Raw genomic sequence first — 115,343 nt, forward strand, 5'->3', positions numbered from 1 at the left:
CGCGCCTTCCGTGCTGAAGCCGGGATTGTTATCTCCGCTTCGCACAACCCGTACTATGACAACGGGATTAAATTCTTCTCCATCGATGGGACCAAACTGCCGGATGCGGTTGAAGAAGCTATCGAAGCCGAAATGGAAAAAGCGATCACCTGCGTGGACTCGGCTGAACTGGGTAAAGCTACCCGCATCGTTGATGCTGCCGGTCGTTATATCGAGTTTTGCAAAGGCACCTTCCCGAATGAATTGAGTCTGAGTGAGCTTAAAATTGTGGTGGATTGCGCTAATGGTGCGACGTACCACATTGCGCCAAATGTACTGCGTGAGCTGGGCGCAAACGTGATTGCTATTGGCTGTGAGCCAAACGGTGTGAATATCAATGAAGAAGTCGGCGCTACCGACGTCCGTGCCCTGCAGGCGCGCGTGATGGCGGAAAAAGCTGATCTGGGTATTGCGCTGGATGGTGACGGTGACCGCGTCATTATGGTTGACCACGAAGGCAATAAGGTCGATGGCGATCAGATCATGTACATCATTGCCCGTGAAGCCCTGCGTCAGGGGCAACTGCGCGGTGGCGCGGTAGGCACGCTGATGAGCAATATGGGCCTCGAGCTGGCGCTGAAACAGTTGGGTATTCCGTTTGCCCGTGCGAAAGTCGGCGACCGCTACGTACTGGAAAAAATGCAGGAAAAAGGCTGGCGTATCGGTGCTGAAAACTCAGGCCATGTGATCCTGCTGGACAAAACCACCACCGGTGACGGTATCGTTGCAGGTCTGCAGGTACTGGCGGCGATGGTGCGTAACCATATGAGTTTGCACGACCTGTGCAGCGGCATGAAAATGTTCCCGCAACTGCTGGTTAACGTACGTTACACCGCAGGTAGCGGCGATCCGCTGGAACATGAAAACGTGAAAGCGGTGATGGCTGAAGTTGAAGCTGCACTGGGCAATCGCGGACGTGTTCTGCTGCGTAAGTCAGGTACTGAACCGTTAATTCGCGTGATGGTTGAAGGTGAAGATGAAGCGCAGGTGACTGAATTCGCTCACCGTATTGCCGATGCCGTCAAAGCGGTGTAATCACTAAAGACAGTGAAAACCGGAGTCTGGGACTCCGGTTTTTTTTACTGTACGGGAAGCGATTGTTTATGTCGGCGCTGCCAGAAGTAACCACCGATCATTAATATTACAAGGACTGCCAGCCACGGCAGAACCGCCAGCAAATGCCCTGACCGGGCAAAGGTCAGCGCAATCATCAGTAACCAACCGCCCAGCATCGGAATCGCGGTGCGCTTAACAATATCCACAGGTGAGACGCCTGCAATTCCCGCGATAGCAATGATGACGCCGGCAATGGGGGATAACGTACGACCAATACCCGCCGATATCTGGATAGGCAACATCATGACTGCGATGTCGCTACCGATATGACGGCTGATGTCCGGTACCATTGGGGCGAAGGAGAAAAACGCCGCATTTCCGGAGCCCATTAGCGCTGAAATTGCAAAGGTGATAAGGGTCATCAGCAGGATAATAGAGGCGGCGCTGAGGCCAAATTCACCGGAAAGCGACAGCAGCGCATCGACGGCGCCAATAGCTTTCAGTCCGGCTGAAAAGACTTCACCGGCGATAATCAGCGTGACGACGGTGGCAAAAACGCTGCCCATGCTGTCAAAGACTTTTTGTACGCCTGCCATCACCTCGCGCGCCTTACGATGACGGCAATACTCACAAACCAGGGTAATGGCGAGGCTTATCAGTACGGCGGTATCCAGCGTAATTTTGAGCGAACTGAATACTAAATCACTGCACACCAGCATCAACACCAGAGGTAGCATGGGCAGAAAAAGCCAAGCGATCGGTGCTTCAGTTTCATCGGTCGACGTTAATGTCTGCATCTGCTGAGCCACACCGTCACTGCTTTCCCGATGGTCGAAAAAGCGTTGCACAACAATATGTAATAGGGCGATGAACAGAATAACGGGGACGACGATCGGCAACTGATCCTGCACGAAATAGTTCACCACCTCGATGCCTGCGGTTTTGGCGGCGAGAACCGAGTTGCCGGAACCTGGACCAAATTCAACCGCACAGGTACTGGCGATAACGGCGGCAACGGCAGCGCGGCTACAGCCAAGACGGGTCAGCAGCGGGTAGAGCGTCGCCATCAACAGCAGACCCAGCCCGGTGGCGCTGCTGATAAACAGCGACAGGAATTGACCCAGCAACAGCGCCAGCCCCAACAGCAGGTACGGTGAGTTCAGGCGTTGCAAAGGGCGAGATGTCACCCGAACCAGCACCTGGCTTGCGCCAATGGCCGACATATATGTAGCGAAACCACCAATCAGCATAATTTGCAGCCCAAGGCCGCCGAGGCGCACGCTCAGGGTATCGCGAATAAACTCGAAGGCATCAAAGGGGCCGAATCCGGTGCTTTTTTTCACCAGGCTACTGAGCGTGGTCATCCCGCTAAAATGCGCGATAAGCAGCAGCACAATCCCGGTCAACAGCAACACTGACTGGGGGTGATATTTTTTGAGGATCAGACGTCCGGCAAAAATGATGGCAATTAGCGCCAGTAATAATGACATTCTTGCCCCCTTACTCGAAGTTGCCAGTAACCAGGCACTCGCCATCCCGCAGCAACGGCTTACCCGCAGCGAACAGATGGGCCAGCGAGAGGTCATCATTGAGTACACAGATATCGGCACGTTCCCCGGCGCAGAGCACGCCGCCGGAAATACCCAGCGAGCGCGCAACGTTTGCCGTCAACATCGCGATCGCTTGTGGCACCGGGATCCCCACATCAATCAAGCGAGGAAGAAGATTAAGGTTACCTGCGACCGGTGCCGCGCTTAAGCCTTCCACAATACCCTGGGCGTTAAAGCGCGGAACGCTGCCATTACCATCAGAGCTGATCGTGATGCGATCGGCTGGAACCTGGGCTTCCAGAGCGTGGAGGATTGCCTGTTCCTGAGGCATAAAGCGACTACCGCCAGACGTAACGTCGATATGGCCGCCACGATGAGCGAACGCAATCGCCTGTTCGAACAAGGGCGCTGTTCTCGCAACATGGGTCGGTGAAATGTGGTGAATCGGAATGCCTGCATCACACAGCTCAATAAGCTGTGACATCCCTTCCGGCAGATTCCCAAGATGTACATGCAGTAACCCTTTTTTGCCTGCCAGCAGGGAAGCCACGCGGATATCGCTTACTATTCTCAGCAATTCCTGGAAAGAGGGGTAAGAACCACGGTGATCGGCGAGGGCGATTTTGACGCCAAGTATCGCTGGAATAAAGGTCATGTCATCGCGGATGGATCGCGTAATGGTTGGGCTGGGTACCGCGTAGGCTCCCGTATGCATAAATGCGCGTAATCCCTCAAGGTTGAGAGACTGCATTTTGGCGTAGAGGTCTTTGGGCGAACGAGAAATGGCATCGGTACCTAACACGCCGACAACCGTGGTAATACCTGCCTGAATCAGATCGCGTAGCTTGACGGCTGGCGTTCGGCTGGCAAATCCAGCCTCGCCACCGCCACCGGTAAGATGGACATGTTGATCGATTATGCCTGGGATAACCCATTTGCCATGACAATCGATGACCTCGTCGACGCCATCAAACAGGGAAATATCTTTTTCTACCGCCACAATTCGGTCGGCATGAATGAGCAGGGAGCAGAGGCCTAAATCCTCGGGAGAAAAAACACGGGCATTGGTCAATAAAGTAAACATATCGGTCCTGTCAAACGTCGTGGGTGAGAGTCGGCAGGTGAAAAGGAATATTGTTGTTATGATGCCCACCATAAAGCCATTACTATAACTATGACTATTACCGATTTGGTATTGGAGGATGCGGTTATGGCATGGTGGAGAGTTCAACGTGGATTGTAAGTGGCTGGAAGATTTTCTGGCATTGAGTCAGCATGGAAACTACTCTCAGGCCGCGGCGCAGCGGCATATTACTCAACCCGCACTCAGTCGGCGTATAAAGGCGCTGGAAGAGGTGTTAGGGGTGCCGTTGTTTGACCGGACCACGACCCCCGTTACGCTGACACGCTATGGTGAACGCTTTGAACCCTATGCCCGGCACGTCCTCAGTACACTAACAGAGGCGCGCCACGAGCTATCGGCGATGACGCCAGCAACGGACAATACGCTGGTGATGGTTAGCTTGCATACGCTGTCGGTGAATATCCTGCCGGATATGATCAACTATCTGCGACAGAGCGAACCGCAGTTAAATTTTACGGTTAATGCCAGTATTCAGGGGATAGACAACCATTTTAACGCCTTGATAGATCGGCAAATCGATCTGCTGGTGACCTACGATTTACCATCTTCGCAGCCGGGGCTGGAGATTGCCGGAGGGTTAAAACGTTCACTATGGCGGTATGAGCGATTTATACCGGTTATTTCTGCGCAGTTGGCTAATGCGCTTAACGATCCGCATGCGCCGATCCCATGGCTATGCTATAGCGACTACACCTTTGTCAGACGCATTATTGAGCCAGCTGAACAACGCGTCCGCCCACGTCTGAAAAAAGTGTTTGAGAGTGGTTTAAGCGAAACGATACGAGAAATGGTGCTGCGGCATATGGGGATGGCATGGTTACCCGAATCGATGGTGGCGGAAGAGTTGGTGAACCAGCAAATTATTCACTGCTGGCCAGAAAACGCTGACCTGATTTGTGAAATCCCCGTTGTGGTATGGGCGAATCTTGACGATCAACGCGCCGTCATGCAGAGATGCTGGGAGAAATTGCTGCGTTTTTGATTGATATGGCGATTTTTTCCGCAGTTGATACAATGCCAACAAATTGCCCTTGCGAAGGTTATTCGCTTTGGTTAGTATTCACACCCGCTTCAGTGGGAAACAGTAAACATTCCCGCTTTAATGGTCGAAGCATTGTACGCGGCAACTCCGCAAGGAACAGGTTGATTATGCACGAAGCTCTTTTAGTAGTTTTCCTTATTGTGGCAATTGGCCTGGTAGGCTTGATCATGCTGCAGCAAGGCAAAGGCGCTGATATGGGAGCCTCTTTTGGCGCAGGCGCTTCTGGTACTCTGTTTGGTTCAAGTGGTTCTGGTAACTTCATGACCCGCATGACAGCTGTATTGGGAACCTTGTTCTTCATCATCAGTCTGGTGCTGGGTAACATGAACAGCAATAAGACCAATAAAGGAAGTGAGTGGGAAAATCTGAGTGCACCGGCGAAAACCGAGCAAACTCAGCCAGCTGCTCCGGCTCAGCCGACCAGCGATATCCCGCGCTAAGTATTCTGTACCGAGGTGGTGGAATTGGTAGACACGCTACCTTGAGGTGGTAGTGCCCTAACGGGCTTGTGGGTTCGAGTCCCATCCTCGGTACCAAATTCCAAAAAAAAGACGCTGCAAAGCGTCTTTTTTTTCGTCTGTCATTTGTGGTAGTTCTGTAGGTCGGATAAGACATTTAGGACTCCATCCGACTATTAAAATACCTGATGATGCCAAGCTTATCAGGCCTCAGGGTAACAGAACATCCCTATTTTTGCGCATAAAAAAGGCCGCTTTCGCGGCCTGAAGATGATGAATATTTACTTCGCCTTGTTTTCCAGATTCTCAACCTGCGGCAGGCCGGTTGTGGAAGAGGCGGTCAGCAGGCCAGACTGCGCATAACCGAACAGCTTCTCGCGGGTATCAGTGATATCCAGATTACGCATGGTCAACTGACCGATACGATCATCCGGAGAGAATACTGAGTCGCCTTTTTCCATCGTCAGACGTTCTGGTTTGTAAGTCAGATTGTCAGACACGGTGTTGAGGATTGAGTAATCATTACCGCGACGCAGTTCCAGCGTCACTTCACCCGTAATCTGGCTGGCAACCCAACGCTGCAGACCGTCACGCAGCATCAGCGCCTGAGAGTCAAACCAGCGGCCCTGATACAACAGACGACCAAGCTGGCGACCGTGCGCGTGATACTGCTCGATGGTGTCTTCGTTGTGAATCCCGGTCAGCAGACGCTCATAGGCGATGTGCAGCAATGCCATCCCCGGAGCTTCGTAGATGCCCCGGCTTTTCGCTTCAATGATACGGTTTTCAATCTGATCGCTCATACCCAGACCGTGACGACCGCCGATACGGTTGGCTTCCAGCATCATCTCAACGTCGTCGCTAAAGGTTTTACCGTTCAGCGCAACCGGATGACCCTGCTCGAAACGCACGGTGACTTCTTCTGCCGGGATCTTCACGCTCTCATCCCAGAATTTCACGCCCATAATCGGGTTGACGATTTTGACGCTGGAGTTCAGAAACTCGAGGTCTTTTGCTTCGTGGGTCGCCCCGAGCATATTGGAGTCCGTGGAGTACGCTTTCTCAACGGACATCTTGTAGTCGAAACCACAGGCAATCATAAATTCGGACATCTCATGACGACCGCCGAGTTCATCGATAAAATCGGTATCCAGCCATGGTTTGTAAATCTGCAGTTCGGCGTTGGTCAGCAGACCGTAACGATAGAAACGTTCAATATCGTTACCTTTATAGGTGCTACCGTCACCCCAGATATTTACGCCATCTTCTTTCATGGCCGCAACCAGCATGGTGCCGGTGACAGCACGGCCCAGCGGAGTGGTATTGAAATAGGTCAGTCCGCCGGTGGTGTTGTGGAATGCACCGCACTGAATCGCTGCGATCCCTTCGGCAACCAGCTGCTTACGGCAATCTACCAGGCGAGCATTCTCAGCACCATATTCCATTGCACGGCGAGGAATGGCGTCATAGTCATCCTCATCCGGCTGGCCCAAATTCGCAGTATATGCATATGGGACAGCCCCTTTTTGTCGCATCCACAGCAGTGCTGCACTGGTGTCCAGGCCGCCGGAAAAAGCGATACCAATACGTTGACCTACCGGGAGATGCTTGAGAATCGTCGTCATAAAATAAAACCCTGCTTGATAGACTGGTGAAGAGGTCGGCTTATTATACTAATTGCATTTTTATGCAAAATAAGTGAGTTTTCATTTAATCATCTTTTCTGGATGACAGGAAGAGTTTAGTGATAATTTCGTTAAATAACGGCGCGGGTGACACATTTATCTGGTCGAATATTCGCTGGGCAGCATTCATTGATTTGCATAGTCGTAACAAGGTTGACATACCGCATAGTGAATCAATATACTGTGCGCAGATTTTACGTCCCGTCCTCGGTACCAAATCCCAGCAGTATTTGCATTTTTTACCCAAAACGAGTAAAATTTGCCACGTTTCAGGCGCGGGGTGGAGCAGCCTGGTAGCTCGTCGGGCTCATAACCCGAAGGTCGTCGGTTCAAATCCGGCCCCCGCAACCACTTTCCCTTAGAGTTCTTTTTCAAATATACTGTGAAGACTTAGGCCTTCGTAGCTGGATTTGAAAAAAATTCTTTCGGAAGGTTTTCCGAACCGCAGGTGCGGTTATAGGGTTCAGTTATATAAAGCCCCGATTTATCGGGGTTTTTTGTTATCTGACTACAGAATAACTGGGCTTTAGGCCCTTTTTTTATGTCTTGGGGGTGGGCTTGTCCACATTAGAGCAAAAATTAACAGAGATGATTACAGCGCCAGTTGAAGCCCTGGGCTACGAGTTGGTCGGCATCGAATTTATTCGTGGTCGCACATCCACACTGCGCATCTATATTGATAGTGAAGATGGCATCAATGTTGATGATTGTGCTGATGTGAGCCATCAGGTAAGCGCCGTGATGGATGTCGAAGACCCAATCACCGTTGCCTACAACCTGGAAGTCTCCTCTCCGGGTCTCGACCGTCCTCTGTTCACAGCTGAACACTACGTGCGTTTCCTGGGTGAAGAAGTGACGCTGGTTCTTCGTATGGCGGTACAAAACCGTCGTAAATGGCAGGGCGTTATCAAAGCGGTGGATGGTGAGATGATCACGGTCACAGTCGAAGGTAAAGATGAAGTGTTCGCGCTGAGTAATATCCAGAAGGCGAACCTGGTTCCCCACTTTTAACAGTCTGGATTGAGGTGAAAAGCCCGCGATGAACAAAGAAATTTTGGCTGTTGTTGAAGCCGTATCCAACGAAAAAGCGCTGCCACGCGAGAAAATTTTTGAAGCGCTGGAAAGTGCGCTGGCTACAGCAACAAAGAAAAAATATGAGCAAGAGATCGACGTTCGCGTAGAAATCGATCGTAAAAGCGGTGATTTCGATACCTTCCGTCGTTGGGTAATCGTAGAAGAAGTTACTCAGCCGACCAAAGAAATTACGCTGGAAGCGGCACGCTTCGAAGACGAAAGCCTGAACGTGGGCGAATATGTTGAAGATCAGATTGAGTCTGTCACCTTTGACCGTATCACCACCCAGACCGCGAAACAGGTTATCGTACAGAAAGTACGTGAAGCCGAACGCGCAATGGTTGTCGATCAGTTCCGCGAACACGAAGGCGAAATCGTCACCGGTGTGGTGAAGAAAGTTAACCGCGACAACATTTCTCTGGATCTGGGCAGCAATGCTGAAGCCGTGATCCTGCGTGAAGACATGCTGCCGCGTGAAAACTTCCGCCCAGGCGACCGTATCCGTGGCGTTCTTTACTCTGTACGCCCGGAAGCGCGCGGTGCCCAGCTGTTCGTAACCCGTTCCAAACCGGAAATGCTGATAGAGCTGTTCCGCATTGAAGTGCCGGAAATTGGCGAAGAAGTGATCGAAATTAAAGCGGCTGCTCGCGATCCGGGTTCACGTGCGAAAATCGCCGTTAAGACCAACGACAAGCGTATTGATCCGGTCGGCGCCTGTGTGGGTATGCGCGGTGCGCGCGTTCAGGCGGTTTCTACCGAACTGGGCGGCGAGCGTATCGATATCGTCCTGTGGGATGATAATCCGGCGCAGTTCGTGATTAACGCAATGGCGCCAGCAGACGTCGCTTCTATCGTGGTGGATGAAGACAAACACACCATGGATATCGCGGTTGAAGCCGGTAACCTGGCTCAGGCGATTGGACGTAATGGTCAGAACGTCCGCCTGGCTTCACAACTGAGCGGTTGGGAACTCAACGTGATGACCGTTGATGACCTGCAGGCGAAGCATCAGGCTGAAGCACATGCAGCCATTGATACCTTCACCAAATATCTCGATATCGATGAAGATTTCGCGACGGTTCTGGTAGAAGAAGGTTTTGCGACGCTGGAAGAACTGGCCTACGTGCCAATGAAAGAGCTGCTGGAAATTGACGGCCTGGATGAACAGACCGTTGAAGCGCTGCGCGAGCGTGCTAAAAACGCACTGACCACTCTGGCACTGGCCCAGGAAGAAAGTCTCGGTGATAACAAACCGGCTGACGATCTGCTGAATCTGGAAGGATTGGATCGTGAGATGGCCTTCAAACTGGCTGCCCGTGGTGTTTGTACGCTGGAAGATCTCGCTGAACAGGGCATTGATGATCTGGCTGATATCGAAGGGTTGACCGACGAAAAAGCCGGTGAGCTGATTATGGCTGCCCGTAATATTTGCTGGTTCGGCGACGAAGCGTAATAAACTGTAGCAGGAAGGAACAGTATGACAGATGTAACCGTAAAAACGCTGGCTGCAGAGATACAGACCTCCGTGGATCGCCTGGTACAGCAATTTGCTGATGCAGGTATCCCGAAGTCTGCTGACGACTCTGTGTCCGCACAAGAGAAACAAACCTTACTGGCGCATTTGAACCGTGAAAACGGCTCAGCGCCCGATAAGTTGACATTGCAGCGTAAAACGCGCAGTACTCTCAATATTCCAGGTACCGGTGGAAAAAGCAAATCGGTACAAATCGAAGTCCGCAAGACACGCACCTTTGTGAAACGCGATCCGCAAGAGGCTGAACGCCTTGCCGCGGAAGAGCAGGCGCAGCGTGAAGCGGAAGAGCAAGCCCGTCGTGAGGCAGAAGAAGCTGCCAAACGCGAGGCGCAACAAAAAGCCGAACGTGAGGCCGCAGAACAAGCTAAGCGTGAAGCCGCTGATAAAGCGAAACGTGAAGCTGCGGAAAAAGACAAAGTGAGCAATCAACAGACCGACGATATGACTAAAACCGCCCAGGCCGAAAAAGCCCGCCGTGAAAATGAAGCCGCAGAACTGAAGCGTAAAGCGGAAGAAGAAGCACGTCGCAAGCTTGAAGAAGAAGCGCGCCGCGTAGCGGAAGAAGCTCGCCGTATGGCGGAAGAAAACGAGAAGAATGGTGTGAATAACGCTGAACCTGTTGAAGATACCAGCGATTATCACGTCACCACCTCTCAGCATGCTCGCCAGGCAGAAGACGAGAACGATCGCGAAGTAGAAGGCGGTCGTGGTCGTACTCGCAGCACGAAAGCAGCGCGTCCGGCGAAGAAAGGTAACAAACACGCTGAATCTAAAGCTGACCGTGAAGAAGCGCGTGCAGCGGTTCGCGGCGGTAAAGGCGGTAAGCAGCGTAAAGGTTCCGCTCTGCAGCAGGGCTTCCAGAAGCCGGCTCAGGCCGTTAACCGTGACGTTGTGATCGGCGAAACCATCACCGTTGGCGATCTGGCGAACAAGATGGCAGTCAAAGGTTCTCAGGTCATCAAAGCGATGATGAAGCTGGGCGCAATGGCGACCATTAACCAGGTCATCGACCAGGAAACCGCACAGCTGGTTGCCGAAGAGATGGGCCACAAAGTTATCCTGCGTCGTGAAAACGAGCTGGAAGAAGCAGTAATGAGCGACCGTGACACCGGCGCTGCGGCAGAACCGCGCGCACCGGTAGTGACCATCATGGGTCACGTTGACCACGGTAAAACGTCTCTGCTGGACTACATTCGCTCCACGAAAGTTGCCTCTGGCGAAGCGGGCGGCATTACTCAGCACATCGGTGCGTACCATGTTGAAACTGACAACGGTATGATCACCTTCCTGGATACCCCGGGTCACGCCGCGTTTACCTCCATGCGTGCTCGCGGTGCTCAGGCAACGGATATCGTTGTTCTGGTTGTTGCAGCAGATGACGGCGTGATGCCGCAGACTATCGAAGCTATCCAGCACGCGAAAGCGGCAGGTGTGCCGGTAGTGGTTGCAGTCAACAAAATCGATAAACCAGAAGCGGATCCAGATCGCGTTAAAAACGAACTGTCCCAGTACGGCATCATGCCGGAAGATTGGGGCGGCGAGAGCCAGTTCGTCCACGTTTCTGCGAAAGCGGGTACCGGTATTGACGAACTGCTGGATGCTATCCTGCTGCAGGCCGAAGTACTGGAACTGAAAGCTGTGCGTAAAGGTATGGCGAGCGGTGCGGTTATCGAATCCTTCCTGGATAAAGGTCGTGGTCCGGTTGCTACCGTGCTGGTACGTGAAGGTACGCTGAACAAAGGCGACATCGTACTGTGTGGTTTCGAATACGGCCGCGTTCGTGCGATGCGTAACGAACTGGGTCAGGAAGTACTGGAAGCGGGTCCGTCTATTCCGGTGGAAATCCTGGGTCTGTCCGGTGTTCCGGCTGCGGGTGACGAAGTTACCGTTGTTCGTGACGAGAAGAAAGCCCGTGAAGTTGCACTGTACCGTCAGGGCAAATTCCGTGAAGTTAAACTGGCTCGTCAGCAGAAATCTAAACTGGAGAACATGTTCGCCAACATGACCGAAGGCGAAGTTCACGAAGTGAACATCGTTCTGAAGGCCGATGTTCAGGGTTCTGTAGAAGCGATTTCCGACTCTTTACTGAAACTGTCTACCGACGAAGTAAAAGTGAAGATTATCGGTTCTGGCGTAGGTGGTATCACCGAAACCGACGCGACCCTGGCTGCGGCATCCAACGCGATTCTGGTTGGCTTCAACGTCCGTGCTGATGCCTCTGCACGTAAAGTTATCGAATCAGAAAGCCTGGATCTGCGTTACTACTCCGTCATCTATCATCTGATCGACGAAGTGAAAGCAGCGATGAGCGGCATGCTGTCTCCGGAACTGAAACAGCAGATCATTGGTCTGGCTGAAGTTCGTGATGTGTTCAAATCACCGAAATTCGGCGCTATCGCAGGCTGTATGGTTACCGAAGGCACGATTAAACGTCACAACCCAATCCGCGTACTGCGCGACAACGTGGTTATCTATGAAGGCGAGCTGGAATCCCTGCGCCGCTTCAAGGATGACGTCAACGAAGTCCGTAATGGCATGGAATGTGGTATCGGCGTTAAGAACTACAACGACGTTCGCGTTGGCGATATGATCGAAGTGTTCGAGATTATCGAGATCAAACGTACCATCGCATAATCTTCGTCGTCTTTTGGGCCGCAACTGCGTTGGCTGCGCTCGCTCACCCCGGTCACATAGTTATCTATGCTCCCGGGGATTTACGAGTTTGCCGCCTTGCTGCAACCCAAAATCCTTAGAAGATGATTAAGTGTAGGCTGGGGAAGCGAAGCGCCACCCGGCAAGAAATTTAAAAAGGGGCTTATGGCCCCTTTTTTGTCTTTATTCTGGAGAATTTATTATGGCGAAAGAATTTGGTCGCCCACAGCGTGTCGCGCAGGAGATGCAGAAAGAAATCGCACTCATCCTGCAACGCGAAATCAAAGACCCGCGTGTTGGTATGATGACCACCGTATCGGGTGTTGAGATGTCCCGAGACCTGGCATACGCTAAAGTGTTCGTGACTTTCCTCAACGATCAGGACGAAGCTGCCGTGAAAAACGGCATTAAGGCACTGCAGGAAGCCTCTGGTTTTATCCGCTCTTTGCTGGGTAAAGCAATGCGTCTGCGTATCGTGCCTGAGCTGACCTTCTTCTACGACAATTCGTTAGTTGAAGGGATGCGCATGTCCAACCTGGTGACCAGCGTGGTGAAACATGACGATGAGCGTCGTGTGAACCCAGCGGACGACAGCAAGGAGGACTGATGAGTCGTCCTCGTCGTCGTGGTCGCGACATTCACGGTGTTCTGCTGCTGGATAAGCCGCAGGGCATGTCCAGCAATGACGTACTGCAAAAAGTAAAGCGCATCTACAATGCCAACCGCGCGGGACATACCGGCGCGCTGGATCCGCTGGCGACAGGCATGCTGCCTATCTGCCTCGGTGAAGCGACTAAGTTTTCCCAGTATTTGCTGGATTCTGACAAACGCTATCGTGTGGTTGCCCGTCTGGGCCAACGTACCGACACCTCCGATGCCGATGGGCAAATCGTGCAGGAGCGTCCGGTAACCTTCAGCGCAGAGCAGCTTGCCAGCGCGCTGGAGACTTTCCGTGGCGATATCGAGCAGATTCCGTCAATGTATTCGGCGCTGAAGTACCAGGGTAAAAAGCTGTACGAATATGCGCGTCAGGGCATTGAAGTGCCGCGTGAAGCGCGCCCGATTACCGTCTATGAGCTGCTGTTTATTCGCCACGAAGGTAACGAGCTGGAGCTGGAAGTTCACTGCTCCAAAGGCACTTATATTCGCACCATCGTTGACGATCTCGGTGAGAAGCTGGGCTGCGGCGCGCACGTAACGTATCTGCGTCGTCTGACGGTCAGCAAGTATCCGGTGGATCGTATGGTTACGCTGGAACACCTGCATGAGCTGGTTGAACAGGCCGAACAGCAGAACATTCCGGCGGCGCAGCTGCTTGATCCTTTGCTGATGCCAATGGACAGTCCTGCATCGGACTACCCTGTTGTTAATTTGCCTTTAACATCGTCGGTTTACTTTAAAAATGGTAACCCGGTACGGACGTCAGGTGCGCCGCTTGAAGGGCTGGTGCGCGTGACGGAAGGCGATGACGGCAAGTTTATCGGCATGGGGGAGATGGACGATGAAGGTCGTGTCGCCCCTCGTCGCCTGGTGGTTGAGTATCCTGCATAGCGCTCTCTGTCTTGCGATAAAAGGGCGCTGCGAGTAGAATACTGCCGCTTAACGTCGCGTAAATTGTTTAACAATCTGCGTGACGTGTACACAAAATCATTCGAGCTGCATCAAGGCGGCAGGTCTGAGGATCCTCAGGAGCTTACTCAGGTAAGTGACCGAGGTGAGCGGACACAGCCAGCGCAGGGTCAGTTTGAAGAAGGCGTGTATACACTGGGATAGCTGAATTAGAGATCGGCATCCTTTCATTCTTAACACTTTGGAGTTTTAAAATGTCTCTAAGTACTGAAGCTACCGCTAAAATCGTTTCTGAGTTTGGTCGTGATGCAAACGACACCGGTTCTACCGATGTTCAGGTTGCTCTGTTGACTGCACAGATTAACCACCTGCAGGGCCACTTTGCAGAGCACAAAAAAGATCACCACAGCCGTCGTGGTCTGCTGCGCATGGTTTCTCAGCGTCGTAAACTGCTCGACTACCTGAAACGTAAAGATGTTGCACGTTACACCGCGCTGATCGAGCGTCTGGGTCTGCGTCGCTAATTCTTTCGAGTTTCAGAAAGAGGGGGCCTTCATGGCCCCTTTTTTCCAGCAGATGGCAGCAATTCGCTGGAAACTAATGTATTGTTGCTATGAATGATCTTCCGTTGCAGAGGTTCGCGCGGCTAATGAGAGGCTTTACTCATGCTTATGGGTTAGGGTTGTCATTAGTCGCGAGGATGCGCAGAAGATCGGGTATTAACGATGGCGCAAAAATGTGTCGTCAAAAAATAGAGAAAGGATATTAATTTGCTTAATCCGATCGTTCGTAAATTCCAGTACGGTCAGCATACCGTTACGCTGGAAACCGGCATGATGGCGCGTCAGGCGACTGCCGCTGTTATGGTTAGCATGGATGACACTGCGGTATTCGTTACCGTTGTTGGCCAGAAAAAAGCGAAACCAGGCCAGGACTTTTTCCCACTGACCGTTAACTATCAGGAGCGTACCTACGCTGCTGGCCGTATCCCGGGTAGCTTCTTCCGTCGTGAAGGCCGCCCAAGCGAAGGCGAAACCCTGATCGCGCGTCTGATTGACCGCCCGGTTCGCCCGCTGTTCCCGGAAGGCTTCGTTAACGAAGTTCAGGTTATCGCGACCGTTGTTTCCGTTAACCCGCAGGTTAACCCGGATATCGTGGCAATGATTGGTGCATCTGCTGCGCTGACTCTGTCTGGCATCCCATTCAACGGCCCGATCGGTGCTGCACGTGTTGGTTACATCAATGACCAGTACGTACTGAACCCGACTCAGGACGAACTGAAAGAAAGCAAGCTGGACCTGGTTGTTGCTGGTACTGAAGCTGCCGTACTGATGGTTGAATCCGAAGCTGAACTGCTGAGCGAAGACCAGATGCTGGGCGCTGTAGTATTCGGCCACGAACAGCAGCAGGTTGTTATTCAGGCTATCAACGAGCTGGCGAAAGAAGCTGGCAAACCGCGTTGGGACTGGCAGCCAGAAGCCGTCAACGAAGCGCTGAACGCACGCGTTGCCGCACTGGCAGAAGCTCGTCTGAGCGATGCTTACCGTATCACCGACAAACAAGAGCGTTACGCTCAGGTTGACGTGATCAAATCTGAAACCATCGCAACTCTGGTGGCTGAAGACGAAACCCTGGACGCTAACGAACTGGGTGAAATCCTGCACGCTATCGAGAAAAATGTTGTTCGCAGCCGCGTATTGGCAGGCGAGCCGCGCATCGATGGCCGTGAAAAAGATATGATCCGTGGTCTGGACGTGCGTACTGGCGTGCTGCCGCGTACCCACGGTTCCGCACTGTTCACCCGTGGTGAAACTCAGGCGCTGGTTACTGCGACCCTAGGCACCACTCGTGATGCGCAGAACCTTGACGAGCTGATGGGCGAGCGTACTGACAACTTCCTGTTCCACTACAACTTCCCTCCGTACTGCGTAGGTGAAACCGGTATGGTCGGTTCTCCGAAGCGTCGTGAGATTGGTCACGGTCGTCTGGCGAAGCGTGGCGTACTGGCAGTGATGCCGGAACTGGATAAATTCCCGTACACCGTACGTGTGGTTTCTGAAATCACCGAATCTAACGGTTCTTCTTCCATGGCTTCCGTATGTGGTGCTTCTCTGGCGCTGATGGACGCAGGCGTGCCGATCAAAGCTGCCGTTGCGGGTATCGCGATGGGTCTGGTGAAAGAAGGCGACAACTTTGTTGTTCTGTCTGACATCCTGGGCGACGAAGACCACCTGGGCGATATGGACTTCAAAGTGGCGGGTTCCCGCGACGGTATCTCTGCACTGCAGATGGATATCAAAATTGAAGGTATCACCAAAGAGATCATGCAGGTTGCTCTGAACCAGGCTAAAGGTGCGCGTCTGCACATCCTGGGTGTGATGGAACAAGCGATCAACGCACCGCGTGGTGACATTTCTCAGTTCGCTCCGCGTATCCACACCATCAAGATCAGCCCGGACAAGATCAAAGACGTTATCGGTAAAGGCGGTTCTGTTATCCGTGCTCTGACCGAAGAAACCGGCACCACCATTGAAATTGAAGATGATGGTACTGTGAAGATTGCTGCGACCGACGGCGAGAAAGCGAAATATGCTATCCGTCGTATCGAAGAGATCACCGCAGAGATCGAAGTAGGCCGTATCTACAATGGTAAAGTGACCCGTATCGTTGACTTTGGCGCATTCGTTGCCATTGGTGGCGGTAAAGAAGGTCTGGTACACATCTCTCAGATCGCTGACAAACGCGTTGAGAAAGTGACCGATTACCTGCAGATGGGCCAGGAAGTACCGGTCAAAGTTCTGGAAGTTGATCGCCAGGGCCGTGTACGTCTGAGCATTAAAGAAGCAACTGAGCAGTCTCAGCCTGCAGGCGAACCGGAAGCTCCGGCAAGCCAGGGCGAGTAAGGTTGCCATTGCCCTCCGTGAAAGTGGAGGGCTTTTAACCCGGCAGGACGCCTTGTTAGCAACCGGGGAACCTGGACGTTCATTCAATCGTTGTCTTCGGGAGTGGGAAATGAAGCCTTTTTTGCGCTGGTGTTTCGTTGCGACAGCACTCACGCTGGCTGGATGCAGTAATTCCGCCTGGCGTAAGAGTGAAGTCCTCGCAGTACCATTGCAACCGACTTTGCAGCAGGAAGTGATTCTGGCACGTATGGAACAAATTCTTGCCAGTCGGGCTTTAACCGATGACGAACGCGCACAGCTTTTATATGAGCGCGGAGTGTTGTATGATAGTCTCGGTCTGAGGGCACTGGCGCGAAATGATTTTTCACAAGCGCTGGCAATCCGACCAGATATGCCTGAAGTATTCAATTACTTAGGTATATATTTAACGCAGGCAGGCAATTTTGATGCTGCCTATGAAGCGTTTGATTCTGTACTTGAGCTTGATCCAACTTACAACTACGCGCACTTAAATCGCGGTATCGCATTGTATTACGGCGGTCGCGACAAGTTAGCGCAAGATGATCTGCTAGCGTTTTATCAAGACGATCCCAATGATCCTTTCCGTAGTCTGTGGCTTTATCTCGCCGAGCAGAAGCTCGATGAGAAGCAGGCTAAAGAAGCGTTAAAGCAACGCTTTGAGAAATCGGATAAAGAGCAATGGGGATGGAACATTGTCGAGTTCTACCTGGGCAACATTAGCGAAGCAACGCTGATGGAACGCCTAAAGGCGGACGCAACGGATAACACCTCGCTCGCTGAGCATCTCAGTGAAACCAACTTCTATTTAGGTAAGTACTACCTAAGTCTGGGGGATTTGGACAACGCTACGGCATTGTTCAAACTGGCGGTGGCTAACAACGTTCATAACTTTGTTGAGCACCGATACGCATTGTTGGAATTATCGCTCCTGGGCCAGGACCAAGATGACCTGGCAGAATCGGACCAGCAATAGCTGACGTACACATCAGCCCGTAATCTTTTTTGATTGCCATCACCTTCACGGGTGAGGGCGTTGTTGTTCGTTAATACACCTACTTTGAGCCGGTTCACACTTTTCAATGAAAATTGCAGATCAATTTCATGATGAGTTATGTAGACTGGCCGCCATTAATTTTGAGGCACACGTACTACATGGCTGAATTCGAAACCACTTTTGCAGATCTGGGCCTGAAGGCTCCTATCCTTGAAGCCCTTACCGATCTGGGTTACGAAAAACCATCTCCAATCCAGGCAGAGTGCATTCCGCATCTGCTGGGCGGCCGCGATGTTCTGGGTATGGCCCAGACGGGTAGCGGCAAAACTGCAGCGTTCTCTTTACCGCTGCTCAACAATCTTGATCCTGAGCTGAAGGCACCTCAGATTCTGGTGCTGGCACCGACCCGCGAACTGGCGGTTCAGGTTGCAGAAGCCATGACGGATTTCTCTAAACACATGCGCGGCGTGAACGTGGTTGCCCTGTACGGCGGCCAACGTTATGACGTGCAATTACGTGCCCTGCGTCAGGGACCACAGATCGTTGTCGGTACGCCGGGCCGTCTGCTGGACCACCTGAAGCGCGGTACTCTGGACCTCTCCAAACTGAGCGGTCTGGTACTGGACGAAGCTGATGAAATGCTGCGTATGGGCTTCATCGAAGACGTTGAAACCATCATGGCGCAGATCCCGGAAGGTCATCAGACCGCTCTGTTCTCCGCGACTATGCCGGAAGCGATTCGTCGTATTACCCGCCGCTTTATGAAAGAGCCGCAGGAAGTACGCATTCAGTCCAGCGTAACTACCCGTCCTGACATCAGCCAGAGCTACTGGACCGTCTGGGGCATGCGTAAAAATGAAGCGCTGGTGCGTTTCCTGGAAGCAGAAGACTTTGATGCGGCGATTATCTTCGTTCGTACCAAAAATGCGACCCTGGAAGTGGCAGAAGCGCTGGAGCGTAGCGGTTATAGCAGCGCTGCACTGAACGGCGACATGAACCAGTCCCTGCGTGAGCAGACTCTGGAGCGTCTGAAAGATGGCCGTCTGGATATTCTGATTGCTACCGACGTTGCGGCCCGTGGCCTGGACGTTGAGCGTATCAGCCTGGTTGTTAACTACGACATCCCGATGGATTCCGAATCTTACGTTCACCGTATCGGCCGTACCGGTCGTGCGGGCCGTGCGGGTCGTGCGCTGCTGTTCGTTGAGAACCGTGAGCGTCGTCTGCTGCGTAACATCGAACGCACCATGAAGCTGACTATTCCGGAAGTAGAACTGCCGAACGCAGACCTGCTGGGCAAACGCCGTCTGGAAAAATTCGCCGCTAAAGTACAGCAGCAGCTGGAAAGCAGCGATCTGGATCAGTACCGTGCTCTGCTGGCGAAAATGCAGCCGGAAGAAGAACTGGATATCGAAACGCTGGCAGCCGCACTGCTGAAAATGGCTCAGGGCGAACGCCCGCTGATCCTGCCGCCAGATGCGCCGATGCGTCCGAAACGCGAATTCCGCGACCGTGACGATCGTGGTCCGCGTGACCGCAACGATCGTGGCCCGCGTGGTGACCGTAATGAGCGTGGTGGTGAAGACCGTCCGCGTCGTGAACGTCGTGACGTTGGCGATATGCAGCTGTACCGCATTGAAGTGGGCCGTGATGACGGTGTTGAAGTCCGTCATATCGTTGGTGCGATTGCTAACGAAGGCGATATCAGCAGCCGTTACATCGGTAACATCAAGCTGTTTGCTTTCCACTCTACCATCGAGCTGCCGAAAGGTATGCCGGGCGACGTGCTGCAGCACTTTACCCGTACTCGCATCCTGAACAAGCCGATGAACATGCAGCTGGTTGGCGATGCAGTTCCGCACACCGGTGGTGAGCGTCGTGGCGGTGGCCGTTTCAGCGGTGAGCGTCGTGAAGGCGGTCGTGGAGAAGGTCGTGGTTTCAGCGGCGAGCGTCGTGAAGGCGGTCGTAGCGAAGGTCGTCGTTTCAGCGGCGAACGTCGTGAAGGCAACCGCGGTCCGCGTCGTGACGATTCTTCTGCTCCGCGTCGTGATGATTCCGCTGGTCGTCGTCGTTTCGGTGGTGATGCGTAATCCATGCGAAATTACGGTTTAATACCGTAAAGTAAAATATACAGCCCCGATCTCAACAATCGGGGCTTTTTTTATTTCATTTGTACTCGTGTACTGGTACAGTGCAGCACATTGAAATGTAGTCACAATATAAATGACTGGAGAGATGGCTAAATGGCAACACTAACCACCACCCAAACGTCACCTTCGCTGCTTGGCGGCGTGGTGATCATCGGCGGCACCATTATTGGCGCAGGGATGTTTTCTCTGCCAGTGGTCATGTCCGGGGCGTGGTTCTTCTGGTCAATGGCGGCGCTGATCTTCACCTGGTTTTGTATGCTGCACTCCGGGCTGATGATCCTTGAAGCTAACCTCAATTACCGCATTGGTTCCAGCTTTGACACCATCACGAAAGATCTGCTGGGCAAAGGCTGGAACGTTGTGAACGGCATCTCGATTGCTTTCGTTCTCTATATCCTTACCTATGCGTATATCTCGGCGAGCGGTTCGATCCTGCATCACACCTTCTCGGAGATGTCGCTGAACGTTCCGGCACGTGCGGCAGGTCTTGGTTTTGCGCTGCTGGTGGCGTTCGTGGTGTGGTTAAGCACCAAAGCGGTTAGCCGCATGACGGCGATTGTGCTGGGCGCGAAGGTGATTACTTTTTTCCTGACCTTCGGCAGTCTGCTGGGGCATGTTACGCCTACTACGCTGTTTAACGTGGCGCAGAGCAACGCTTCGTATACGCCGTACCTGCTGATGACGTTACCGTTCTGCCTGGCCTCATTCGGCTATCACGGCAACGTCCCGAGCCTGATGAAGTATTACGGCAAAGATCCGAAGACCATCGTTAAGTGCCTGGTGTACGGCACGCTGCTGGCGCTGGTGCTGTATACCGTATGGTTGCTGGGGACGATGGGTAACATCCCGCGTCCGGAATTTATCGGTATTGCGCAGCAGGGCGGTAACATTGATGTGCTGGTACAGGCGCTGAGCGGAGTGCTGAACAGCCGCAGTCTGGATCTGCTGCTGGTGGTGTTCTCCAACTTTGCGGTGGCGAGTTCATTCCTCGGGGTCACGCTCGGTCTGTTTGACTATTTGGCGGATCTGTTTGGCTTTGATGACTCGGCAATGGGACGTTTTAAAACGGCATTGCTAACGTTTGTCCCGCCGATTGTCGGTGGCCTGCTGTGGCCGAACGGTTTCCTGTACGCCATTGGCTATGCAGGGCTTGCCGCGACCATCTGGGCCGCCATTGTTCCGGCGCTGCTGGCCCGTAAATCCCGTGAGCGTTTCGGCAGCCCGAAATTCCGTGTCTGGGGCGGCAAGCCGATGATTGCGCTGATCCTGGTATTCGGTATCGGCAACGCGGTTATCCATATTCTGTCGAGCGTGAATTTGTTGCCTGTGTACCAGTAACCTTTTAGTGCCGGATGGCGGTTGCGCCTTATCCGGCCTATACGGTCTCGTAAGCCCGGTAAGCGAAGCGCCACCGGGCAAAACAACGATTACCCCACCAACTCTTCTTTCACCTGCATCGCCAGGTCAAACGAATGTAGCCGTGCCTGATGATCAAAAATCTGGCCGTTAACCATAATTTCATCGGCCTGGGTTTCACGCAAAATGGCGTCGAGACCGTGTCGCACTTTCGCCTTATCACCAACCAGCGACATGCTCAGAGCCTGTTGTACGCCGTACTGCTCGGAAGCGGACCACAGCTGATGCATATTCTCTACCGGTGGCGGTAGCTGGCCGGTTTCGCCACGACGCAGTTTCACAAACGCCTGCTGCATTGAGGTGAAAAGAAATTCGGCATCGCGGTTGCTGTCGGCGGCAATGATGTTGATGCACACCATCGCATACGGTTTTGCCAGCCGCTCAGAGGCCTTGAACTGGGTGCGATACAGATGCAGCGCCTGATGCAACATATCCGGAGCAAAGTGCGAGGCGAAGGCAAATGGCAGGCCTAGCTGGGCTGCCAGCTGTGCGCTGTACAGGCTGGAGCCTAATAACCAGACCGGGATCTGCTCGCCGTAGCCGGGAACCGGGCGTACATGAGGATTTGGATCGCGGGCGTCGAACCAGTCCACCAGTTCAGCTACGTCGCGCGGGAAGTTATCGATATCACCACTCATATGGCGGCGCAACGCGCGCATGGTCGGTTGGTCGCTACCCGGCGCGCGGCCAAGCCCGAGATCGATTCGTCCCGGATACAGCGTATTCAGGGTACCGAACTGCTCGGCGATCACCAGCGGCGAATGGTTGGGCAGCATAACGCCGCCAGAACCAAGATGCAGCGTGGTGGTATTGGCCGCCAGATAGCCAATCAGCACAGAGGTCGCCGCGCTGGCGATGCCGGTCATGTTGTGATGTTCTGCCAGCCAGTAACGGTGGTAGCCGCGCTTTTCGGCCAGTCGAGCGAGATCAAGCGAGTGTGTGAAGGCCTCTTTTGCCGAAGATCCTTCAGGGATCGGCGCCAGATCCAGCACCGAGAACGGAATAGTTTTGTCAGTCATAACGGCTCACTTTGTTACCGGTTAATCTTTTAATACTGCATTAAAGATTAGCGAATGTTGTTAACAAAGTGAGCTATTAATCACGGCTGTAGTTCAAGACCTGCCAGCCGTTTCCAGTAGCCGTTGCAGTCGCTGTGGGCAGCAAGCGGTAATGGGGCAGTGCCATTTTCATTGGCGCGGAAGGCATCGAGCATGGCGAACGTGTCGCTGCCTGAAGGGGACAGACGCACAATATCAACCAGACCCTGCATCGATGTCAGCTCGTTGCCGAGGTTGTAAACATAGCCGCTCATAGTCTGGATGCCGTTGAGGACAAAGACCTGCTGATTCTCCTGCGACAGCACATCGCGCCCATTCGGGTATTTGATGCAGCAGGTTTCACACTCGTCTTTTGGACGGTCTTCAGAGCGTGCGGTAAAGCATCGGGCAGAGTACGCCAGCGGCAGATGCCCGTAGCTCAGTACCTCTACTTCAAACTGATTGCGAATACCCAGCTCTTCACACTGGTTGAGCAGATTGACCAGCCAGTCACGGGACAGTTCTACCGGCATACACCAGCGCACCATGCCCTGCCTGAGCAGCAAACGCAGGGTTACCGCGTTGTAGCAGTTGAGCGCATGCCCGGCGACAAACGGCAGCTTACGCTCGGCGCACATGTTTACCACGCCGAGATCGCTGGCTTCCAGCAGGAAGTCGCCGTTTTCGACATAGCGCTTCAGCTCTCCCAGTTCAGAGGAGGCCTGCACCAGCGCCAGCGTTGACAGCACCACCTGTTTACCGCTGCCAGCGAGCGATTTCGCCATATCGATCCAGTCGCCTACTTTGGTGGCGCGGCGTTTACTGCACACCGCTTCGCCAAGATAGATAACGTCGGCCTGGCTGGTGGCGGCCTGCTGATAAAAATCTTCCAGCGTTTCTTTCGGCCAGTACCACAGCACCGGCCCTAAGGAATATTTCATTGCTTCTCTCACTGCCATTTACGGTGATACGCGCCAAGCGTGGTCTGCGTGCCTTCGGACATTGAACCGAGCGTTTCCATCCACGCGGCCTGTGGGGCGTAGTTTTGCGGGTCGGCCATACAGCGGTCGATCGCCTGGCGCCACACTTTCGCCACCTGGCTGACGTAGGCCGGGCTACGCTGACGCCCTTCGATTTTCACCGAGGCAATATTGGCCGCCAGCAGTTCTGGCAGCAGCTCCAGCGTATTCAGGCTGGTGGGTTCTTCCAGCGCATGATAGCGCTCGCCATCAACCAGATAGCGGCCTTTACACAGCGTCGGATAACCGGCGTTTTCTCCGTCCTGATAACGGTCGATCAGCACTTCATTAAGACGGGATTCCAGCCCTTGTTGGGTCTGCTGCCAGCGAACAAAACGGGCAGGGGAGCAAGCGCCAACCGTATTAGGAGACTCGCCCGTCAGATAGGATGAAAGATAGCAGCGGCCTTCCGCCATAATGCACAGACTGCCAAAGGCGAACACTTCCAGGGGAACTGGCGTGACGCGAGCGAGCTGCTTCACCTGGTGAATAGACAGTACGCGCGGCAGCACCACGCGGGCGACATCAAAGTTGCGATGATAGAAATTAATCGCCTCTTCATTGGTTGCGGATGCCTGAACAGAGACATGACGCTCAATATGCGGGTAGCGCTCTGCGGCATACTCAAGCATGGCGAGGTCGGCGAGGATCAGCGCATCCGCACCCAGTTGCGCCGCCATATCTACGGCACGTTGCCAGCGCGCGTAACCATCCGGATGCGCAAAGGTGTTAATCGCGATGTGCAGCTTACGGCGGTGCTGATGGACAAAACTCACCGCTTCCTGCAATTTTTTCTCGGTAAAATTAAGGCCGGCGAAATGACGGGCGTTGGTATCATCTTTCAGCCCGATGTAGACCGCATCAGCGCCGTTCTCGATGGCCGCCTTAAGCGCCGGGAGGTTTCCGGCAGGGCAGAGCAGCTCCATAATTTATCCTGAACGTTGCGCCGTAAAGGGCGCAGAAATGTTAACGAAGAGGGATTTTAGTTAACCTTGCTGAGACAATTTTTGATTTGAGGCAGTTAAAGTCGTATTGGTGATACCAATAAGAGGTAACAATTTCGTAGCGAATTGTTGATTTATGCCGCTATGTCGTTTATTTGATATGGCAAAATAGCAGGATAATTGAAACAGGGAGTAAAGCTCGTGTTGGATAAACTGCGTTCACGCTTAGTACATTTTGGTCCTTCTCTGATGAGTGTACCGGTTAAACTGACGCCCTTTGCGCTGAAGCGCCAGGTTCTGGAGCAGGTCCTGAGCTGGCAGTTTAGTCAGGCGCTGGCCGATGGGGAGCTGGAGTTTCTCGACGGTCGCTGGCTGAGCATTCATGTGCGTGACATTGGCCTTAAATGGTATACCTCTGTTGAGAACGATAAACTTATCGTCAGCCAGAATGCAGAGGCGGATGTGAGTTTTAGCGCGGATGCCAGCGATCTCCTGATGATCGCGGCGCGTAAGCAGGATCCGGATACGCTGTTCTTCCAGCGTCGCCTGGTGATTGAAGGTGATACAGAATTAGGGCTGTATGTAAAAAATCTGATGGACGCCATCGAACTGGATCAGATGCCTAAAGCGTTGCGCGTCATGCTGATGCAGTTGGCGGATTTTGTTGAGGCGGGAATGAAAACGTCGCCAGAAACCAAACAGACTTCGGTAGGTGAGCCATGCTGATTCGAGTTGAAATTCCCATTGATGCCCCAGGTATTGATGCATTGCTGCGTCGTTCATTTGAGAGCGATGCGGAAGCGAAATTAGTGCACGACCTGCGTGAAGACGGTTTCATAACGCTTGGTCTGGTTGCTACCGATGACGAAGGTCAGGTAGTGGGTTACGTCGCGTTCAGCCCTGTCGATGTCCAGGGCGAAGACCTGCAATGGGTCGGCATGGCGCCGCTCGCGGTGGATGAAAACTACCGTGGGCAGGGTCTGGCGCGTCAGCTGGTCTATGAAGGACTCGATTCCCTGAACGAGTTTGGTTACGCCGCGGTGGTTACGCTGGGCGATCCGGCGCTGTACAGCCGCTTTGGTTTTGAGCTGGCTGCCCATCATGACCTACGTTGCCGCTGGCCGGGCACCGAAAGCGCGTTCCAGGTTCATCGCCTGGCGGAAGATGCGCTGGAGGGTGTGACGGGCCTTGTGGAATACCACGACTACTTCAATCGTTTTTAAGCGCCGGGGGTTTGCAGGCTGCTCAGTAGTGCCTCAAGCCCTTCGCCTTCAACAAGGCGCTCTTTCTGCCGCTTTGTAAGCTGTTTGACGCGATATTCTAAGCGCAGGGCCAGCGAACGGTCACCGACCTGAGCCGCAAATGCCAACGTGAGTTCTCCCTTTCCGCGCAGCGCCTTCGCGCCTTTCCCACTTTGATGCTGCTTATAGCGGCGCTGCACATCGGTGGTTATTCCGGTGTATAAGGCGTTGTCCGCAGTACGGATCAGGTACAGATACCAGGGTGTCATTGTCACCATCGACGTGATAATTTTCAGGCCTACAGTATAAAAGAGAACAGAAATGGAAACACTGACTGCGGTGACCCGCTGGCTGGCAAAGCAGCACGTCGTGACCTGGTGTGTACATCATGACGGTGAATTATGGTGCGCCAATGCGTTTTACCTGTTTGATGCGCAGAAGATGGTGTTCTATGTGCTGACCGAAGAGAAAACGCGCCATGCGCAGATGTCCGGGCCGCGCGCGCCGATTGCCGGCACGGTAAATGGTCAGCCCAAAACGGTCGCCCTGATTCGTGGCGTACAGTTTAAAGGGGAAATCCGGCGTCTTGAAGGGCAGGAGAGTGAAGCCGCGCGTAACGCCTACAACCGCCGTTTCCCGGTCGCCAGAATGCTGCCTGCGCCCGTGTGGGAGATTCGACTGGATGAAGTTAAATTCACGGACAACACGCTGGGCTTTGGCAAAAAAATGCACTGGCAACGTGATCTATAGTTAATAGAGTGATTAAAGAGTCAGGGGAAGATTAGCGATGAGTCAGGTGTTAATAACAGGCGCAACGGGGCTGGTAGGCGGAAATTTGCTGCGTATGCTGCTCAATGAACCCCGGGTCAATGCCATCACGGCGCCGACGCGTCGACCGCTGGCTGATACGGCTGGCGTCTATAATCCCTATGATCCGCAGCTAACTGATGCGCTGGCGCAGGTCACCGATCCGGTAGATATTGTCTTTTGTTGTCTGGGAACCACCCGGCGAGAAGCGGGTAGCAAAGAAGCGTTTATCCATGCTGACTATACGCTGGTGGTGGACACGGCCCTGACGGGGCGTCGGTTGGGCGCTCAGCATATGCTGGTGGTCAGTTCGATGGGTGCCAATGCCAATTCACCGTTTTTTTATAACCGGGTGAAAGGGGAAATGGAGCAGGCGCTGATCGCGCAAAATTGGCCGCGGCTGACGATTGTTCGGCCTTCAATGTTACTCGGAGAGCGGGATAAACAGCGGGCGAATGAGAGGTTTTTAGCGCCGTTATTTCGGCTGCTGCCGGGGAACTGGAAGTCGATTGAGGCGCGTGATGTAGCCCGGGCTATGCTGGCGGAGGCACTGGCGCCTGGACATGAAGGCGTTTCGATCCTGACCTCTTCCGAACTGCGCGAAAGAGCCAAATAAAATGCCGGAGAGGACGCTCTGGCGTCCCCATCCGGCATTTGTAGCAGTCTTACTTAATAAACGTAAAAGCCGTAGTGACGCGTTTCACGCCGCTTACCCGGCTGGCGATGTCTGCCGCAGCCTTCGCTTCACGTTCAGTTACCAGACCCAACAGGAACACTTCCCCGTTTTCGGTGGTGACTTTCACGTTAGAGGATTTCACCTGATCGCTGGTCAGCAACTGGGAACGTACTTTAGTGGTTATCCAGGTATCGTTAGACGCATCGCCCAGGCCGATTGGCTGACCCTGACGGATCTCGTTAAAGACCTCAGTGGTACCTTCTACGCCCATCGCAATCTGTTTTGCTCGCGCAGACAGTTCGCTATTTGGCGACTGACCGACCAGCAGCACTTTACCCTGATACGCGCTCACGTTGATACGCGCCTCTTTCTTGATCTGGGCATCTTTCGACAATGCGGTATTGACGCGTAATTCCAGGGTTCCGTCATCTACCTGGGTGCCTACACTGCGAGGATCCGTCGCGGCTTTGGTGCCGACAGCAGCAGTTCCGACAACGGCGGCAGCGACACAGCCTTGCAGTAGCAGGGCAGCGATAATCACAGCAAGCGGCGAAAATGCCTTCATGTGTACTCCTTAATCATCCTGGTGAGGGAAAAGCGTGTTATCGATGAGATCGCAAAGGCAGTTGACCGTCAGCATATGCATTTCCTGAACGCGGGCGCTGTGGTGTGAAGGGATACGGATTTCAACATCCTGCGGCCCCAGTAACCCGGCCAGCTCCCCTCCGTCATATCCGGTCAGTGCGACAATTGTCATGTCGCGTGTCACGGCGGCTTCAACGGCTTTTACGATATCGCGGCTATTACCACGCGTAGAGATTGCCAGCAGAACATCACCTGCATGTCCCAGCGCACGGACTTGTTTTGCATAAACTTCATCGTGCAGGCGATCGTTGGCAATCGCAGTTAAGACCACATTATCAGTATTTAGTGCAATCGCAGGTAAACTTGGGCGCTCTGTTTCAAAACGATTGATCATGCTGGCAGCAAAATGCTGTGCGTTGGCAGCGGACGTCCCATTACCACAACAGAGAATTTTGTTGCCATTGAGCAGGGACTGAACCAGCGTCATGGCTGCACGGGAGATCGCATCCGGAAGTGCTTCAGCCGCAGCTATCTGAGTTTGAATGCTTTCTGTAAAGCAGACTTTAATTCTATCTAACACGCTAATCCTTAAGAACCAGGCTCTGAATCTTCAACTATGAGCGGTCGTTGAACGCGTCCTTAAACCACTCAACATCATTTCCGGTGAAGGCTAACACATCGAACCGGCAATCCACAGTATCAAAACTTCCATTGTGGCGTGCAAGCCACAAGCGGGCAGTCTGTAATAATTTGTGTTGTTTGCTCCGGGTCACACTCGCCGCTGCACCGCCAAACTGGGCTGAGCGCCGATAGCGAACCTCAACAAATACGGTGGTGTTGCCTTCATGCATTATCAGGTCGATTTCGCCGCCACGCTCATGCACGTTGGCGGCGATAAAATGCAGTCCCTTGCTCTGCAGCCAGTCACGCGCGGTGGATTCCCACGCGTCACCGGTCTGTTTACTCGTTAACTGGCGGGGACGACTTGTCCTTGCTGGTATTTGAGCCATGATAACTTCCTGTTAATCACACAATCCTGCGTTGCGGTTAAGGCTCCGGTGTTGCCGTTAATTTCGAAACCCTGCACCTGACGCATTTGCGAGAAGTGGTTGGCAAGCGACCAGGCATCGACGCCCATCGCGTACATACGTGCCAGCGAGTAGTCGTTACGAACCGCGCCCAGCGCCTGCTGCATGAGAGGGGCGTTAGCGCCTGCCAGCATCGGAATTTCGCTGTACTGCAAGCCTTCCATCTCCAGACGGAAATCCGGGCCGGCAGTTCCCTGCGCGCTACGGGAGCTGGCGTACAGCGTGGCTCCGCTCTGGCTGCCGTTGCGCATGGCGATCATCGGCTTTATAAATGCAATTTCTTCCGGCGTTGCCAGAATATATACGGCATCAACACGACCGCTGCCGCCGGTGATTTGCGCATCGGTAGGTGCTGCCGGAATGGTCAGACCGCCAATCGTCACGCCAGGCTGCGCGGGTACAGAAGAGGCCACCGGGCTGCCCGTCAGGGAGATCCCCGAGCCGCCGTTGACGCCCATTTTCAGCTCAGCGGTGGAGCCGAACTTCTGCTGCAGCACCACGCCGCCACCCAGTTTTTGCCACTCCTGTGCAAAGGCGTTGGCAACGCGATCGCCTAACGAACTCCGCGGGATCAACAACAGCGGCGTCTGTTTTCCTTGATCGCGAATGTGGCGTGCTGCGTCGCGCGCTTCATCTTCTGGCGACAGAGCGAAGTAGCAGACGTTCGGCAGGTTTTTCACCGACTCCGGCTGATTAAGCGCCAGGACGTTTAATGGCGTGTCGCTTTTCATCAGCTCTTCAACATTGTTCTTCAACAGTGGGCCAACCACGATGCTGGCGCCATCCTGCTGAACCTGAGTCAGGATCTGATTCAGCGGCAGTGATGACGTGTCGTAGATTTTCAGCTCCGCGGACGGATTCGCTGGTGCGCTGGCGGTTGTTGGCTGCGCAGGCGCTGTTGGTTGTGGAGCTGTAGCTTCTGGCTGTGCTGGCGTCTCGTTGGTCAGATCGCTTACTGACGCCTGAGCCGGACTGGCAACACCGTCAGTCGTTTGCGGCTGTTCCGTGGTCGTCGCAGCCGCTGTATCCGCAGCAGCCGCTGTATCCGCAGCAGGCGCGGTAACAGCAGGGGCCGCTACGGGTTGAGTACCCATATTTTTCGCAGCTTCAAAGCCTTGCTGAATAGTACGGCCAAATACAGCGGCCTGACCGTTCAGCGGCAGCAGCAGAGCAATTTTGCTGGTGGAAGCGGGTTTAAAGCTCTGCACGTTAACCAACTGCGTTGGCAATAGTTTTGCCCCCGGGTTTTGTGGATAACGTTTCTGCCAGTCAGCAATACCGGCTTTCATCATGTCTGGATCGTTACGGTTATCGAACCAGACGCGCTGGAGATCTAACCAGCCTTGCAGCACGTTTTCATCCGCATTGATGACCAGCGTCTGCGCTTGCTCCTGGGTCATGGATGACAGCGCCTGCCAGGTGGCATCCATGTTTTTCTGCTTAGCGTTCGCGGCCAGCAGCGGTTCCTGGGCGATCAGGGCGCGCAGTAAAGTCAGCGATGGACGACCCTGGTTGACGTCGATTTGCGCCTGCCAGTATCTCGCCTGCTGGTTTTGATCAAAATCGGCGGGGGTTAGCTTATCCAGCAGGGCCTGTGCGCCAGCGACATCTTTCTGCGCGAGCTTAATTTCGACGGCCAGCAGTGACTGCTCACGACGCTGGGTATCGCTTAGCTTCTGTGGTAGCTGGTTGAACAGCTCGAAAGCCTGCTGGCTCTTGCCTTCTTTCAGCAGTGCACGAATGGCGAGTAATTGCCAGTTGGTCTTGCTATCATCTGAGCTTTGCTGCATTTGTTGCAGATAAAAGCCGGAATCAGCCTGCGCAGTGCCCTGCATATGGGCTGCACTCTGGTCTGGCGCCTGGGTGCCACAGCCTGCGAAAATCAGTGCAGCCAGAATGACTGGTAGCGCGCGTGCGGCTTTCAAACGAGAAAATGTTGAGGGTACCATACTGTATCCAGTGATATTTTTTTACTCAATGCTCAATATTAAATCGGCAATACGGACGACACAATGAAACAACACGAATCGGCGGATAATTCTCAAGGCCAACTCTTTATTGTACCTACTCCTATAGGAAATTTGGCTGATATTACCCAACGAGCGCTCGAAGTTTTACAAGCCGTTGATTTGATTGCCGCTGAAGACACTCGTCATACAGGACTCTTGTTACAACACTTCGCGATTAACGCGCGTTTGTTCGCTTTACATGACCACAACGAGCAACAAAAGGCCGAAACGCTGGTGGCGAAGCTTAAAGAAGGGCAAAACATTGCGCTGGTTTCCGATGCCGGAACGCCGCTGATTAACGATCCTGGTTACCATCTGGTACGGACCTGTCGCGAAGCAGGGATCCGCGTTGTTCCCCTGCCAGGTCCTTGCGCGGCGATTGCTGCCCTGAGCGCTGCAGGTCTGCCTTCAGACCGCTTTTGCTATGAAGGTTTTCTGCCTGCCAAATCGAAAGGGCGTCGTGATGCGATGAAAGCCATTGAGGCTGAACCGCGTACGCTTATTTTTTATGAATCCACCCACCGTTTGCTGGATAGCCTGGAAGATATGGTTGCCGTCTGGGGCGAATCCCGCTACGTGGTGTTGGCGCGTGAGTTGACCAAAACCTGGGAAACCATTCACGGCGCGCCGGTCGGCGAACTGCTGGCGTGGGTCAGGGAAGATGAAAATCGTCGAAAAGGCGAAATGGTGCTGATTGTCGAAGGACACAAAGCGCAAGAAGACGACCTTCCGGCTGATGCGCTGCGTACGCTGGCCTTATTGCAGGCAGAACTGCCGCTGAAAAAGGCCGCCGCACTGGCCGCTGAGATCCACGGCGTGAAGAAGAATGCGCTGTATAAGTACGCGCTGGAACAGCAGGGGTAGTAACAGTGAGCACCTACCAACCACCTTTCGTCATCACTCCATTGATCCTCAATCAAGTCATTGAAATTGGGGAGTTGATGGGAAATTGGGCGGCGATGGCTGGTAGGGCATCTCCTCTTTTGCGCAAAGAGAATCGTATTCGCACTATTCAGGCCTCTTTAGCGATTGAGCATAATTCGTTGACTACGGAACAAGTCACCGCTCTGATGGAGGGGAAACGTATTCTGGCTCCGGCTAAAGATATACAGGAAGTCAGAAATGCGATTCTGGCCTATGAAAAAATGTCAGAGTGGAAAAGTGAAAGACTCTCCGATCTTTTACAGGCACATCAAATCCTGATGATGGGGCTTGTCGATAACCCGGGTCAATTGCGATCCGGCAATGTCGGTGTTTACAGGGAGAAACAGCTTATCCATATGGCCCCACCGGCGTCACAAGTTCTTCGATTGATGAATGACCTACTGGGCTGGTTAAAAACGACAGAGCTCCACCCACTGATTGCTGGTGCTATTTTCCATTATGAATTTGAATTCATTCATCCTTTTGCCGACGGCAATGGACGGATGGGCCGGTTGTGGCAGACATTAATCCTCCGTGAGTGGCGATCGGAATTGGCGTGGTTACCAGTAGAGACACTGATCCACTACCAACAGGATCGCTACTACCAGGTGTTAGGGCAGTGCGATCGACAAAGTAGCTGCACGCCATTTATAGAATTTATCCTTGAAAACATCATCTCTGCTTTGCAAGAGGGATTGGGGAAATCATCAGCCCTGTCGGAAGAAATGTCGGAAGAAATGTCGGAAGAAATGTCGCCTGATTTACTGGATATTGAAAAACGCATACTACGAATCTTGTCGAATCAGCCAGGCAGATCCGCCAAAAGTATCGCTGATGAGTGTGAAATCTCAGCCCGAACTGTAGAACGCTATCTGAAAGCGTTGCAGCTAAAAGGCAAACTGCAACGCGTTGGCGCGACGAAAGGGGGGCTATGGAGGGTAATTTAAACGACCAGCAGTTCAACCCCTGTTTTGGCCAGCGCTGATTTATCCTGTTTGCTGATACTGTCGTCGGTTATTACGCAGTTAATCTTCTCCATTGGAAGTACCTGATTAAAACCTCGTCGGTTAAATTTTGTTGCATCCAGTACGGCAATAACCTTATGTGCCGCAGCAGCCATCACGCTACTAATCGAATAGCCTTCGTTGAATGTCGTTATACCATTAGTGGCATCAATCCCGTCGGCGCCAACGAACATCAGGTCTGCGCTTATCCCTTGAAGGGAACGTTCAGCGATAGTGCCATGCATTGAATGAGTTTTGTGACGCACCGTGCCGCCGCAGACGACCAGCGTAATGTCTTTGTTTTCCGATAACGTAAACGCAGCGGGCAGGCTATTGGTAATAACTGTGATATTACTTTTTCGGTTTAGCGCCTCAGCGATCAGTAAGGTCGTGCTTCCGCTATCCAGAATCACGGTCATTCCTTCCTCGACCATTGCCGTTGCAGCCTGAGCGATCCGCTTTTTGGGATCGCTGGCAAGCTGATACCGGTCTTCTAATAATACTTCCTGATTGTCACCTTCAGCCAGATGGCTTCCTGGTTTTGCCGCACCGCCATGAAAACGGGTGACCAGACCCTTCTCTTCTAATAACCGCAGGTCGGCGCGAATGGTTACTTCAGAAATACCAAAGGTATTCGAAAGATCCATTACCAGTACGCTACCTTGCGTATTAATCAGGTCGACAATTTTATTCCTTCTCTCAAATGAGTTCATATTGATTTGCCTGATAATTTGACTGCCACTAGTTTAATCGAAGGATTGCGAAAGGTGAACGCTAAATTTCGAAAGTAAATGTGAGCCAGCGCAGGTTGCTGGCTCGTTGGGTCAGGAGAGTTTGAGCAGAATTTTCCCCTGCATCGGCGCGCCATTGAGTGACTTGACTGCGCTGGCAAAGCTGTCGGCATCACCACTGTGGGCAATTAACGGCTCAAGCTGTAAGCGTTTCTCCGTGAGTAAACGGGCAGCGGTTTCCCACTCTTCTCCAGGCCATGGGCTGGAATAGTTCATCCAACTGCCAAGGATGGTTAACTCTTTACGCAATATTTGCCCAAAAACACCTGAAGCTAGCGCCAGATCGTGATGCAGCGTACCGACTAATGCCAGTTGAGCGCGAGGTCCGGCAATTTCGATCGACAGAGTAACAGTTTGTGGGGTTCCCGCAGTCTCCAGGATGAGTTGGTCAAATTGAATGTTCTCCAGACTGGAGTGGATCTCGGTCGCACTCATCTCCCGACTGTTAAACACATAGGTTGCCCCCAGTTCTTTTGCTAACGCCAGCTTCTGCGGGTTGATATCAATCGCCGTGATGCTTTTTGCGCCGAGTTCGCGAGCACATTGCATTGCCAGTAAACCGATAGTACCTGCACCAACGATGATCACGTTTTTGCCTTCGCATCCCTGAGCGAGGTGAAAAGCATGCAGGCCAACGGTAATGGGCTCAATGAATGCGCCATCATCAATCGGCATTTCTGAAGGCAGGCGGAACAGGTTGGCGCGTTTTACCACCACATATTCTGCATTGCCGCCTTCGCTGCGCGATCCGACAAACTGATATTGCTTACACAATGAGAAATATCCACGCTCGCACTGAGGACAGTGGAAGCAGGGGAGCAGCGGTACGCAGGCAACGGCATCTCCGGGTTGTAGATCGGTTACGCCCGCGCCGTAAGACTCAACATAGCCACTGAACTCATGCCCAAGTGTGATTGGATAATAGTGAGCGCCATGATTGAAGACTCGGGGAATATCTGAGCCGCAAAGCCCTGAACTGACCACCTTGACCAGTACATCTTCATCAGTTTGCAGTTGTGGTATGGGACGTTCTTCAACGCGTACGTCGCCCTCAGCGTGAATAACCACTGATTTCATAAGTGTCTCCAGAAAAGTGAAGGGGAGCAAATGCTCCCCAGAAATTAAGATGCGGTCTGGCTTTCTGTTATGGCTGCCGCTTTTTCAGCCGCCACGAAATTACGCGCCCGACGCCAGGTCAGCAGTACACCCAACAGGTAAATAGCACCGATAATGATGAAACCCACCACGTTCTGCCAGGTGAAGAGCTGGATTAGCAGCCAGGTGATTGGGGAACCGCCCTGGTCCATTGAAGCCACCATGCCACCAGCTTTCAATGCGCCCGCATTGGCGGCTAGCTGGGTATGTAAACCAATGGTTTGCGTGGCTATCCACAGGGTGATACCCATGATGATGACGCCGGAGATCAGCGTGCGGAAAAGGTTTCCCTGATGAACGGCTACCGCCATGGCGACAAAGAAACCAATGGTCGCGAGATCGCCGAATGGCAGAACCTGGTTTCCTGGTACCAGAACGGCAATCAGAATGGTCAGCGGGATAAAGATAAGACTGGCGGAAACCACCGACGTATGGCCGAGCAGTAGCGCAGGATCCAGGCCAATCAAGAACTCCTGGCCACCAAATTTTGCCTGCAGGCGCTTGCGAGCATGCTTTGCAATGGGAGTGAGTCCATCCATAATCGGTTTAATGACGCGCGGCATGAGCAACATAACGGCAGCTGTTTTCACCGCCAGTTGGAGCACTGCTTTAACGTCATACCCTGCCAGCATGCCGATCACTAACCCCATCACAAAACCGACGGTCACGGGCTCGCCGAAGGGGCCGAAGCGTTTTTGTACATCGTCCGCACTGAAATGAATGCGGTTCAGACCTGGGATTTTTTCAATGATCGTATCAACCAGGACCGCTATCGGGCCCAGATATGCCGAGGAACCATGTGGAATGGCGATGCCTTCCAGACCAAAAAAGTCGCGCGTGTCTTTGGCAAACCAGTCGCCCAGTTTGTAGACGAAGGCGGCATGAACAACCACACCGAGGATGCCCAACCAGTATGAACCGGTCGCCAGATGCAACATGGCGCCGGTAAACGTCATATGCCAGATATTCCAGATGTCGACATTCACCACACGGGTCATGCGGGTAACCAGCATCAGGATATTCACCCCAATGGCGACAGGAATCGCAATTAACGCAATTTGCGAAGCCCAAGTCATCGGTGATGAACCAGGCCAGCCGACATCGATGACGTGCAGGTTGATTTGAAACTGTTCTGCCATTGCTTTTGCGGCAGGTCCAATAGAGTCCAGCATCAGGCCGATTACCAGACCGATGCCGACAAACCCAATCCCGATATGCAGACCAGATTTAAAACAATCCCCGAGCTTCATTCCCAGCAATTTTGAGAAGATGATGATCACTAACGGCAGCATAACCGTTGGACCTAAATCGAGGATATAACGCATTATTTCGCTAAACATGGCGTTACCCCACGAGGATGGTCAGGATTTTTTGCTGCAATGCTTCGATACCCACGCCTGAGACAAAAGGCATGCCGTGAACCACCGGGATATCGCCAAATGTACGGTCAACGCGAGCCGTGGTACAAATGAGGTCTGCGCCGTCCATATAGGTTTCGATTTCTGTTACACGACACTGAACCAGGTCGAGTTGTATATTGTTGGCTTCACAGAGTTCTTTAATTTCTTCTGCAGCCATTGTTGAAGTTGCTACAGCACCGCCACAGGCCACAATTACTTTACGTTTCATAGGGTATTCCTTTTATTATCAGTTTTTTATCAAATCTGGGCACAGAGCTCAGACTCAAGGATTTTTTCCCGAAAGAGCATTGCCAGTTCTGCATCGGGCGCATTCAGTAATGCTTCAATGGTGTTCGGGTTTTGTAGCTCACTAAACAGACGACGCAGGAGCTTCAGTTGTGCCGTCGGGTTCTCAACGATTAAGGCGATAATTAAAGAGACGGCGATCTCTTCATCATCATCCGCTTGTTGAAAGTTGACCGGTGTATCCGGGCGAATCAGATAGATAGCAGGAGATTTAGCATGGACAGCTTCACAATGTGGAATCGCAACGGCATGACGTTCCAGCGCTATTCCAGTTGGAAAGGTTGCTTCACGCTCAATCAGGGCCTGCGGGTAACTTTCGTGCACGACCCCTTTGGCCAGCATCTCCTCCCCAATATGTGTCAGCGCATGCTGACACGAGCTAAAGTTAATTCCTGTTCGGACAAAAAGTTGGCTCATATATTCTCCTGATTTCAGGCAAGTGCTGGTGCGCAACCAAAGCGATAGGCGCGCAGAACGTCCTGAATTTTGTCGATAATCAGATTGTGTGGCGTCGCGGTTAATGTTCCTTCAGACAGACGCTCAAATTGCACGGGCATAAACTGGCTAATTAGCCCCAGTGGTAAAGCGACGTCATTAAGATTGGTTATTAATTTCTCTACGCTTTGACGAATGCGGGGATGCGGCCAGTAGTAACGAATACGGTCGGAGAGACTGAAGTGAATATCAACCATCGCCTGACTCCAGGTTGGGCGATAGTATTTTTTCCAGTAGTCCGGTTCATTCAACATAACTTCGTCAATCACTTCCAATACCCGGCTTCTTTGCTCCGGAGATACCAGTTCATTTTCCATTTGCGCAAGGGCAAAAATAGCTTCACGCAGAGCGAAGGTGAGTGCTGGACCCACTTTCAAAATCGCATAGTGATCGCGTACCAGCGCACGGTATGCCTGGCGGGTTTGATAATCGGTAGAATGCGCTTCGTAGACCATTGGGGTCTCTTTGATCCAGGCGGAAAGCGCTTTTGCAGCTTGTGGCTGATAGTGAATAATTTGAGTGTGATCGAATTCGACGCCGGGCTGGACCACAATGGCGATTACGCGCGTTAACGCTTCTTCAAGCCCTAATGCACTGAAGGCAACCTGATGGGTTTCCAGTGTCCGGGCGGCATCTTCTTCACGTGTGACATGAACGCTACCGATGGTGGTGGCTTCTCCACCAGGTACGGGAACTTCAGTGCCAATCACGTAAGTCAGTTGGCGTTTCTGTTCTTCGGTTGCTGTTGATTCTGCTGCCTGGCAAAGTATGGCTGCTCGCTGAGCAACAACCATCGGGTCTAGCGGTGTCGGATCGTCAGCGCAGGACATTGAAGCATCAAGATGGATTTTGCTGAATCCTGCGGCGACGTAAGCTTTAATCAAGGCTACGGATTTCTGCATCGCTTCTGCCGCTACTTCATTTTGCCAGCAGTTAGGGCCGAGGTGATCGCCCCCCAGGATCAGTCTTTCTCGAGGGAAGCCAATTTCTTGTGCGATGCCATAGACAAAATCACGGAAATCGGCGGGTTTCATCCCGGTATAGCCACCAAACTGATTAACCTGATTAGACGTTGCTTCGATCAGAACTTTACTGTCCGTATTGAGATCAAAGCGTAATGCGGATTCAATGACCAACGGATGTGCTGAACAAACAGAACAAATACCTAAATGTTCACCTGCTTTATGACGAGAGATTATTTCTTTCACTTCTATCTCCGATATCTTTTGTTTATCTTCATAATATTTTTGGATTGAAGGCAAAGGGTAAAAGCAGCTTTCGTGATCCAGCTTTAAAACAGACCTTTGCCAGAATTCATACAATTCATATTAATCAGTTACTTATAGTTTTCCTTCGCAACCGCAGTCGGCAATGACTTTACGTACCACTTCTTTCATGGCGGCTTTTGCTGGCATCATGTAATGCCGTGGGTCATTCGCATTAGTATGTGTACTCAGATAGGTTTTGAGTGCGCCAGAAAAGGCGATTTTGAGTTCGGTAGCGACATTGACTTTGCAGATCCCTAAAGAGATGGCGCGCTTAATATCATGCGCTGGCAGGCCGGATGCGCCATGTAGAACCAGTGGAATATCAACGGACTGACGAATTTCTGTTAGCCGTTCAAAATCCAGTTTAGGTTCAGTGCTATACAGACCATGAGCCGTGCCAATCGCGACCGCCAGTGAGTCGATACCGGTTTTTTCCACGAACTCCCGAGCCTGTTCTGGGTGGGTATAAAGCGCATCTTTTCCGTCCACGATTAGGTCATCTTCTTGTCCACCCAACCGTCCCAGCTCAGCTTCAACGCTAACGTCATAGCGATGGCAGTAATCCGTTACGTGTTTAACTAACGCAATGTTGTCGACAAACGGCAGATGGGAACCATCGATCATGACGGAGCGAATACCTGTAGCGACTTTCTCTTCAATATCGGTGGCGCTTTCATGGTGATCGAGATGGATGGCGAGAGGATGGTTCCAGCATCTTGCCAGTTCACTGGCGATTGCAACGATATTACCGACACCGGCATAGCTAAAAGTGCCAGGCGTGCCGGCGACGATCAACGGAGAGCGTAGTTCGGCTGCTGTTTCCACGACAACCTGTAAGGTCTCCAGGTTGTGAATGTTAAACGCCGGTACGGCATAGCCTTCTCGCTGTGCCTTCTTCAGCATCATTTTGCTTGAGATGATAAACATACTTCCTCCGAAGTCTTTCGATTGCTTTCTTCGAAATAAAGTATAGGGTTTCGTAACGTTTTTTTGTGATTTCGATCTGATAAATGAAAGTTTCGAAAGAAAAGGGAGGATTGCGAAAGTATATAGCAAAAAAAAGCATGCCCGAAGGCATGCTCATGAAGAAAAAACGTGGATAATCAGGTCACTGGCGCCGGGTTAAACACCGCCAGTTGGTTATGCAGTCCCCATTGATCCGAGAAGGTTTTCTTACGCCCGCTGGCGACGTCGAGAATAAACTCGAACAGTTTCAGACCCACGTCTTCAATGGTTTCTTCCCCGGTGGCGATGGTGCCTGCGTTGATGTCCATCAGGTCAAACCAACGGTTGGCCAGCTCGGTACGGGTCGCCATTTTTATCACCGGCACGGCCATCAGGCCGTACGGCGTACCGCGACCGGTGGTGAACACCTGCACGGTGATCCCGGAAGCGACCTGCTGCGTACCGCAGACAAAATCACTGGCGGGTGTAGCCGCGTAAATCAGGCCGCGTTTGGTTGGGCGTTGGCCCGGCGACAAGACTTCGACAATCGCGCTCTTGCCAGACTTGGCAATAGAACCCAGCGCTTTTTCCACCACGTTTGCCAGACCGCCTTTCTTGTTGCCAGGAGAAGGGTTGGCGCTGCGATCCGTTTTGCCCATATCAAGGTAGTTATCGTACCAGGCCATCTCTTCAAGCAGGCGTTTACCTACTTCTTCGTTAATCGCACGTGGGGTCAGAAGATGGATGGCATCGCGCACTTCGGTAACCTCAGAGAACATTACGGTGGCGCCGCAGCGTACTAACAGGTCGGAGGCATAACCGACCGCCGGGTTGGCCGTCACGCCTGAAAACGCATCGCTGCCGCCGCACTGCATGCCGACCACCAGTTCTGATGCCGGGCAGGTTTCACGCTGGCGTTGATTGAGTTTTGCCAGATGGCGTTCGGCCACCTGCAAAATATCGGCAACCATCGATTGAAAGCCAACGTGTTTTTCATCCTGCAGGCTGACGATGCTGGCGCTGTCGACCGGAATACTTTTCACATCGTGCGTGCCTTCCAGCAGGCGCTCTGGCTGCAGTTTTTCGCAGCCGAGGCCAATGACCATCACTTCACCGCCAAAGTTCGGGTTTAGCGCAATATTGTGAATGGTACGAATCGGCACGATGGCGGCTGGGGCATTAATCGCCACGCCGCAGCCGTACAGATGATTGAGTCCGACCACGCCGTCAACGTTCGGGTATTTGGGCAGCAGATTGCGCTCAATGATTTTCACCACATAATCCACCACGCCCGCCACGCAGTGCACACTGGTGGAAATACCGAGCAGATTCTTGGTGCCGACACTACCGTCCGCATTGCGATAACCTTCGAAGGTGTAACCCTCAAGAGGCGGCAGCGGCTCTGGCACTTTGGTTGCCAGCGGCAGCGTCTCCAGCGGCGGGGCCTTGGGTAGCTCAACCATTGATTCATCAATCCAACTGCCGCGTGGGATATCGCGAACGGCATAGCCTATCACTTCGCCATAACGCACGATTTCGCCGCGAACAGGAATATCCAAGAGCGCCACTTTATGTCCCTGGGGAATATGTTCAATGAGTTCCAGTCCGTCTGGAAAACGCGTCCCAGCTTTCAGACCATTGTCATTGACAATTATCGCCACATTATCTGTTTCGTGAACTTTAATATAAAACGCCGTTGGCGATTCTTGTCTGATTTCGATGTCGGCCATTGTCCAGTATTCTCCAACAAGATGGTGATAATAGTTTGGATATTTATATTTTGAATCTAATTATAAGTAATAAAGATTCGGTATCGTGAAATAAGAATGTCAGGAGTTTATCGCCAAGAATGTGATGATGATCACTTAAACTCAGCAAGGCCGCCCCACCAGGGGTAGCAATACGTAAATGTGTGCATTAGCGCCCATGTATGTGTGCATATGCCCAAAACATTATTTTAATAACGCATGTTTAATGAGCGCTTGCACAATGATTAACGTTGCGCTGCTGATTATACTAAATCACGGTTTCATAGCGTCTGATAAATTATTAAGCATTCTTATTATCAGTAATTTATCACCAGGAATATCTACCCAATAATAATAAAAATTTAATGTACCCGAGGTAATTAGAATGATTCTGGATACAGTTGTCGAGAAAAAGAAAGGCACGCACACCCGTTACTTAATATTGCTGATAATATTTATCGTTACAGCCGTTAACTATGCGGACCGTGCAACGCTGTCAATTGCCGGCACGGAAGTGGCGAAAGAGTTACAGCTCAGTGCCATCTCAATGGGGTACATTTTCTCCGCTTTCGGCTGGGCTTACCTGTTAATGCAAATCCCCGGCGGCTGGCTGCTGGATAAGTTCGGTTCAAAGAAAGTCTATACCTACAGCCTGTTCTTCTGGTCGCTGTTTACCTTCCTGCAGGGCTTTGTCGACATGTTCCCGCTGGCCTGGGCGGGTATTTCAATGTTCATCATGCGCTTTATGCTGGGCTTCTCGGAAGCGCCGTCCTTCCCGGCGAATGCCCGTATCGTGGCGGCCTGGTTCCCGACGAAAGAGCGCGGTACGGCGTCCGCAATTTTTAACTCCGCACAGTATTTCTCTCTGGCGCTGTTTTCGCCGCTGCTGGGCTGGCTGACCTTCGCCTGGGGCTGGGAACACGTCTTTACCGTGATGGGCGTGATTGGTTTTGTGCTCACCGGACTGTGGGTAAAGTTTATTCATAACCCAACCGATCACCCGCGTATGTCGCAAGAAGAGCTGAAGTTTATCTCTGAAAACGGCGCGGTCGTGGATATGGACCATAAAAAGCCGGGTGATGTGAAGTCAGGCGGTCCTAAATTGCATTATATCAAGCAGTTGCTCACTAACCGTATGATGCTCGGCGTGTTCTTCGGACAGTATTTTATCAACACAATTACCTGGTTTTTCCTCACCTGGTTCCCGATTTACCTGGTACAGGAAAAAGGCATGTCGATCCTGAAAGTGGGCCTGGTGGCTTCGATCCCTGCGCTGTGCGGATTTGCCGGTGGCGTACTCGGCGGCGTGTTCTCTGATTATCTGATTAAACGTGGCTTCAGCATCACTCTGGCACGTAAGCTGCCGATTGTGCTCGGAATGCTGCTCGCCTCGACCATTATTCTGTGTAACTACACCGATAACACCACCCTGGTGGTGGCGCTGATGGCGCTGGCGTTCTTCGGTAAAGGCTTCGGGGCGCTGGGGTGGCCGGTGATTTCCGATACTGCGCCGAAAGAGATTGTCGGTCTGTGCGGTGGGGTATTTAACGTATTTGGCAATGTGGCTTCCATCGTCACCCCGCTGGTGATTGGGTATCTGGTGAGCGAGCTGCACTCATTTAATGCTGCGCTGATGTTTGTAGGGTGCTCGGCGCTGATGGCAATGGTTTGCTACCTGTTTATTGTCGGTGACATTAAACGTATGGAATTGCAGAAATAAACAAAGGTGTAAGCGATGAATAACACGATTTTTCCGAATAAGTTTAAAGCGGCTCTCGCGGCGCAACAGATTCAGATTGGCTGCTGGTCTGCATTAGCCAGCCCAATCAGTACCGAAGTTTTAGGCCTGGCGGGTTTTGACTGGCTGGTGCTGGACGGCGAACACGCGCCGAACGACATATCGACGTTTATCCCGCAATTGATGGCGCTGAAAGGCAGCGCCAGCGCGCCGGTAGTGCGCGTACCGACCAACGAGCCGGTAATTATCAAACGCCTGCTGGATATCGGATTTTACAATTTCCTGATCCCGTTCGTGGAGACGGAAGAAGAGGCGGTGAACGCCGTGGCGTCGACCCGCTATCCGCCGGAAGGTATTCGCGGCGTGTCCGTATCCCATCGCGCCAATATGTTTGGCACCGTACCGGACTACTTTGCGCAGTCGAATAAGAACATCACCATCATCGTGCAGATCGAAAGTCAGGAGGGCGTCGATAACGTTGACGCAATCGCGGCGACAGAAGGCGTCGACGGGGTCTTCGTCGGCCCAAGCGATCTGGCTGCGGCGTTAGGCCACCTCGGCAATGCGTCACACCCTGATGTGCAGAAAGCTATCCAGCACATTTTTGCCCGCGCGAAAGCACACGGCAAACCAAGCGGCATTCTGGCCCCGGTAGAGGCGGATGCGCGTCGTTATCTGGAGTGGGGCGCGACGTTTGTTGCCGTTGGCAGCGATCTTGGCGTGTTCCGTTCAGCCACGCAAAAATTGGCTGATTCTTTTAAGAAATAACCACCCTCGACAGTAGAGAGAGATAAAGACATGACAATGAAAGTTGGTTTTATTGGCCTCGGTATTATGGGTAAACCAATGAGTAAAAACCTCCTCAAGGCAGGTTACTCGCTGGTGGTTGCTGACCGTAACCCGGAATCCATTGCGGAAGTGATTGCCGCAGGCGCAGAAACCGCCGCCACGGCGAAAGATATTGCCGAGCAGTGCGATGTGATCATCACCATGCTGCCGAATTCTCCGCATGTGAAAGAAGTGGCGCTGGGAGAGGGCGGCATTATTGAAGGGGCGAAACCGGGGACAGTGCTGATCGACATGAGCTCCATCGCGCCGTTAGCCAGCCGTGAAATCAGCGACGCGCTGAAAGCGAAAGGCGTGGATATGCTGGACGCGCCGGTAAGCGGCGGTGAACCGAAAGCCATCGACGGTACTCTGTCGGTGATGGTTGGCGGTGATAAAGCGATTTTTGACAAATATTACGATCTGATGAAGGCGATGGCAGGTTCCGTGGTACATACCGGTGATATCGGCGCGGGTAACGTCACCAAGCTGGCGAATCAGGTGATTGTGGCGCTGAACATTGCGGCGATGTCGGAAGCGCTGACGCTTGCGACCAAAGCGGGCGTAAACCCGGATCTGGTGTATCAGGCGATCCGTGGTGGGCTGGCGGGAAGCACCGTACTGGATGCGAAAGCGCCGATGGTTATGGACAGAAACTTTAAGCCGGGTTTCCGTATCGACCTGCATATTAAAGATCTGGCGAACGCGCTGGATACCTCTCATGGCGTTGGCGCTCAGTTACCGCTGACTGCTGCAGTCATGGAGATGATGCAGGCGCTACGCGCTGATGGGCTGGGCACCGCCGATCATAGCGCACTCGCATGCTACTACGAAAAACTGGCGAAAGTGGAAGTCACTCGCTAACAAGAAGGGCGCGGATGCGCGCCCTGTATTTCTTGCCTTGCGCGGCACTGTCAGGCTACATAACTATGAAAATCGTAATTGCCCCAGACTCTTATAAAGAAAGCCTTTCTGCCACCGAGGTAGCTCAGGCAATAGAAAAAGGATTTCGGGAAATTTTCCCCGATGCGCAATATGTTTCTGTCCCGGTTGCCGATGGCGGTGAAGGAACGGTCGAAGCCATGATTGCCGCTACGCAGGGGAGTGAACATTCAGCGTGGGTGACGGGGCCGCTGGGCGAAAAAGTGAATGCCTGCTGGGGCATGTCTGGAGATGGTAAAACCGCGTTTATCGAAATGGCGGCAGCCAGCGGTCTGGCGTTGGTTCCACCTGAAAAGCGTAACCCGTTAGTCACCACGTCGCGCGGCACCGGGGAGTTGATTTTGCAGGCGCTGGATAGCGGTGCGCAGAGCATCATTATTGGTATTGGCGGCAGTGCGACCAACGACGGCGGCGCGGGTATGGTGCAGGCGCTGGGGGCGAAACTCTGCGACGCCAACGGGACAGAGATTGGCAACGGTGGTGGAAGCCTGGAGAGTCTGAACACCATCGATATAACGGGCCTGGATCCGCGCTTAAAAACCTGCTCAATTCGCGTGGCCTGCGATGTGACCAATCCACTTACCGGCGATACTGGCGCTTCGCGCATTTTTGGCCCGCAGAAAGGGGCGACGGAAGAACGCATTATCGAACTGGACCGCAATCTGTCTCACTATGCCGACATCATTAAAAAATCGCTGCGGGTTGATGTGAAAGACGTTCCTGGCTCTGGTGCGGCAGGCGGAATGGGCGCCGCGTTAATGGCTTTTTTAGGTGCGGAGTTGCGCAGTGGTATTGAGATTGTGACCCAGGCGCTCAATCTGGAAGAGCATATTCATGACTGTACGCTGGTGGTGACCGGAGAAGGGCGGATTGACAGCCAGAGCATTCACGGCAAAGTGCCGGTGGGTGTGGCGAATGTCGCGAAGAAGTACCACAAGCCGGTAATTGGTATTGGCGGTAGCCTGACGCGCGATGTGGAGGTGGTGCATCAATATGGTATCGATGCGGTGTTTAGCGTATTAACCACCATCAGCACGCTGGAAGAGGCCTTTCGTGGGGCATTTGATAATATTTATCGCGCTTCAAGAAACATCGCCGCCACGTTGGCGATAGGAATGCGCAGTGCGGGGTGACAATGCCCCGCAAACCCTCTATACTGCGCGCCGAAGCTGACCAGACAGTCGCCGCTTCGTCGTCGTCCTCTTCGGGGGAGACGGGCGGAGGGGAGGAAAGTCCGGGCTCCATAGGGCAGGGTGCCAGGTAACGCCTGGGGGGGAAACCCACGACCAGTGCAACAGAGAGCAAACCGCCGATGGCCCACGCAAGTGGGATCAGGTAAGGGTGAAAGGGTGCGGTAAGAGCGCACCGCGCGGCTGGTAACAGTCCGTGGCACGGTAAACTCCACCCGGAGCAAGGCCAAATAGGGGTTCACAAGGTACGGCCCGTACTGAACCCGGGTAGGCTGCTTGAGCCAGTGAGCGATTGCTGGCCTAGATGAATGACTGTCCACGACAGAACCCGGCTTATCGGTCAGCTTCAACTCATTCAAAAACAATACGTTGGTGTGTCTCAGGCCTTAATAGGTGAAAATGTGACACAGACTGTGATACAGACGAGGCACACCAACGGCTGTTCCATCCCGAATATCCTAAAGCGTGGCAACCGTTACAGCCTTCATTTTAGACTGCCTTCAGGCGGTTTCTTTCGTGTGTCGCTGGGCTGCGATTCAGCCAGTAGAGCAAGATTTATATCTTCCCGTCTCTCGATGTTCATTTCTTTTGTAAAATCGTCCAAGATGGAGCCAGCCCAACTATTGGATATAGTGCAGAAAATGAAGAAGTTAGAACAAGACGATATTGATCGTTATTTGCTTAAAATTCAGGCAGATTTTTACGCCGCAGCAAAAAAAATTCCCGCAACTGTACGTAACACCCTGCGAGAATCCGGTTCATTGGCTCGTGAAAAACGTAATGCGCGTGATTTTGGATTACTACTTGATGGAACCTTTAAACAAGATGTTGAACCGCTGTCGACAGATTCAGTCATAGAGCAACTTGGTAGCCAGTTTGATCTTACGGGCATGGCGGATGAAGTCGATTATTTGGCCTCAGAGTACGACCTTCTCTTGAGACATTACTGCGATGCACATATAGCCTTTATGGATCAACGACATTCTGATTATCGCCAGATCGTTAACTCTATGCGACCTGACAATTATAACGTTTCCATCTCAGAGGATAAGCCTGAAAAACCATTGCGCTCTAAACTGACCCTATCTGAGGCATGGAAAGGTTTTGTAAATTTTAGGTCGGGCTGGACCCCTAAAATTCGGCAGGGGAATGAAAAATACTATGAAGTGATAGAGGCAGTTTTGGGAGCTGATACTCAAGTTTCTGACATTACTCGGCGCGATATTAAAAACCTGCTTGAGGTAGTTGAAGGTTTACCTCGTCAGAATAAGAGGCCTTATAACCGAATGACTATTGAGCAATGTTTGGACTTGGATGAAGTTCCAGAAGCAGACCTGGTTTCACCCAAAACGGTCAAAGATTATCTGAAGTTGTGTCAGGGACTGTTTTCAACCTACCTGACTAAAGAAGAGGATATTCTTGAATCATCACCGACACTTAATGTTCCGTACCAAGCTAAAAGCCTCAGCTATGGTTATTACACCGGAGCAGAAATGCGAAAATTGGTATGTCACTTCGCGACTTTGGATGGTTGGAAAAAATGGGTTTTTTTGCTACTGGCGTATACTGGCGCTCGGCGCTCTGAAATCGCAAAACTGAATGTTTCTGATGTGCGGTTGGACGAGGACAGTCAGAGACATTACATAATGATTGGGGATAGTAAAACTGAGGCAGGGATTCGGCAGGTTCCTATCTCACAACGTTTGATCAATATGGGTTTTTTGGATTATTTGGATAGCAAAAAGGCAGATACTAATTTGTTCCCCGAAATCACTAATACAAGTCAGGTAACGCGGCTTTTTCATGCGATACGTGAACAATTGGGTATTGATTATCTTGATGATTATAAAAATAGACGTATTGTGCATAGCTTACGTCACACTTTCGTAACTGAAATTCAGGCAAAGCACACCCTCACACTTGTTCAGCAAACGATAGGTCACGAACATTCAAACCAAGGACAAACCAAGGTTTACACGGGCAAGATGAAAGTTTCGGATTTGCTTCCAGTCGTTGATAGTGTTGACTGGTTTTAGTGATAGTCATTCTAATTCAATGGGTTTGCTGAGTCGTAGCTAAGCGTTTATCGACAGGGAAGCACAATGTCGGAGTATCGCAAAAACGGAAAAATTGCAGAAGCAAACCTGAAAAATACCGCAGATTAAAATATTCTTTGCACTGCTATTTGTTTTGAGTTATTGTTATTTTAGGTTTCTATATTCCGTGTAAACTTTCTTCGAAAAAATTTCATCCATCTTTTTTGCCGTCAGGCTTTGCTTGATGGGGTTTGCACTACCTGTACCCGCTTCGTTTTACGGTGGTCAGATGGTAATAACTTATACGTGTGTGCGTGTACGCGAGGGTTGTTTATATAACTAACTTGGGGGGTATTGTGTCAGAAGAAGGATGTGCTCAGTCAATGCTCACACAGGCTACGCCTTACACAACCAAAGGTCATGCACACGGGCGTTACAGGGTAATCGATGGTGATGTTTTCATTCGTCATGGTTACTCCTACCCGATCAACACCACCGACCAATCTGGTGTTCGCCTTGATATCCTTACCCCTATAGCAGAACAGCTTGATGCAATACTGTCCATCTACAGCCGGGTTTACTTCTCTCGCTTCGATTTACGCTTACCTGAGAATACCCCAATAGACACAGGCAACAGGTGGGTAAGCGACCTGTTTAAAAAACTACGTGAACGCCTGAGGGCTAAATTAAACAGGCCTGAGGGATTGGCAGAACCGATCCTCAACTTTGCTTATGGCTGGGTACGGGAGCAAGAGAAAGCAAAACAGGTGCATTACCATTGCTGGATTGCCCTCCCGCATCGACAGGTCAGACGCCTTGGGACACCCACAAGTGGCATTGCCGGAAGCATTGTTGAAATCTGGATGGGTCTGACGGGCGGTAAAGCAGCGCTGGTGGAGCTGCCAAAGGCAACGGAAAGATATCCGAATTATTACATTATCGAAAGAAATAAGCCGAAAACGCTCGAGGGGCCTTTTCTGTGGGTATCGTATCTGGCGAAAGAGCGTGGAAAGTATCAGACCGGAAATGGGGATCGGGTCCACTCAACATCAAAATTGAGCAATAAAAACCATAATTGCTAAATCCTTAGTGTAACGCTCTCTACGGCCTTCAAATTAGGAAGTAGTACCTACGCATTACCCATACTACAAAAAACGCTCACGATAGCGCTCATTGCGTTTAACAATGCCTTCTCTCATATACTACGGCTTAACTTTTAAATATAGCACTCCATCACTATCTTTTCCAGGTGGATTTAAGCTGGTGTGCGGCTCCGCTGGAGTTACTGTCGCCAGAATATTTCGAATTAATTGACCCGAAAATAGCCATAATTAAGCCTCAAACGTTGGCAGGGCAGCATCTGAATCTGAGTGAAGACAGGTTAAATCTTACGCCTCTTTGATGTTCCAGTTTCGTTTGATAGTCGGGAGACTTAAATTCAATGCTAACGCCGCTTTGGACTGACTCAGCCCCTTAGCTCTGGCTTCCTGTACACGCTGAAGGGTATCTGCCGCAACCGGACGGCCTAACTTCTTCCCTTCCTTCCTGGCTCTTACTAATCCTTCTTTTGTGCGTTCAATAATGCGGGATTTTTCGAACTCCGCAAACGCTGAAAACATTTGTAGCATCAGCTTCCCTTCCGCGCTGGAAAGGTTACGCACAGGCAGATCCAGCGACACTACATCTATCTCTTTTTCTACCAACATCGCTATAGTTTGCTGCACATCGATGTTGTCACGACCTAAGCGATCTAGCTTCAGCACCACTAGTCGATCCCCAGCTTCCAGCTTATGAGTAACCATATCGGCAAAGCCTTTACGCTTCATTGCCTGTACGCCACCGGATACCGTCTCCGAGACAACACGATTCTCAGGCACTTCATAACCAGCCTGACGAATCGCCATAATCTGGTTTTCTGTTGACTGTTCGCTGGTAGACACACGGCAATATGCAAATGTACGGCTCATAATCGCTCTCCTGATTGGTGTCAAAAACGGTATCATAATCAACTAATGGTATCATAATGTCAATGTGCTAATTTAATGATACTAATTTAGGGTAGGGTTTACTGGTGTCATAAAACGTTAGATTGTTGATACCAGCTAGGTCAATGTCATTGACCTGTATGATATTTGTAAAAGATCGAGAGTTGCCTTTGGAAGCTAACGGAACATGCTTGACCGATCAGACAATCATTTAGCAATTTTTTGTGAAGAGACGAGATAAGACATACCTGATGAAAATTCTATCGTATTGGGTATATGACGAACAGCGGAACTTTGTGTATTAAATATAGTTAAAACAATAATTTAATATTAACAAAAAAAATATAAAGTTTAGGTCAAAGTTGTCGATAACTTGAATGACACAGGTAAGCCTGGCTTATACACCCAAAAGGAAAATTTTATGGCACAAGTCATCAATACTAACAGCCTGTCGCTGTTGACTCAAAATAACCTGAACAAATCACAGTCTTCTCTGAGTTCGGCTATCGAGCGTCTGTCTTCCGGACTGCGTATCAACAGCGCGAAAGACGATGCTGCAGGTCAGGCGATTGCTAACCGTTTCACATCTAACATCAAAGGCCTTACTCAGGCTTCCCGAAACGCCAACGATGGTATCTCTGTTGCTCAGACAACTGAAGGCGCGCTGTCTGAAATCAATAACAACCTGCAGCGTGTTCGTGAGTTGGCTGTTCAGGCAACCAACGGCACCAACTCCCAGTCCGACCTGGACTCTATCCAGAATGAAATCACCCAGCGTCTGGGCGAAATCGACCGCGTATCCGGTCAGACTCAGTTCAACGGCGTGAAAGTGCTGGCGTCCGACAGCTCCATGAAAATCCAGGTTGGTGCGAACGATGGCGAAACCATCACTATCGACCTGAAAGAAATCACCTCTAAGACTCTTGGCCTGACTGGCTTCAACGTGAACGGTAAAGGTGAAGTAGCGAACAAAGCTGCTACTGCAGATAGCCTGACGCTGGCTGGATTTGATAAAGGTGTACCTGATAAAGATGGTACCATTACTTTCAAAAAGGATGTCGATAATGCTAAAGCGACAGCCTCAGATGTGATGACAAGCGTTAAAGATAAAAGCACCTTACATTTTGACGGCACCGGTAATGGGCTTGGCGTTGCAGCCACAGATAATAAATACACTTACGATGCAGCAAGTAAATCGTATAGCTTTAGCGCGACAGGAGTTTCTTCTACAAACGCTCTGAATAAATTTGCTCCAAACGCCGGGGATTCATTCACCGCGAATGTAAAAATTGGCGCAACTACCCAAGATGTAAAAGTAAGTAAAGACGGAACTATCACATCCACAGATGGCAAAGCGCTTTTTCTGGATGCTAAGGGTAACCTGACCCAGACAAGTAACGGCCAGACTAAGGCGGCTACCTGGGATAATCTGATTGCTAATACCGATACTACCGGTTTAGACGCTTATGGTAATCCGACTGCATCAGCCGTAAACACAACGATTAAAGTTGGAGATACTACGATTACCTCAGTAGGCGGCAGTGCAGAAATGCACAAAGCTAATGCTTATTCAGCTGCTTATAAAACTGCATATGATAATGCTTATGCTACTAAATATAATGCAGATTATAAAACAACATATGACGCTCAAATTAACGGCGGTGCTGATACTGCTGATGCTGAAGCCGCTGCAACTGCTTTTGCTACAGGAACCGCAAAAACTGCGGGTGATACCGCAGGTGTAGCAGCGGGTACGCTTGCAAAAACTGCAATGACTACTCCGTCTAACGCAACAGTAGACGTATCCGGAGCAAAAATTTCAGCTACGGAAATGGCAAAAGATATCAGCACTGGTGATTTCACGGTTACTGACGGCCAAGGGGCTGGTGTATATTCAGTTACTGCGGGCGCTGTAAAATATGATTCGGATGGCGCAGGAACTGCTGCTACAGCTAAGGATGCTTTTACCGATATCGAAGGTAAACTGACCAACGTCGCTAAAGAAACTGTGAACTACTATGCTCACTCCAATGGTGCTGTCACAAACAACGCTGGCTCAAAAATTTACCTAAATGAAAGTGGTAAACTGACTACCGAGTCCACCACAAAGTCAACATCTACCTCCGATCCGTTGAAAGCGTTGGATGACGCTCTGGCTAAAGTTGACGCACTGCGTTCCGACCTGGGTGCAGTACAGAACCGTTTCGATTCTGCTATCACCAACCTGGGCAACACTGTAAACAACCTGTCTTCTGCTCGTAGCCGTATCGAAGATTCCGACTACGCGACCGAAGTATCTAACATGTCTCGTGCACAGATCCTGCAACAGGCGGGTACTTCTGTTCTGGCGCAGGCTAACCAGACCACGCAGAACGTACTGTCTCTGCTGCGTTAATATAGTTTATAGTACTAAGCCCCGTGATTGCGGGGCTTTTTTGTTTAATGTGCTAAAACTGGTTCTAAGGTACAACTGTTATGAATGATATCTCATATGGTCGAGAAGCGGAAAAATGGCCCCGTGAATATTCTACGCTTGCTCGCAGGATACAATTTCTACGCTTCAATGATTATCCTGTAAAGTTGGTAAGCGGCAACGGGCAATCAATAATCGGTTATATTTCAAAGTTTAATCAGAAAGAAAATATGATCTTGGCATCTGATGAAGCTAAGGGAAGCAATAGGATTGAGGTAAAACTTGAGTTTCTCGCATCACTCGAAGAATTGCCGATTGGCGAAAGTTTAACCGCAAGACTTATTGCTGCTGATGTTTTTAATGTTCAGCCATGTGACCCAACAAGGAAAGACTTTTTCTCTATCTGCAATAAGTGCTTTAAACAAGGGGTGGGTATAAAAGTACATATGCTAGATGGGCGTATTCTGATAGGGGAAACAACAGGTGTTAATGCTTGCCAAGTCGGAATGATTAGACCAAATGGCAACCATATGCAGATCATGTTTGACTGGGTTAGCAGAATAACCTCTTCAGATTACTCTGATTAAATATTAATATTATCAGTTGGTTATCATTATTTAAAAGGATACTTGGTCAAGAGAATGAGTAACTAACTCAATAAATATGGATCCGTTTAGCTGAGCTTGCATCTTGTTTTGTTTTCAACATGACGTTACTAAAAGAGGCCGCTAGATGCAGCCCTTGAGATTCGTCATCGGAAATCTTTCATTCTGAATTTGTACGTTACGTCGTCAGAGTCCGCGTGTAACTCTTTCACTGTGAGTTCGTCATATCGAACCATAAACACCACATTAAATTCAACATTACTAGTACCCCGCCAACGGTTAGAACTTTGACCTGACTCTGTCCAAATCACGTTGTCATCAGATAATTTACAGTTGAATGAAAAACGCTGGTTATCCGAAGGGCGCATGTATGAAACAGTAAACACTCCAGCCGTTTTCGTTTTGGCTACTTGAGTTTTACCCACACTCTTACCGAACATACCTGCAATTGCTGCCTTACAGACTTGAGATTGAGTGAATGGCGTAGTTGATGCTGGCATAAGGTTCACCGACGCAGCTTTCTTTACCTTTACTGCTTCACGCGCAACAAATGGCTGGCTTGTTGGGGCATCATTGCTAGCTACATCATTCGAGTAATAGGCGTTCCCAGTATTCTCACTACCACCGCCACTACATCCTTTATAAATCGCGATTGCGATGAAACCTAAAAAAATGAATCCTCTCACGGGAGACTGATATGGTTTTTTAACACCACAACCTAGACACACTTTCGCTTCTGAAGAAACCTTCTGCCCACACTCTCTGCAAGACCTTATTGCCATGATACAAGTCCTTAATCATTAACTTCGACGGTATACCGCCCGCCTTTGTCCTTAATTATGTACTGATATACGTCATCGCAGAACACAGTGACTGAGCCACCAAAAGCAGCAGGGAAGACACCATTCACTTTGTCACATTGATAGCCAGCATTACGAATAACAGCCTGGCTTTCTGATTTCAGTTCAGGCGATCCATCACCCGCCAGCACGCAATTGGACATGCTAACCCCCAGAAATACCGCAACAATCTTTTTCATAATAGCCTCATTAGTTGAGTAAAGTTTGTGCACCATAGGCAAACACAAGGATGTGATTAAATTACTTTAATCGATTGATACTATAAAATCGATCGGTAAAATTGATCAACGTAGTTACTATAATCGTCTAAGGAGATTGAAGCTTGCTAAGCTGTCGTGATTGGTGAAAAACGAACATTGAGGGGTTAAGGATGAAAGGTTCTGTATTGATATTTTGCAGTTTATTGTTGCCGTTTAGTGCCAACGCGGGTCGAATAACGATGAGTAACCCAGATCAATCGACGATGGAAAATGGTCGGACTCTCTGTGTTTATAGCAATAGCATTTACACGTTTACCTATATCACGAAGTCGAAACATTGCCCGTACAGCAAAAGCTTCAACACGGCTGATAGCGAGTAAATTTCAGGACTATCGTTGTGATACAAAGTGGGATACAGTCTGTGATACAAGACAACACAAACGCCACAGATGCCTGACGTATGGTTGATTTTTCCTGACTTATCGGTCAGCTTCACCTCTTTATAAAACCCCGCTTCGGCGGGGTTTTTGCTTTCTGGGCTGCGATTCAGCCAGCAGAGCAAGGTTTATATTTTCCCGTCTCTACTCAGTAATGAGCCAACCTGATAACAGCAAGGAAATAAATCAAGAAAATAAATAATGAAAGGTTATGCAGCAATGCTTCGTGGATTGTTGGTGGCCTTCAAAGCCAGAGCCGGGCATGTTGCTATGAACAACCCGGAGCAGGCAATCATGGCTAATGGACAGATCCCATATGTGTAGAGCAACAGTATTTGTCCGTTTAACTACATCACTAAGTCGAAAGAATGCCCATACAGCAAAATCTTTTATACTTCGCAAACTGAATAAAATTGCATAAAACATCCATTTTATGGATGTATCAAAACGCAGTTTCACTTTAACTGAAAAAATACTTTCGACTAATGATCGTTATTTGTACAATTCCCTCTCAGCAATTTATCCATAGTAAATAGAGGGATTTATGGCCAGAGCGCTGGTAAGGCTAGGAGACAAGACCACGAGCGGTGGAGAGGTTATTTCCGCTTCCTCAACGATTATTGAAGACAGGAATATTGCGCTAAGTGGCGATATGGCCTGGTGTCCGAAAGAAACCTGCAATGGACCATTTCAGATAAATGGTACGGCATACTACTTTGCGGAAAACAAACCCTGCGTTGCCACTGGTGATCAGGTGTTGTGTAACTGCAAAAACAATCAGGTAATGGGCACGACAACACTCTGGGTAGAAGACAGCCCTGGCGATCCTTTCGAAGAGCACCAAAAGCGGGCGGCAGAATGGCCCATTAACCAAGCGATTGCTGCTGCGGCAGCCTCAAGTGCATTACCTGTTTTTGCTAAATCCTGTCTGCGGGGAGAAGGTTGTACCGACGCAGGAACAGATCAGGAATCCGTTGATAATTTTGGGCATGCTGGCTACTACCGGGCGCTGCCCCAACCGAAAGAAACTGGATCGGACCCCGTCCAGCACGCGCAGGCAGCAAAGAAGCATAAACCCGCCGAACCGACCTCACCACCAGAAGATAATCACCCGTGGTATAAGCGCCTTTTCAGCTCCCCGGATGCCCCTAAAGCGGCAGCGACCGCAGGGATGGCAACAGCAAGAGCCGCGACGACAGCAGGGGTCACCACTGATGTTGCAATTGAGGCTGGATATGCAGCATTGCAAAAAATCGGGGGAAATCTTTCTGCTGCTGGCCGTTGGATAGTCCCCAACCCCACCACCGTTTTTCTGTTTGGCATATTCTACTCGCCAAAACTCAACAGCGGCGAACAGGACTACATCGATAAAATGCGGCTTGAGCAGGCCGCACGGAATAAAGAAGATGTTCCAACGCGCGTTCGCTTTCGCTGGGAAGCAGAGCAAAACGGGATGATAAGGCCGAAAGGTTTTCATGTCAGCGCTGGAGGTGGGCAGGACAAAGTTCCGGTTCGAATGCTTCAGAAGAACAGCGCCACCGGGAACTATGAGTTCTGGGAGGATAGCGCAAGTAAGCCAACGATTGTTTGGACACCAGACGATCCTGGGTATGAATCTCCTTCCAATACCGGGAATCGGGACAATGTATACGTTCCTCCGAGTGTGCTGGTTTACCCTGAAAGTGAAATCAACAGCCCGTGGTCAACGGAAACGCCAGCACCGGGAGAACGCCCATTCAGGGATTATATTCTGGTACACCCTGCTGGGACGTTTGACCCGATTTATGTTTATATTCGCAATCTGCCAGGGCAAGTCACAGGCAAGGGGCAAAAGATTTCTGGCACCTGGTTAGCTGATGCGGTTCAGGGTAACGGTTCGCCTATCCCGTCTCAGATTGCTGACAAACTGCGTGGACGCACCTTCTCCAATTTTGACGACTTCAGGCAGGCTTTCTGGCTGGAGGTCAGCAAAGACCCTGAACTTTCAAAGCAATTTGATCCACGTAACTTAGCTACGATGAAAAATGGTCGATCCGCCTACGCAAGAAAACCCGATAGCATCGGGCAAAGGGTCAAGTATGAACTTCATCATATCGAAGAGATCAGAAATAGTGGTGCAGTTTATGACGTAGATAATTTGGGTGTCACTACACCAAAGCGGCACATCGAAATTCACCAAGGAAAATAAAATGGTAACGCATAAAGACATCACTGATTTTACTGAAGCTGAGTTCCTCAGTTTTGTTGAAGATATTTGTAACGATACCTATCCATCTGAAAAGGCCCATATGGCTGCTGTAGCAGAGTTTGAGCGGCTTTCTGAACATCCGTCAGGTTCTGATTTGATATATTACCCAGAAGAAGGGAAAGGCGGTCCGGTCGCGGTTGTTCAAGAAATCAAAGAGTGGCGTAAAGCCAATGGCAAGCCCGGTTTTCGCGATGAGTAAATTCTGATTGCGAGTGGAATGGCTGGGCTTTGTCCTAGCCTTTCTTTGGTCTGATAACCTGCTTAATTTGTCTCCCAAAGAGTGATATGTATCACCTTCAAATACCGGTAATCAAGACCACCTATACGTCCCTCCGAACGTGTTGGCTTACCCTGAAAGTGAAATCAACAGCCCGTGGTCAACGGAAACGCCAGCACCGGGAGAACGCCCATTCAGGGATTATATTCTGGTACACCCTGCCGGGACGTTTGACCCGATTTATGTTTATATTCGCAATCTGCCAGGGCAAGTCACAGGCAAGGGGCAAAAGATTTCTGGCACCTGGTTAGCTGATGCGGGTCAGGGTAACGGTTCGCCTATCCCGTCTCAGATTGCTGATAAACTGCGTGGACGCACCTTCTCCAATTTTGACGACTTCAGGCAGGCTTTCTGGCTGGAGGTCAGCAAAGACCCTGAACTTTCAAAGCAATTCCGAGGTGCGAATGTTCGCCATATGCAGAAAGGAAGAGCGCCCGTAGCTTTTGGTGGTGGCAGAGTTGGGGGGCGCACAAAGTTTGAAATTCATCATATCAAACCAATAGGCGAAGGCGGTGAAGTCTACAATGTCGATAATATGGGCGTTGCAACCCCTAAGCGTCATATAGAAATCCATTCAACAGGGCAGAGGAAATAGTATGACGGATAAGAAACAACTCTCTGATTATACCGAGGGTGATTTTTTGAAGCTGGTAAGCAAAATCTATAATGCTGAAGGAGAGACTGAACAGGAAGATGAGAAAAACATACTAGAATTTATAAGGTTATGCGAGCACCCCGCCGGATCAGACCTCATTTTTTACCCTGATGACGGGCAGGATGATAGCCCCGAGGGCGTAGTCCAACAGGTCAAAATGTGGCGCAAAGCCAATGGCAAGCCCGGTTTTCGCGATGAGTAAATCCTGATTGTGAGTGAATGGCTGGGCTTTGTCCTGGCCTTTCTTTGTTGTAGTTGGTTCACCACGAATCTGGCCTTTATTTCCCATTAATCTCATCGTTATTTGACCTTTATTTACGCATTGGGCTTCTTTTATCTGAGGGAATGTCTCGCGGGATATTTCATTTTTTGTGATGACTAGCACAAAACGCTGCGCGATACGTTTTTATCGAGAATAATCGAACGCAATCGATCGCCATCACAAAATTACTGGCTGATAAATTGTACAAAACTACTGTTAATGCAATGTTGCATGTGATGATTATTTGTATGTTTTGGTTTAAATATTAATAAATGCAATGTTTCTTTACAAACAAATAAGGCTAAAAAACGTGATGCATAACGTTATTTGACCACTATAAACGATAAAATATAATTATATTTGATAAGTTGCTTATTAAATTTAAGCGCTGTTTTGCCTGGTAATTACTCTGTAATTGATTGAAATATAGCCTTTCGTGGTTTTAAGAAATAGCAGGAGAAATGGTGTTGTTATAGCCATAAAAAATCGTTATCCCCCCATCTTTTTTTGATTAAAGTCAGGATAAAGTGAGATCGATATTTCATATCTATATGATTATTAAGTGATTTCAATTTAAATAATAGTCTTACAAAATGTAAGTCAAGGGGATTTGTGAGTGGTAGCACATATCCTCGTTCGCTTAATTTGGTACACTTCCTGCCGTCAACAAAGTAATTAGCGCAGGTCGATATGAATACTATTACACTCCCTAAAACACAGCACTTAGTGGTCTTTCAGGAAGTCATTAGAAGCGGTTCTATCGGCTCAGCTGCAAAAGAATTAGGTTTAACTCAACCGGCTGTCAGCAAAATCATTAATGATGTAGAAGCTTATTTCGGTATTGAGTTAGTCGTACGCAAAAATACTGGTGTGACATTAACTCAGGCAGGTCAGGTTATGCTCTCATGGTCTGAATCTATTACCCGTGAAATGAAGAACATGGTTGATGAGATGAACAGCATGACGAGCAATGCGGTCGTTGATGTGTCGTTTGGCTTTCCTTCACTGATTGCCTTCACCATCATGTCCGGCATGATTAAAAAATTCAAAGAAGTGTTCCCGAAAGCGCAGGTTTCCATGTATGAAGCTCAGCTCTCCTCGTTCTTACCTGCGATTCGTGACGGGCGTCTGGACTTCGCGATCGGTACGCTGAGTGATGAGATGAAACTGCACGATCTGCATGTTGAGCCGCTCTTTGAGTCAGACTTCATCCTGGTTGCCAGCAAGTCCCGAACATGCACCGGCATCACCTCGCTGAGCGCGTTGAAAAACGAACAGTGGGTGTTGCCACAAACGAATATGGGGTACTACAGTGAACTTCTAACTACGTTACAAAATAATGGCATCAGCAGTGAAAACATCGTTAAAACAGACTCCGTCGTTACGATTTATAATCTTGTTCTCAATGCTGATTTCTTAACAGTAATTCCCTGCGATATGACCACACCGTTTGGCTCAAACCAGTTTATTACTATCCCGGTAGAAGAAACCTTACCCGTCGCGCGTTATGCCGCCGTATGGTCGAAAAATTATCGAATTAAAAAAGCAGCATCTATTTTGGTGGAATTAGCCAAAGAGTATTCATCATATAATTGTCGGAGACGAAGGCAATTAATTGAAATTGATTAAAGATTGAATTTGTTTTAACACGAAATCAACGCCATCTGTCTATATCTGACAATGGTCACGGCTATCTATTTACTTTAATACCCTAGTAAGAGGTTCTAATGCACATTACATACGATCTCCCAGTTGCAATTGAAGATATCCTCGAAGCGAAAAAAAGACTGGCGGGGAAAATTTATAAAACGGGAATGCCTCGCTCTAACTATTTTAGTGAACGTTGCAAAGGGGAAATTTTCCTCAAGTTTGAAAATATGCAGCGTACCGGTTCATTTAAAATCCGTGGCGCGTTTAACAAGCTCAGTTCATTAACCGAAGCTGAAAGATGTAAGGGCGTGGTGGCTTGCTCTGCAGGTAACCATGCGCAAGGGGTTTCTCTCTCCTGCGCCATGCTCGGAATCGACGGCAAAGTGGTCATGCCGAAAGGCGCGCCGAAGTCTAAAGTTGCTGCAACCTGCGATTATTCCGCAGAGGTTGTGCTGCACGGCGACAACTTCAACGACACCATCGCTAAGGTTAGCGAGATTGTGGAAACTGAAGGCCGTATCTTTATTCCGCCATATGATGACCCGAAAGTAATTGCTGGTCAGGGCACTATTGGTCTGGAAATTCTGGAAGATCTGTACGATGTCGATAACGTGATTGTGCCAATTGGCGGTGGCGGACTGATTGCTGGTATTGCGGTGGCAATTAAATCTATTAACCCGACTATTAAAATTATTGGCGTACAGTCTGAAAATGTTCATGGCATGGCGGCTTCTTTCCACGCTGGAGAAATAACCACGCACCGAACGACCGGCACCCTGGCGGATGGTTGTGACGTTTCCCGCCCGGGTACTTTAACGTATGAAATTGTTCGTGAGTTGGTGGATGACATTGTCCTGGTCAGCGAAGATGAAATTCGCAACAGCATGGTGGCATTAATTCAGCGAAATAAAGTTGTGACTGAAGGTGCCGGCGCGCTGGCTTGCGCAGCATTATTAAGCGGGAAATTAGATAGCTATATCCAGAACAGAAAAACAGTCAGCATTATTTCTGGCGGTAATATCGACCTTTCTCGTGTATCTCAAATTACTGGTTTAGTTGACGCTTAATATACTTCGTTGAGGATAGGATATGAGTACTACTGATAGCATTGTATCCAGCCAGACAAAACAGTCGTCCTGGCGCAAATCGGACACCACCTGGACACTGGGTTTATTTGGTACAGCCATCGGCGCCGGGGTGCTGTTCTTCCCTATCCGCGCAGGTTTTGGCGGACTGATCCCCATTCTGATAATGCTGGTGTTAGCATACCCCATCGCCTTCTATTGCCACCGTGCGCTGGCACGCCTGTGTCTTTCCGGTTCTAACCCTTCCGGTAACATCACAGAAACGGTTGAAGAGCACTTTGGTAAAACGGGCGGCGTGGTTATCACGTTCCTCTACTTCTTTGCGATTTGTCCGCTGCTGTGGATTTATGGCGTCACCATTACCAACACCTTTATGACCTTTTGGGAAAACCAGTTGCAGATGCCAGCGTTAAACCGTGGCTTCGTGGCACTGTTCCTGCTGCTGCTGATGGCATTCGTCATCTGGTTTGGTAAGGATCTGATGGTTAAAGTAATGAGCTACCTGGTATGGCCGTTTATTGCCAGCCTGGTGCTGATCTCTCTGTCTCTGATTCCTTACTGGAACTCTGCGGTTATCGATCAGGTTGATCTCAGCAATATCGCTCTGACTGGCCATGACGGCATCCTGGTTACCGTGTGGCTGGGTATTTCCATCATGGTGTTCTCTTTCAACTTCTCACCAATCGTTTCTTCCTTCGTGGTCTCTAAACGTGAAGAGTATGAGAAAGATTACGGTCGCGAATTTACCGAACAGAAATGTTCAAAAATCATCTCCCGCGCCAGTATGCTGATGGTTGCCGTGGTGATGTTCTTTGCCTTTAGCTGCCTGTTCACGCTCTCTCCGGCAAACATGGCGGATGCGAAAGCGCAGAACATTCCAGTACTGTCTTACCTGGCGAACCACTTCGCTTCACTGTCCGGTTCGAAGTCCACCTTCGCGACCGTTCTGGAGTACGGCGCTTCAATCATCGCACTGGTTGCTATCTTCAAATCTTTCTTCGGCCACTACCTGGGCACGCTGGAAGGTCTGAACGGTCTGGTGCTGAAGTTTGGTTACAAAGGCGATAAAACTAAGGTTTCCGCTGGCAAACTTAATACCATCAGCATGATCTTCATCATGGGCTCCACCTGGGTTGTGGCTTACGCCAACCCGAACATCCTGGACCTGATTGAAGCAATGGGCGCGCCGATTATTGCCTCTCTGCTCTGCCTGCTGCCGATGTATGCCATCCGTAAAGCGCCGTCACTGGCGAAATACCGTGGCCGTCTGGATAACGTGTTTGTTACCGTGATTGGTCTGCTGACTATCCTGAACATTGTCTACAAACTGTTTTAATCCTTAAGCTCAGGATGAGCGGAGTAGTGAAATGAATGAGTTTCCGGTAGTACTGGTTATTAACTGTGGTTCGTCTTCCATTAAATTCTCAGTGCTGGATGCAGCGAACTGTGAAGTTTTAATGGCGGGAATCGCGGACGGTATTAACTCTGAAAATGCGTTCATAGCAATTAATGGAGGAGAGCCAGCTAAGCTGGCTCACCACAGCTACGAAGACGCATTAAAAGCAATCGCCGTTGAACTGGAAAAACGTAATTTAATGGACAGCGTGGCCTTAATTGGCCACCGCATTGCCCACGGTGGAAATATCTTTACCGAATCAGCAATTATTACTGACGACGTTATCGATAATATTCGCCGGGTATCGCCTTTAGCACCGTTACATAATTATGCGAACCTCAGTGGGATTGAATCCGCACAGCACCTTTTCCCAGGCGTGCAGCAGGTTGCGGTATTTGATACCAGCTTCCACCAGACGATGGCCCCAGAGGCCTATCTTTACGGTCTACCGTGGAAATATTTTGAGGAGTTAGGCGTTCGTCGTTATGGCTTCCACGGCACGTCGCACCGCTATGTATCTCAGCGAGCGCATGAGCTTCTTGAGCTGCAGAGTGATGACTCCGGTCTGGTTGTGGCTCACCTGGGGAACGGCGCGTCAATCTGCGCGGTGCGTAACGGGCAGAGCGTTGATACCTCAATGGGCATGACGCCGTTGGAAGGGCTGATGATGGGCACACGCAGCGGTGACGTCGATTTCGGCGCCATGGCGTGGATTGCCAGCGAAACCAACCAGACGCTGAGCGACCTTGAGCGCGTTGTGAATAAAGAGTCCGGTTTACTGGGTATTTCCGGTTTGTCCTCTGACTTACGTACGTTAGAAAAAGCCTGGCACGAGGGACATGAGCGTGCGCAGTTGGCGATTAAAACGTTTGTGCATCGTATCGCGCGCCATATCGCCGGACATGCCGCTTCGCTGCATCGTCTTGATGGGATTATTTTCACCGGTGGAATAGGTGAGAACTCGGTATTAATTCGTCGTCTGGTTATTGAACATCTCGCCGTTTTAGGGGTGAATATCGACAGCGAGATGAATAGCCTGCCAAATTCCCATGGCGAAAGAATTATCTCTAATAAAGATGCTCGTGTTATTTGTGCGGTTATTCCCACAAATGAAGAGAAAATGATTGCGCGTGATGCCATTGCGTTAGGCAAAATTAATATACCAGTAGAATTTGCATAATTAATTTTCAGCAGAGAGATTATTTTTCATGAAGGTAAATATCGATACCAGCGATATGCTGTATGCCGAAGCCTGGAATGGCTTTAAAGGTACGGACTGGAAAGAAGAAATTAATGTCCGTGATTTTATTCAGCACAACTATACGCCTTATGAAGGGGATGAATCTTTCCTCGCCGAAGCAACGCCAGCGACCACTGCATTGTGGGAAAAAGTCATGGCGGGCATCCGTATTGAAAACTCGACGCACGCGCCGGTTGATTTCGATACCAATATTGCCACCACGATAACCGCACATGATGCGGGTTATATTGAACAAGAACTGGAAAAAATCGTTGGTCTGCAAACGGATAAGCCGCTCAAGCGCGCTCTGCATCCGTTTGGCGGCATCAACATGATCAAAAGCTCTTTTGATGCTTATGGTCGTGAGATGGATGCTGATTTTGAATACCAGTTTACTGAACTGCGTAAAACCCATAACCAGGGCGTATTCGACGCCTACTCTCCGGATATGCTGCGCTGCCGTAAATCCGGCGTGCTGACCGGTCTGCCGGATGGCTATGGCCGTGGTCGTATCATCGGCGACTATCGCCGCGTCGCGCTGTACGGTATCCGCTACCTGGTACGCGAGCGTGAACTGCAGTTTGCCGATCTCCAGTCGAACCTGGAGTGGGGCCAGAATCTTGAAGCCACGATTCGCCTGCGCGAAGAGCTGTCTGAGCACCGTCGCGCCCTGCTACAGATGCAGGAAATGGCAGCGAAGTACGGCTGCGATATCTCCCGCCCGGCGCGTAATGCGCAGGAAGCGGTGCAGTGGGTTTACTTTGCTTACCTGGCTGCGGTGAAATCTCAGAACGGCGGCGCAATGTCGCTGGGCCGTACCGCATCGTTCCTCGACATCTACATTGAGCGCGATTTCAAAGCGGGAATTTTAAACGAGCAGCAGGCGCAGGAGCTGATCGACCACTTCATTATGAAGATCCGTATGGTGCGCTTCCTGCGTACGCCGGAATTCGACACCCTGTTCTCAGGCGACCCTATCTGGGCGACTGAAGTTATCGGCGGCATGGGGCTGGATGGCCGCACGCTGGTAACGAAAAACTCGTTCCGCTACCTGCATACTCTGCACACTATGGGACCGGCGCCTGAGCCGAACCTGACGGTGCTGTGGTCTGAAGCGCTGCCGATTGCCTTCAAAAAGTACGCCGCCCAGGTGTCTATCATCACCTCGTCTTTGCAGTATGAAAACGACGATTTGATGCGTGCCGACTTTGACAGCGATGACTATGCCATTGCCTGCTGCGTAAGCCCGATGGTTATCGGCAAACAAATGCAGTTCTTCGGTGCGCGTGCCAACCTCGCCAAAACGTTGCTGTACGCAATCAACGGCGGCGTGGATGAGAAGCTGAAAATTCAGGTTGGGCCGAAAACGGCACCGCTGATGGATGACGTGCTGGATTACGATACGGTGATGGAGAGCCTGGACCACTTTATGGACTGGCTGGCCGTGCAGTACATCAGCGCGCTGAACATCATCCACTATATGCACGACAAGTACAGCTATGAAGCTTCGCTGATGGCGCTGCACGATCGTGATGTCTATCGCACGATGGCTTGTGGTATGGCGGGTCTGTCCGTGGCGGCGGATTCACTGTCGGCTATCAAATACGCTCGCGTGAAACCGATTCGTGATGAAAACGGTCTGGCTGTCGATTTCGAAATCGAAGGCGACTATCCGCAATACGGCAACAACGACGAGCGAGTAGACAGCATTGCCTGCGACCTGGTCGAACGCTTCATGAAGAAAATTAAGGTGTTGCCAACCTACCGTAACGCAGTGCCGACGCAGTCCATTCTGACCATCACTTCCAACGTGGTGTACGGACAGAAAACCGGTAACACACCGGACGGACGTCGCGCAGGTACGCCGTTTGCGCCAGGGGCTAACCCGATGCACGGCCGCGATCGTAAAGGCGCGGTTGCGTCGTTAACCTCGGTGGCCAAACTGCCGTTTACCTATGCCAAAGACGGTATCTCGTACACCTTCTCCATTGTGCCGGCTGCACTGGGCAAAGAAGATGGGGTGCGTAAAACCAACCTGGTTGGTCTGCTGGACGGTTACTTCCACCATGAAGCGCATGTGGAAGGTGGGCAGCATCTGAACGTTAACGTTATGAACCGTGAAATGTTGATGGATGCCATTGAGCACCCGGAAAACTATCCGAACCTGACGATCCGCGTGTCTGGCTATGCGGTGCGCTTCAACGCGTTGACCCGTGAACAGCAGCAAGATGTTATTTCACGTACTTTCACCCAGGCGCTCTGACGCCGGAGGGATTATGAGAAAAGTTATTGCAACCGAATGTGCACCAGGGGCGATTGGGCCTTACGTACAGGGCGTGGACCTGGGCAGCATGGTGTTGACGTCAGGTCAAATCCCGGTGTGTCCACAGACCGGTGAAGTGGCAGAAAACGTGGCCGATCAGGCACGTCAAAGCCTGGAAAACGTGAAAGCGATCGTCGAGTCCGCAGGTTTGAAAGTGAGCGATATCGTGAAGACTACCGTTTTCGTATCCGACCTGAACGACTTCGCCACCATTAACCAGGTGTACCAGCAGTTCTTTGATGAGCATCAGGCTATCTACCCCACGCGCAGTTGCGTACAGGTCGCCCGCTTACCAAAGGATGTGAAGCTGGAGATTGAAGCCATCGCCGTACGTGGCGACACGCTGTAATCCCTTGCGGGGCGATCTCAGGATCGCCCCAATCCTTAATGAGTGTGAAACCTGGTCTTCACTGAACGGCAATCCGAGGGTGTGGATATGATTAGCGCATTCGATATTTTCAAGATTGGCATTGGACCTTCCAGCTCCCATACCGTGGGGCCAATGAACGCAGGTAAAAGCTTTATCGATCTGTTGGTCAGCAGCGGAGAACTCCCCAGAACCACACATATTGTGGTCGATCTTTACGGATCGCTTTCCCTGACCGGGAAAGGTCATGCGACAGATGTCGCGATCATGATGGGGCTGGCCGGTAACAGTCCGCAAAACGTTAATATAGACTCAATCGCTGGTTTTACTCAGGAAGTGGCCCGTACCGGACGTTTGCCGGTTGCTGAGGGCGCGCATGTTGTCGATTTCTCTCCAGATGAAAATATTCTCTTTCATACCGAAACCCTGCCACGCCATGAAAATGGCATGCGTATCACCGCGTGGAACGGCACCGAGAGGCTATTAAGCAAAACCTATTACTCCGTCGGCGGTGGTTTTATCATTGAAGAGGAGCAATTTGGGCAGGTGCATGATGTTGAAGCACACGTGCCCTACAATTTTCATTCCGCCAGCGAACTGCTGAAACTGTGCGAGCGCAATGGGCTGTCTGTTTCCGGTTTGATGATGCAAAACGAGCTGGCGATGCGCAGCAAAGAGGAAATCGATGCTGGCTTTGCCGCCATTTGGGACGTCATGCACGCCGGGATTGAGCGCGGCATGAACACCGAAGGCGTCCTGCCGGGGCCGCTTAACGTTCCGCGTCGCGCCGTGGCGTTACGTCGGTTGCTGGTTTCCAGCGATAATCTGTCCAGCGACCCGATGAACGTTATTGACTGGATCAACATGTTCGCGCTGGCCGTGAGCGAAGAAAACGCCGCCGGCTGCCGGGTTGTGACGGCGCCGACCAACGGTGCATGTGGGATTATTCCCGCCGTATTGGCCTATTACGACAAGTTCCGCCGTCCGGTGAATGCGAACTCCATTGCCCGCTATTTGCTGGCCGCGGGGGCGATAGGCGCGCTGTATAAGATGAACGCCTCTATTTCTGGTGCTGAGGTGGGCTGCCAGGGTGAGATTGGCGTAGCCTGTTCAATGGCGGCTGCCGGTCTGACGGAACTGCTGGGCGGTAGCCCGTCGCAGGTCTGCATTGCAGCGGAAATCGCCATGGAGCATAACCTGGGGCTGACCTGCGATCCGGTAGCCGGACAGGTGCAAATACCGTGCATTGAACGTAATGCGATCAACGCAGTAAAAGCCGTCAACGCCGCGCGCATGGCGCTACGTCGAACGTCAGAACCACGCGTTTCGCTCGATAAAGTGATCGAGACCATGTATGAAACGGGTAAAGATATGAACGACAAATACCGTGAAACCTCACGCGGTGGGCTGGCAATTAAAGTGGTTTGTACCTGAGGTGAAAAGCCGTGCCTGGTAAGCGCAGCGCTATCCAGCAATAAATTAATCAATATGGCATGATAAAAAAGGTGCACGTTAGTGCGTAATGCTTGTCAGTTAACGAGGATGAGTGGCCGTAGCGATAATGGAAAGTGGCACATACGGAGGTAATGAATCTGTTGCCTCCGGCGTATTGCTACGTTCACCTTAGTGATATCACTTCTCTGAGACAATACGACCTGTGAACGTGTTAAGGGTACTATCGCCGTACCCTTAACAATCCCGGCTCCCGGCGGGAAAATTGCCGCTCCGCGGTTCCCTCCGTTTATTCCTCCAGGCTACCGGGCCGGGCGCGAGGTAGCGTCCCTGCAAAACGCGCCCTGAACCCGCATCCCTGCGGGTTCTCCCGGCCTTACGGAAACACGTCGGCAATTTTCAGCCGGACCAGCCCACACCTGACCACCTGCGTTTTTATTGGAATATATCTGAACAGCAAAACAGATTTAACTGGAAGTCAGTGCGTTGCAGCGATGACCCCGTTCCGGCTGAAAATCGATGAGGCGTTGACGGCTGACCGGGGCTGCCCGCAGGGATGCGGGCAGAGGGGACGGCCTGCTGGGACGCAGGCTCGGCCCCGACCCGACAGGCAGACGGCATAAGACGAATGAATCGCACAGCGACGATTTTCCCGCCGGGAGCCTGGGTTGCAAGGGAGGCGGCGGTGAGCCTCCCTTGCACGTTCACGGGTATCTGCGCTTCAGAGAAATGACACTGCTGAGGTGAACGGAACCCTGAGCAAGAATTACATGTTCTTCATAATGCTTAACTAACCAATACTACACCTGAGCGCGTCTTTTTTTGTTGTGATCTGCTTCAAAAAGAGAAAATAATACCATTCTATAAAGATGAAATAGAAAAATTTTATTAAACATTATGAAGTTAGGGGGTATTTATGTGAAGTTTTTCTCTGACCCTCGGCGTATGATTTCTCCATTCTAACGAACTCGCCTGCACGACTCGTACCGCGTATCGCATTGATGCGGAACGGAAAAATAATAAAACCTTACCCTACATTTTGAGCGAGATTTTTATGGAAACGGCAACGAATAACAGCGTAATACTCGACGCATCTGCTCCGGCACGTCGGGCGGGAATGACCGAAAGTGAATGGCGCGAAGCCATTAAATTCGACAGCATGGACACCGGCTGGGTCATTATGAGTATCGGTATGGCAATTGGTGCGGGGATTGTTTTTCTTCCCGTCCAGGTGGGTTTGATGGGGCTGTGGGTGTTTTTGCTCTCCTCTATCATCGGCTACCCAGCCATGTATCTGTTCCAGCGTCTGTTTATTAATACGCTGGCTGAGTCCCCAGAGTGTAAAGACTACCCGAGCGTAATCAGCGGCTATCTGGGTAAGAACTGGGGCATCCTGTTAGGTGCGTTGTATTTTGTGATGCTGGTTATCTGGATGTTCGTCTATTCCACCGCCATCACCAACGATAGCGCCTCCTACCTGCATACTTTTGGTGTTACTGAAGGTTTACTGTCCGACAGCCCGTTCTATGGCCTGGTGCTGATTTGCATCCTGGTGGCTATCTCGTCCCGCGGGGAAAAACTGCTGTTTAAAATCTCCACCGGTATGGTACTGACCAAGCTGCTGGTGGTGGCGGCGCTTGGCGTGTCGATGGTTGGGATGTGGCATTTATATAACGTAGGTTCACTGCCGCCGATGGCGCTGCTGATCAAAAACGCGATTATCACGCTGCCGTTTACCCTGACCTCGATTCTGTTTATTCAGACCTTAAGCCCGATGGTTATCTCCTATCGTTCTCGCAATAAATCCATTGAAGTGGCACGCCATAAAGCCCTGCGAGCCATGAATATTGCGTTCGGTATTCTGTTTGTGACCGTCTTTTTCTACGCCGTTTCCTTCACGCTGGCGATGGGCCATGACGAAGCGGTTAAAGCTTATGAGCAGAACATTTCCGCTCTGGCGATTGCCGCGCAGTTTATCAGCGGCGCGGGTGCTGGCTGGGTGAAAATCGTCAGCGTTATTCTGAACATCTTTGCAGTAATGACCGCTTTCTTCGGCGTTTACTTAGGGTTCCGTGAAGCCACTCAAGGGATCGTGATGAACGTGCTGCGCCGCAAAATGCCAGCCGAGAAAATCAATGAGACCCTGGTTCAGCGCGGCATTATGGTTTTCGCTATCCTGCTGGCGTGGGGAGCCATTGTGCTCAATGCGCCGGTACTGAGCTTCACTTCTATTTGTAGCCCTATCTTCGGCATGGTGGGATGTCTTATCCCGGCCTGGCTGGTCTACAAAGTTCCTGCACTGCACAAATACAAAGGCGCTTCCCTGTATCTGATTATTGTCACGGGCCTGCTGCTGTGCGTTTCTCCGTTCCTGGCATTTTCCTGAGATATCTGAGCAAAGGTTGTTGTTATGTTTGAGACTACATTGAATCCATTATGGGATAGTTTTATCCGCGCGGTGCAGGAAGAAGTTAAGCCTGCGCTGGGCTGCACGGAACCTATCTCTCTGGCTCTGGCGGCAGCGGTCGCCTCCTCTGAGCTGGACGGCGCGGTTGAACGCATTGATGCGTGGGTCTCACCGAACCTGATGAAAAACGGCATGGGCGTTACCGTGCCGGGTACCGGAATGGTTGGGCTGCCTGTCGCGGCGGCACTGGGTGCGCTGGGGGGAAATGCCCACGCCGGTTTAGAGGTACTGAAAGACGCCTCGCCTCAAGCGATTGCCGATGCGAAAGCGATGCTTACCGCCGGGAAGGTCGCGGTGATGCTGCAGGAGCCATGCGAGGACATTCTTTTCTCCCGTGCGAAGGTTTATAGCGCTGAAGGATGGGCGTGCGTGACGATTGTTGGTGGTCATACCAACATTGTGCACATTGAGACCAATAAGGGCGTGGTGTTCACGACAGAACAGAACGCTCAGGAAGAGGAGCAGGAGTCACCGTTGGCGGTATTGTCCCACACGTCGCTGGAAGAGATTCTGGCGTTCGTGAACGCGGTACCGTTTGAGTCAATCCGCTTTATTCTCGATGCGGCAAAACTGAACGGTGCCCTTTCCCAGGAAGGGCTGCGCGGTAACTGGGGCTTGCACATCGGAACCACGCTTGAGAAGCAGTGCGCGCGTGGCCTGCTGGCGAACGATCTCTCCACCTCTATTCTGATCCGCACCAGTGCGGCATCGGATGCGCGAATGGGCGGGGCGACGCTTCCGGCAATGAGCAACTCGGGCTCTGGAAATCAGGGGATTACCGCGACCGTTCCGGTAATGGTGGTGGCTGAGCACTTTGGTGCGGATGAAGAGAAACTGGCGCGTGCGCTGATGTTGTCTCACCTGAGCGCTATCTACATCCATCATCAGCTTCCGCGTTTGTCTGCACTGTGTGCGGCAACCACGGCGGCGATGGGCGCCGCGGCGGGGATGGCGTGGATTGTTGATGGTCGCTACAACACCATCGCGATGGCAATCAGCAGCATGATTGGCGACGTGAGCGGAATGATTTGCGATGGTGCCTCAAACAGCTGCGCGATGAAAGTTTCAACCAGCGCATCTGCGGCGTGGAAAGCGGTGCTGATGGCGCTGGATGATACCGCTGTGACCGGCAATGAAGGGATTGTGGCGCACAACGTGGAGCAATCTATCACGAACCTGTGTGCGCTGGCGTGTCGCTCGATGCAGGAAACCGACAAGCAGATCATTGAGATCATGGCCAGTAAGGCACATTAATCTGCAGGCCGGGTAAGGCGGAATCGCCCCCGGCATAACTCTAAGCCGCCTTTTCAGGCGGCTTCTTCGTCTTCCAGACGTAGCTCGGCATCCGCCACAATCGCTTCCAGCTCTGTCAGCATTTCTTCATAGCCGAAGGTCACAGTATCCTGTTTTTTCGGCTCAACCTGCGGCTGGCGTTTTTTTGATGATTTCTTGCTCAATAGTCGTACTCCATTGTTTTCCCTGACTATACGGGCAAATCTATCAGCAAAGCGCGCAGCGCGGTATCGGCGACTAACGTTATGTTAGTTTCGTCACGAATAAATGCACCATCGCCGCAGGTGAGCGCTTCCTTTTCGGCGCCAGATGTCACCGCATGGAATCTGCCGTGGATCGACTGTAAGTAAGCCCGCGGCCCATGTAACTGAAAACTCAGCGATTCACCTTGTTGCAGTTCAACGTGGTGCACCCATACCTGTTGACGCAGATGCAGGCTGCTTTGTTCACCATCCGGCGAGGCGAGCAACTGATGCTTACCGGCACTCAGCGTGGCTTTCTGTACGCAGGCGTTTTCGCGCTGCGGGCAGGCATCCAGCCAGAGCTGCATTCGGGTTAACGGTTTATCTTTGCTGATATTGTGTTCGCTGTAGCTAATTCCCGGCTGTGTGGCGAGCAGTAAAACTTCTCCTGCCTTGGCCTGGATATGGTTCCCTTCACTGTCGCGATACTCCGCTTCCCCTTCGAGGATCAGATTGACGATATCCACCTTCGGATAGGTACGTGGCTGGAAAGAGGCTCCCGGTGCCAGAACTTCCTGGTTCAGAACACGCAGCGAGGCATAACCCAGCAGTTTAGGATCAAAATAGTGCCCAAAGGAGAAGGTATAACGGGCCTGCAGCCAGCCGTAGTCTGCTTGCCCGCATTGTTTGGCTGTACGGGTAGTAATCATAGTTCTTGACCTCTCTTTACTTCCTTTTATGTTAAATGGCTAGACGCTGCATTGTTAGCCAGATATTCTGCCCGGTATGTTCAAATTTCCTGAATGAGAACGAGATGGCCAAAGAAAGGGCTTTAACGCTTGAGGCGTTACGCGTCATGGACGCAATAGACCGGCGTGGCAGCTTTGCCGCCGCAGCGGACGAACTGGGGCGCGTTCCTTCCGCGCTCAGCTATACCATGCAGAAGCTGGAGGAAGAGCTGGACGTCGTGCTGTTCGACCGTTCAGGTCATCGCACAAAATTCACCAACGTCGGGCGTATGCTGCTGGAACGTGGGCGTGTACTGTTGGAAGCTGCGGATAAGCTGACCACCGATGCCGAAGCGCTGGCTCGCGGTTGGGAAACGCATCTGACCATCGTCACCGAAGCGCTGGTGCCGACGGCGGCGTTTTTCCCGCTGATCGACAGACTTGCCGGGAAGGCCAATACCCAGCTTTCCGTTATTACCGAAGTTCTGGCCGGGGCGTGGGAGCGTCTGGAGCAGGGGCGGGCGGATATCGTGATTGCGCCGGATATGCATTTTCGCTCATCTTCGGAAATCAACTCGCGCAAGCTGTACTCGTTGATGAACGTATATGTGGCGGCCCCGGATCATCCAATTCATCAGGAGCCGGAACCGTTGTCGGAAGTCACCCGTGTGAAGTACCGCGGAATCGCGGTGGCGGACACGGCCCGCGAACGTCCGGTGCTGACGGTTCAACTGCTGGATAAACAGCCGCGTCTGACGGTGAGTTCGATAGAAGATAAACGCCAGGCGCTGTTGGCCGGCCTTGGCGTGGCGACGATGCCATATCCGCTGGTGGAAGAGGACATTGCGGCGGGTCGCTTGCGTGTGGTTAGCCCGGAATCGACAAGCGAAATTGATATTATTATGGCCTGGCGTCGAGACAGCATGGGCGAAGCGAAATCCTGGTGTTTGCGGGAAATTCCCAAGCTGTTTGCGGGTAAATAGCAGGGCTGTTACGCCGGATGCGGTGCAAATGCACCTTATCCGGCCGACAAGATGGTGTATTACATCAGGACAGTTGTTTGGGGTCAGCGCCGAAGCGGTTGCTCCCCTGAGTCCCATTTTGACAGTTGAAAATGATGATTACCAACCAGCCTACGATCGGGATCAGCAGCACCAGTAGCCACCAGGCCGAGCGGTCGGTGTCATGTAAACGCCGGAACTGCACCGCCCACCACGGGATAAAGACCAGAACCCCATAAATCGTCGTTAATATGCCTTCCCCTCCGGCGCGTTCCCAGCCAAGCATTCTGTCCAGAATGCCCAGCACGAACGTAAAGATGATGTTGACCAGCACAAACATCCAGTATTCTTTACGACGCGCGCGGCCCCCAAAACCAAAGTAGTTCTTTAATACGTTTAAATACCAATCCATTTTTGCCTCGTTCTGTATTCAATTACTTGTTTTTAAAGCAATCAAATTAAGAATAGCCGTGAATGGAATGCTGGTAAATATTTGCTGTATTAATTATTTGGCCCCCAAAGGGGACCCGTGTAAATCAGGCAAAACGGTCATCACGCCCGTGGGGTTCGTTGAGGTCCTGCCACGGTCCGACAGAAATAATGCCGGTCGGGTTAATGGTTTTGTGGCTACGGAAGTAGTGACTGCGGATGTGATCGAAATTAACGGTCTCCGCAATGCCTGGCATCTGGTAGATATCGCGCAGGAAACCGTACAGGTTCAGATAGTCGCTAATCCGGTGTTTGTCGCACTTGAAGTGCGTCACATACACAGGATCAAAGCGCACCAACGTGGTCCACAGGCGAATATCGGCCTCTGTTAACTGGTACCCGGTCAGGTAGCGATGTTGCCCAAGGATCTGCTCCAGTCGCGCCAGAGATTGAAAGACTTTTTCTACGGCGTCGTCGTAGGCTTCCTGACTGGTGGCAAATCCGGCTTTATACACGCCGTTATTGACGTTGTCATAAATCCAGCCGTTGAGCTCGTCGATTTTAGTTTGCAGAGCGGGTGGATAGTAATCCCCGGCTTTCGCGCCCAGCGCATCAAACGCAGTGTTAAACATACGGATGATATCTGCAGATTCGTTGCTGACAATGGTGTGGTTCTTTTTGTCCCACAACACCGGAACGGTCACCCGACCGCTGTAGTGCGGATCGGCGTGTAAATAGAGTTGATAAAGAAATTCGTGCTGATACAGGGTATCGCCGGTTGCCGCCGGGAAGTTATCGTCAAAGGTCCAGCCGTTTTCCAGCATCAGCGGATGCACAACGGAAACGGAAATAAACGGTTCCAGCCCTTTGAGTTTACGCAAGATCAGCGTGCGATGCGCCCACGGACAGGCCAGAGAAACGTAGAGATGATAGCGGTCTTTTTCGGCGGCGAAACCCCCTTCGCCCGTTGGACCGGGTGCGCCATCCGCAGTGAGCCAGTTACGGAAAGCTGATGCAGAGCGTTGAAATTTTCCCCCGGTTGATTTGGTGTCATACCAGGTATCATGCCATACGCCGTCAATGAGTTGTCCCATGATTTTCGCCTCCTCAGATAGCAAAAGCGAGGAGATGTCTCCTCGCTTTTTGATGCGTTTAGTATAGCTCGCTTACCATTTTTTATTCAGTACACGGTCGATGCTGAATGCGCCCGGACCGGTGATAGCCAGCAGCAGGAAGCCGCCTGCGATGGTCAGGTTTTTCATAAACATCAGAGAGTTCACACCTTCCGCAAAATTGCTGTGGAAGAGGAACGCCGTCAGCAGCGTGAAGCCCGCGGTGAACAGCGCGGTAGTGCGGGTCAGGAAACCAAACAGGATGGCCAGACCGCCGCCAAACTCAAGCAGGATAACCAGCGGTAACATAAATCCTGGGACGCCCATGGCTTCCATGTACTGTTGGGTACCCGCATATCCGGTGATTTTTCCCCAACCTGCGGTAATAAACAGGATTGGCATCAGAATGCGCGCTACCAGTACACCAACATCTTCTAATTTCTTCATCATACTCTCCAGGAAACCACTCAGGCGGCTTATTGTGTTTTTTTGTGCAACGACGTCGCAGAGTGCGTCGTTGCTGTCGATGGAGAGAATCATAAACGCGGCTAATGACAATTGTTAGCAAGGAAAACTGTCAGAAATTTTCAAAAAATTTGAGGTTAGGGGGAGAAGAGGTGATTAGCCGCGCAGTTGCTGTTGTCTGATGGTCGATTTAACCAGACGCCAGATGCTCCACACGCTAAAGCCGCGTTTAGCCCAGCGTACCAGCAGATTCGGGTTACGAATGGTGCGAACCGCCATAATACTGCTTCCGACCAACACCCAGCCACGCAGGTTCAGCAGCGTCTTCCAGCCACGATCGTAAACTTCGGTGGCTTCCAGCCAGTCGCGGCGAGTGGCCGACAGATCCAGCCTTTGCTGCTGGATCTGTCCAAGCAGTTGCGCCTTACGTTGTTGACGTTCGACTTTACTGCTCATTATGCATCATCCTCCAGGGCCTGCCTGTCGTTAGCGAGTTCATTGCGCGTATGGCGTAGCAGCGTTGTTTTACGCGCTTTACTCAGCGTCCATAGCCCGCCGATAAGCGCTAAAAGCAACAGCACAACGGTGGTGGCAATCATGGCGTTCAGGCGATACTGCGGGTCTATGGCCCAGATGATAAGCACCATCAGGCTCATCAGACCAAACGCCGCGAACAGCATGGTCAGCCCAAGCATCAGCAGGATCTGGATGAGATTGGCTTTTTCCTCTTCCAGCTCAACGACGGCCAGCCGCAGCCGCGTCTCTACGATCTCAACGAGAATCGTCAGGATCCGCTGTCCAATACCCAGTACGCCTTTGCCTGGACCTTGTGCGTGTTGAGAGTCTGCCATTATTAACGGCGCGACAGCAGTACACCAAGCACCACACCGACTGCTGCGCCAATGCCGACGCCTGTCCATGGGTTTTCGCGTACGTAGTTATCGGCTTTTGCCGCGGCCTCACGGGTCTGTTTAGCAATCACATCGCTGGTTTCGCTCAGACGATGGCGGCTCTCGCGTAACGCATGTTCGGCTTTACTGCGAATTTTACTCATCTCTTCCTTCGACTTATCGCCAGAGGAGCTAAGTACTTCTTCAAGCGTATCCGCAAGAGATTTCAGCTCAGCGCGCAGGTTTTCCGTAGCATTATCTTTCGACATAGTTTTCTCCAGTTGAGTGGCTAGTTACCGTACTTAGTAATCGCGTGTCTCGAGTTCTTTCAGCTCTTGCTGAGCTTCAGCAAGCTTATGTTCGCGCTTGGCTATCTTATCCGCATCGCCTTTTTGCTTCGCCTCGGCCAAATCACGTTGACGCTCGGCTATCTCATTTTTCTGCTCGGCGATTTTTTTCTGATGGTCGGCGCGCAGTTTGCTGTCAGTACAATTTGCCCGAACTTCGCTCAGCGCTTTGTTCAGACCATTGATGCGGTTTTGATTGTTGTGCTTTTCGGCATAGCTTATCTCCCGCTGAATATCCTGTTCTTTTTCCTGACAGAGGGGGGAGGCGTAACTGCCGGCACTGAGAGCGAAAAGACTAATTGCTAAAGCGATGCGGTATTTCATTCTTGAACCTTCCATTGTGATTCGACCTTGTGGCTTTGGCCGATGCTCCAGAATAATAAAGCAATGGGTCATAAACCCAGTTTATTAATCATAGGCGCTAAATGATGAAATCACCAAAGTGAGTGATCTAATTCAGATTCCTGGAGATTAACCAAAACGGTGCGGGGTATCACGTAAGCGGGATAACCACTGTACCGCCTGATTATCATCATCCTGCTGAGCAATAACGAAACCGTGCGGTAACGTTCGGTCCAGCACGACCTTTGCGGCTGCGCTTTGCGCGCTGGAATCAAAGGTGATCAGCAGCGCGTCATTTTGCGGAGTAATGCTTTTAAAGCGAATGCCGTTGGCGTCCAGGTGATGCCAGATAGAGAAGCCATCAGGCATGGTGGCTCCCTGGTTTACAGCACGAATGGCAAGCGTTGACTCCTGCTGGCGGATGACCGACCAGGTCAGGAGCAGCGCGCCGATAAACAGCATAAAAGTAGTCGTCCAGGCCAGTCGTCGGAGTGTTATGCATGATTTCAGCATAATTTACCCTCGGTTCCCGTATTTCTTTTTCCAAAGCACAACCAGTGAACCTGCCAGACCAAACACCAGTAACACCACGGGAAGCAGCATCAGACAAGACATCAGCTGATCTTCATATTTGAGAAACACTGGCGTTTTGCCCAGCAGATAGCCAAGCGTTGTGAGAATCAGAACCCAAAGCAGTCCGCTCATCCAGTTAAAAAACTGAAAGCGCGCATTGTTCAGACCGGACAATCCTGCGATGGTCGGCAGTAATGTTCTGACAAACGCGATAAAGCGACCGACCAACAGGGCAGACAAGCCATGCTTATGGAACAGATGATGTGCGCGCTGATGGTAGTGCGCGGGTAGATGAGACAGCCAGTTTTGAACGGTGCGGGTATTTCCCAGCCATCTCCCCTGGATATAGCTGAGCCAGCAACCCAGGCTGGCCGCGGTGGTGAGCAGCAGTACCGTTTGCGGAAAACCCATCGCGCCTTTAGCGATAAGTACGCCGACCAGTACCAGTAGACTGTCGCCAGGTAAAAAGGCTGCTGGCAGCAGTCCATTTTCCAGAAACAAAATGGTAAACAGTACGAAATAGAGCATGCCAATCATGGAGGGATTGGCCAGCGTTTCAAAATCCTGAGCCCATAAAGCATTCAGTAATTGAGTCAGTAGTTCCATTCAATATTCCTGGAGAATCGGTTGTCGTCATGCCGGTATTCTGGAGTTTGTAACGCCGCAATTTTATTGGTGTTTTTTACATGGATCGCGGTCTGACACAAATTCACGGCCTGAACTATTCCCTGTAAAGTTGTGAAGTAAGCAAGCTCTCAAACACAAAAATTCAAATAACAACTAATTGTAACAAAGGTCAACGTAGTCCGTTATAGAAATTACGGGTGTTGCCCTGTGATTTTGCTTATCGCAATGGAGGGAGGCGAGAGGATTTACACAGGCTGACACTTTATACCTAATGCTTACCAAGCGTCAGAAACAGGCGCTTTGTCGCGCCTGCATCGTTAAGATTGTTTATTTTGCGCCGTTAGCTGCCGTATCGAGATGAATGACGGGATTATCGGTAAAAAGATAACGGTCTGCGTTGAATTCAAAATCATCGCTGGTTTCGTTAAACAGCATCTGCTTTGTGTTCTCAAGATGCTGCCACATCGCCAGTTTGGCGGCGTGTGGATCTTTGCGAATCAGCGCCCGCAGGATCTGGTCATGGTCGTCGCACCAGTTATCTATCGTGCGCAGATCGATGTGGTCGTGCAGTTTCTTCCAGTAGGGGTTGTGAATACGCTGAGTCCACATTTTTTCAACAATTGCGGCCAGGGCAGAGTTCTGTGTTGCCAGCGCGACCTGCACATGGAACAGGAGATCCCACTCGGAGTCACGAAAGCTTTTTTCGTTACGCGACTTCTCCTGAATTTCCATCAGTTTCATGATGTCCTGTTTGGTCACCTGGGTGGCGGCAAACTCAGCAATGTTGCTTTCTATGAGCTGGCGAGCCTGGAGCAGCTCAAACGGACCGTAGCTGGCGAATTCCAGACTTTCATCTGGCGCGACATAGTGTTTGGGTTGATTTGAAATGACGTGGATCCCCGATCCTTTACGCACTTCAACATAGCCCTCAACCTCGAGCATGATAATCGCTTCACGAACCACGGTGCGGCTGACATTTTTTTCATCGGCGATAAAGCGCTCGGCGGGGAGTTTGTCACCCACCAGGTAGACACCCTGCTCAATGCGTTCTTTCAGATCAGCGGCAAGTTGTTGGTACAAACGTCGTGGTTCGGTGATTTCCATATGCGCTCCAGGCATGATACGGCAGACTCTATTTGTTATACCACTTTTGCGATTCCGGCTCCACTCGCGGCGATAAAAAAGCCGCCAGATGACTGGCGGCTTAGCATTACATAACCTTGTTAAATCGTGTCTGGTTAACTTTGCGCAGCGGGATCGCCAGTTTGCGAAGCTGACTCTACCTCGCTGGCCGATTTGTTCTGCAATACCGTCCAGATGACTAACGCGCCGAGCAGGTCGAATACCGCCAGTACGGCGAACAGCGGGCTGAAGCCGATGGTGTCAGCCAGCGCGCCAACGACCAGCGCAAACAGCGTACTTGCAAGCCAGGCGGACATACCGGTCAGACCGTTCGCGGTTGCCACTTCATTACGACCAAATACGTCAGAAGAGAGCGTGATCAGCGCACCGGACAGCGCCTGGTGAGCAAAGCCGCCGACGCACAGCAGGGCGATAGCAATGTACGGGCTGGTGAACAGACCGATCATCCCTGGGCCAATCATCAGCAATGCGCCCATGGTGACGACCATTTTACGGGAAACGATCAGGTTAACGCCGAACCAGCGCTGGAACAGCGGCGGTAAGTAACCCCCTACGATACAACCCAGGTCAGCAAATAGCATCGGCATCCAGGCAAACATCGCAATCTCTTTCAGGTTAAAGCCGTAGACTTTAAACATGAACAGCGGGATCCAGGCGTTGAAGGTACCCCAGGCCGGCTCTGCCAGGAAACGCGGCAGCGCGATGCCCCAGAACTGGCGGTTACGCAGGATCTGACCGAGAGACATTTTCTTGGCGGTGCTGTTTTTATGCTGTGATTCCTGACCATTCAGAATGTAATCACGTTCTTCATCAGACAGTTTTTTCTGGTCGCGTGGGTGTTTGTAAAATACCAACCAGCACATGGCCCAGATGAAGCTCAGGGCACCAGAAATAATGAATGCCATCTGCCAGCTGTGCATGACGATAGCCCAGACGACCAGCGGCGGAGCAATCATCGCGCCGATAGAGGAACCGACGTTAAAGTAACCCACGGCGATTGAACGTTCTTTTGCCGGGAACCATTCAGAACTGGCTTTCAGACCCGCAGGGATCATCGCAGCTTCAGCGGCACCGACTGCGCCTCGCGCCAGCGCCAGTCCACCCCAGCTACCAGCCAGTGCGGTCGCGCCACAGAAGACGGCCCACAGAACGGCGAACATCGCGTAACCAATTTTTGTGCCGAGCACATCGAGTACATAGCCGGCAACGGGTTGCATTACGGTGTAAGCAGCAGAATACGCTGCGATGATATAGGAATACTGTTGGGTGGAGATGTGTAACTCTTCCATCAGAGTTGGCGCAGCTGCCGCCACAGTGTTACGTGTCAGATAACCCAGCACGGTGCCAAGCGTCACCAGTGCGATCATGTACCAACGTAACCCTTTAATTTTACGCATGTAAAACCTCATCGTTTTGTTATGTCCGCGAACGAGCGGTCATCTTCCAGTTCAGGGAGGAGGATGTTCTTTTACGAGGGGGTAACCGAAAAAAAAGCCGGTACTCCCCGAACTCTGCCATGTCAATATTTGTGCTAATTCGGTTTCCGTACCGGTTAATCCGATGGTGATACATCGGTAATTTGCATTCCGTCGGCTTATGTATCGCGACGGCAAAAAGATAACTTGTCATACAGCTTTAAAAGGTGAGTGCCATCACAAAAGTGTGAATCTTCGTGTGGTCATTATTTCGATTCAGCAAAGCCAGTGCTGGTGCGGCTTGGCGCGAGGTTTACCTCTTTGAGAGTAATTTTTTTGTCGCCATTTGTTGATCTAACTCACGAAAATATCTTCAGTGTATGGAAATTGGTGTGATAACTTTGTCAACATCAAAACATAAGCAATCTGACGCACTCGCTGAGAGGAAGACGATAATGACCCCGTTTATGACTGAAGATTTCCTGTTGGACACCGAATTTGCCCGCCGTCTGTATCATGATTACGCCAAAGACCAGCCAATCTTCGACTACCACTGCCATTTGCCACCGCAACAAATCGCGGAAAACTACCGTTTTAATAACCTGTATGACATCTGGCTGAAGGGTGACCACTACAAGTGGCGTGCGATGCGTACTAACGGCGTCTCTGAGCGCCTGTGTACCGGCGATGCCTCCGATCGCGAGAAGTTTGACGCCTGGGCCGCCACGGTTCCGCACACAATCGGTAACCCGCTGTACCATTGGACCCACCTCGAATTACGTCGCCCGTTTGGTATTACAGGTAAGCTGCTGTCTCCGGCAACGGCTGACGAAATCTGGAACCAGTGCAATGAACTGCTGGCGCAGGACAAATTCTCCGCACGCGGCATCATGCAGCAGATGAATGTGAAAATGGTCGGTACTACCGATGACCCGATCGACTCTCTGGAGCATCACGCGGCCGTTGCTAAAGACGGAAGCTTTGATGTGAAAGTGCTGCCGAGCTGGCGTCCGGATAAAGCCTTTAACATTGAGCAGGCGACCTTTAATGACTATATGGCGAAGCTCGGTGAGGTGTCTGACACGGATATCCGCCGCTTCAGCGACCTGCAAGCTGCGCTGACCAAACGTCTGGATCACTTTGCGGCTCACGGCTGTAAAGTCTCTGACCACGCGCTGGACGTGGTGCTGTTTGCTGAATCTAACGAATCTGAACTGGATAGCATTCTGGCACGCCGCCTGGCGGGTGAAACGCTGAGCGAGCATGAAGTTGCCCAGTTTAAAACCGCGGTGCTGGTGTTCCTCGGTGCGGAATACGCGCGTCGTGAATGGGTACAGCAGTACCACATCGGCGCGCTGCGTAATAACAACCTGCGTCAGTTCAAACTGTTGGGCGCAGATGTCGGCTTCGACTCCATCAACGATCGCCCGATGGCCGAAGAGCTGTCCAAACTGCTGAGCAAGCAGAACGAACAGAACCTGCTGCCGAAAACCATTCTCTACTGCCTGAACCCGCGCGATAACGAAGTGCTGGGCACCATGATCGGCAACTTCCAGGGCGAAGGTATGCCGGGCAAGATGCAGTTCGGTTCCGGCTGGTGGTTCAACGATCAGAAAGACGGTATGGAACGTCAGATGACGCAACTGGCCCAGCTCGGTCTGCTGAGCCGTTTCGTCGGCATGCTGACCGATAGCCGTAGCTTCCTGTCATACACGCGCCATGAATACTTCCGTCGCATCCTGTGCCAGATGATTGGCCGTTGGGTTGCTGCAGGTGAAGCGCCGGCAGATATCCAGCTGTTGGGTGAAATGGTCAGAAATATTTGCTTCAACAATGCGCGTGATTATTTCGCCATTGAACTGAACTAAGGCCTGGGTGAAGGTATGCAATACATCAAGATCCATACGCTGGATAACGTCGCGGTAGCGCTCGCTGATTTGGCTGAAGGAACCGAAGTCACCGTTGATGGGCAAGCGGTAATCCTGCGCCAAGCGGTTTCTCGTGGCCATAAATTCGCTTTATGCGATATTGCGCAAGGCGAAAACGTCATTAAATACGGTTTGCCAATCGGTCATACGTTGGTGGACGTGGCGGCGGGTGAGCATATTCATGCTCACAACACGCGCACGAATCTGAGCGACCTGGACACGTATAGCTACCACCCTGATTTTCAGGCAGAGCTTGTTCAACCCGCCGATCGCGATGTACAGATCTACCGTCGCGCCAACGGCGAGGTCGGCGTGCGCAACGAACTGTGGATCCTGCCGACGGTCGGCTGCGTCAACGCTATGGCGCGTCAGATGCAGAACCGCTTTCTGAAAGAGACCAACGACGCCGAGGGTATCGACGGCGTGCATCTTTTCAGTCACACCTACGGCTGTTCGCAACTGGGTGACGACCACATCAACACCCGTACCATGCTGCAAAATATGGTGCGCCACCCGAATGCGGGTGCGGTGCTGGTGGTCGGCCTGGGCTGTGAAAACAACCAGGTTGATGCCTTCCGCGAAACTTTAGGCGAGTACGATCCTGAGCGTGTTCACTTTATGGTCTGCCAACATCAGGAAGACGAAGTGGAAGCGGGGATTGAACATCTCCATCAGTTGTACAACGTGATGCGTAACGATAAGCGTGAGCCGGGTAAGCTGGGCGAGCTGAAGTTTGGTCTGGAATGCGGCGGCTCTGACGGCCTGTCCGGTATTACCGCCAACCCGATGCTGGGGCGTTTTTCCGACTACGTGATTGCCAACGGCGGCACCACCGTGCTGACTGAAGTACCGGAAATGTTCGGTGCCGAGCAGCTGCTGATGGACCACTGCCGTGACGAAGAAACCTTTGGCAAGCTGGTGACCATGGTCAATGACTTTAAGCAGTACTTCATTGCTCACGACCAGCCGATTTACGAGAATCCATCGCCGGGCAACAAAGCGGGCGGGATCACCACGCTGGAAGATAAATCTCTGGGCTGCACGCAAAAAGCGGGCTCCAGCCAGGTGGTGGACGTACTGCGCTACGGCGAACGCCTGAAGACACACGGCCTGAACTTACTGAGCGCGCCCGGTAACGATGCGGTTGCTACCAGTGCCCTCGCGGGCGCGGGCTGTCATATGGTGCTGTTCAGCACCGGCCGCGGTACGCCGTACGGCGGTTTTGTGCCGACGGTGAAAATTGCGACCAACAGCGAGCTGGCGGCCAAGAAAAAACACTGGATCGATTTTGACGCCGGACAGCTGATCCATGGTAAAGCGATGCCTCAGCTACTGAGCGAGTTTGTCGATACGATCGTTGAGTTCGCCAATGGCAAGCAAACCTGCAACGAGCGCAACGATTTCCGGGAACTGGCTATCTTTAAAAGCGGCGTAACATTGTAATTACCCTTCATCTTTCGCGTGACAGCCGCGTTGGCTGCGTCCATTCACCCCGGTCACTTACTCCAGTAAGCTCCCGGGGATGTCTGAACTTACCGCCTTGCGGTAGCACGAAATCTTTTGGGTAATCGAAATGGAGTGGATTTTAAAAACGGCGTTTCATAATATGGGGCGCCGTTTGTATTTGCGTTTCCTCACAAGGATCTCCCATGACCGCGTATTGGCTGGCCCAGGGCGTAGGTGTCATCGCCTTTTTGATCGGCATTACCACCTTTTTCAATCGAGATGAGCGCCGGTTCCGGCTGCAACTTGCCGTCTACAGCGCCACCATTGGCGTGCATTTTTTTCTGATGGGCGCCTGGCCTGCGGGAATGAGTGCAGAGCTAAACACCATCCGCACACTCGTCTCGATGCATACCCGCAAACTATGGGTAATGACCGTTTTTATTATCCTCACCCTGGTTCTCGGGCTGGCGAAATTACAGCATGCGATGGAGCTGTTGCCGATTATCGGCACGCTGGCCAGCACCTGGGCGCTGTTTCGCTGCCAGGGGCTGACCGTGCGCTGCGTAATGTGGTGCGCAACCGCCTGTTGGGTTATCCATAATTTCTGGTTGGGATCGATTGGTGGGACGATGATCGAAGGTAGTTTTCTGGTGATGAACGGCCTGAACATTATTCGCTTCCGGCGGATGCAAAAACGCGGAATTGATCCATTCAAAATTGAAAAAAGCGTACAAGAAGAGAACCCCTCCGTCCGGTGACGGAGGGGCAGAGATTAGCCGCGCAGGGCGTTATTTGCCAGACGTTCGTCTTCAGCCTGGCAGGCCGCAGCGGTAAACAGGACGTCTGTAGAAGAGTTCAGCGCCGTTTCACAGGAATCCTGCAATACGCCGATGATAAAGCCAACGGCAACGACCTGCATGGCGATGTCATTCGGGATACCGAACATATTACATGCCAGTGGGATCAGCAGCAGAGAACCGCCCGCCACGCCCGATGCGCCGCAGGCGCACAGCGAAGCCACCACGCTCAGTAACAGCGCCGTCGGTAAATCGACCGGAATACCCAACGTATTTACCGCCGCCAGCGTCAACACGGTAATGGTGATCGCCGCGCCAGCCATGTTGATGGTGGCTCCCAGCGGGATAGACACCGAATAGGTATCACGATCCAGGTTCAGCTTCTCACACAGCGCCATATTCACCGGAATGTTTGCCGCGGAGCTGCGGGTAAAGAAGGCGTACACGCCGCTTTCACGCAGACAGGCCAGCACTAACGGATATGGGTTGCGGCGAATTTTCCAGAATACCAGCAGCGGGTTGACCACCAACGCTACCAGCAGCATACAGCCTACCAGCACGGTCAGCAGATGTGCGTAGCCCCAAAGCGTGGCGAAACCGGTGGTTGCCAGCGTGGAGGAGACCAGGCCGAAGATACCGATCGGCGCGAAACGAATCACCAGCTTCACCATAAAGGTGACTGCGTTGGACATATCGTTGACCAAATTTTTGGTCGTTTCATTACCGTGACGCAGCGCAAAGCCCAGACCGACGGCCCAAACCAGGATGCCGATGTAGTTGGCGTTAAGCAGTGCATCAATTGGGTTAGAAACCATGCTCATTAGCAGGCCACGCATCACTTCGATAATGCCGGACGGCGGTACGATATCGCTGGCGCTGCTGGAAAGATGCAGTGTCGATGGGAAGGCGAAGCTGAAGACAACGGCCGCTAACGCTGCGGAAAATGTTCCGAGCAGGTAGAGGAACAGGATTGGGCGGATATTGGTTTTTTGCCCGTGCTGGTGGTTGGCGATAGAAGCCATTACCAGCATCAGAACCAGAATTGGCGCGACGGCTTTTAACGCGCCGACGAACAGAGTACCCAGTAAACCAACGGCTTCTGCCGCAGGTTTTGACACCAGTGCCAGTAAAATCCCCAGAACCAAACCGATCAAAATTTGTTTAACCAGGCTCCCTTGCGCCAGGCGCGAGAATAGCCCCGATGAACGTTGCGTAGTCATGTAGTAATCCTTTCATTGTGTTGTTGCCCTGCCTTTGTGCGTTCTGTAGACGCATCTTTCAGGATGGGGCAAATGTTTGCATGGCTGAGTATAAGGAAAGAACAGGGTTCTGGAAGCGAAATATCCTGGATTTCGCGTTGAGATCATATTTTATAACTTTGAGTTAACATTATTTTGACATGATAAACAAAAAGCCCGACGCACGCAGTGTGCTGTCGGGCTTTTCAGCTAGCAGATGAAACTTACTGTATTTGCTGCTTTTTATCGTGCTGGTGGTTGACCCAGGCGTTCACAATCAGCGTCACAAACAGAATGCCAAATACCACGCCTAACGAGATAGCGATCGGGATATGGTAGAAATCGACGATCAGCATCTTAATACCGATAAACACCAGAATGACCGACAAACCGTACTTCAGCATGGAGAAACGCTCCGCCACGCCCGCCAGCAGGAAGTACATTGCGCGCAGACCCAAAATAGCAAACAGGTTTGAGGTCAACACGATGAACGGGTCGGTAGTGACGGCAAAGATAGCCGGAATACTGTCGACGGCAAAAATGACGTCGCTCAGCTCAACCAGAATCAACACCAGCATCAGCGGCGTAACAAACAGCAGGCCGTTTTTACGCACGAAGAATTTTTCATCTTCGATGGTATCGGTCATGCGCAAATGACCGCGCAGCCAGCGTACTAACGGTCTGTCGCCAATACCGGAAGCATCTTCTTTCGCCAGCGCCATCTTCACGCCGGTAAACAGCAGGAATGCACCGAACACGTACAACAGCCACTCAAATTGGGTGATAAGCCAACTGCCGGCGAAGATCATGATCGTACGCAGAACAATGGCTCCCAGCACGCCATACACCAGTACCCGACGCTGCAACGCAGGCGGTACGGAGAAGTAGCTGAACAGCATCAACCAGACAAAGACGTTATCTACTGCCAGCGATTTTTCGATCAAATAGCCGGTAAGGAACGCCAGTGCCTGTGGGTCGGCAACGGCGCGGCCTTGGGTTTGTGCAAGGTACCACCAGAAGACGGCGTTAAACAGTAACGACAGCGTTACCCAAACGATTGACCAGGCCGCAGCCTGCTTCATCGACATCGTATGCGCGCCACGACGACCCTGCAACAGCAGGTCGATGGCCAGCATAATTACCACCACGACAGCGAAGCCACCCCATAACAACGGTGTGCCGACAGTATTCATTGTATTTCCCCATGCATAAAAAAAACGGCCAACGCCGAATGACGTTAGCCGCTGCTTTTTATGCATAGACCTTGCCATTCGGCAAGGTCTCACTTACAACAACAAAGGAATACGATGGCGTATTCCTTTGTTATCGCCCGGCGACCGGATGTGGTTTTTCACACATCGTAATGACGATCAACCGACAACGAAGTTACTCCCCTTTGCGGGTTACAAAATATTACAGGCCATGCATTCAGTCAATGGCCTGCAACATTCGTTTTACATACCTTTACGCTGTCAGCGATGATACCGCTTCGTCTGCCGGGAAAATCACGCCGGTCTGGCGGCGAATCTCTGTTTGCAGTTTGGCGGTGATACGGCTGACGGCCAGTGCGGGGTGATCCACTTCGCCGGATTCAACCAAATGAGCAAAAGCCTCTGCCTCATACAGCATAGTATTGATGTGCTGAGGCGTCGTCAGATCCTGGGTTTTCCCCCCGCGAGGAACGAAGCACACTTTCTGACACTCGGAGATATGCTCGATCACCAGCGATCCCTGCTCACCCTGAATTTCACTGGCTAACACCGAGTCGCTTACTTTTGAGTGCTGGAGTGTGACGCTGAAATCACCGTAATTCATCACCACCACGCCGTGGGCATCTACGCCGCTTTCCAGCAGACTGGCGCTGGCCTGAACGCTTTGCGGCTCACCCCACAGCGCAACCGCTGAGGCCAGGCAGTAAAAACCGATATCCATGATCGAGCCATTTGAGAACGCCGGATTAAACGTGTTCGGATTTTCACCGTCCAGATAGCGCTGGTAACGCGAGGAGTACTGGCAGTAATTAATAAACGCTTTCCTGATTCTTCCGACTTTGGGTAGAGATTGTTGCAACAGCAGGAAGTTAGGCAAGCTGGCGGTCTTAAACGCTTCAAACAACACGACCTGATTTTCGCGCGCGCAGGCGATAGCGGCTTCGGCTTGCGCCAGGTTTGAGGCCAGCGGCTTTTCGCAAATAACATGCTTTTTGTGCCGCAAAAACAGCTCGGTCTGCGGGAAGTGCAGGGAGTTTGGACTGGCGATGTAGACGGCGTCGATCGCCTCGCTTTGCGCCATCGCTTCCAGTGAGGTAAACAGATGCTCGACGGGGTAATCGTTGGCGAAGGTCTGCGCCTGCTCGAGGCTACGGGAATAGACCGCGGTCAACTTATATTTGCCGGTTTCATGGGCGGCATCGACAAACTGGCGGGTGATCCAGTTTGTGCCAATTACTGCGAAACGTATCATAATGGCCTTCAGGCTGCGAAAAGGGATCCTTTCGTCAATTTAGCATGCTCTGAAGACAAAGCCAGTGCGCGACTACGCAGTTTGCTTTAACGATTGTTGCGTTAACCACAGGCGGGTATCGAACTCCAGTTGATGATACTGAGGCTCCATATGACAGCACAGCTGGTAAAACGCTTTGTCGTGCTCTTTTTCTTTCAGATGCGCCAGTTCATGAACGACGATCATGCGTAAAAAAGGTTCAGGGGCATTGCGAAACACGGTGGCAACGCGGATCTCCGCTTTGGCTTTTAGCTTACCGCCCTGCACGCGAGATACGGCGGTATGCAGCCCCAGCGCATTCTTCAGAACGTGTATCTTGCTGTCATACATGACTTTATTCAGCGGCGGGGCATTACGCAGGAACTGATTTTTCAGATCCTGAGTATATTGCCAGAGCGCTTTGTCGGTCGCGAAATCATGCGTCCCCGGATAGCGCTTCTCCAGCACTGCGCCCAGACGCTGTTCAGCAATCAGCGTTCTCACCTGAGAAAGTAAATTCTCCGGATAGCCCTGGAGATAAGTTAGTTGGTTCATCTTTGCCCATGCCAATCATAAAAAGTGTATACTCACGCACCCTTTTCAGGGATACGCCGAAATTTTACCATTCAGGAGGGCCGATGAGCCACATAGACAACGGTTTCCGTTCGCTGTCACTTAAACGTTTCCCGGAAACGGATGACGTTAACCCGCTGCTGGCGTGGGAAGCGGCAGATGAATATCTGCTGCAACAGCTGGACGATACCGAGATTAGCGGCCCGGTGCTAATCCTGAATGATACCTTTGGCGCGCTGGGCTGTGCGCTGGCGCAACATGCGCCGTACAGCATTGGCGACTCCTATCTCAGCGAGCTTGCCACACGCGAGAACCTGCGTCATAACGATATTGCTGAGTCGAGCGTCAAATTCCTCGACAGCACCGCTGAATATCCGCAGGCGCCGGGCGTGGTGCTGATTAAGCTGCCAAAAACCATGGCGCTGCTGGAGCAGCAACTGCGCGCACTGCGCGAAGTGGTAACGCCGCAAACGCGTATCATCGCCGGGGCAAAAGCGCGTGATGTGCATACCTCGACGCTGGAGCTGTTTGAAAAAGTATTGGGTCCAACCACCACGACGCTGGCGTGGAAAAAAGCCCGTTTAATCAACTGTACGTTCAGCAAACCTGAGCTGGCCGCTGCCTCGCAAACGCTAAGCTGGAAGCTGGAAGGTACCGAATGGACTATCCATAACCACGCCAACGTCTTCTCCCGTACCGGACTGGATATCGGCGCACGCTTTTTTATCGAGCATCTGCCGGAAAACCTCGAAGGGGAGATTGTTGACCTCGGCTGTGGTAACGGCGTCATCGGTATGACGCTGCTGGCGAAGAACCCGGAAGCCAGCGTGGTATTTGTTGATGAATCGCCGATGGCGGTGGCTTCAAGCCGCTTGAACGTGGAAAGTAACATGCCTGAAGCGCTGGATCGCTGTGAGTTTATGATCAACAACGCGCTGTCGGGCGTCGAACCGTTCCGCTTTAACGCCGTGCTGTGTAACCCACCGTTCCACCAGAAGCACGCGCTGACGGATAACATTGCCTGGGAGATGTTCCACCACGCTCGCCGCTGCCTGAAAATCAACGGTGAGCTGTACATTGTGGCTAACCGTCACCTTGACTACTTCCACAAGCTGAAGAAGATTTTCGGCAACTGCGTGACCATCGCCACCAATAATAAATTCGTGGTGCTAAAAGCGGTCAAAACCGGTCGCCGCCGCTAATCGTGTGTGCCGGATGGCGGCGTGACCGCCTTATCCGGCCTACGAAATACATACTGTTAAATTTCCAGCGCCAGCATCGTCCCTTGCGCAATAGCGCGTCGGGCATCCAGCTCCATCGCTACATCGCAGCCGCCGATCAGATGCACCGTTTTACCTGCTGCGTGGAGTGGATCAACCAGTTCACGGCGCGGCTCTTGTCCGGCGCAAATCACCACGTTATCCACGTTAAAGATCAACGGTTCGCCGTTCAACACGACGTGTAACCCATCATCATCAATTTTCTGATAGCTAACTGCCGGGATCATTTTCACGCCGCGTGAGAGCAGGGTGGCGCGATGGATCCAGCCCGTCGTTTTCCCTAAACCTTGTCCCGGTTTGCTGGCTTTGCGCTGCAACATCACTATCTGGCGCGGGCTGCGGGATAAGTGCGGGCCTTCCAGGCGTAAGCCGCCAGGCTGTTGCAGACTGGTGTCGATCCCCCATTCCACGCAGAATTCCGCAATGTTTTGGCTGGTGGGCTCACCGGGCTGGCTCAAATACATGGCGGTATCAAAACCGATCCCGCCGCAGCCAACGATCGCCACGCGTTTGCCCACCGGCATTTTATCGCGCAGGACGTCGAGATAGCTGAGCACTTTAGGATGCGCGATCCCCTCGATCGGTGGCATGCGTGGTTCGATCCCGCTGGCGAGGATCACTTCATCGAAGGGGTACAGATCGCGTGCGCTGACAAAGTGATTCAGCTTCAGCGACACGCCAGTCACATCGATCATCCGGCGGTAGTAGCGCAGGGTTTCATAAAATTCTTCTTTGCCGGGGATTTGCTTAGCGATATTAAACTGCCCGCCAATCTCGCTATGCGCGTCAAACAATGTCACGTGATGACCGCGTGCGGCGGCATTAATGGCGAAGGCGAGGCCTGCAGGACCTGCTCCGACAACCGCCAGATTTTTCGGCGCAGTGGCGGCAACGATCGGCATTTTGGTCTCATGGCAGGCGCGCGGATTCACCAGGCAAGAGGTGACTTTGCCGACGAAAATCTGATCCAGGCAGGCCTGGTTACAGCCGATACAGGTATTGATCTCATCCGCTCGCCCGGTTTGCGCTTTTGACAGCAGTTCGGCATCGGCGAGGAACGGACGGGCCATCGACACCATATCGGCATCGCCACGGGCCAGAATGTCATCGGCGACTTGAGGATCGTTAATGCGGTTGGTGGTGACCAGTGGGATCGTCACATGCCCTTTCAGCTTACGTGTCACCCAACTAAACGCACCGCGCGGCACCGGGGTGGCGATAGTGGGAATACGCGCCTCATGCCAGCCAATACCGGTGTTAATAATGGTCGCCCCTGCGGCTTCTATCGCCTGCGCCAGCTGGACGGTTTCGTCGAAGGTTCCGCCGTTTTCCACCAGATCGAGCATCGACAGGCGGAAGATAATAATAAAGTCATTTCCGGCACGCTGGCGTACCGCGCGCACCACTTCCACGGCAAAACGCATGCGGTTGGCATACTCGCCGCCCCATTCGTCATTGCGCTGATTGGTACGCAGAGTCAGGAATTCGTTGATGAGATAGCCTTCCGAGCCCATCACTTCGACGCCATCATAGCCCGCTTCCCGCGCCAGTTGAGCGCAGTGGGCGAAATCTTCAATCAACTGCAGCACCTCATCGTGCGTCAGCTCATGCGGCGTAAAGCGGTTGATTGGCGCCTGAATGGCAGAAGGTGCCACCAGATGCGGCTGGTAGCTGTAACGCCCGGTATGCAGGATTTGCAGGGCGATTTTGCCGCCTTCGTCATGCACGGCGTCGGTAATGACGCGATGATGTGCAAGCTGGCTGGTGTCGTTCAGCATCGCGCCGCCTTCCATCCCCACGCCGGAAAGCGCAGGCGCAATACCTCCGCTCACAATTAACGCTACGCCGTGACGGGCGCGTTCGGCGTAGAACGCGGCCAGCCGTTCTGCACCGTCGGGATACTCCTCCAGCCCGGTATGCATTGAACCCATCAGCACGCGGTTTTTAAGCGTGGTGAAGCCTAAATCGAGCGGGGCGAACAGCGACGGATAGCTCATAAAGGTGTCCAGTATGTAAAATTATTGTTATGTGGTCGGATGAGTTAATAATTTAGCCGTCGCCGCGTAAAAGGGAAAAGGGGAATGCCGTGATTGTGATGGGATTCAAAAAATGCCCCTGCGGACGCAAGGGCAAGTGGGTCAGAACGCCAGTCGTTTACCCAGACCGTCAAAGAGATGCAGGTGCGACTCTTGTACGGTGAGCGTAAGTGGTGTATCCGGCATGAAGCTAAGCTGTTGAAAAGACTTCAGGCACACGGGGTGGCCGGCTAAATCCAACCACACCAGCGTGGAGTCGCCCTGTAATTCACACAGCCGGGTACGACCTTGCAATGTGAAATCCCCGGTCTGCTGGTACTGCATATGCTCCGGGCGGATGGCGACAAACAGCTTGTCCCCGTCGCTAACGCCTGCTGGCTGACGGGTGAGGCGGAAGACAAGGTTATCGGCGATATGCAGCGCGCCTTCGCGCCATACCGCTGGCAGAACATTGATTTTCGGCGTGCCGATAAACTCAGCGACAAACAGGTTTGCCGGGGTGTTATACAGCTCCAGCGGCGTGCCCACCTGCTCAATTTTTCCCTTGTAAAGCACCACGATGCGATCGGCCAGCGTCATCGCCTCCACCTGATCGTGCGTTACATAGATCATGGTGTTTTTCAGGGTGTTATGCAGTTGCTGGATCTCCTGGCGCATCCCGACCCGCAACGCGGCATCCAGGTTAGACAGCGGTTCATCAAACAGAAACAGTTCCGGTTGCTGGACAATAGAACGCCCGATCGCCACACGTTGGCGCTGCCCGCCGGACAGATTCTGCGGCAGCCTGTCCAGCATCTCTTCCAGCTTCAGCATGCTGGCGGCGTGAGCGACCCGCTTATCAATCTCGGCGGCGGGCGTGTTGATATTACGTAAACCGAATGACAGATTTTCCCTGACGGTCATATGCGGGTAGAGGGCGTAGGACTGAAACACCATCGACAGGTTGCGTTTGCCCGCCGCAAGTTTGGTAACCTCTTTTCCCCCCATCACCAGTTTACCGCCGTCGGGGATTTCCAGTCCGGCGATGATCCGCAGCAGCGTGGATTTCCCGCATCCGGAAGGGCCAACCAGCACAATGAACTCCCCGGAGGCGATCTCCAGCGACAGATTTTCAATGATGGTGTTCTTGCCCCAGGCTTTATGAATATTGCTCAGGCTTAGCGCGGTCATAACCTCTCCTTGTCAGAATCCCAGGCTGCAATCAGCGTTAAAATTTCATCGGTTTTGCGCGCCAGCAGTGCCGTATCCGCGCGGGTTTCCACGTTCAGGCGCAGCAGCGACTCGGTGTTGGAGGCGCGTAAGTTGAAGCGCCAGTCAACGAAGTCGATGCTCAACCCATCGCAATCGTCACGCAGGCCGCCGGCTTGCAGATAGTGAGAGGCGATGGATTGCATGACAGATTGCGGATCGGCCACCGTCAGATTGATTTCGCCGGAAACCGGAAAGCGCACCTGGGCGTGTTCGATATACGCCGACAGCGGACGGCTGGCGCTGCCGATAATTTGCAGCAGCAATACCAGTGGGATCATCCCGCTGTCGCAATAGCCAAAATCGCGGAAGTAGTGGTGGCCGCTCATTTCTCCGCCGTAGACCGCGTCCTCTTCGCGCATTCGCGCTTTGATAAAGGCGTGCCCGGTTTTGCTGATGACCGGGATTCCGCCGCAGCGAGTTACAACGTCCAGCGTATTCCACGTCAGGCGCGGGTCCAGAATGATATGACTGCCTGCGGAGCGTTGCAGGAAGTGCTCGGCGAACAGGCCAACCAGGTAGTAGCTCTCAATAAAGCGGCCACACTCATCAAAGAAGAAGCAGCGATCGAAATCGCCATCCCAGGCGATGCCGAAATCAGCCTGATTCTCGATAACCGCCTGCTGGGTGATGAGGCGGTTTTCCGTCAGCATCGGATTCGGCACGCCCGCCGGGAAATGACCGTCCGGCTGATGGTGCAGGCGAATAAACTCAATCTGAACGCCCGCACGGGCCAGTCCGTCGGCGATAGCGTCAAGCGCAGGCCCGACGGTGCCATGTCCGGCGTTGGTCACAATACGTAGCGGGCGAGTCGGCGGATGCTGAAGGAAGCGCAGCAGGCAGGCAATCCAGGCGGGGCGATTATCATAAGGGATGAGGCTGCCACGATGGACGATCGGAGCAAAGTCATTGCGCTCCGCCAGCGCTTTTATCTCCAGCAGGCCGTTGTCGTTACTGATCGGACGCGCCTCTTCGCGCACCAGCTTCATACCATTGTACTGCGCCGGATTATGGCTGGCGGTAATCTGAATGCCGCCGTCGGCACGCAGTTCCCGGGTGGCGAAATAGATCTCTTCGGTGCCTGACAGACCAAGGTCGATAACATCCACGCCGCTGGAAATCAGCCCGTCGGTCACGGCGGATTTTAACGATTCCGAGCTAAGGCGAATGTCGGCGCCGATCACTACCCGGCGCGGATGGCGCCAGGCGGCGTAAGCGCGACCGATGCGAAAGGCGATATCCGGCGTCAGGTTGACGCCAACCTCACCGCGAATGTCGTAGGCTTTAAAACAGGTTAGTTCATCCATAATCTACTCTTCTGTAATTAATGAGTCAGGCTGACTCCCGAATGATGAGCTGGTAAGGCAATTCATAGTGGGTCACCGGTCCTCTGGTGAGCAGCAATTTGACGGCCATTTCCCCTTTCTTTTCCGCGTCTTGCGCGATGGTGGTCAGGCGTATTCCCGCCACCTCAACGGCGAGATTATCGAAACCGGTAACGGCAACCCGCTGCGGAACCGCCAGTTGCTGCCGTTGGCAGTAGTGGATCGCGCCGACGGCGAAGCGATCGGAAAGGCAGATAAGCGCAGTGATCTCCGGATGGGTTTCCAGTAACGCTTTGGCCGCCTGTTCGCCGTGTTCTTCATCGTGTCGGGTTTGATACAGCCAGCACGTTTCAAGGGCGAAGCCGCGCTGCTGGAAAACTTCCCGGCAGGCATTCACGCGGGAGAGCATCAGCAGGTTGTCGCCGGTGACGGGAGCGGTCAGATCGCACATTCCCTGCGCCGAGGGCTGTGACGGAAAAGCGATGACGCCGAAATACCGATGACCTTTGTCGGCCAGATAGCGGGCAATATCGCGCATGGCGCAGGCGTTATCGATGGAGACGCTGCTGTGGTCGGGGAACTGAAAATCGAGCGTGACCACCGGACGTCCGTGAGCCAGCGCGTGCTGGATCATAGCCGCATTGTTATGCGTGGCGTTGAGAATATAGCCATCAACCAAGGTGTTGAGCGGCGTCTGTTGCCGCTTACGCAAAGGGATCAAGACCAGATTGACGTTTTGTTCTTCACACTGGACGGCGATCCCCCGCATCAGCGCAATGTCGTGGGGATCGATAAACACGTAACTCATAGAGTCGTTGAATATCACGCCGATGGTGTCAGATTTGCCGGTACGCAGCGCGCGCGCCAGCTTGTCCGGTCCCTGAAAGCCAAGCTCGCTGGCATATTGCAAAATTCGCTGGCGCAGCTCCGGAGATAATTTTTCCGGATTATTCCATGCGTTCGACACCGTGGTATGGGAAATACCCATAATCTTGGCCAATGATTTTATCGTAATACGTTTCTTATCTTTATTATCATTAACGTTTATTTTCATTTTTAATATATTTGCTGGGTTTATATATTGGCGTGAATTATTTATTTCTATCGTCCATTGCGTTGAACGGTGATGCAAAGTTTAACGTTAAACAAAAATCGTTTTGTGATTTGTTTAACGTTAAACATAAAAAGGGGGTGTTAATTTACGCTCCATTCAATAGCAGGGTAGCGGTAAATCAATACTTATTGAAAGTAAATGGAGAGTTATCGTGAGAGTTGTAAAATTAGCTAAATTAACAGCCTGTGTACTATTCGCATTTTGTATTTCTGGCTGCGGTCCGGATGATAAAAAATCCGCAGAGACAGCAAAAACGCCAATTAAAATGTGGGTGGCACCAAACGAAAATGAAGAAGCCTTCTGGAATACTATGGTTAAAGAATGGAATAAAGACCCGGCGCATACCCCGGTCGAATTTACGCCCATTCCTGCCGCCAGCAGTTCTGAAGAGGCAATAATGAACGCGCTGGCTTCCGGCACGGAACCCGATATTTCCAGTAATATCTTTATCGGTTTTGCCAGCCAGTTGGTGGAAATTGGTCAGCTGGAAGACCTGTCTAAAATGAGCGGCTTTAATGAACTCATTAATAACCGACAGATGGGCAAAATTATTCCTGCCTGGCAATTAAACGGCGAGCAACACGTTCTGCCAATCTATATTAATCCTATCGTCTGGTGGTGGCGGGGCGATTTACTCAAGCAGTATGGTTTTGATCATGTTCCGACTCGTTATGATGAGCTTTATCAACTGGCAGAGCGCCGGGCGGCGGATAATAACGGCTATGTTATCCAGATGACCGCCGGGAAAAACTGGTGGGAACGCTGGTTCGATTTTATTCCGCTTTATTATGCGCAAAACGGCGGTAAACCTTACCTCGCGGGTCATCAGGCGACGTTTGCCGATCCTGCCGGACAGGCGGTACTGACCTTTATGGGGAAAGTCTTTAACAGCAAGTGGAGCAGCTACGACTTCACCGCCGCCGACGATCCGTTAGCGACTGGACAGGTGCTGGCGTCCGCGCGCGGTCCGTGGGATATCGCTCGCTATCACAAGCAGTATCCGGAGATCCTCAAAACGCTGCAAATTGGGCCGATGCTCACCGAGAAAGGCGACGCGCACCCGTATACGTTCGGCGACAGCAAAGGGGTGGTGATCTTCAGTTCCAGCAAGCGCAAAGCGCAGGCGTGGGCGTTTATTCAGTGGGTCTTTAACAACGCCGAGCACGACCGGAGCTGGCTGGAGCTGACCGGTATGCCGCCAGCACGCAGTGATTTAATGAGTAATCCGCTGTTTGTGAATTACTTTGAGAAAAACCCGCTGGAGAAGGCGATCGCTTCTTACGTGGACGTCGCGCTGCCGCCAGCGGCCACTACGCAAACCACGGAGATTCAGCGCAGCATGACGCAGATGCTGGAGCAGGTCATTTTCAACCACGCCGATCCGGCAGCCACCCTCGATAAATCCGCGCAGGAAATTAACACGTTGCTGGCGAAATAAGGGGAAAAAATGGCTGGATATGAATCCCGCACCGGAGGCCTGCTGGCCTCCACGTGGATCGGTTATTCGTTGCTGTTCTGGTTTTATCCGCTGTGCTGGCTGGTCGTGCTCAGCGTGACGAACTGGCAATTTATTGGCACGCCGACGTTTAGCGGATTACAGAATATCATTGGCGTGTTTCATGACGCGTTATTCTGGCAGTCGATGTGGAACGTGTGCCGTTTTTTAATGTGGTATATCCCGATTGTCTTTCTTGCCTCGCTGCTGTTTGCCGCGGGATTACGAAAAATTAAGTACGGGAAAAGTTTTATTGCCCTGAGCTTTTTACTGGCGAATATCTCTTCGGGGGTGGCCTATTCCATCGTCTTTGCAAAACTGTTCAGTGAATACGGGCCGGTCAATCAATTTTTACAGGCCAGTTTCGGCATCTCTGTGCCCTGGTTTACCAACCCTGACTGCGCCATGTTATCCATTGCGTTAATTGTTACCTGGAAATTCGTCGGTTATTACGGGCTGATTCTCTATTCCGGGATGGTGGCGATCCCCGCGGATATTTACAGCGCGGCGCAGTTGGATAAAACCGGGAAGTTTAAGCAAAGTTGGGCGATTACCCTGCCGATGATGAACGCGCAAATCGTGATGGTGATGGTGCTGGCGATTACCGTGGCGTTCAGCATCTTTACCGAGCCGTATCTTATCACCGGCGGCGGACCGCTCAACAGCACCACCAGTCCGATGGTGGTGATGTATGAAGTGGCGTTCCAGAAAATGAAGCCAACCTGGGCGGCGACCATGTCGATTATCGTTGCGGCATGCAGTTTCCTCGCCATCTGGGTCTTCCGCAAAGTATTCGAAAAACATATCGAGATTGTGTGAATGAAGAAACTGACTCCCTTAACGCTGCTCATTCACGCCGTGATGTTTTTGCTGGCGCTCACCTGGCTGTATCCTTTTATCTGGATGGTGATCTCCTCGCTGAAACCGACGGCGCAAATCTACACGACCGGGCTTTTTTCCGGTCATCTGACGCTGGAGAATTACGCTTTTCTGTTCGATAACAGCAACCGGGCGGACAAACCTTTTTTGCGCACCCTGGTTAACTCGCTGTTTGTGTCGCTCACCATTACCGTCTGCGTCACGCTGACCTCAATGCTGGTGGGATATGCCGTCGCGAAAACCGAGTTTCGCGGCAAAAATGCGTTTCGCAACCTGTTAATTGTGCAGATGGTTTTCCCGGTCTTTATGTTCATCATTCCACAGTTTGTCCTGATGCGTGAACTGGGGCTGATCAACAGCTACGGGGCGATGATCCTGCCGTATGCGATGAGCGCCTGGGGCATTTTTATGGTTTCGCAGAGCTTTAAAGGCACGCCGAATGATTACCTGTATGCCGCAAGGCTCGATCACGCCAGCCTGTGGGGGATCTTGCGGCATGTGATGATGCCGCTGAATAAATCCATTCTGGCGATTGTCGCACTGTTCACCTTTTCCAGCTCATGGGACAACTTCCTCTGGCCGCTGATCGTGATGCGCGAAGTGGACAAAATGCCGTTTTCGGTGCTGCTCGCCACCTTCAGCAAATCCTACGGCATCTACCTGGGACCGGTGCTGGCGGGGTCGGTGGTGCAGATGCTGCCAATCGTTGTCCTGTTTATTCTGTTCAGAAAATACTTCCTCGAAGGCATGTCGTTATCACTGAAATAAGGAATGTGACGGTGAAAAAGCAACCGTGGTGGCAGGCGTGTACCTGCTATCAAATTTATCTGCCTTCGTTTTGCGACGGCAATAACGACGGGCTGGGCGATTTTCCGGGCCTGATTTCCCGGCTGGATTATTTGCAGGCGCTGGGCATCGGTGCGGTGTGGATCACGCCGTTTTATCCCTCTCCGCTGGTGGATAACGGCTACGATATCAGCGATTACTGCGCCGTTGACGCCCGTTTCGGCACTCTCGACGATTTTCGCCGGGTGGTTGACGGCTGCCACGCCAGAGGCATTCGGGTGATTATCGATCTGGTGGTCAATCACGTCTCCTCAGAACATCCCTGGTTTTGCGAGGCGTGGAATAATCCGGACAGCCGCTATCGTGATTATTTCCTTTTTCGCCGCCAGCCGAATAACTGGCGTTCTTTCTTTTCCGGCAGCGCGTGGACCGCTGAGCCAGACACCGGCGAGTTTTATTACCATAAATTCGCGCCCGGCCAGGTGGATCTCAACTGGGCCAACCCGGCGGTGGAACAGGAAATTTACCGGGTAGTGGATTTCTGGGTTACGCAGGGGGTGGACGGTTTTCGCTTTGACGTCATCAACTTTCTTACTACCGACGGCATTGGGCCTGATAACCCGGAAGAGAACGGCGAGCAGCGCCATGAATTTGACATCAATCAGCCGCGACTCCCTGAAACGCTGCAACGGCTGTGTGCCCATGTTCGGGCGCAGGGTGACTATTTCCTGATTGGCGAAATCGGCAGCGAAGACCCTGACGTGCTCAGCCGCTATCAAAGTCCGCAGCTGATGGACGTGGTGTTTAATTTCAATATCGGCAGCCAGAAAACCTTTGATGTTTCCCGTCTTTTCAGCCAGTTAAAAACCACGCTGGCTGCGCAGTCGGGTTTACCGACGCTGTTTTTCTCCAGCCATGATATGTCGCGGATGATCAGCCGCTTTGGCGAAAACGAGCGCGATACCGGGCGGGCGCTGGCGGTGCTGGCGCTTCAGCTAACGGTGAGCGGCGTGCCGTTTATCTTCCAGGGAGAAGAGCTGGGGGTGACCGACTACCGTCCGCAAACGGCGGAGCAGCTTTTTGATATTCAGGGAAAAACCCATTACCGCACCGCCCTTGCCGCAGGCAGCAGCCCACAGCAGGCGCTGGCGCTGGCTATTGAACATTCGCGGGATGGTTCGCGCGCGCCGCTGCCCTGGCGCGACGCCCCCTTTGGCGGATTTTCCTCCGTCGCACCGTGGATGCCCGTCGGCGGCGATATCACCCTGATTAACGCGGAGCGCCAGCAGCAGGATGAGACATCGTTCTGGCATCAGTACCGACTGCTTATCGCCCTGCGCCGCCGCGTTGCGGCGCTGCATCAGGGACAGCAGGACTCGCTCGACCTCACTGACGAATGCGTCTGGTTTACCCGTTCGACGGCGGCGGAGCAGGTCTGGGTCGCCATCAACTTTGGTGCGCCCGTTCGCAATCCGTGGCAGGAGATTGAGGCTGAAGTGCTGTACGGGGAGGACGCGCAATGGATTGGCAAGAATCAATGTTTGATCAAAAGGAGAGTACATGGACAGGCACAGTAAAAACCCGTTGATTACCCCGGCGGACGTGACGCCTTCACTGCCCGGCAGGAAGGTCGATTGTGTTTTCAATGCTGGCGTAACGGAGTGTGACGGGGAGATCGTTTTGCTGCTGCGGGTGGCGGAAAGCGTGATCAATTCCGACCCGCAGCAGCGTGTCGTACCGCTGTTGGAAAAAACCGATGCGGGCTGGGTACAGGCCACCGCAAGTTTCGATCGTCGCGATGAACGCTATGATTTCAGCGATCCGCGGGTGATCGTGCTGAAAAGCGATCCGGCGCGGGTGTGGCTGACCTCCATGTCGCATCTGCGTCTGGCGCGCAGTCGCGACGGGGTGAACTTCCGGATTGACAGCCAGCCGTTTATCATCGCCGATACGCAATATGAAGAGTTCGGCTGCGAAGATGCGCGGATCACCCGCATCGATGATATCGCGTACATCAACTACTCGGCGGTGTCGTCGCTGGGGATCTCTACCGCGCTGGCGGTGACCAAAGATTTTGTCACGGTGGAGAAAAAAGGGTTGATCCTCTGTCCGGACAACCGCGACGTCTGCTTTTTCCCGGAAAAGATCGCCGGTAAATATCACGCCCTGACCCGTCCGGCCCCGTGCCACTTCGGTCATCCGGAAATCTGGATCTGCGAGTCGCCGGATATGTTGCACTGGGGCAACCATCGCCACCTGCTGGGACGGTCCGGCGATGCCTGGGACTGCCGTAAATCAGGCGGCGGCGCGCCGGTATTAAAAACCGATCGCGGCTGGCTGGAGATCTACCACGGTGTGGATGCCGATCAGCGCTACTGCCTCGGCGCGCTGCTGCTGGATCTCAACGATCCGACCCATATTTTGGCGAAATCACCGGTACCGTTGCTGGAGCCAGATGCGCCCTACGAGCGCGAAGGCTTCTTCGGCAATGTGGTGTTCACCTGTGGGGCGCTGATCCGCGATGAGACGCTGCACGTCTGGTACGGCGCCGCCGATGAGTGCGTGGCGCTGGCGACAATGCCGCTGGACAAACTGTGGCGGCATCTGGGGGTTAAATAAATGCCGCAGAGCGTCCTGGGTTGCTAAACCTCCTTCTGGCAGGGGGGCGATTCACACGTTGCGACCGCTGGTGGACGAATCTTTGCTGCAAATAATGAAAATACACAACAGAAGAGCAGGGCAATAAATGCCCTGCAAGTCTGTATATTTAATTTCACATTGTATTTCAGGTGCGTAAGAAAACAGACAGCTCTAATCGTTATTAATACTTTAATTAATATCTGACGCGGGAGCCGCCTCAATAGCTTTTTCTTCTTTGGTTAGCCCTTTGATGTATTTACTGTATTTCCACCAGGCAAAACCGAGGAAAATAACAATCCCCCCGACGTTATAGAAAATAATGGTCATGATGTTACCACCGGTCGGGAAGGTCGAGGCAATAAACCCGATGGTGAAAAGGACAATCAGCATCGATACCACAATAATGCCGGTTTTTTGCGAGCCCATACGGAAGTCGCGCGGTAAGTGGTCCAGTTTTGCGCGCAGATTCAGGTAAGCCAGCATAATAAACAGCGGCGGCAGCATCGATGCGGCGGCGGTCATGTTGATTATGGTGTTCATTAAATCCTGCACGGTATTGGAGCCGAGCGTTGGGATAATCATCAGCGGGATAACAATCAGGAACTGAATCCAGGCTGCGCGGGCCGGAACGCCGTTTTCATTCAGTTCGACGGTTTTTTTACCGAAAATACCGGCAGGAATTTCAGAGAAGAAAATTTTCACCGGCGTTGCGGTCCACATCAGCAGAGAGCCGAACATCGCGGTAAAGGAGACCAGGCCGACAAAGCGGTTAACGATCAGTTCCGGCAGACCAAAGTATGCCGCCAGGCCGTGGAATACCTGTACCGAACCACCGGTAAATTTCAGCTCTTTGCTGCTCACGAAGACGTTGATCAGCACAGACGAGATGGAATAGAGCACGCCGATAAAAATCCCGGCAATGATAATAACCTTCACGAACGATTTGGACCCGCCCTTGACGTCGTTGACGTACACTGCCACCGACTCCGCACCGCCTGCCGCCATAAAGATCCAGGTGGTGATACCGAGGAAGGCCCAGTTAAAATTCGGGATCATTGCGTCTACGGTGATAGGGTCAGCAGGCTGTACGCCGCCAACCAGCGCAGTACCCGCCAGTAGGATGTAGGACAGGGTCAGCAGCAGCATCAATGTAGAGGTGACCGAAGTAATCGGTCCTAACATTTTTGCGCCGTTGGTCGAAACCCAGGTGGAGAAGGCAAACAGCACCATACTTAATACAGTGGTTGCGAACGGCGTCAGAATGTATTCGTAGCCTAAAAAAGCATATGAGGCGTAGGCGATAACACGGGGTAATAGCGAGGTAAAAAAGAACAGGTTAACGAACCAATAGGTATAGGCGGTAATAAATGCCCAACGTCCGCCCAGCGAACTTTTCACCCATGCATAGACACCGGCTTCGGAGTTTTTATTCAGCGAAACAAATTCAGCGATGATTAAGCAGAACGGAATAAAGTAGAAGATCGTCGCGAGGAAAAACATCGGTGCGGATGCCAGACCAAGCTCAATATTATTGTTGATAACGTTATTAAAACTATAAACCGCGGCAAAGGTGAGTGAAAGTAAGCCGAACTTGCCGATGGTATTACGTTTGGTATCAGACATAGCACATCTCCGATTCCTGATTATTATAGGGTACTGGCGGCGCAACGTCGGCGCCGCCTGTGTTTTTATTTATTATGAAAATAACCATCTTCGATGGTGACTTTGAGTACGACTTTCTTCACTGCGTTATTACAAATAAAACGATAGGCTTCATGGTTGTCACAAATAACCATTTGTCCTTCGCGCACTTCTACGGTTTTTCCACAGCCTTTCAGATATTCACGATCGGTTTCATCGCGATAATATTCAACCACCTGGAGATCCTCTTTGGCGGCATACTCTATTTTTTGCTGTCCTTGCAGGTAGTAATGGATCTCAAAATAACGACGATGACCGGTAAACAGTGCATCGGTCGCGGAGTCTGTCTCCACGCGATAGCTCAGGGAATCACCGATAGAGTGGGCGACGCCTGGTTGAATATTATCAATATTTTCAATCGCTTCGACGCAGCGCTGCCACTTCTTCCCGGATGCGTAAATTTGTTGGAACTGCGCTAAGTTGTCGATGATCCTCATTTTGTATTCTCACTGTGCAAATTCGTGGAAAAGAACCCGGTACCAAAGACGCGGCTGGCGGCGGTTTGAGCGCTAGATTCGCTACCGGAAACCGGCAACAACGTGAAGCCGTAGCTGAACGAACGGAACCAGACGCGCCAGGAATCAAGCACCTCGCTTCCCCACGAGTTGGAGCCTAAGCCCAGCACCTGGTGGTCCAGATTCAGGGTGATGTCATCGCTGCGCTGCAGCGCATTACAGTGCTGTGCGGCAAAGATATTTTCTGGCGTATAGCGCCAGGCGCTCAGGTTGACAGGGCGCTGCGGAACCACCAGCAGACCGTTGCCGTGGCGGTTGGTTAGCGTTGCCCAGCGCACGTCCTGACGATTGCCGTTGTTTTGCGGGAACGGATAGTTTTCGAACATCTCATCCACGCTGCTGCGCCAGATATCGATGATGTTGGCCTGCTGGCTATCGGCATAGTTTTCACCGGGACCACGTCCGTAATATGCCACCTGCCCCAAATCGCCGTTGATGCCCATCGTGAAGCCGATGCACGGAATAATGTCCCGGTACTCGCCGTAAGGCTGGCCGGAAAGCTCCACGTTCAACTGACCGTCTGCGGCAATCCGCCAGCGGTAGGTACAGCGCATACCGAAATCAAATACCGGCGGGGCGATAATCGTCTGGCTGGTTATCAACAGCGCGTCATCGGTTTGCTCAATGGCAAAATCGCGCAGATGCTCCTGCATAATCTGTAAATGATTTGGTTGCCAAAGGCCTTCGAACTCTTGTTTGTGGTTATCAATGGTTGGTTTGAAGAAATTAATCTTCGGCTCGCGGGTAATCAGCTCCTCACCGTTAACGGTCCAGCTAATGGGCTTACCGTTCAGTTTTGAGAAGGTCAGAAGGAAGTTATAACCGCGTATGGTGCAGCTCTGGGGGCTGTCTTCCAGCGTCAGAGGGGTAGCGTTTTTCAGGCTAAACGGTACGGCAGCCGCCGTTCTGGCCTTCAGCGGGAACTGATAAGTCGCGATGTGGTGCCCGGCTTCGCTGTATGCCGTACGGGAATCTTTCGTCACGATGACGTTGAGGAACGCTTCGCGCGCATCCAGCTCCGGCAGTGTGCATTGCACGAGGGTATCGCTGTTAGGAGGGACGTCGCGCAGTTTTATCTGCTGAGCAGAAAGCGTATCTCCCTCGGCGCGAACCTCAATATGCAAGGTGTAGTCGTCAAGCGTGGTAAACCACAGTTTGTTTTCTACCCGTAGCTCGCCGCGAGCCAGATCCTGTGCGCGTACTTTTACTGGCGCAATCACCTGCTTGTACTCTTGCAGACCCGGCCCCGGGGTTTGATCGGAATAAATCAGGCCATCAAGGCAGAAGTTGTAGTTGTTCGGATAGTCGCCGTAGTCGCCGCCATATTTGTACCAGACGTTGCCGTCGTCATCTTTGGCCTGAATCCCGTGATCGCACCACTCCCAGACATAGTGTCCCTGAATGCAGTCATGCTGATAAAAGACGTTCTGATATTCCGTCAGCCCGCCGGGACCGTTGCCCATGGCGTGAGCATATTCGCAGATGATGCGCGGCTTAGGATGTGGATATTCGCCAAACTCATTCATCAGCGGCACACGGGTGTACATGGTGGAGATGATATCCACCACTTCGGCGTCACGATCTTCTTCGTAATGGATCAGACGCGTGTCATCCAGCGCTTTCGCGGCGTGATACATGGCGCGGATGTTACAGCCGTATCCGGATTCGTTGCCGAGCGACCAGATGACGATCGACGGGTGGTTTTTTTGTGCATGGATGTGGCGCACGATGCGCTCAACGTAGACGTTTTCCCACAGCGGATCGTCGGTTATCCGGCTGATATCGCCGATATTGGCGAAGCCGTGAGATTCAACGTCGGTTTCGGCCATCACGAACAGACCGTAGATATCGCACAATTCATAGAAGCGCGGATCGTTCGGGTAATGGGCGGTACGCACGGAGTTGATGTTGTGCTGCTTCATTAACAGCAGATCTTTTTCAACGCGATCCATGCCAACCGCACGGCCTTTAAGATGATCGTTATCGTGGCGGTTAACGCCATGCAGCATCACGTAGCGGTTATTGATGTAAAACAGACCGTCGCGAACTTTGATATCGCGGAATCCGACCCGCTGTGGCACGACCTCAAGGAGATTGCCGTTGGCATCTTTCAGCGTCATCACCAGATGATAAAGATACGGCGATTCCGCTGACCACTGCTGCGGCGCGCTAACCTTGAAATTAAAAGCGGTGCGGGTGTGTTGATCCACTGCCAGATTGTTAATCACACTGCTATGCAGCGCCTGCTCACCGTCAAACAAGGTGTATTCGAGCGACGCCATCGCTGGCGTGGCAGCCAGGTTTTCCAGCGCAATGTCGCAGGTGAGGGTGGCGTCGCGATAGTCATCATCGAACTCGGTGCGAACGGTAAAATCCTGAATATGGGTCGCCTGTTTGCCTACCAGATAGACGTCGCGGAAAATTCCCGCCGACCACCACATGTCCTGGTCTTCAACGTAAGTGGAATCAGCCCATTGCATTACGCGAACGCACAGCAGGTTGTCACCGGTCTTCACCACCGCGCTGATATCAAATTCAGCCGTCAGGCGGCTGCCTTTACTGAAACCAACGTACTGACCATTCACGTAAACTTCGAAGTAGGTTTCTACGCCATCAAATTTAATCAGCGTTTGTTTGCCCTGCCAGCCTTCGCTGAGGGAGAAAATGCGCTGGTAGGCTCCGGTGGGGTTATTGGTCGGAACGTAGGGGACATCAATCGGGAAAGGAAAACCTTCGTCGGTATACTGCAGTTTGCCATGTCCTTCCATCTGCCACATGCCGGGGACAGTAATGCTGCCCCAGTCGTTCATAAACTGCGACGTAAAGATTTCCGGCACCTGCAGCGGATGCTCAAAGAACTGAAAATTCCACTGACCGCTTAGCAACTGAAAGAGGCTGCTGGTTTCGCGGGCAAACGAGCGAGCCTGCGCAACGGAGTCATAAGAGAAAAAATATGCGCGTGGCGCCAGTCGATTTTCGTGGGTGAGCTGAATGTTTTCCCAGCGATTCATAAGGCCTCCCGGTGGAGAAAAATCGGAACCATTCATTGTAATGGTGAGTAAGTGTAATTGATGGTGATTTTAGTAAAAGTTTTACTAAAATATAGCGAGTGAGGTGATTTACTTTAACTGGATCACGAAAATAATGGGGGTGCAGAAAATAATGCATGACAATGCGCGCCCGGCATCAGAAGAAACCGGGCGTGTTTACTGGGGATTTTAGCGGGTGGTGCCGCGCAGTTTCAGCTTGCTGGGAACAAAAACCAGCAGAGGAAGCGCACGCCCATCGCGGGCTTTCTCAAACAGCAGGTTGACGCCCTGACTGCCCATCATTTCTGAATGGATGCGAACGGTGGAAAGCGGAGGAAAAGTGAAGCGCGCTGTCGGGATATCATTAACGCTAATCAGCGAAATGTCCTGCGGAATGTTCAGGCCACGCTCGTGAATGGCGCGCAGAACGCCAATAGCAATCGAGTCTGAAGCCACAAACAGGGCACCGGGATAGTCGGCTTTCGCCAGCATTTTTTTGGCCAGTTCATACCCTGATGAACTGGAGAAACCGCCGCGATAGATGTCCTGTTCAGAAACGACCTGCTGCAGACGACCGTATTCGACAAACGCGGCTTCACGGATATCTGCCTTGCCGGGTTCGTCTTCACCGCCGATGAAGCCAATGCGAGTGACGCCCTGGGCGATGAAGTAGTCGATACTCTCTTTACTGATGCGGGCCAGATCGATATCGACGGCGTCATATTCGCTGCCGGGTTCATGGAAATCGATAAAGCAGATGTTGTCGGTAAGCGCTGTTGCCGCATTACGCAAAGTCGGAGAAGGCTTGCCGACAATAAGAATGCCGGTAATGTTTTTGCTCTCCGGCAGCCCACTGTGCTCATAGCAGTTGGTCAGTTCGATCCCCAGCTTCTCACACTGGGTTTCTATTCCGTGACGGATCGCGAGATAGTAAGGATCGTTGATTTCCAAATCCTGCTGGTAGCTGTAGAGCGCCAGAATATGCTGGGGGCCGAGCGCGCTGGTCTGGTTTTTACGAGCACTGCTGGTTTTGTACTCCAGTTTTTCCGCGATCTCCAGAATGCGATGCTTGGTCTCTTCTTTTACATTCAGCGTGGGGTCATCGTTTAAAACCCGGGACACTGTCGCCAGGGACACGCCAGCTTCGATTGCGATGTCTTTAAGTGTTGCCATGTTTGCCTTTTCCCTGAGTTACCTGCGCATTGTAAATGAAGTGCTTATCTATTCATCTGTTTTCAGTAAAAAAAGTACGTTTAATTGACATGCCTGGGGTAAAACTGGGCTTTCAGAGTGTGATGACTACGTCATTTTCCCGCTTTTGAGAACCATGCCAAGAAAATATTTTGCTAGTATTTAGTAAAATTTTACCAAAGGAGAACACAATGGATACCGTCGCATTTGCTGATTTTTCCCGAATGGAAATACGTGTTGGAAAAATCGCACAGGTAAAGCGCCATGACAATGCTGATAAGCTGTATATCGTGCAGGTGGATGTGGGAGAGCGTACGCTGCAAACCGTGACCAGCCTGGTGCCTTATTACAGCGAAGAGGAATTGATGGGGAAAACGGTGGTGGTGCTGTGTAATCTGCAAAAGGCCAAAATGCGCGGGGAAACGTCAGAATGCATGTTGCTGTGCGCTGAGACGGACGATGGCAGCGAAAGCGTGCTGCTGACGCCAGAACGCCTTATGCCAGCGGGTGTGCGGATTGTTTAAGTTGTGCTAATTGCCGGATGGCGGCTACGCTTTTCTCCGACCTACATTTGATCCCGTAAGCCTGAGATGCGCAGCGCCATCCGACCTGTATTACACCTGCTCCACGCTCACCCGTAATGCTGCCAGGGCTTTGCGCGTCGATCGCAATACCAGATCGCATTGCTCGATCGTTAACGTTAACGGCGGTTCGATACGGATCGTCTTTGCATTGTTTAGCGTGCCGGCAACCAGTACCCGCTGGCGGAACATCTCACTGGCAAAGTTGTAGCCGATTTCATTATCGACAAACTCAATTGCCATCAGCATGCCTTTACCGCGTACATCATGCACCAGGTCTGGGTACTCCCGCGCAAGCTGGCGGAAACCATCCAGCAACATATCGCCTTTCTGCTCCGCCTGAGCCGGTAAATTTTGCTCCAGCAGGACGTTTATGGTGGCTAACGCAGCCGCACAAGCGAGCGGGTTGCCGCCAAACGTGGTGGTATGCAAGAAGGGATTGTCGAACAGAACGGAAAACACCTCTTCAGTGGCAATAGTTGCGCCAATTGGCATCACGCCGCCGCCCAGCGCCTTGGCCAGACACATAATGTCGGGCTGCACGTTTTCGTGCTCGCAGGCGAACATTTTGCCGGTACGACCCATGCCGGTCTGTACTTCATCAAGGATCATCAGCGCGCCAAACTCATCGCAAAGTTTACGCACGGCGGGCAAATACCCTTGCGGTGGCAGGATCACGCCCCCTTCACCCTGGATAGGTTCGAGGATCACGGCTGCGACGTCGTCACCAGTCTTTTTACACTCGCTGAGCATGGTGCGCATCGCGTTAATATCGCCAAACGGTACATGGCGGAAACCTGGCAGCAGCGGCATAAAGGGTTTGCGGAAGGTTGATTTAGCCGTGGCGGACAGTGCTCCCAATGATTTGCCGTGGAATGCGCCGCTGGTGGCAATGAACGTAAATTTACCGCGCGGCGATTGATACGCTTTCGCCAGCTTCAGAGCGGCTTCAACCGACTCGGTCCCGCTGTTACAGAAAAAACTGTATTTCAGTTTACCTGGCGCCAGCGCGGCGAGGGTTTTTGCCAGCATGGCCCGCAGAGGGTCAAGTAGCTCCTGGCTGTGCAGAGGTTGTTTCGCGAGTTGATTCTGTACGGCGGAAACCACGACTGGATTACGGTGCCCCACGTTGAAAATTCCAAATCCACCCAGGCAATCGACGAACTCCTGCCCCTGGGTGTCGACAAGCGTATTCAGGCTTCCCGCTTGCCACTCTACGGCTCCGTAATCCCCGCCTGCAGTTACAGATTTTCGATACTCTAAGAACCCCGGATTGACATGCTCCTTGAAGTATTCAATCACCTCTCGGTTTAATGATTTCATTTCCTCATGATCAAGCGTGCGCTTTTCGATGAGATTCAGTGCGTGTGCGCTGCAGGCCAGGGCCGATGCGCTGGAAGGTAACCTGTTCAAAATATGCTCCCGGAGCTCGCGTATCACATGATACTGATTTAAGTATTGCAGTGATTGCGCCATTCCGGCGCGCTTAGCAAAAATCGGGATAAACACCAGGAAACATCTCATTCACGCAACATTTAATGCTGATGTTTAACATTTGCTGGCATTTTGCCCAGGTTAAGACCGCGAAAACAGATCGGAAAAGCACTTTTCTGCGCTAAAAGTGAGCAATATTTGCACTGTGACGGTGCGTTGGTAGACGTGTAGTTGAATAGTTACTCAATGAAAGTATTTTAAATCAATGGATTAGAATGCGTACAGATTTTGAGGTTTAATCGCAAATTGCGATCTAAATCAAATTTAACAACTAAAGATAAAAAAATTATCGCCGAAATAACATAAGCCGAAAGAGTTAACAACCAGATAACCTGCACAGGACGCAATCATGTCTTCTCATCCCTACGTTAGTCAGCAAAATACACCGCTGGATGATGATATCACCCTCATGTCGACCACCGATTTACAAAGCTATATCACCCACGCGAACGATACTTTTGTCCAGGTCAGTGGCTATCAATTGAATGAATTGCTCGATAAGCCGCACAATCTGGTTCGTCATCCGGATATGCCAAAAGCGGCGTTTGCGGATATGTGGTACACCCTGAAACAGGGCGAGCCATGGAGCGGGATTGTGAAAAACCGGCGTAAGAATGGCGATCACTACTGGGTAAGGGCCAATGCGGTGCCGATGGTGCGGGAAGGTCGTGTCACCGGATATATGTCGATTCGTACCCGGGCCACTGACGAGGAGATTGCGGCGGTAGAGCCTTTATATAAAGCACTGAATGAAGGGCGTTGCAACCGACGTATCCATAAAGGACTGGTGGTACGCAAAGGCTGGCTGGGTAAACTCCCGGCGCTGCCGATTCGCTGGCGAGTGCGCAGCGTAATGGCAATTATGTTTATCGTACTGGCGGCCGCATTGCAGCAAATGGGCGCCGAATGGCCGTTACTGCTGATAAGCGCGCTGGTGATTATGTTGGGAACGGCTATTTTCGAATGGCAGATTGTGCGTCCTATTGAGAATGTCGCTCGTCAGGCGCTAAAAGTGGCGACCGGTGAACGAAACAGCGTGTCGCATCTTAACCGCAGTGATGAACTGGGCCTGATGCTGCGAGCGGTTGGGCAACTGGGGCTAATGTGCCGTTGGCTCATCCATGATGTCTCCAGTCAGGTGAGCTGTGTGCGCAGTGACAGCGAAACGCTGGCGAAAGGCAGCGATGATTTAAACAAGCATACGCAGCAGACCGTAGAGAACGTGCAGGAAACGGTGACCACTATGAATCAGATGGCGGCATCGGTGAAGCAAAACTCAGAGACCGCCGCCGCGGCCGACAAGCTCTCCATTGCAGCCAGCAGCGCGGCGACGCACGGCGGCGAGGCGATGGATACCGTCATCAAAACTATGGATGATATCGCCAACAGCACCCAGCGGATCGGCACCATTACCACGCTGATTAACGATATTGCTTTCCAGACTAATATTCTGGCCCTGAACGCCGCTGTTGAAGCCGCACGGGCGGGTGAGCAGGGGAAAGGGTTCGCCGTGGTGGCGGGAGAAGTGCGTCATCTTGCCAGCCGCAGCGCCAGTGCAGCCAATGATATCCGCAAGCTGATTGATGCCAGCGCCGATAAGGTGCAGTCCGGATCTGACCAGGTTCACGCCGCAGGGCGCACGATGGATGATATTGTGGCGCAGGTGCAAAACGTGACGCAGTTGATCGCCCAAATCAGTCACTCAACGCTGGAACAGTCAGATGGTCTTTCGAGCCTGACTCGCGCAGTGAATGAATTAAGCAATATTACGCAGAAAAACGCCGAGCTGGTTGAAGAGAGCGCCCAGATTTCCGCGATGGTGAAACATCGCGCTGGTCGTCTGGAAGATGCAGTCACGGTGCTGCATTAATATTAACGATAAAGGCGGAACGCAGGGTGAACGCGTTCCGCCTGCTCTGTAGATTAATCCAGTTGAGTAATATCCAGCGCAGCGCGATCGATAATACCGATGATTTTTTTGATCTGCGCATCGCTGGTATCACCATGATTGACCCGCAGGTCCAGCACGGCTTTGAAGTTCTCCAGCGCGCGTTTCATCTGCGGGTTCTTGCGTAATTCAAAACCCACGCAGCGGGCTTTAATACGTTCGTGGATATGTTCCAGATGCTCACGGTTTTCATCCAGCCACAGCTGGCCCTGGGTTGTGATCGCTATCTGTTTACGCCCGCCTTCCTCGTCGCTGATGGTGATCAGCTCTTGATCCTGCAAGAAATCCAGCGTCGGATAGACGACGCCCGGACTCGGGGTATAGTTGCCCTGAGTCAGGGTTTCAATCGCTTTAATCAGCTCATAGCCGTGGCTGGCGTCGCGGGTCAGGATATCCAGAATGACCAGGCGTAATTCTCCGTGACCGAAGAAGCGCTGGCGACGACCGCCGCCGCGACCGTGGCGGTGTCCACAACCCTGTTCGTGGTGATGTTCTTTGTTGCAGCCTTCATGGCGATGTTCTTCACCTTTGCAGCAACCTGCATGGTGTTCGTTGTGGCGGCCTTCGTGGTGATGTCCTTCACCCTTGCAGCAGCCTTCGTGTTGGTGCTCTGTATGCTTGCAGCAACCTTCATGATGGTTTTGCATCATCGTCTCCTGATGTGTTTTAGATATATCTAATTTATATCTAAATATCATTTTTGCGCAAGGCTATAAAATGTTTTTTATTTAAATTGATGATTTTTATCTTTTTTTAAAGGTGTGTGTTAGCCGTTTAGTCAGAAAGCGACTATATCAAAAAAGTGCTTGCAATCTTTCTGATTAGCAATCATTATCATTTAAAAATTAAATTAGATATATCGTATTATCTTCCGAAGGCGAAAAAATGACAAAAAACACCTCACGCTACCCGCAGCGCGTTCGCAATGAACTGCGTTTTCGGGAACTTACCGTCCTGCGCGTCGAACGTATTAGCGCGGGCTTTCAGCGCATTGTACTGGGCGGTGACGCTCTGGATGGTTTTAGCTCACACGGCTTTGACGACCATACCAAGGTCTTTTTCCCTGAACCGGGCAGCCACTTTGTGCCGCCGGTTGTCACCGATGAAGGTATTGTCTGGGCTGACGGCGTGCGTCCGATATCCCGTGATTACACGCCGTTGTATGACGAAGCACGCCATGAGCTGGCACTGGATTTCTATATTCATGACGGTGGCGTGGCAAGTACGTGGGCGATGAATGCCCGCGAGGGTGACAAGCTGACGGTAGGCGGACCGCGCGGTTCTTTGGTGGTGCCAGAGGACTATGCGTATCAGGTTTACGTGTGTGATGAATCGGGAATGCCTGCGCTGCGCCGACGCATGGAGTCGCTCAGCCGTTTAGCGGTACGTCCGAACGTCACGGCGCTGGTAAGCGTGCAGGATGCCGCGTACCAGGACTATTTTGCCCATCTCGACGGATTTACTATTCAGTGGTTTATCGGCCATGACGAGCAGGCGGTGAATGAACACTTATCGCGGCTAAGCGTGCCCGCAGATGATTATTACATCTGGATTACCGGCGAAGGTAAGGTGGTCAAAAACCTGAGTGCTCGCTTTGAAAGCGAGGCGTTCGATCAGCAACTTGTTCGCGCAGCGGCTTACTGGCATCAGCGTCGTTAATCAGTAATTAGATGGCGGAACGCCAAACGCCTGGCGGAATGCGTAGCTAAATGCCGCGGTGCTTGAATACCCTACGTCGAGCGCCACGGCGGTCACGCTTTTATTTTTCTTCAGCATTAATACGGATTCCAGAATACGCATTTTTTGCTTCCAGACGCTGAAAGGCAATCCGGTTTCTTTTTTGAAATGGCGTGAAAAGGTACGGGCAGACATACCCAGATGCTGCGCCCAGTATTCAACCGAATGCTCCAGCGCCGGGGATTCTTGTATTGTTCGGCAAACTTTGGTTAATTCGCGATCCTGCGGCCAGGGTAATACAAAAGCGACTTCCGGAAGCTGCAGAATAATGTCGACCAGGACGCTAACCAGCTTGCCCTCTTTTGACTGGCTATCATAATGGCCCGAAATTAAATTCGTGGCGTAATGAATAAACTCTCTGGCGAAATCACTGATAGCCACCACTTTACATTCATTGATGCTCTCTTCAAGAAAGCTCGGTTTAATATCCAGATTCTCTAAATACACATCATCCAATGCCCAAACCGCATGCTCCGTATTATTCGGGATCCAGATGCCATAATGCGCCGGGATTATCCAGCACTTGCCGGCAACATCAATACGCATACTGCCTTTGCGGGCGAAATGAAACTGCATAAAAGAGTGTGAATGCTGTGGAACATGATGATTGGCTTCCAGGACATACGAGCGAAAGTAAACATCCTGCGGCAGTTCCGTCATGGAGTTATCCGGGAAGGAGTTCCACTGTTTTTGCACGAGAGTTTCCATAAATAGATCGTCAATGCTCCCGATGGTGTGTCCGCTGCTCGATAGATCTTGTCCGCGGATCATAATACATACACTCTTTTTTCCATAATAATCTTGCGTAAGAATTTTTAGCCCACCTTTGGTAAATACCATGAACTCGCTTTGTTCAGATGCTGTCATCGTCAATGAAACAAATGATAACTGGACCCGAATGGGAAAAGAGCTGCTTTCGCAAGCGGATATCAGGATTAATGGCTCCCGTGCCTGGGACATTCAACTTCATCATGCCGGTTTCTTTAAACGGGTACTGCAACAAGGCTCGTTAGGGCTTGGCGAAAGCTATATGGAAGGCTGGTGGGACTGCGAGCGGCTCGATATTCTGTTCTGCAAAATCCTGAAAGCAAAACTTGACCAGCAGATGCCGGGTAACCTGAAAGATATTTTACGTATTGCCAGCGCACGCCTGTTTAATTTGCAGTCGCGGAGCCGCGCGTGGATTGTCGGCAAAGAACATTATGATATTGGTAACGATCTCTTTGCGCTGATGCTTGATCCGCATATGCAATATTCCTGCGCTTACTGGAAAGACGCGACCACATTAGACGATGCGCAAAATGCCAAATTAAAAATGATCTGTGAGAAGCTACAACTTAAACCGGGCATGCGTTTACTCGATATTGGTTGTGGCTGGGGCGGGCTGGCGGAATATGCGGCGCGTCATTATGGCGTGGCGGTGGAAGGCGTCACCATTTCTAAAGAGCAGCAAAAAATGGCGCAGCAGCGCTGTGAAGGACTGGACGTTAAGATTCTGCTGCAGGATTATCGCGACCTCGATAAACACTACGATCGCATTGTCTCCGTGGGGATGTTTGAACACGTCGGGCCAAAAAACTACGACACCTATTTCAGCATCGCCGACCGTTGTTTAAAACCGGACGGACTGTTCCTGCTACACACCATTGGTAGCAATAAAAAAGGGATGAGCGTCGATCCGTGGATCAATAAATACATTTTCCCGAACGGCTGCTTACCGGCGATCTCCCATATTGCCGAAGCCAGCGAATCACGGTTTGTGATGGAAGACTGGCATAACTTTGGCAGCGATTACGATAAAACGCTGATGGCGTGGCACGAGCGCTTTAATCAAGCGTGGCCGGAGCTGTCATCACGTTATTCCGCCACCTTCAGAAGAATGTTTAACTACTATTTATGCGCCTGCGCCGGGGCTTTCCGCGCCAGAGATATTGAACTTTGGCAGGTGCTGT

105 protein-coding genes, 2 tRNA genes, 1 other RNA gene and 1 pseudogene (2 of these 109 cut by a window edge) are annotated in these 115,343 nt (G+C 51.8%); 59 read left to right on the forward strand and 50 right to left on the reverse strand.

Annotated features, from left to right (window positions below):
• Positions 1 to 1,074 carry the 3' portion of a phosphoglucosamine mutase gene (gene glmM / locus HV314_RS02755; RefSeq protein WP_016157569.1) on the forward strand. 264 nt of this gene lie to the left of the window's left edge, so 1,074 of the gene's 1,338 nt are visible here — the last part of the coding sequence; the start codon falls outside the window, past its left edge; the stop codon is at positions 1,072 to 1,074.
• Positions 1,075 to 1,118: 44 nt separating this feature from the next.
• Here glmM and dcuC read toward each other — a convergent pair whose 3' ends face one another.
• Both dcuC and iadA read right to left on the reverse strand, forming a co-directional pair.
• Positions 1,119 to 2,585 (reverse strand): C4-dicarboxylate transporter DcuC, encoded by a 1,467-nt coding sequence (gene dcuC / locus HV314_RS02760; protein ID WP_181547265.1) that lies wholly within the window; start codon positions 2,583 to 2,585, stop codon positions 1,119 to 1,121.
• Between the two features lie 10 nt (positions 2,586 to 2,595).
• Positions 2,596 to 3,729, reverse strand: coding sequence for a beta-aspartyl-peptidase (gene iadA, locus HV314_RS02765; protein WP_016154669.1), 1,134 nt, complete (start codon positions 3,727 to 3,729; stop codon positions 2,596 to 2,598).
• Positions 3,730 to 3,877: 148 nt separating this feature from the next.
• Between iadA and HV314_RS02770 the strand changes: the two genes are divergently transcribed.
• The 3 genes from HV314_RS02770 (at position 3,878) to HV314_RS02780 (ending at position 5,367) form a co-directional block, all read left to right on the forward strand.
• Positions 3,878 to 4,771 carry a LysR family transcriptional regulator gene (locus HV314_RS02770; protein WP_047358519.1) on the forward strand — a complete coding sequence of 298 codons (894 nt, stop codon included), beginning with the start codon at positions 3,878 to 3,880 and terminating at the stop codon, positions 4,769 to 4,771.
• Positions 4,772 to 4,938: 167 nt separating this feature from the next.
• Positions 4,939 to 5,271: a preprotein translocase subunit SecG gene (gene secG, locus HV314_RS02775; protein ID WP_003025000.1), complete on the forward strand. Its 333-nt coding sequence runs from the start codon at positions 4,939 to 4,941 to the stop codon at positions 5,269 to 5,271.
• Positions 5,272 to 5,280: 9 nt separating this feature from the next.
• A tRNA-Leu gene (locus tag HV314_RS02780) sits at positions 5,281 to 5,367 on the forward strand.
• Between the two features lie 203 nt (positions 5,368 to 5,570).
• Here HV314_RS02780 and argG read toward each other — a convergent pair.
• Entirely contained in the window at positions 5,571 to 6,914 is a 1,344-nt protein-coding gene (gene argG, locus HV314_RS02785; RefSeq protein ID WP_003024998.1) for an argininosuccinate synthase, read from the reverse strand.
• A gap of 334 nt (positions 6,915 to 7,248) precedes the next feature.
• On the opposite strand from argG, the gene HV314_RS02790 reads away from it, so the two are divergent.
• The 12 genes from HV314_RS02790 to mtr all read left to right on the forward strand — a co-directional run bounded on the left by HV314_RS02790 (position 7,249) and on the right by mtr (position 21,209).
• A tRNA-Met gene (locus tag HV314_RS02790) sits at positions 7,249 to 7,325 on the forward strand.
• 207 nt (positions 7,326 to 7,532) lie between these two features.
• Positions 7,533 to 7,985 carry a ribosome maturation factor RimP gene (gene rimP, locus HV314_RS02795; RefSeq protein WP_003024996.1) on the forward strand — a complete coding sequence of 151 codons (453 nt, stop codon included), beginning with the start codon at positions 7,533 to 7,535 and terminating at the stop codon, positions 7,983 to 7,985.
• Positions 7,986 to 8,013: 28 nt separating this feature from the next.
• Positions 8,014 to 9,501, forward strand: a complete 1,488-nt coding sequence (nusA, locus tag HV314_RS02800) for a transcription termination factor NusA (RefSeq protein ID WP_003024992.1) — start codon at positions 8,014 to 8,016, stop codon at positions 9,499 to 9,501.
• 24 nt (positions 9,502 to 9,525) lie between these two features.
• The gene (gene infB / locus HV314_RS02805) at positions 9,526 to 12,216 is read left to right on the forward strand and encodes a translation initiation factor IF-2 (protein ID WP_016154667.1); all 2,691 of its coding nucleotides are present in this window, start codon (positions 9,526 to 9,528) and stop codon (positions 12,214 to 12,216) included.
• 220 nt (positions 12,217 to 12,436) lie between these two features.
• Entirely contained in the window at positions 12,437 to 12,841 is a 405-nt protein-coding gene (gene rbfA / locus HV314_RS02810; protein ID WP_003024988.1) for a 30S ribosome-binding factor RbfA, read from the forward strand.
• Complete coding sequence (gene truB, locus HV314_RS02815) at positions 12,841 to 13,785, forward strand: tRNA pseudouridine(55) synthase TruB (protein ID WP_047358518.1); 945 nt, start codon at positions 12,841 to 12,843, stop codon at positions 13,783 to 13,785. The genes rbfA and truB overlap by 1 nt, the downstream gene beginning before the upstream one ends.
• 272 nt (positions 13,786 to 14,057) lie before the next feature.
• Positions 14,058 to 14,327: a 30S ribosomal protein S15 gene (rpsO, locus tag HV314_RS02820; protein WP_000059465.1), complete on the forward strand. Its 270-nt coding sequence runs from the start codon at positions 14,058 to 14,060 to the stop codon at positions 14,325 to 14,327.
• A 246-nt stretch (positions 14,328 to 14,573) separates the two neighbouring features.
• Positions 14,574 to 16,706, forward strand: coding sequence for a polyribonucleotide nucleotidyltransferase (gene pnp / locus HV314_RS02825; RefSeq protein ID WP_008785911.1), 2,133 nt, complete (start codon positions 14,574 to 14,576; stop codon positions 16,704 to 16,706).
• A gap of 109 nt (positions 16,707 to 16,815) precedes the next feature.
• A complete protein-coding gene (gene nlpI, locus HV314_RS02830) occupies positions 16,816 to 17,700 on the forward strand; it encodes a lipoprotein NlpI (RefSeq protein WP_003024982.1) in 885 nt (294 codons plus the stop codon).
• Positions 17,701 to 17,806: 106 nt separating this feature from the next.
• Complete coding sequence (yrbN, locus tag HV314_RS02835; protein ID WP_010723222.1) at positions 17,807 to 17,887, forward strand: protein YrbN; 81 nt, start codon at positions 17,807 to 17,809, stop codon at positions 17,885 to 17,887.
• Positions 17,880 to 19,811, forward strand: coding sequence for a DEAD/DEAH family ATP-dependent RNA helicase (locus tag HV314_RS02840; protein WP_181547266.1), 1,932 nt, complete (start codon positions 17,880 to 17,882; stop codon positions 19,809 to 19,811). The genes yrbN and HV314_RS02840 overlap by 8 nt, the downstream gene beginning before the upstream one ends.
• A 153-nt stretch (positions 19,812 to 19,964) precedes the next feature.
• On the forward strand, positions 19,965 to 21,209 hold the full coding sequence (gene mtr, locus HV314_RS02845; protein ID WP_016154664.1) for a tryptophan permease: 1,245 nt from the start codon (positions 19,965 to 19,967) through the stop codon (positions 21,207 to 21,209).
• Between the two features lie 89 nt (positions 21,210 to 21,298).
• Here the strand turns inward: mtr and HV314_RS02850 are convergent, their stop codons facing one another.
• The 3 genes from HV314_RS02850 to ubiU form a co-directional block, all read right to left on the reverse strand.
• Positions 21,299 to 22,306, reverse strand: coding sequence for a luciferase-like monooxygenase (locus HV314_RS02850; protein WP_094761384.1), 1,008 nt, complete (start codon positions 22,304 to 22,306; stop codon positions 21,299 to 21,301).
• 80 nt (positions 22,307 to 22,386) lie between these two features.
• Complete coding sequence (locus HV314_RS02855) at positions 22,387 to 23,265, reverse strand: U32 family peptidase (protein WP_019077776.1); 879 nt, start codon at positions 23,263 to 23,265, stop codon at positions 22,387 to 22,389.
• 8 nt (positions 23,266 to 23,273) lie between these two features.
• Positions 23,274 to 24,269 carry a ubiquinone anaerobic biosynthesis protein UbiU gene (ubiU, locus tag HV314_RS02860; RefSeq protein ID WP_016154661.1) on the reverse strand — a complete coding sequence of 332 codons (996 nt, stop codon included), beginning with the start codon at positions 24,267 to 24,269 and terminating at the stop codon, positions 23,274 to 23,276.
• A gap of 219 nt (positions 24,270 to 24,488) precedes the next feature.
• Between ubiU and ubiT the strand changes: the two genes are divergently transcribed.
• Together ubiT and HV314_RS02870 are read left to right on the forward strand one after the other, a co-directional pair.
• Positions 24,489 to 25,013 carry a ubiquinone anaerobic biosynthesis accessory factor UbiT gene (gene ubiT, locus HV314_RS02865; RefSeq protein WP_016154660.1) on the forward strand — a complete coding sequence of 175 codons (525 nt, stop codon included), beginning with the start codon at positions 24,489 to 24,491 and terminating at the stop codon, positions 25,011 to 25,013.
• Positions 25,007 to 25,510 carry a GNAT family N-acetyltransferase gene (locus tag HV314_RS02870; RefSeq protein ID WP_016154659.1) on the forward strand — a complete coding sequence of 168 codons (504 nt, stop codon included), beginning with the start codon at positions 25,007 to 25,009 and terminating at the stop codon, positions 25,508 to 25,510. Before ubiT ends, HV314_RS02870 begins: the two co-directional genes overlap by 7 nt.
• On the opposite strand, the pseudogene HV314_RS02875 reads toward HV314_RS02870, so the two are convergent.
• Positions 25,497 to 25,806, reverse strand: a pseudogene (locus HV314_RS02875) (GIY-YIG nuclease family protein). The gene HV314_RS02870 and the pseudogene HV314_RS02875 overlap by 14 nt on opposite strands.
• A 43-nt stretch (positions 25,807 to 25,849) precedes the next feature.
• Here HV314_RS02875 and HV314_RS02880 point away from each other — a divergent pair.
• Together HV314_RS02880 and HV314_RS02885 are read left to right on the forward strand one after the other, a co-directional pair.
• Positions 25,850 to 26,278 (forward strand): YhbP family protein, encoded by a 429-nt coding sequence (locus tag HV314_RS02880; RefSeq protein WP_016157562.1) that lies wholly within the window; start codon positions 25,850 to 25,852, stop codon positions 26,276 to 26,278.
• Between the two features lie 37 nt (positions 26,279 to 26,315).
• Positions 26,316 to 26,951 (forward strand): NAD(P)H-binding protein, encoded by a 636-nt coding sequence (locus HV314_RS02885; RefSeq protein ID WP_016154656.1) that lies wholly within the window; start codon positions 26,316 to 26,318, stop codon positions 26,949 to 26,951.
• A 49-nt stretch (positions 26,952 to 27,000) separates the two neighbouring features.
• Here the strand turns inward: HV314_RS02885 and dolP are convergent, their stop codons facing one another.
• The 4 genes from dolP to HV314_RS02905 are packed head-to-tail and all read right to left on the reverse strand — an operon-like array spanning position 27,001 to position 30,633.
• Positions 27,001 to 27,576: a division/outer membrane stress-associated lipid-binding lipoprotein gene (gene dolP / locus HV314_RS02890; RefSeq protein ID WP_003024954.1), complete on the reverse strand. Its 576-nt coding sequence runs from the start codon at positions 27,574 to 27,576 to the stop codon at positions 27,001 to 27,003.
• A 9-nt stretch (positions 27,577 to 27,585) separates the two neighbouring features.
• Complete coding sequence (diaA, locus tag HV314_RS02895; protein WP_003024948.1) at positions 27,586 to 28,176, reverse strand: DnaA initiator-associating protein DiaA; 591 nt, start codon at positions 28,174 to 28,176, stop codon at positions 27,586 to 27,588.
• 34 nt (positions 28,177 to 28,210) lie between these two features.
• Complete coding sequence (locus HV314_RS02900) at positions 28,211 to 28,606, reverse strand: YraN family protein (RefSeq protein ID WP_181547269.1); 396 nt, start codon at positions 28,604 to 28,606, stop codon at positions 28,211 to 28,213.
• Positions 28,564 to 30,633 carry a penicillin-binding protein activator gene (locus HV314_RS02905; protein ID WP_181547271.1) on the reverse strand — a complete coding sequence of 690 codons (2,070 nt, stop codon included), beginning with the start codon at positions 30,631 to 30,633 and terminating at the stop codon, positions 28,564 to 28,566. The genes HV314_RS02900 and HV314_RS02905 overlap by 43 nt, the downstream gene beginning before the upstream one ends.
• A 63-nt stretch (positions 30,634 to 30,696) precedes the next feature.
• Here HV314_RS02905 and rsmI point away from each other — a divergent pair, with 63 nt between their 5' ends.
• Together rsmI and HV314_RS02915 are read left to right on the forward strand one after the other, a co-directional pair.
• Positions 30,697 to 31,557 (forward strand): 16S rRNA (cytidine(1402)-2'-O)-methyltransferase, encoded by an 861-nt coding sequence (gene rsmI / locus HV314_RS02910; protein WP_181547273.1) that lies wholly within the window; start codon positions 30,697 to 30,699, stop codon positions 31,555 to 31,557.
• Between the two features lie 5 nt (positions 31,558 to 31,562).
• Positions 31,563 to 32,564 carry a Fic family protein gene (locus HV314_RS02915; protein WP_181547275.1) on the forward strand — a complete coding sequence of 334 codons (1,002 nt, stop codon included), beginning with the start codon at positions 31,563 to 31,565 and terminating at the stop codon, positions 32,562 to 32,564.
• On the opposite strand, the gene HV314_RS02920 is transcribed toward HV314_RS02915, so the two are convergent.
• From HV314_RS02920 to garD, 8 genes are all read right to left on the reverse strand, one after another.
• The gene (locus HV314_RS02920) at positions 32,561 to 33,334 is read right to left on the reverse strand and encodes a DeoR/GlpR family DNA-binding transcription regulator (RefSeq protein WP_003828620.1); all 774 of its coding nucleotides are present in this window, start codon (positions 33,332 to 33,334) and stop codon (positions 32,561 to 32,563) included. The two genes, HV314_RS02915 and HV314_RS02920, sit on opposite strands and share 4 nt — an antisense overlap.
• 111 nt (positions 33,335 to 33,445) lie before the next feature.
• On the reverse strand, positions 33,446 to 34,489 hold the full coding sequence (gene gatD / locus HV314_RS02925; protein ID WP_181547277.1) for a galactitol-1-phosphate 5-dehydrogenase: 1,044 nt from the start codon (positions 34,487 to 34,489) through the stop codon (positions 33,446 to 33,448).
• 44 nt (positions 34,490 to 34,533) lie between these two features.
• Complete coding sequence (locus tag HV314_RS02930) at positions 34,534 to 35,907, reverse strand: galactitol-specific PTS transporter subunit IIC (protein WP_016154648.1); 1,374 nt, start codon at positions 35,905 to 35,907, stop codon at positions 34,534 to 34,536.
• 4 nt (positions 35,908 to 35,911) lie between these two features.
• A complete protein-coding gene (gatB, locus tag HV314_RS02935; protein WP_003828616.1) occupies positions 35,912 to 36,196 on the reverse strand; it encodes a PTS galactitol transporter subunit IIB in 285 nt (94 codons plus the stop codon).
• A 29-nt stretch (positions 36,197 to 36,225) separates the two neighbouring features.
• A complete protein-coding gene (gatA, locus tag HV314_RS02940; RefSeq protein WP_019077770.1) occupies positions 36,226 to 36,690 on the reverse strand; it encodes a PTS galactitol transporter subunit IIA in 465 nt (154 codons plus the stop codon).
• Between the two features lie 14 nt (positions 36,691 to 36,704).
• The gene (gene gatZ / locus HV314_RS02945) at positions 36,705 to 37,976 is read right to left on the reverse strand and encodes a tagatose-bisphosphate aldolase subunit GatZ (protein ID WP_181547279.1); all 1,272 of its coding nucleotides are present in this window, start codon (positions 37,974 to 37,976) and stop codon (positions 36,705 to 36,707) included.
• 132 nt (positions 37,977 to 38,108) lie between these two features.
• Positions 38,109 to 38,963 carry a tagatose bisphosphate family class II aldolase gene (locus tag HV314_RS02950; protein WP_103284275.1) on the reverse strand — a complete coding sequence of 285 codons (855 nt, stop codon included), beginning with the start codon at positions 38,961 to 38,963 and terminating at the stop codon, positions 38,109 to 38,111.
• A gap of 176 nt (positions 38,964 to 39,139) precedes the next feature.
• On the reverse strand, positions 39,140 to 40,711 hold the full coding sequence (gene garD, locus HV314_RS02955; protein WP_181547281.1) for a galactarate dehydratase: 1,572 nt from the start codon (positions 40,709 to 40,711) through the stop codon (positions 39,140 to 39,142).
• A 403-nt stretch (positions 40,712 to 41,114) separates the two neighbouring features.
• Between garD and garP the strand changes: the two genes are divergently transcribed.
• From garP to HV314_RS02990, 7 genes are all read left to right on the forward strand, one after another.
• Complete coding sequence (gene garP / locus HV314_RS02960; protein WP_003024898.1) at positions 41,115 to 42,449, forward strand: galactarate/glucarate/glycerate transporter GarP; 1,335 nt, start codon at positions 41,115 to 41,117, stop codon at positions 42,447 to 42,449.
• Positions 42,450 to 42,464: 15 nt separating this feature from the next.
• The gene (gene garL, locus HV314_RS02965; RefSeq protein WP_046275519.1) at positions 42,465 to 43,235 is read left to right on the forward strand and encodes a 2-dehydro-3-deoxyglucarate aldolase; all 771 of its coding nucleotides are present in this window, start codon (positions 42,465 to 42,467) and stop codon (positions 43,233 to 43,235) included.
• Positions 43,236 to 43,265: 30 nt separating this feature from the next.
• Positions 43,266 to 44,156 carry a 2-hydroxy-3-oxopropionate reductase gene (gene garR, locus HV314_RS02970; RefSeq protein WP_016154635.1) on the forward strand — a complete coding sequence of 297 codons (891 nt, stop codon included), beginning with the start codon at positions 43,266 to 43,268 and terminating at the stop codon, positions 44,154 to 44,156.
• Positions 44,157 to 44,221: 65 nt separating this feature from the next.
• Complete coding sequence (garK, locus tag HV314_RS02975; RefSeq protein ID WP_047358544.1) at positions 44,222 to 45,367, forward strand: glycerate 2-kinase; 1,146 nt, start codon at positions 44,222 to 44,224, stop codon at positions 45,365 to 45,367.
• A 32-nt stretch (positions 45,368 to 45,399) separates the two neighbouring features.
• An RNA gene (gene rnpB / locus HV314_RS02980) (RNase P RNA component class A) lies at positions 45,400 to 45,776 on the forward strand.
• Between the two features lie 289 nt (positions 45,777 to 46,065).
• A complete protein-coding gene (locus HV314_RS02985) occupies positions 46,066 to 47,460 on the forward strand; it encodes a tyrosine-type recombinase/integrase (protein WP_233592723.1) in 1,395 nt (464 codons plus the stop codon).
• A 383-nt stretch (positions 47,461 to 47,843) separates the two neighbouring features.
• Positions 47,844 to 48,542: a YagK/YfjJ domain-containing protein gene (locus HV314_RS02990; RefSeq protein ID WP_053263614.1), complete on the forward strand. Its 699-nt coding sequence runs from the start codon at positions 47,844 to 47,846 to the stop codon at positions 48,540 to 48,542.
• Positions 48,543 to 48,848: 306 nt separating this feature from the next.
• Here the strand turns inward: HV314_RS02990 and HV314_RS02995 are convergent, their stop codons facing one another.
• Positions 48,849 to 49,427 (reverse strand): recombinase family protein, encoded by a 579-nt coding sequence (locus tag HV314_RS02995; protein ID WP_053263615.1) that lies wholly within the window; start codon positions 49,425 to 49,427, stop codon positions 48,849 to 48,851.
• A 439-nt stretch (positions 49,428 to 49,866) separates the two neighbouring features.
• On the opposite strand from HV314_RS02995, the gene HV314_RS03000 reads away from it, so the two are divergent.
• Both HV314_RS03000 and HV314_RS03005 read left to right on the forward strand, forming a co-directional pair.
• A complete protein-coding gene (locus HV314_RS03000) occupies positions 49,867 to 51,840 on the forward strand; it encodes a flagellin N-terminal helical domain-containing protein (protein WP_181547283.1) in 1,974 nt (657 codons plus the stop codon).
• An 80-nt stretch (positions 51,841 to 51,920) separates the two neighbouring features.
• The gene (locus tag HV314_RS03005; protein ID WP_069219472.1) at positions 51,921 to 52,445 is read left to right on the forward strand and encodes a phase-1 flagellin repressor protein; all 525 of its coding nucleotides are present in this window, start codon (positions 51,921 to 51,923) and stop codon (positions 52,443 to 52,445) included.
• Between the two features lie 164 nt (positions 52,446 to 52,609).
• Here HV314_RS03005 and HV314_RS27240 read toward each other — a convergent pair whose 3' ends face one another.
• Together HV314_RS27240 and HV314_RS03015 are read right to left on the reverse strand one after the other, a co-directional pair.
• Complete coding sequence (locus HV314_RS27240; protein ID WP_239006815.1) at positions 52,610 to 53,245, reverse strand: hypothetical protein; 636 nt, start codon at positions 53,243 to 53,245, stop codon at positions 52,610 to 52,612.
• Between the two features lie 11 nt (positions 53,246 to 53,256).
• The gene (locus HV314_RS03015; protein ID WP_069219473.1) at positions 53,257 to 53,502 is read right to left on the reverse strand and encodes a hypothetical protein; all 246 of its coding nucleotides are present in this window, start codon (positions 53,500 to 53,502) and stop codon (positions 53,257 to 53,259) included.
• A gap of 191 nt (positions 53,503 to 53,693) precedes the next feature.
• Between HV314_RS03015 and HV314_RS27245 the strand changes: the two genes are divergently transcribed.
• The 14 genes from HV314_RS27245 to HV314_RS03080 all read left to right on the forward strand — a co-directional run bounded on the left by HV314_RS27245 (position 53,694) and on the right by HV314_RS03080 (position 70,636).
• A complete protein-coding gene (locus HV314_RS27245) occupies positions 53,694 to 53,903 on the forward strand; it encodes a hypothetical protein (RefSeq protein WP_071977982.1) in 210 nt (69 codons plus the stop codon).
• A gap of 601 nt (positions 53,904 to 54,504) precedes the next feature.
• On the forward strand, positions 54,505 to 56,148 hold the full coding sequence (locus tag HV314_RS03020; protein WP_181547285.1) for an S-type pyocin domain-containing protein: 1,644 nt from the start codon (positions 54,505 to 54,507) through the stop codon (positions 56,146 to 56,148).
• A gap of 1 nt (position 56,149) precedes the next feature.
• The gene (locus tag HV314_RS03025; protein ID WP_047358949.1) at positions 56,150 to 56,407 is read left to right on the forward strand and encodes a bacteriocin immunity protein; all 258 of its coding nucleotides are present in this window, start codon (positions 56,150 to 56,152) and stop codon (positions 56,405 to 56,407) included.
• 142 nt (positions 56,408 to 56,549) lie between these two features.
• A complete protein-coding gene (locus tag HV314_RS03030) occupies positions 56,550 to 57,080 on the forward strand; it encodes an HNH endonuclease signature motif containing protein (RefSeq protein ID WP_239006814.1) in 531 nt (176 codons plus the stop codon).
• A 1-nt stretch (position 57,081) separates the two neighbouring features.
• Positions 57,082 to 57,342 carry a bacteriocin immunity protein gene (locus HV314_RS03035; RefSeq protein ID WP_181547287.1) on the forward strand — a complete coding sequence of 87 codons (261 nt, stop codon included), beginning with the start codon at positions 57,082 to 57,084 and terminating at the stop codon, positions 57,340 to 57,342.
• A 750-nt stretch (positions 57,343 to 58,092) separates the two neighbouring features.
• Positions 58,093 to 59,031, forward strand: a complete 939-nt coding sequence (tdcA, locus tag HV314_RS03040) for a transcriptional regulator TdcA (RefSeq protein WP_003828596.1) — start codon at positions 58,093 to 58,095, stop codon at positions 59,029 to 59,031.
• Between the two features lie 98 nt (positions 59,032 to 59,129).
• On the forward strand, positions 59,130 to 60,119 hold the full coding sequence (gene tdcB / locus HV314_RS03045) for a bifunctional threonine ammonia-lyase/L-serine ammonia-lyase TdcB (RefSeq protein WP_003828594.1): 990 nt from the start codon (positions 59,130 to 59,132) through the stop codon (positions 60,117 to 60,119).
• A 22-nt stretch (positions 60,120 to 60,141) separates the two neighbouring features.
• Positions 60,142 to 61,473, forward strand: a complete 1,332-nt coding sequence (tdcC, locus tag HV314_RS03050; protein WP_016154633.1) for a threonine/serine transporter TdcC — start codon at positions 60,142 to 60,144, stop codon at positions 61,471 to 61,473.
• Positions 61,474 to 61,504: 31 nt separating this feature from the next.
• On the forward strand, positions 61,505 to 62,713 hold the full coding sequence (tdcD, locus tag HV314_RS03055; RefSeq protein ID WP_016154632.1) for a propionate kinase: 1,209 nt from the start codon (positions 61,505 to 61,507) through the stop codon (positions 62,711 to 62,713).
• A gap of 28 nt (positions 62,714 to 62,741) precedes the next feature.
• Positions 62,742 to 65,036 (forward strand): formate C-acetyltransferase, encoded by a 2,295-nt coding sequence (pflB, locus tag HV314_RS03060; protein ID WP_016154631.1) that lies wholly within the window; start codon positions 62,742 to 62,744, stop codon positions 65,034 to 65,036.
• A gap of 13 nt (positions 65,037 to 65,049) precedes the next feature.
• Entirely contained in the window at positions 65,050 to 65,445 is a 396-nt protein-coding gene (locus tag HV314_RS03065) for an enamine/imine deaminase (protein ID WP_016157544.1), read from the forward strand.
• 87 nt (positions 65,446 to 65,532) lie between these two features.
• The gene (tdcG, locus tag HV314_RS03070; RefSeq protein ID WP_047413964.1) at positions 65,533 to 66,897 is read left to right on the forward strand and encodes an L-serine ammonia-lyase; all 1,365 of its coding nucleotides are present in this window, start codon (positions 65,533 to 65,535) and stop codon (positions 66,895 to 66,897) included.
• A 1,072-nt stretch (positions 66,898 to 67,969) separates the two neighbouring features.
• Positions 67,970 to 69,301 (forward strand): amino acid permease, encoded by a 1,332-nt coding sequence (locus tag HV314_RS03075; RefSeq protein ID WP_016157542.1) that lies wholly within the window; start codon positions 67,970 to 67,972, stop codon positions 69,299 to 69,301.
• Positions 69,302 to 69,325: 24 nt separating this feature from the next.
• Positions 69,326 to 70,636 (forward strand): L-cysteine desulfidase family protein, encoded by a 1,311-nt coding sequence (locus HV314_RS03080; protein ID WP_016154627.1) that lies wholly within the window; start codon positions 69,326 to 69,328, stop codon positions 70,634 to 70,636.
• A gap of 53 nt (positions 70,637 to 70,689) precedes the next feature.
• On the opposite strand, the gene HV314_RS03085 is transcribed toward HV314_RS03080, so the two are convergent.
• Both HV314_RS03085 and HV314_RS03090 read right to left on the reverse strand, forming a co-directional pair.
• Entirely contained in the window at positions 70,690 to 70,839 is a 150-nt protein-coding gene (locus tag HV314_RS03085) for a hypothetical protein (protein WP_016157540.1), read from the reverse strand.
• Positions 70,840 to 70,865: 26 nt separating this feature from the next.
• Positions 70,866 to 71,567, reverse strand: a complete 702-nt coding sequence (locus HV314_RS03090) for a pirin family protein (protein WP_181547289.1) — start codon at positions 71,565 to 71,567, stop codon at positions 70,866 to 70,868.
• A 104-nt stretch (positions 71,568 to 71,671) separates the two neighbouring features.
• Between HV314_RS03090 and yhaJ the strand changes: the two genes are divergently transcribed.
• Complete coding sequence (yhaJ, locus tag HV314_RS03095; RefSeq protein ID WP_016154624.1) at positions 71,672 to 72,568, forward strand: DNA-binding transcriptional regulator YhaJ; 897 nt, start codon at positions 71,672 to 71,674, stop codon at positions 72,566 to 72,568.
• A gap of 64 nt (positions 72,569 to 72,632) precedes the next feature.
• On the opposite strand, the gene HV314_RS03100 is transcribed toward yhaJ, so the two are convergent.
• From HV314_RS03100 to HV314_RS03150, 11 genes are all read right to left on the reverse strand, one after another.
• Entirely contained in the window at positions 72,633 to 72,998 is a 366-nt protein-coding gene (locus HV314_RS03100) for a DUF805 domain-containing protein (protein ID WP_016154623.1), read from the reverse strand.
• Positions 72,999 to 73,122: 124 nt separating this feature from the next.
• Positions 73,123 to 74,109 (reverse strand): glutathionyl-hydroquinone reductase YqjG, encoded by a 987-nt coding sequence (gene yqjG / locus HV314_RS03105; protein WP_181547291.1) that lies wholly within the window; start codon positions 74,107 to 74,109, stop codon positions 73,123 to 73,125.
• A gap of 72 nt (positions 74,110 to 74,181) precedes the next feature.
• On the reverse strand, positions 74,182 to 74,574 hold the full coding sequence (locus tag HV314_RS03110; RefSeq protein WP_003024847.1) for a DoxX family protein: 393 nt from the start codon (positions 74,572 to 74,574) through the stop codon (positions 74,182 to 74,184).
• Between the two features lie 174 nt (positions 74,575 to 74,748).
• On the reverse strand, positions 74,749 to 75,048 hold the full coding sequence (locus HV314_RS03115) for a YqjK-like family protein (protein WP_003024845.1): 300 nt from the start codon (positions 75,046 to 75,048) through the stop codon (positions 74,749 to 74,751).
• Positions 75,048 to 75,443, reverse strand: coding sequence for a phage holin family protein (locus tag HV314_RS03120; protein ID WP_016157537.1), 396 nt, complete (start codon positions 75,441 to 75,443; stop codon positions 75,048 to 75,050). Before HV314_RS03120 ends, HV314_RS03115 begins: the two co-directional genes overlap by 1 nt.
• Before the next feature lie 2 nt (positions 75,444 to 75,445).
• Positions 75,446 to 75,751 carry a DUF883 family protein gene (locus HV314_RS03125; RefSeq protein ID WP_003024832.1) on the reverse strand — a complete coding sequence of 102 codons (306 nt, stop codon included), beginning with the start codon at positions 75,749 to 75,751 and terminating at the stop codon, positions 75,446 to 75,448.
• Positions 75,752 to 75,784: 33 nt separating this feature from the next.
• The gene (locus tag HV314_RS03130; protein WP_181547293.1) at positions 75,785 to 76,153 is read right to left on the reverse strand and encodes a DUF1090 domain-containing protein; all 369 of its coding nucleotides are present in this window, start codon (positions 76,151 to 76,153) and stop codon (positions 75,785 to 75,787) included.
• A 147-nt stretch (positions 76,154 to 76,300) separates the two neighbouring features.
• Complete coding sequence (gene mzrA / locus HV314_RS03135; RefSeq protein ID WP_029139667.1) at positions 76,301 to 76,669, reverse strand: EnvZ/OmpR regulon moderator MzrA; 369 nt, start codon at positions 76,667 to 76,669, stop codon at positions 76,301 to 76,303.
• An 18-nt stretch (positions 76,670 to 76,687) separates the two neighbouring features.
• A complete protein-coding gene (yqjA, locus tag HV314_RS03140) occupies positions 76,688 to 77,350 on the reverse strand; it encodes a DedA family general envelope maintenance protein YqjA (RefSeq protein ID WP_003024820.1) in 663 nt (220 codons plus the stop codon).
• 348 nt (positions 77,351 to 77,698) lie between these two features.
• Positions 77,699 to 78,475 carry a transcriptional regulator ExuR gene (exuR, locus tag HV314_RS03145; protein WP_047499647.1) on the reverse strand — a complete coding sequence of 259 codons (777 nt, stop codon included), beginning with the start codon at positions 78,473 to 78,475 and terminating at the stop codon, positions 77,699 to 77,701.
• A gap of 134 nt (positions 78,476 to 78,609) precedes the next feature.
• Positions 78,610 to 79,911 carry an MFS transporter gene (locus HV314_RS03150; RefSeq protein ID WP_016154616.1) on the reverse strand — a complete coding sequence of 434 codons (1,302 nt, stop codon included), beginning with the start codon at positions 79,909 to 79,911 and terminating at the stop codon, positions 78,610 to 78,612.
• Between the two features lie 473 nt (positions 79,912 to 80,384).
• Between HV314_RS03150 and uxaC the strand changes: the two genes are divergently transcribed.
• The 3 genes from uxaC to HV314_RS03165 all read left to right on the forward strand — a co-directional run bounded on the left by uxaC (position 80,385) and on the right by HV314_RS03165 (position 84,061).
• On the forward strand, positions 80,385 to 81,797 hold the full coding sequence (uxaC, locus tag HV314_RS03155) for a glucuronate isomerase (protein WP_181547295.1): 1,413 nt from the start codon (positions 80,385 to 80,387) through the stop codon (positions 81,795 to 81,797).
• A gap of 15 nt (positions 81,798 to 81,812) precedes the next feature.
• Positions 81,813 to 83,300, forward strand: a complete 1,488-nt coding sequence (locus HV314_RS03160; protein WP_016157534.1) for a UxaA family hydrolase — start codon at positions 81,813 to 81,815, stop codon at positions 83,298 to 83,300.
• A 206-nt stretch (positions 83,301 to 83,506) separates the two neighbouring features.
• The gene (locus tag HV314_RS03165; RefSeq protein WP_016154613.1) at positions 83,507 to 84,061 is read left to right on the forward strand and encodes a YgjV family protein; all 555 of its coding nucleotides are present in this window, start codon (positions 83,507 to 83,509) and stop codon (positions 84,059 to 84,061) included.
• Positions 84,062 to 84,075: 14 nt separating this feature from the next.
• On the opposite strand, the gene sstT is transcribed toward HV314_RS03165, so the two are convergent.
• The 4 genes from sstT to HV314_RS03185 form a co-directional block, all read right to left on the reverse strand.
• On the reverse strand, positions 84,076 to 85,320 hold the full coding sequence (sstT, locus tag HV314_RS03170) for a serine/threonine transporter SstT (protein WP_016154612.1): 1,245 nt from the start codon (positions 85,318 to 85,320) through the stop codon (positions 84,076 to 84,078).
• A 242-nt stretch (positions 85,321 to 85,562) separates the two neighbouring features.
• Complete coding sequence (locus HV314_RS03175) at positions 85,563 to 86,531, reverse strand: TerC family protein (protein WP_016154611.1); 969 nt, start codon at positions 86,529 to 86,531, stop codon at positions 85,563 to 85,565.
• Between the two features lie 271 nt (positions 86,532 to 86,802).
• Positions 86,803 to 87,801 (reverse strand): Gfo/Idh/MocA family protein, encoded by a 999-nt coding sequence (locus HV314_RS03180; protein ID WP_181547297.1) that lies wholly within the window; start codon positions 87,799 to 87,801, stop codon positions 86,803 to 86,805.
• 72 nt (positions 87,802 to 87,873) lie between these two features.
• Complete coding sequence (locus HV314_RS03185; RefSeq protein ID WP_016157533.1) at positions 87,874 to 88,374, reverse strand: M48 metallopeptidase family protein; 501 nt, start codon at positions 88,372 to 88,374, stop codon at positions 87,874 to 87,876.
• An 83-nt stretch (positions 88,375 to 88,457) separates the two neighbouring features.
• Here HV314_RS03185 and rlmG point away from each other — a divergent pair, with 83 nt between their 5' ends.
• A complete protein-coding gene (gene rlmG, locus HV314_RS03190; protein WP_181547299.1) occupies positions 88,458 to 89,594 on the forward strand; it encodes a 23S rRNA (guanine(1835)-N(2))-methyltransferase RlmG in 1,137 nt (378 codons plus the stop codon).
• A 56-nt stretch (positions 89,595 to 89,650) separates the two neighbouring features.
• Here rlmG and HV314_RS03195 read toward each other — a convergent pair whose 3' ends face one another.
• From HV314_RS03195 to HV314_RS03210, 4 genes are all read right to left on the reverse strand, one after another.
• Positions 89,651 to 91,669 carry an oxidoreductase gene (locus HV314_RS03195; RefSeq protein ID WP_019077751.1) on the reverse strand — a complete coding sequence of 673 codons (2,019 nt, stop codon included), beginning with the start codon at positions 91,667 to 91,669 and terminating at the stop codon, positions 89,651 to 89,653.
• A gap of 141 nt (positions 91,670 to 91,810) precedes the next feature.
• The gene (locus tag HV314_RS03200) at positions 91,811 to 92,878 is read right to left on the reverse strand and encodes an ABC transporter ATP-binding protein (protein WP_047358954.1); all 1,068 of its coding nucleotides are present in this window, start codon (positions 92,876 to 92,878) and stop codon (positions 91,811 to 91,813) included.
• A complete protein-coding gene (locus HV314_RS03205; RefSeq protein WP_181547301.1) occupies positions 92,875 to 94,263 on the reverse strand; it encodes a phosphomannomutase CpsG in 1,389 nt (462 codons plus the stop codon). Before HV314_RS03205 ends, HV314_RS03200 begins: the two co-directional genes overlap by 4 nt.
• Positions 94,264 to 94,288: 25 nt before the next feature.
• Positions 94,289 to 95,335, reverse strand: a complete 1,047-nt coding sequence (locus HV314_RS03210) for a LacI family DNA-binding transcriptional regulator (protein WP_181547303.1) — start codon at positions 95,333 to 95,335, stop codon at positions 94,289 to 94,291.
• 211 nt (positions 95,336 to 95,546) lie between these two features.
• Between HV314_RS03210 and HV314_RS03215 the strand changes: the two genes are divergently transcribed.
• From HV314_RS03215 to HV314_RS03235, 5 genes are read left to right on the forward strand one after another with little or no spacing between them, the layout of a single operon-like run.
• The gene (locus tag HV314_RS03215) at positions 95,547 to 96,833 is read left to right on the forward strand and encodes an ABC transporter substrate-binding protein (protein ID WP_094762100.1); all 1,287 of its coding nucleotides are present in this window, start codon (positions 95,547 to 95,549) and stop codon (positions 96,831 to 96,833) included.
• Positions 96,834 to 96,842: 9 nt separating this feature from the next.
• Positions 96,843 to 97,709: a carbohydrate ABC transporter permease gene (locus HV314_RS03220; RefSeq protein WP_016154602.1), complete on the forward strand. Its 867-nt coding sequence runs from the start codon at positions 96,843 to 96,845 to the stop codon at positions 97,707 to 97,709.
• On the forward strand, positions 97,710 to 98,537 hold the full coding sequence (locus HV314_RS03225; RefSeq protein ID WP_016154601.1) for a carbohydrate ABC transporter permease: 828 nt from the start codon (positions 97,710 to 97,712) through the stop codon (positions 98,535 to 98,537).
• 11 nt (positions 98,538 to 98,548) lie between these two features.
• Positions 98,549 to 100,132: an alpha-glucosidase gene (locus tag HV314_RS03230; protein ID WP_181547305.1), complete on the forward strand. Its 1,584-nt coding sequence runs from the start codon at positions 98,549 to 98,551 to the stop codon at positions 100,130 to 100,132.
• A complete protein-coding gene (locus tag HV314_RS03235) occupies positions 100,116 to 101,174 on the forward strand; it encodes a glycoside hydrolase family 130 protein (protein WP_141875686.1) in 1,059 nt (352 codons plus the stop codon). The genes HV314_RS03230 and HV314_RS03235 overlap by 17 nt, the downstream gene beginning before the upstream one ends.
• Before the next feature lie 210 nt (positions 101,175 to 101,384).
• Here HV314_RS03235 and HV314_RS03240 read toward each other — a convergent pair whose 3' ends face one another.
• The 4 genes from HV314_RS03240 to ebgR all read right to left on the reverse strand — a co-directional run bounded on the left by HV314_RS03240 (position 101,385) and on the right by ebgR (position 107,613).
• Positions 101,385 to 102,818, reverse strand: coding sequence for an amino acid permease (locus tag HV314_RS03240; RefSeq protein WP_016154598.1), 1,434 nt, complete (start codon positions 102,816 to 102,818; stop codon positions 101,385 to 101,387).
• Positions 102,819 to 102,883: 65 nt separating this feature from the next.
• Entirely contained in the window at positions 102,884 to 103,333 is a 450-nt protein-coding gene (locus tag HV314_RS03245) for a beta-galactosidase subunit beta (RefSeq protein ID WP_016154597.1), read from the reverse strand.
• Positions 103,330 to 106,422, reverse strand: a complete 3,093-nt coding sequence (gene ebgA, locus HV314_RS03250; RefSeq protein WP_181547307.1) for a beta-galactosidase subunit alpha — start codon at positions 106,420 to 106,422, stop codon at positions 103,330 to 103,332. The genes HV314_RS03245 and ebgA overlap by 4 nt, the downstream gene beginning before the upstream one ends.
• A 207-nt stretch (positions 106,423 to 106,629) precedes the next feature.
• Positions 106,630 to 107,613 (reverse strand): transcriptional regulator EbgR, encoded by a 984-nt coding sequence (gene ebgR / locus HV314_RS03255; protein WP_016154595.1) that lies wholly within the window; start codon positions 107,611 to 107,613, stop codon positions 106,630 to 106,632.
• 209 nt (positions 107,614 to 107,822) lie between these two features.
• Between ebgR and HV314_RS03260 the strand changes: the two genes are divergently transcribed.
• Positions 107,823 to 108,155 carry a tRNA-binding protein gene (locus tag HV314_RS03260; protein WP_181547309.1) on the forward strand — a complete coding sequence of 111 codons (333 nt, stop codon included), beginning with the start codon at positions 107,823 to 107,825 and terminating at the stop codon, positions 108,153 to 108,155.
• A gap of 90 nt (positions 108,156 to 108,245) precedes the next feature.
• On the opposite strand, the gene ygjG is transcribed toward HV314_RS03260, so the two are convergent.
• Positions 108,246 to 109,625 (reverse strand): putrescine aminotransferase, encoded by a 1,380-nt coding sequence (gene ygjG, locus HV314_RS03265; protein ID WP_049259762.1) that lies wholly within the window; start codon positions 109,623 to 109,625, stop codon positions 108,246 to 108,248.
• A 430-nt stretch (positions 109,626 to 110,055) separates the two neighbouring features.
• Between ygjG and HV314_RS03270 the strand changes: the two genes are divergently transcribed.
• The gene (locus HV314_RS03270) at positions 110,056 to 111,576 is read left to right on the forward strand and encodes a methyl-accepting chemotaxis protein (RefSeq protein WP_181547311.1); all 1,521 of its coding nucleotides are present in this window, start codon (positions 110,056 to 110,058) and stop codon (positions 111,574 to 111,576) included.
• A gap of 53 nt (positions 111,577 to 111,629) precedes the next feature.
• Here HV314_RS03270 and HV314_RS03275 read toward each other — a convergent pair whose 3' ends face one another.
• The gene (locus HV314_RS03275) at positions 111,630 to 112,304 is read right to left on the reverse strand and encodes a PadR family transcriptional regulator (RefSeq protein WP_181547313.1); all 675 of its coding nucleotides are present in this window, start codon (positions 112,302 to 112,304) and stop codon (positions 111,630 to 111,632) included.
• Positions 112,305 to 112,539: 235 nt separating this feature from the next.
• On the opposite strand from HV314_RS03275, the gene HV314_RS03280 reads away from it, so the two are divergent.
• The gene (locus HV314_RS03280; protein ID WP_181547315.1) at positions 112,540 to 113,313 is read left to right on the forward strand and encodes a siderophore-interacting protein; all 774 of its coding nucleotides are present in this window, start codon (positions 112,540 to 112,542) and stop codon (positions 113,311 to 113,313) included.
• Here the strand turns inward: HV314_RS03280 and HV314_RS03285 are convergent, their stop codons facing one another.
• Complete coding sequence (locus HV314_RS03285; protein WP_047358672.1) at positions 113,314 to 114,162, reverse strand: helix-turn-helix domain-containing protein; 849 nt, start codon at positions 114,160 to 114,162, stop codon at positions 113,314 to 113,316. It abuts the gene before it with no gap.
• A 67-nt stretch (positions 114,163 to 114,229) separates the two neighbouring features.
• Here HV314_RS03285 and cfa point away from each other — a divergent pair, with 67 nt between their 5' ends.
• A protein-coding gene (gene cfa / locus HV314_RS03290; RefSeq protein ID WP_019077741.1) for a cyclopropane fatty acyl phospholipid synthase crosses the window boundary here: on the forward strand, positions 114,230 to 115,343 show its 5' portion. Its footprint extends 41 nt past the window's final position; only the first 1,114 of its 1,155 coding nucleotides appear in the window; its start codon is at positions 114,230 to 114,232; its stop codon lies beyond the right edge, outside the window.

This window comes from Citrobacter sp. RHBSTW-00887 (assembly GCF_013728095.1).
GTDB classification, from domain to species: domain Bacteria; phylum Pseudomonadota; class Gammaproteobacteria; order Enterobacterales; family Enterobacteriaceae; genus Citrobacter; species Citrobacter braakii.

What these genes read in the sequence shown, in the direction of transcription:
- dcuC (WP_181547265.1), bottom strand. Translation starts at nt 2,585, where the DNA reads ATGTCATTATTACTGGCGCTAATTGCCATCATTTTTGCCGGACGTCTG.
- iadA (WP_016154669.1), bottom strand. Translation starts at nt 3,729, where the DNA reads ATGTTTACTTTATTGACCAATGCCCGTGTTTTTTCTCCCGAGGATTTA.
- secG (WP_003025000.1), top strand. Translation starts at nt 4,939, where the DNA reads ATGCACGAAGCTCTTTTAGTAGTTTTCCTTATTGTGGCAATTGGCCTG.
- argG (WP_003024998.1), bottom strand. Translation starts at nt 6,914, where the DNA reads ATGACGACGATTCTCAAGCATCTCCCGGTAGGTCAACGTATTGGTATC.
- nusA (WP_003024992.1), top strand. Translation starts at nt 8,014, where the DNA reads ATGAACAAAGAAATTTTGGCTGTTGTTGAAGCCGTATCCAACGAAAAA.
- infB (WP_016154667.1), top strand. Translation starts at nt 9,526, where the DNA reads ATGACAGATGTAACCGTAAAAACGCTGGCTGCAGAGATACAGACCTCC.
- rbfA (WP_003024988.1), top strand. Translation starts at nt 12,437, where the DNA reads ATGGCGAAAGAATTTGGTCGCCCACAGCGTGTCGCGCAGGAGATGCAG.
- truB (WP_047358518.1), top strand. Translation starts at nt 12,841, where the DNA reads ATGAGTCGTCCTCGTCGTCGTGGTCGCGACATTCACGGTGTTCTGCTG.
- rpsO (WP_000059465.1), top strand. Translation starts at nt 14,058, where the DNA reads ATGTCTCTAAGTACTGAAGCTACCGCTAAAATCGTTTCTGAGTTTGGT.
- nlpI (WP_003024982.1), top strand. Translation starts at nt 16,816, where the DNA reads ATGAAGCCTTTTTTGCGCTGGTGTTTCGTTGCGACAGCACTCACGCTG.
- yrbN (WP_010723222.1), top strand. Translation starts at nt 17,807, where the DNA reads ATGAAAATTGCAGATCAATTTCATGATGAGTTATGTAGACTGGCCGCC.
- HV314_RS02840 (WP_181547266.1), top strand. Translation starts at nt 17,880, where the DNA reads ATGGCTGAATTCGAAACCACTTTTGCAGATCTGGGCCTGAAGGCTCCT.
- mtr (WP_016154664.1), top strand. Translation starts at nt 19,965, where the DNA reads ATGGCAACACTAACCACCACCCAAACGTCACCTTCGCTGCTTGGCGGC.
- HV314_RS02850 (WP_094761384.1), bottom strand. Translation starts at nt 22,306, where the DNA reads ATGACTGACAAAACTATTCCGTTCTCGGTGCTGGATCTGGCGCCGATC.
- HV314_RS02855 (WP_019077776.1), bottom strand. Translation starts at nt 23,265, where the DNA reads ATGAAATATTCCTTAGGGCCGGTGCTGTGGTACTGGCCGAAAGAAACG.
- ubiU (WP_016154661.1), bottom strand. Translation starts at nt 24,269, where the DNA reads ATGGAGCTGCTCTGCCCTGCCGGAAACCTCCCGGCGCTTAAGGCGGCC.
- HV314_RS02870 (WP_016154659.1), top strand. Translation starts at nt 25,007, where the DNA reads ATGCTGATTCGAGTTGAAATTCCCATTGATGCCCCAGGTATTGATGCA.
- HV314_RS02880 (WP_016157562.1), top strand. Translation starts at nt 25,850, where the DNA reads ATGGAAACACTGACTGCGGTGACCCGCTGGCTGGCAAAGCAGCACGTC.
- HV314_RS02885 (WP_016154656.1), top strand. Translation starts at nt 26,316, where the DNA reads ATGAGTCAGGTGTTAATAACAGGCGCAACGGGGCTGGTAGGCGGAAAT.
- dolP (WP_003024954.1), bottom strand. Translation starts at nt 27,576, where the DNA reads ATGAAGGCATTTTCGCCGCTTGCTGTGATTATCGCTGCCCTGCTACTG.
- HV314_RS02900 (WP_181547269.1), bottom strand. Translation starts at nt 28,606, where the DNA reads ATGGCTCAAATACCAGCAAGGACAAGTCGTCCCCGCCAGTTAACGAGT.
- HV314_RS02905 (WP_181547271.1), bottom strand. Translation starts at nt 30,633, where the DNA reads ATGGTACCCTCAACATTTTCTCGTTTGAAAGCCGCACGCGCGCTACCA.
- rsmI (WP_181547273.1), top strand. Translation starts at nt 30,697, where the DNA reads ATGAAACAACACGAATCGGCGGATAATTCTCAAGGCCAACTCTTTATT.
- HV314_RS02920 (WP_003828620.1), bottom strand. Translation starts at nt 33,334, where the DNA reads ATGAACTCATTTGAGAGAAGGAATAAAATTGTCGACCTGATTAATACG.
- gatD (WP_181547277.1), bottom strand. Translation starts at nt 34,489, where the DNA reads ATGAAATCAGTGGTTATTCACGCTGAGGGCGACGTACGCGTTGAAGAA.
- HV314_RS02930 (WP_016154648.1), bottom strand. Translation starts at nt 35,907, where the DNA reads ATGTTTAGCGAAATAATGCGTTATATCCTCGATTTAGGTCCAACGGTT.
- gatB (WP_003828616.1), bottom strand. Translation starts at nt 36,196, where the DNA reads ATGAAACGTAAAGTAATTGTGGCCTGTGGCGGTGCTGTAGCAACTTCA.
- gatA (WP_019077770.1), bottom strand. Translation starts at nt 36,690, where the DNA reads ATGAGCCAACTTTTTGTCCGAACAGGAATTAACTTTAGCTCGTGTCAG.
- HV314_RS02950 (WP_103284275.1), bottom strand. Translation starts at nt 38,963, where the DNA reads ATGTTTATCATCTCAAGCAAAATGATGCTGAAGAAGGCACAGCGAGAA.
- garD (WP_181547281.1), bottom strand. Translation starts at nt 40,711, where the DNA reads ATGGCCGACATCGAAATCAGACAAGAATCGCCAACGGCGTTTTATATT.
- garP (WP_003024898.1), top strand. Translation starts at nt 41,115, where the DNA reads ATGATTCTGGATACAGTTGTCGAGAAAAAGAAAGGCACGCACACCCGT.
- garL (WP_046275519.1), top strand. Translation starts at nt 42,465, where the DNA reads ATGAATAACACGATTTTTCCGAATAAGTTTAAAGCGGCTCTCGCGGCG.
- garR (WP_016154635.1), top strand. Translation starts at nt 43,266, where the DNA reads ATGACAATGAAAGTTGGTTTTATTGGCCTCGGTATTATGGGTAAACCA.
- garK (WP_047358544.1), top strand. Translation starts at nt 44,222, where the DNA reads ATGAAAATCGTAATTGCCCCAGACTCTTATAAAGAAAGCCTTTCTGCC.
- HV314_RS02985 (WP_233592723.1), top strand. Translation starts at nt 46,066, where the DNA reads ATGAAGAAGTTAGAACAAGACGATATTGATCGTTATTTGCTTAAAATT.
- HV314_RS02990 (WP_053263614.1), top strand. Translation starts at nt 47,844, where the DNA reads ATGCTCACACAGGCTACGCCTTACACAACCAAAGGTCATGCACACGGG.
- HV314_RS02995 (WP_053263615.1), bottom strand. Translation starts at nt 49,427, where the DNA reads ATGAGCCGTACATTTGCATATTGCCGTGTGTCTACCAGCGAACAGTCA.
- HV314_RS03000 (WP_181547283.1), top strand. Translation starts at nt 49,867, where the DNA reads ATGGCACAAGTCATCAATACTAACAGCCTGTCGCTGTTGACTCAAAAT.
- HV314_RS03005 (WP_069219472.1), top strand. Translation starts at nt 51,921, where the DNA reads ATGAATGATATCTCATATGGTCGAGAAGCGGAAAAATGGCCCCGTGAA.
- HV314_RS27240 (WP_239006815.1), bottom strand. Translation starts at nt 53,245, where the DNA reads ATGGCAATAAGGTCTTGCAGAGAGTGTGGGCAGAAGGTTTCTTCAGAA.
- HV314_RS03015 (WP_069219473.1), bottom strand. Translation starts at nt 53,502, where the DNA reads ATGAAAAAGATTGTTGCGGTATTTCTGGGGGTTAGCATGTCCAATTGC.
- HV314_RS27245 (WP_071977982.1), top strand. Translation starts at nt 53,694, where the DNA reads ATGAAAGGTTCTGTATTGATATTTTGCAGTTTATTGTTGCCGTTTAGT.
- HV314_RS03020 (WP_181547285.1), top strand. Translation starts at nt 54,505, where the DNA reads ATGGCCAGAGCGCTGGTAAGGCTAGGAGACAAGACCACGAGCGGTGGA.
- HV314_RS03025 (WP_047358949.1), top strand. Translation starts at nt 56,150, where the DNA reads ATGGTAACGCATAAAGACATCACTGATTTTACTGAAGCTGAGTTCCTC.
- HV314_RS03035 (WP_181547287.1), top strand. Translation starts at nt 57,082, where the DNA reads ATGACGGATAAGAAACAACTCTCTGATTATACCGAGGGTGATTTTTTG.
- tdcA (WP_003828596.1), top strand. Translation starts at nt 58,093, where the DNA reads ATGAATACTATTACACTCCCTAAAACACAGCACTTAGTGGTCTTTCAG.
- tdcB (WP_003828594.1), top strand. Translation starts at nt 59,130, where the DNA reads ATGCACATTACATACGATCTCCCAGTTGCAATTGAAGATATCCTCGAA.
- tdcC (WP_016154633.1), top strand. Translation starts at nt 60,142, where the DNA reads ATGAGTACTACTGATAGCATTGTATCCAGCCAGACAAAACAGTCGTCC.
- tdcD (WP_016154632.1), top strand. Translation starts at nt 61,505, where the DNA reads ATGAATGAGTTTCCGGTAGTACTGGTTATTAACTGTGGTTCGTCTTCC.
- pflB (WP_016154631.1), top strand. Translation starts at nt 62,742, where the DNA reads ATGAAGGTAAATATCGATACCAGCGATATGCTGTATGCCGAAGCCTGG.
- HV314_RS03065 (WP_016157544.1), top strand. Translation starts at nt 65,050, where the DNA reads ATGAGAAAAGTTATTGCAACCGAATGTGCACCAGGGGCGATTGGGCCT.
- tdcG (WP_047413964.1), top strand. Translation starts at nt 65,533, where the DNA reads ATGATTAGCGCATTCGATATTTTCAAGATTGGCATTGGACCTTCCAGC.
- HV314_RS03075 (WP_016157542.1), top strand. Translation starts at nt 67,970, where the DNA reads ATGGAAACGGCAACGAATAACAGCGTAATACTCGACGCATCTGCTCCG.
- HV314_RS03080 (WP_016154627.1), top strand. Translation starts at nt 69,326, where the DNA reads ATGTTTGAGACTACATTGAATCCATTATGGGATAGTTTTATCCGCGCG.
- HV314_RS03090 (WP_181547289.1), bottom strand. Translation starts at nt 71,567, where the DNA reads ATGATTACTACCCGTACAGCCAAACAATGCGGGCAAGCAGACTACGGC.
- yhaJ (WP_016154624.1), top strand. Translation starts at nt 71,672, where the DNA reads ATGGCCAAAGAAAGGGCTTTAACGCTTGAGGCGTTACGCGTCATGGAC.
- HV314_RS03100 (WP_016154623.1), bottom strand. Translation starts at nt 72,998, where the DNA reads ATGGATTGGTATTTAAACGTATTAAAGAACTACTTTGGTTTTGGGGGC.
- yqjG (WP_181547291.1), bottom strand. Translation starts at nt 74,109, where the DNA reads ATGGGACAACTCATTGACGGCGTATGGCATGATACCTGGTATGACACC.
- HV314_RS03110 (WP_003024847.1), bottom strand. Translation starts at nt 74,574, where the DNA reads ATGAAGAAATTAGAAGATGTTGGTGTACTGGTAGCGCGCATTCTGATG.
- HV314_RS03115 (WP_003024845.1), bottom strand. Translation starts at nt 75,048, where the DNA reads ATGAGCAGTAAAGTCGAACGTCAACAACGTAAGGCGCAACTGCTTGGA.
- HV314_RS03120 (WP_016157537.1), bottom strand. Translation starts at nt 75,443, where the DNA reads ATGGCAGACTCTCAACACGCACAAGGTCCAGGCAAAGGCGTACTGGGT.
- HV314_RS03125 (WP_003024832.1), bottom strand. Translation starts at nt 75,751, where the DNA reads ATGTCGAAAGATAATGCTACGGAAAACCTGCGCGCTGAGCTGAAATCT.
- HV314_RS03130 (WP_181547293.1), bottom strand. Translation starts at nt 76,153, where the DNA reads ATGAAATACCGCATCGCTTTAGCAATTAGTCTTTTCGCTCTCAGTGCC.
- yqjA (WP_003024820.1), bottom strand. Translation starts at nt 77,350, where the DNA reads ATGGAACTACTGACTCAATTACTGAATGCTTTATGGGCTCAGGATTTT.
- exuR (WP_047499647.1), bottom strand. Translation starts at nt 78,475, where the DNA reads ATGGAAATCACCGAACCACGACGTTTGTACCAACAACTTGCCGCTGAT.
- HV314_RS03150 (WP_016154616.1), bottom strand. Translation starts at nt 79,911, where the DNA reads ATGCGTAAAATTAAAGGGTTACGTTGGTACATGATCGCACTGGTGACG.
- uxaC (WP_181547295.1), top strand. Translation starts at nt 80,385, where the DNA reads ATGACCCCGTTTATGACTGAAGATTTCCTGTTGGACACCGAATTTGCC.
- HV314_RS03160 (WP_016157534.1), top strand. Translation starts at nt 81,813, where the DNA reads ATGCAATACATCAAGATCCATACGCTGGATAACGTCGCGGTAGCGCTC.
- HV314_RS03165 (WP_016154613.1), top strand. Translation starts at nt 83,507, where the DNA reads ATGACCGCGTATTGGCTGGCCCAGGGCGTAGGTGTCATCGCCTTTTTG.
- sstT (WP_016154612.1), bottom strand. Translation starts at nt 85,320, where the DNA reads ATGACTACGCAACGTTCATCGGGGCTATTCTCGCGCCTGGCGCAAGGG.
- HV314_RS03175 (WP_016154611.1), bottom strand. Translation starts at nt 86,531, where the DNA reads ATGAATACTGTCGGCACACCGTTGTTATGGGGTGGCTTCGCTGTCGTG.
- HV314_RS03180 (WP_181547297.1), bottom strand. Translation starts at nt 87,801, where the DNA reads ATGATACGTTTCGCAGTAATTGGCACAAACTGGATCACCCGCCAGTTT.
- HV314_RS03185 (WP_016157533.1), bottom strand. Translation starts at nt 88,374, where the DNA reads ATGAACCAACTAACTTATCTCCAGGGCTATCCGGAGAATTTACTTTCT.
- rlmG (WP_181547299.1), top strand. Translation starts at nt 88,458, where the DNA reads ATGAGCCACATAGACAACGGTTTCCGTTCGCTGTCACTTAAACGTTTC.
- HV314_RS03195 (WP_019077751.1), bottom strand. Translation starts at nt 91,669, where the DNA reads ATGAGCTATCCGTCGCTGTTCGCCCCGCTCGATTTAGGCTTCACCACG.
- HV314_RS03200 (WP_047358954.1), bottom strand. Translation starts at nt 92,878, where the DNA reads ATGACCGCGCTAAGCCTGAGCAATATTCATAAAGCCTGGGGCAAGAAC.
- HV314_RS03205 (WP_181547301.1), bottom strand. Translation starts at nt 94,263, where the DNA reads ATGGATGAACTAACCTGTTTTAAAGCCTACGACATTCGCGGTGAGGTT.
- HV314_RS03210 (WP_181547303.1), bottom strand. Translation starts at nt 95,335, where the DNA reads ATGAAAATAAACGTTAATGATAATAAAGATAAGAAACGTATTACGATA.
- HV314_RS03220 (WP_016154602.1), top strand. Translation starts at nt 96,843, where the DNA reads ATGGCTGGATATGAATCCCGCACCGGAGGCCTGCTGGCCTCCACGTGG.
- HV314_RS03225 (WP_016154601.1), top strand. Translation starts at nt 97,710, where the DNA reads ATGAAGAAACTGACTCCCTTAACGCTGCTCATTCACGCCGTGATGTTT.
- HV314_RS03235 (WP_141875686.1), top strand. Translation starts at nt 100,116, where the DNA reads ATGGACAGGCACAGTAAAAACCCGTTGATTACCCCGGCGGACGTGACG.
- HV314_RS03240 (WP_016154598.1), bottom strand. Translation starts at nt 102,818, where the DNA reads ATGTCTGATACCAAACGTAATACCATCGGCAAGTTCGGCTTACTTTCA.
- HV314_RS03245 (WP_016154597.1), bottom strand. Translation starts at nt 103,333, where the DNA reads ATGAGGATCATCGACAACTTAGCGCAGTTCCAACAAATTTACGCATCC.
- ebgA (WP_181547307.1), bottom strand. Translation starts at nt 106,422, where the DNA reads ATGAATCGCTGGGAAAACATTCAGCTCACCCACGAAAATCGACTGGCG.
- ebgR (WP_016154595.1), bottom strand. Translation starts at nt 107,613, where the DNA reads ATGGCAACACTTAAAGACATCGCAATCGAAGCTGGCGTGTCCCTGGCG.
- HV314_RS03260 (WP_181547309.1), top strand. Translation starts at nt 107,823, where the DNA reads ATGGATACCGTCGCATTTGCTGATTTTTCCCGAATGGAAATACGTGTT.
- HV314_RS03270 (WP_181547311.1), top strand. Translation starts at nt 110,056, where the DNA reads ATGTCTTCTCATCCCTACGTTAGTCAGCAAAATACACCGCTGGATGAT.
- HV314_RS03275 (WP_181547313.1), bottom strand. Translation starts at nt 112,304, where the DNA reads ATGATGCAAAACCATCATGAAGGTTGCTGCAAGCATACAGAGCACCAA.
- HV314_RS03280 (WP_181547315.1), top strand. Translation starts at nt 112,540, where the DNA reads ATGACAAAAAACACCTCACGCTACCCGCAGCGCGTTCGCAATGAACTG.
- HV314_RS03285 (WP_047358672.1), bottom strand. Translation starts at nt 114,162, where the DNA reads ATGATCCGCGGACAAGATCTATCGAGCAGCGGACACACCATCGGGAGC.